Raw genomic sequence first — 114,896 nt, forward strand, 5'->3', positions numbered from 1 at the left:
CGATCGGCCTCGACCTCGGCGCCCGTACGCCCGAGGAGACGGCGCTGTCCATCGCGGCGGAGATCGTCGCGGGCCGGCGCGGCGGCAGCGGGGTCTCGCTGACCGGCGCGCACACCCCCATCCACCACGACCCGGCGGCGCGTACCGCGGTGCGGATCGGGTCGGTGGCCTGAGGCCGCCGCCGGGAAAACGGCTTGCCGTCCGGCGCGGCCCCTGTGTTGCATGACGCCATGGTGTCCACCGACCGGCTGGCGGCCTTCGCCGCCCTGTCCTTCCTGCTCATCGTGGTGCCGGGGCCCAGCGTCCTGTTCGTGGTCGGCCGCGCCCTGGCCCAGGGCCGCCGGGCCGCGCTGACCACCGTCGCCGGCAACACGCTCGGCGCGTATCTGCTCGTCGTCGCCGTGGCGCTCGGCATCGGGTCGCTCGTCGAGCGCTCGGTCCTCGTCTTCACCGCCCTCAAGCTCGCGGGCGCCGCCTATCTGGTGTACCTCGGCGTCAGGGCCTGGCGGCGGCGCGGCTCGCTGAGGGCCGCGATCGCGGAGCCGGGCCCGGCCCGCGGCGGCCTGCGCACCCTCTGGGAGGGGTTCGCGGTGGGCGTGGCCAACCCCAAGACGATGGTGTTCTTCGCCGCGGTGCTCCCCCAGTTCGTGGACCCGGAACAGGGCCCCGTCCCGGCGCAGATGCTGCTGCTCGGACTGGTCTTCAACGCCATCGCGCTGCTCTCCGACGCCGTCTGGGGCCTTGCCGCCTCCGCCGCCCGCGACTGGTTCGCCCGCTCGCCTCGGCGCCTGTCCGCGGTCGGCGGAGCGGGCGGCCTGACGATGATCGGCCTGGGCGTGACGGTCGCCGTGACGGGGCGCGGGGACTGAACCGGGGCGTGCCACGCCTGTCGGCGGCGGCCGTCGGCAGACGCCGCGACGGGGCACGCGCCCGTGACCGGCCCGTACGGGGCCCGACCGCCCGGGCCGCGCTCACCGGTCCGCACGGCCGCCGAGCCCGCTTCGCACCCCGGGCCCGCGTACCGGGTCACGCCCGTCTGAGCAGCCGGTTCGCCGCGCGGCCGAACATCAGGCGGGACGCTCGTTCCAGGACGCCGTCGAAGACGCGGGGCAGGAACCGGACGCGCAGCTCCTCCCGCCACACCACCCGGCTGCGTCCGCCGGGTCCCGGGCGGACCTCGATCTCCGCCCAGCCGAGGACCGTCCGGCCCCGTTTCTCCAGCCGGCACAGGCCGCCCTCGCCGTCGGCGGGCGGACGCCAGACGGTCACCTCCATGACGTCATCGAAGGCGAACGGGCCGAGCCCGGAGCGCGCCACGAAGTGCGTCCCCGCCCGGGTCGGCGGCGGCGTGAGCATCCGGATCCGGGTCAGCGGGACCGCGTCGGCGTGGCGGGGCCAATCGGTGAGCCGGCGCCACGCCTCGTCGAGCGGGAGCGGAGCCGTACGTTCGAAGGTGAAGGTGGGCACGGCACGATCGTAGGGAATGAACGCCGGTCACCTGCGCATTCCCGCTCCGCCTCGGCTCGCTCGCACAGCGGGTGTCCGTGCGGCGTCGTAGCGGAAACGGGCGGCGCGCGGGGTGGCGGGCCGGCCCGGCTTACGCACCTGCCGCCGTTCCCGCCGTTGTTGCCGTGGGCCGGGCGGCCGGCGGCCCGCGCCGGGCACCGGGCCGTGCGGCGCGTCCCGGCGCCGGCCGACCGCAGGGGCCCTGTCCCGGGCGGCGCGGCGCGGCCGGGTCACGGCCGGGTCAGGGGCGGTACACCTTGCCGGGCTCGGCCTTGCCGGGGGCGAGCAGCTGGGGGACCGTGACGAAGACATAGCCGCGCGCCTTCAGGGCGTCGATGATGCCCGGCACGGCCGGCACGGTCCCCGGGTAGATGTCGTGCAGCAGGATGATCCCGTCCCGGGACGACTGGTCGAGGACGCGCTTGGTGATCAGTGCCGAGTCGTTGGTCGTGTAGTCCTTGGCGGTCACGCTCCACAGCACCTCCGCCATGCCCAGCTCCTTGCTGATCTCGTGCACCTTCGTGTCGGTGCGGCCCTGCGGCGGGCGCATCAGCGTCGGCTTGTGCCCGGTGAGCCGCTCGATCGCGTCGGAGGGCCGCTTCAGCTCCGCGCGTATCTCGGCGTCGGATATGCGGGTGAGGATCTTGTGGTCCCAGGTGTGGCTCGCGACCTCGTGGCCCTCCGCCGCCATCCGCTTGACCAGCTCCGGGTACTTCTCGATGTGCCGCTTGCCCAGCAGGAAGAAGGTGGCCGGGACCTTCTTCTCCTTGAGGATGTCGAGCAGCCGCGCCGAGTTCTCGCTGGGCCCCGCGTCGAAGGTGAGCGCGATGCACTTGGCCTCGCGGCAGTCGACGGTCCCGAACCGGGCCGGCGCCCCGTGCGCCGCCTCGGCGCGCGCGGCGCTCGGCGCGGTCGTGTCGACCTCCGCGCAGCCGGACAGCGTGAGCGCCAGGCAGGCCGCGGCGGACGCGAGGGCCCAGCCACGCAACCTCCGGCCCGTTCCGCGCATCTTCATGGTCGCGTGATCCGGCGTCGGGATCGTCTCGGTCGAAAAGTGCATGCCCGGACTATACACTGCATGTATAGTGCATGCGTTCGAATTCCCGGCCGGGTGTGACGAGGGCGTAGCACCATGGGGAGGGGGCGGAAAAACCCCCGGCGGAAGGACCACCCATGCGCTTCCGGGACCGTGCCCAAGCCGGCCGGAGACTCGCCGGACTCCTCGTCGACCTGCGCGACCGGGGCGCCCTCGCCGGCCCGGTCCTCGTCCTCGCCCTGCCCCGCGGCGGGGTCGCCGTCGCCGAGCCCGTCGCCCGCGCGCTCGGTGCCCCGCTCGATGTGCTCGTCGTCCGCAAGATCGGCGCCCCGCACCACCGGGAGTTCGCCGTCGGCGCCCTCGCCGCGGACGACCCGCCGCTCTTCGACGAACGCACCCTCGGCCGCCTCGGTCTCACCGAGGACTCCCTCGCGGCCGACGTGGCCCGCGAACGCCAGGAACTGCACCGCCGCGAGCGGCGCTACCGCGGCGAGCGCCCGCCGCCGCAGGTGACGGGCCGCACGGTGATCCTGGTCGACGACGGCCTGGCCACCGGCGCCACCGCCCGCGCCGCCCTGCGCCACGTCCGGCGCCGCGGCCCCGGGCAGCTGATCCTCGCCGTGCCGGTCGGCGCCCCGGGCTCCCTCGCCGCGCTCGCCGCCGAGGCCGACGCCGTCGTCTGCCCCCACCGCCCGGCCGGCTTCGCCGCGGTCGGCGAGTGGTACGAGGACTTCGAGCAGCTCAGCGATGCCGAGGTGGTGACGGCCCTGCGAGGGGTCTGAGAAGCGCGGCGGCGCCCCCCCTCGTCCGGCAGGGGCACCGGCGCGATCCGCGGCGCGAGCGCGGCGCGGACGGCGGGGGCCGGGCCCAGGCATCCCTCACCCCACTCACGGGCCCCCGCCCCCGGTCCTCCGCGACGACCCCGTGCACACCAGTGGTACCGGGCGGGTACCCGGAGTAACCTCGGGGCCATGACGCGCACGGGGGAGCGAGTCGTCGCATCGCGCTTACGGACACCGTCCTGGATCGCCCGCATCGAGACGCCGGACGGGCGGGTCCTCGGCGCGGGCGTGCTGCTGGCCGCCGAGCGGGTCCTCACCGCCGGACACGTCGTCAGCCCCGGCCACCGCTACACCATCAGCCTCGTCGGCGTACCGGGTCTGGCCGCCGTGCCCGCCACCGTCCGCCCCGACGAGCACGTACCCGGACGCGAGGACGCCTTCGGCGACCGCAGCGGCGACCTCGCCCTGCTGCGCCTGGCCGCACCGCTGCCCGCCGAGCACGCCACCCGGCTCTACCGGCTGGCCGCCCCGCACGGCCCCGTCAGCATGTACGGCTTCCCCGACGGCGACGACGCCGGACGCTGGCACGGCGCCACCCTGGTCGCCGCCCGCGGCCGGGACAGCCAGGTGCAGCTGCGCCCGCTGACCCCCGGCGAACTCGCCGCACCGGGCTTCAGCGGCGGCGGAGTCGTCGACCACGCCACCGACCAGGTCATCGGCATCGTCCTCAGCGTCGACGAGGGCCCCGGCTCCGCCTTCAGCTACATGAGCCCCACCGAGACCATCCTCAGCCACCTCCCGCAGGCCGCCGCCTGGACCGACGGAGCCGAGGCCGTCGACCCCCGGCTGCGCACCGGCACCGGCGGCGCCGCCGGCCGGCTCGACGTGCCCTTCGCCACCGAACTCGCCTCCTGGTTCCGGGGCGAGGGCTGGCCGGTGCTGGTCACCGTGGTCCCCGCACGCGGCGACCGCGCCTGGACCCTGCAACGGGCCGTCACCCTCGCCGACCGCGAACTGCGCACCCTCCGCAACACCAGCGCCGTCAGCCACGACCCGCCGGAGACCGTGCCCCCGGCCGGCGCCCACGACCTCGCCCTCGACGTTAAGGGGCTGACGGCCGCCGAGGTCATGGACCGGATCGCCGAACGCCTCGGCATCCGCGACGACCCCCGGCCCGAACGGCTCGGCACCCTGCGCCTCCCGCTCGCCGCCGTCCTGGTCGCCGTGGACCAGGCCGCCGACCCCGAGGACCTGCTGGACCTGCTGGACCGGCTCGCCCGCCAGGGCGCCCGGCTGCTGCTGGCCTACCGCCGCCCGGGCGAACGCGCCGCCCGGGCCGCCGAGACCCTCGTGCACCGCCCGCTGCGCGACCGCTGGGCCCGCCTGCACACCGAACTCGACCGGATCACCGACGAGTTGGGGCCCCGACTGGACGCCTGCCGGGACCGCGTGCTGCCCCGGCCCGGCGGCCGGCCGCTGCTGGACCGGGCCGAGGCCGGCGTACGGCGCACCCGGATGCTGCGCGCCTGGGTCGCCCACGCCCCCGACCAGGAACGCGAACCCGGCCGCGCCGACCAGCTGTTCACCTTCGAGGCCGCCGTCGGCCGCCGCAGGCGACGCCTGGAGAAGGCCGTCGCCATGCTCGACGCCCGGCTGCGCCGCCGCGAGGAACTCCTCGGCCGGGTCGGCGCCGAGTGGCCGCTGTGCCGGCAGCGGGCCGCCGCGCAGGGCGACCGGGTCATGGCGGCGTACCGGCTCTACGAACACGCCCTCGCGCTGCTGCGGCACACCCCCTGCGACATCGAACGGGCCGAGGCCGCCGTCGAGAGGTTCGTCGGCTTCTGCTCCGCCACCGCGTCCGGAGAGGAAGGCGCGTCATGACCTCGTGCGTCCGGCCCGGCTGCGCGGGCCGCGTCATGGCCACCGGCTACTGCGACACCTGCGGCCACCGGCACGCCGAGCCGCACACCGCGCCGCGGCCCCGGCCGCCGGCCGGCACCGCCGAGGAGACCCCGGGACCGGCGGCCGTCCACGCCGTCGCCGGCATCGGCGGACTCGACCAGCACGGACTGGTCGTACTGCCCGAGGTCCCGGTCCCCGACGACGTGCTCGTCGAGGAGCCGCGCCCGCCCACCGGGGGCCGCCGCTGCGGCGCCGACGGCTGCACCATGACCGTCGGCATCGGCTACGGCGGCCAGCCCGCCCGCCCCACCGGCCGCTGCCCCCGCTGCGGCACGCCCTACTCCTTCCTGCCCCAGCTCGCCCAGGACGACGTCGTCGCCGACCACTACCGGGTGCTCGGCTGCCTCGCCCACGGCGGCCTCGGCTGGGTGTACCTCGCCGAGGACACCCGCGCCGACGGCTACCGGGTCGTCCTCAAGGGCCAGATCAACGTGCACGACGCACTGGCCCGCCGCACCGCCGTGGAGGAGCGCCGCTCCCTCACCGACCTGCACCACCCCGACATCGTGCGCATCATCACCTACGCCGAGCACCAGGCACCCGGCCGCCCGCCCACCGGCTACCTGGTCATGGACTACATCGGCGGACGCTCCCTGCAGCAGCTCTTCGACGCCGACGACGCCGAGCGGATCTTCCACGGCCGGCCCCGCCTCGACCACGTCCTCAGCTACGGCTGCAAGATCCTCGGCGCCCTCCAGTACATGCACGAACGCGGCCTGCTCTACTGCGACATGAAGCCCGCCAACGTCATCCACTTCGGCCGGGCCGTCAAGGTCATCGACCTCGGCGCCGTCCGCGCCGTCGGCGACCGCGACTCCGCCTACGTCTACACGGCCGGCTTCGCCCCGCCCAAGGAGGAGATCGACCGCCGCGGCTGGCACGTCGACTCCGACCTCTACACCGTCGGCATGACCCTCCAGGCCCTGGCCCGTACCACCGAACCGGCCCGCGGCCTCGCCCCCGACTCCTTCCGCCGGCTCATCGCCCGCGCCACCCACGCCGAGCCCCGCGCCCGGTTCCGCTCCGCCGCCGAGATGTCCCGCCAGCTGTGGGAGGTGCTGCGCGAGTTCCGCTCGCTGCAGTTCGGCGAGCAGCTGCCGGAGAGCTCCACCCGGTTCCGCGCGTCCGGCGCCAGCCTCGACGCCGGACTCGGCGCGATCCCCGCCCTCGGCCACTGGACCGGCCGCCCCGGCGACCACCCCGCGGGCCTGGACGTCTCCCCGCCCCCCGCCGCCGAAGTGGCGGGCGCCCTGCCCGAACCCGTCCCCGACCCCGGCGACGGCGCCGCCCTGCTGCTGGACACCTTCCCGCCCGACGCCCCCGACCGGGTCGCCCGGCAGTGGCCCCGCGAATCCCGCCTCGGCACCCCCGAGACCGCGCTGTGGCTGTGCCGCGCCTACCTCAGGAAGGGCGAGCGGCACGCGGCGGAGAGCTGGCTCGCCGAGGCCGAGACCCAGCTCGGCGAACGCGCCGCCGCACACGACTGGCGGATCGCCTGGCACCACGGCGTGCTGCACCTCAGCAAGGGCGAGGTGCGGCTGGCCGGCGTCCGCTTCGATGCCGTCTACCGGGCCCTGCCCGGCGAGTACGTGCCCAAGCTCGCCCTCGGCCACTGCGCCGAACACACCGGGGACGGCCGCCGGGACCGCGCCATGCGCTACTACGAGGCCGTCTGGAGGCGGGACTCGGCGCACACCGCCGCCGCGTTCGGCCTGGCCCGCGGCCACCTGGCCGGCGGCGACCGGGACGCCGCCGTCCGCATCCTCGACGAGGTGCCCGCCACGTCCCGGCACCACGACGCCGCCCGCATCGCCGCCGTCCGCATCCGCGCCGGCGTCCTGCACGGCACCCCGCCCGCCCCGGCCGGCCTGCGGGACGCGGCCCGGCGGCTGCCCGAACTGCGCCTTGACGGCGGGGCCGCGGCCGGCGAGTCCCGGGCCCGGCTGGTCGCCGAGGTCCGCGAGAACGCCCTGTACGGCAGGCCGGACCAGGGCTGGGGGCCGGACTTCCCCGCCGGTGACCTCCTCGGACCCGGGGACGAGGACAGCCTGCGCACCCGCCTCGAACAGTCCTTCAGACAACTGGCCGCGCAGGCCCGCACCGCCCGCGAGCACGGCCGGCTGCTCGACCTGGCCCACGCCGTGCGGCCGATGACCACCTTCTGACCACACCCGCGACGCGGAGGCAGGCAGCGATGACCACGACCGAGGAGACCGAGGTGACGCTCGCGGTCGGCCAGCAGAAGGAACTGCCCGCCGCGCCGGACGCGTCCGGGCACCACCCCGACCGGGAGATGCACGCCATCCTGGAGATCGGGGTCAGGAGCCCGTCCGGCGCCGGGCACACCGGTGCCCCCGCCCCCGGCACCGGGCCCGCCCTCGCCGAGGTGCTGATCGTCGACACCTCCCGCTCGATGCTGCACCCGGCCGCGAAGCTGCACGCGGCCAAGGACGCCACCGTCGCCGCGGTCCGGATGCTTCCCGACGGCACCGCCTTCGCCGTGCTCTCCGGACGGTTCGAGGCCGGCGTGGTCCACCCCGGGCCCGGCCGCGAGGTGCTCGCCGTCGCCGGTCCCGGCGAACGCGAGGCCGCCGAACGGGCCGTACGGATCCTGGACGCGGACGGCGGCACCGCCCTCGGCGCCTGGCTCGACCTGGCCCGGCGCCTGCTCAAGGACCAGCCCGCCCCCGTCAAACACGTCCTGCTGCTCACCGACGGGCGCAACGAGCACGACCACCGGTCCGACCGGCCGCTGGACACCGTCCTCGACGCCTGCGCCGGCCGGTTCGTCTGCGACGCCTGGGGCATCGGCGACGACTGGGACGCCGAGCTGCTGCTGCGCATCACCCGGCGGCTGCACGGCCGCGCCCGGGCCGTGCGCGCCGAGTCCGAACTCGCCGCCGCCTACGAGGAGTTGGTGGCCGGCCTGCTCGGCACCGCGGTGCCCGAACTGCGGATCAGGCTCACCCCCACCCCCGGCACCGCGATCCGCCAGGTCACACAGGTGGTGCCGCACGAGCAGGAACTGCCGCCCGTCCCGGCCGGATCCGGCGGGCGCGGCACCGAGTACGTCACCCGCGCCTGGGGCGACGAGGTACGGCACTTCCAGGTCGTCCTGACAGCCGACCCGACCGGCCGCGAGACCGGCGAGGACCTCCAGCTGGCCGCCGTGGAGATCGTCGTACCCGACGCACGGCGGCCGGTGCGGCTGCCCGCACCGCAGCCCGTCCTGGTGCGCTGGACCGACAACCCGCTCGACGCCTCCCGGCAGCACCCCGGGGTCCGCAGGCACGAGCTGTACCAGCGGGCGAGCGCCGCCGTCGCGCAGGCCTACCGGGCCTGGCTGCGCGGCACCGACAGCCGCGACACGGCCGACCGCGCCCTGGCCCGCGCCCTCGCGCTGGCCGGGGAACTGGGCGACGCCCAACTGCTCGGCGCGCTCCGGCTGATCGAGGCCGCGCCGGGCACCGGCCGGGTCCGCTCCGGGCTCAAGGACGTCGACTGGCAGCACCTGATCCTCTCCAGCGCGCTGACCACCCCGCCGGAGCAGCAGGCGGCCGCGGCGCCGGCGGCGGTACCCGGCCCCGCCTCCGCCGGCACCGGCCCCTCAGGCCCGCCGGGAGCCCCGGGATCCGGTGCTCCGCCCCCGCCCGAACCCGCCCTCGCCGGGCTGCCCGTCCGCGCCGACGGGCTCGTCGAGTGCCCGGACTGCCGATGGCTCGGCCCGGCCGACTCCGTCTACTGCGGCGGTGACTGCGGGCGGCTGCTGCGGGGGGCGCCCGCATGACCGCCGAGACGGGCACGCCGCCCGGCGCGGGCGCGGGAACAGGCGGGGCCGGCCGAGCCGACACCGGCTCCGACACCGCGCCGCACCCGCGGGGGCGCACCGCACCGCACCGCACGCCAGGGCGCCCGCCCCGCCGCCCGGCCCGGCTGCTCGCCCGGCTCCGCGGCGCCGGACCGCGGCCACCGCGGGGCGGCAGCACGACCGCCCGTGACCTCGCCGTCCGCCGCACGCTGCTGCTGGCCCTCTCGGCCCTGCTCACGCTCTCCCTGTTCGTGTCGTACCAGGGCGTGCACGGCGACGCGAACCCCCTGCGCACCTCCAGCGCCCCGGCCGTCCTGTCCCTCGACACGGCGCTGTACGCGCTCGGCCAGGCCCAGCGGGACGCCGGGGCGCCGGCCCCGACCAGCGACTTCCAGAAGCAGATCTCGGTCGCCGCGCAGAGCCTGTCGGCCGCCGCCGCCGACGACGACACCGGCGGACCCGCGGGCCGGCAGGCCCTGCAGACCGTCGCCGGACTGATCACCGTCTACGCCGTCAAGGTCCAGCAGTCCCAGCTCCAGCCGGACGGCAGCGTGCTGCGCGAGGCCTACCTCAGCTACGCCACCGGCATCCTGACGGAGCAGGGCTCCGGGGTACAGGCCCGTCTGAAGGCCCTGCGCGGACAGCAGCGGGCCGCCGTGCGCGGGCAGACCTCGTTCGGCCCGGCGCTGTGGCTCGCCTGGGGCGCGAGCCTGCTGCTGGCCCTCGCTCTCGGCGCCGCGCTGCTGGAGACCCAGCTCTTCCTGCGGCACCGCTTCCGGCGCCGCTACAACCGCCCGCTGCTGGCCGCCGCGGTCCTGCTGCTCGCCGGGGTCGGCACCGCCGTGCTGTTCACCGTATGGACCCGGCAGGGCATGGCGGACACCCGTGCCCTGCTCGACGGGCCGCTGCCCGGGCGGCTGATCCCCGAGGCCGGGCGGCGCACCGGCGGGTACCTGGCGCACACCGGATTCCGCGCGGCGGCGGCGGTGTGGATCCTGATAGGAGGCGTCCTGCTCATGGCACTGGCCGAGACGGGCCTGCGGCGGCACATCGACGACTACCGGTTCAGGCCCCGGTGAGCGCGCGCCCCGGCGGCCCCGAGACCGCCGCCCGCTCCCACCCCGCCCGCCGCCCGGGCCGCGTCCTCACGGTGATCGCGAGCTGTCTGGCCCTGCTGGCGGCGGCCGTCGTGGTGGGCGTACGCGCCCTCGGGCAGGAGCCGACCGTCACCCTGCTGGCCAACTGGACCGGCGAGGACGCGACCCGCTTCCGCGAAGCGGTCATCGAACCGTTCGAGCGCGAGCACCACATCCGCGTCGACTACCAGGGCAGCAACGCCGAGAGCCAGGTGCTCGGCGCCGACGTCGAGGCCGGGACCCCGCCCGACGTGGTGGTGCTCACCGGGCCCGGCGAACTCGCCGAGTACGCCCGGCAGAAGCACCTCGTCGCCCTCGACGGCCTGGTCGACCAGGCCGACTTCGGCAGCTCCTGGGCCACACCGCTGGCGGACGGGCATGTGTACTGGTTCCCGCTCAAGGCCGATGTGAAGAGCATCGTCTGGTACCCGGCGGACGTCGGCGAGAAGCAGCGCCAAGCGGCGGCGCACCAGCCCGGCCAGTGGTGCGTCGGCGTGGGTTCCGGCGCCACCAGCGGCTGGCCCGGCACCGACTGGATCGAGGACATCCTGCTCCAGCGGTACGGCGCGGGCGTCTACGAGCGGTGGGCGCGCGGCGAGCTGTCCTGGCGGTCGGACCAGGTGAAGGGGGCATGGAGCACCTGGCGCGACCTGGTCGGCGCGGGCGGCGCCCCGGACCTGGTGCGGCGGGCCCTGAAAACGCCGTACCAGCGGGCCTCGGAACCGGTCGCCGCCACCCCGCGGGGCTGCACGCTGGAGCACCAGGCGTCGTTCACCCGCAACCAGCCCGTCTGGGAGCACGCCGACGGCCGCTACGAGTCCTCCGCCCAGCTGATCTTCGGGGCGCCCGCGCCGCGCGCGTGGGAGGTCTCCGGGGACCTGGTCGCCCTGCTGCACGCCACCCCGCAGGCGAAGAGACTCATCGCCCATCTCGCCTCGGCGGACGCCCAACGCGCCTGGACCGCCGAGGAGTCCGGTTTCTCCGTGCACGGCGGCATCCGGCCCGCCGACGGGGGCACCGGCTCGGCCTGGCACCGCTCGCTCGCCCTCGCCCTGCGCGACGAGCGGACGGCGCACTGCTTCGACGCCTCCGACGCGATGCCGCCCGCGGTACGGGACGCGTTCGCCGAGGCGACGATCGAGTTCCTCGCCCACCCCGCCCACCTGGACGCCCTGCTGCGCTCCCTCGACACCCTCAGCGCCACCCGGGGCCTGACCTGGCTGCCATCGGTCTGCGACCGCACCAGCTGAACCGGACACGGCACGGCCCGCCGCGACCATCGGTGAGCGCCCACGGCAGACGGGCCCGCGCCGTCGGCCTTCCTGCCGACCTCCCGGCGGAGGTGACGAGCGCGCGCGGGTGAGCCGGACCCGCTACCCGTCGCCGGTGCCGCGCTGTGCGCGCGGACGGCATCGCGCACGCCGGCGACATCAACGAGCAGAGTGAGCCGACACCTCCGCAGGCCGGTGAAGGACATCTCTGCTGTGGTGAAGCGGATGACCTCCGCCATCGCGTGCATGAGGCCCGGGTCTCGTTGCGTTCCGGCTCCTCATGCAGTGGTTGATGACGGCTGCGGTGGCTCCCTGCCGCGGCGCATCTCCCCACGGGGCCTCTGGCGGGCGTTGTCCACAGTTCGCTTGCGTTAAGTCGATCAAGCTTGTGCGGTGGATCGCTACAGCCAGTCCCGCTTCTTGAAGATCACGTACAGGCTCGTACAGACCACCGCCATCAGCACGATCGCGAACGGATACCCGAACCCCCACCCCAGCTCCGGCATGTTCTCGAAGTTCATCCCGTAGATCGTGCCCACCAGCGTGGGGGCGAAGAGGATGGCCGCCCAGGACGAGATCTTCTTGATCTCCTCGTTCTGCTCGAACCCCGCCTCCGCCAGAGCCCGCATCTCCGCGTTCTGCTGCTGGGTGACCAGGGTCGCGTTGACCGTGAGGATCTCGGTGAGGGCCTGGCGGAAGCCGTCGACGCGTTCGCTGATGTGGGTGACGTGGTCGGCGACGTCCCGCAGATAGCGCTGGAGTTCCTCGTCGGTCTCGTACTTGGCGAACCCGGCCATCAGGCCGTGCAGCATGCCGACGAGGGGGCGGGTGGCGCGCTGGAACTCGACCGTCTCCCGGGAGAGTTCGTAGATGCGGCGGGAGACCTCGGGGTCGCCGCGGAACACCTCGGTCTCGATCTCGTCGACGTCGTTCTGGACGCCGGCCACGACGGGCGCGTAGTCGTCCACCACCGCGTCCAGGATCGCGTACAGCACCGCCTCGGGGCCGAGGCCCAGCAGGTCGGGTGATTCCTCCATGCGGTGCCTGACCGCCGAGAGGTCGGGGGCCGCGCCGTGCCGGACCGTGATGACGAAGTCGGGGCCGACGAAGACGTGCAGTTCGCCGAAGTCCACCTCCTCCGGCGCGTCGAGGTAGCGGGCCGCCCGCAGGACGACGAACAGCGTGTCGCCGTAGCGCTCCAGCTTGGGCCGCTGGTGTGCCTCCATCGCGTCCTCGACCGCGAGCGGATGCAGCCCGAACTCGGCTGCCAGCGACTGGAGTTCGTCCCCGGTGGGGCGGGTGACCCCGATCCATGCCATGCCCGCGGGCTGCTCGCGCAGCGCGCGGTAGGTCTCGGCGAGCGTGGCGGGGGAGGCGACCCGTACGCCGTCGCGGTAGAGCGCGGCCCGCACGGTGCTCGCCGGCTCGGCGGCCTCGGCGGCGGACCCGGGCGGCTCGGCGGCGGAGGGCTGCGGCGGGGCGGGGGCGCGGCGCCAGACGGACCTGCGTCCGCCGTTCTTGCCGTGGGACCGATCGGACATCGGGCCGCCTCTCCGTGGAGTCCGCGTACCCCGTGAACACCCGGCCGGGGTGCGAGCAGGATATCCGCGCGCGGCCGGGCCGGGCGTGCGGCCCGGCAGGGGACCGGTGAGAGTGGCGGACCGACGGTGTCCGCGCGGGGCGCTAGCGTGCGGCCATGACCAAGAGCAGTGCGAAGCCGAGCGGCGTGCGGCCGGGCGGTCCCCGCGGGGACGCCACGGCGACCGCTCCGGTCCTGGACGTCCGTGCCCTGAACCGCGCCACCCTCGCCCGGCAGCTCCTGCTGCGCCGCTCCGCGCGGTCCGCCCGGGACGCGGTCGGTCATCTCCTCGGCCTGCACGCGCAGCGCACGAGCGACCCGTACCACGCCCTCGCCGCCCGGCTGGAGGGCTTCGTGCCGCAGCAGCTGTCCGGGCTGCTCGCCCGCCGCGAGGTGGCCCGGCTCGTCACCCTGCGTTCCACGCTCCACGCCCACACCGCCGACGACTGCCTCAGCCTGCGTCCCCTGGTCCAGCCGGCCCGCGACCGCGAGCTGGGCATCTTCCGCGAGGGGCTGGAGGGCGTCGACCTCGACCGGCTCGCGTCCGTCGCCCGGGAGCTGGTGGAGGCCGAACCGCGGACCATGGCGCAGCTCCGGCAGGCGCTGGGTGCAGAGTGGCCGGCCGCCGACCCGCGGGCCCTCGCCGTCGCCGCCCGCTGCACCCTGCCGCTCGTCCAGGTCACCCCGCGCGGTCTGTGGCAGGAGAGCGGGCAGGTCGCCCTCACCACCGCCGAGCACTGGCTGGGCCGGCCCGCCGGAGCCGCTCCCTCGCCGGACCCCCTGGTGCTGCGCTACCTCGCGGCCTTCGGCCCCGCCTCCGTGCGCGACATGCAGACCTGGGCCGGGCTCACCCGCCTGCGCCCCGCCTTCGAGAGCCTGCGCCCCTGGCTGCTGACCTTCCGTGGCCCGGACGGCGTGGAACTCTTCGACCTCCCCCAGGCCCCGCGCCCCGACCCGGCCACCCCGGCACCGCCCCGCTTCCTGCCCGAGTACGACAACCTGCTGCTCTCCTACGCCGACCGCAGCCGCGTGGTACCCCCGGCGCACCGGGGCCGCGCCCGGCGGGGCAACCAGGCCTACGCCACCGTCCTGGTCGACGGCTTCCTGGCCGGCCTGTGGCGCAAGGACCCCGACGCCCTGGTCATCGAGCCGTTCGGCGAACTGACGAAGACCCAGCGCACGGAGCTGGCGGCGGAGGGGGAGCGGATGCTGGGCGTGCTGCATCCGGGGGAGTCGTACGACATCCGGTTCGGGGACGTCGTACGGCCATGAGGCGGGCGGGCAGTGGAAAGGGGGCGTTGCGGGCCGCTCGTGGTGGCCCGCAACGCCCCCCGGCAATCACCCGGGGGATACCCGGGAAATCTTCTGGGTTACGAGTTGACCTGCGCGGTCACCAGGTCCGAGAAGGTGGTCAGCCGGGTGTAGACACCCGGGTAACCTGCCTCCGCGCACCCCTCGCCCCAAGAAGTGATCCCTGCCAGGACGCCCCCGATGAGCAGGGGACCGCCGCTGTCGCCCTGGCAGGTGTCTACGCCGCCGGAGGTGTATCCGGCGCAAACCATGTCGGACTGGACGAAGTCCGAACCGTAGGAGGAACGGCAGCTGGAGTCGGACATGACCGGGACGGTCGCGGTCCGCAGCTGGTTGGAGGAGCTGCCGTTCTCCGAGGTCGTCCCCCAGCCGAGGATCCGGGCCGTGGTGCCGGCCGCGTAGACGCTCGTCTGGGAGGAGGAGACGTACTTGGCCGCGGTGTACGGCATCGACGTCGAGAGGGTCAGCACGGCCACGTCGTCGCCGTTGGTGGCGTCCGTGTAGTCCGGGTTGATCCAGATCTTGCTGACCTTGCTCACCGTGCCGTTGGTGCCGTTCAGATAGGTCCGGCCGCCGACCACGCGCACGCTGCTGGTGGTCTCGCCGACCATGCAGTGGGCGGCCGTCACGACCTTCTTGGGCGCCACGAGCGTGCCGCCGCAGAACTGGTTCTGGGACGCGTCCGTGATCTGCATCATGAACGGGTACGCGGTCGTCGTGGTGGTCGTACCGCCGACGATGGGCTGGGGGGCGGCGTTCGCCGTGGGGGAGGCGAGCAGCGCGGTCGCCGCCGCCGCGGCGGTGGCCACCAGGGTCGCGGCGGTCTTTCTAACACGTCTGGGCCCGAACATGAGTCTCCTCAGTGGGGGTTGCACCGGTGGGGGGTCGCGCGGGTTTGTGGGTGTGCACGGGGGTCGCGGGACCGACCCCCGTGTGCCCGGGCGAGCGGCACGCCCTTTACGCTAGGACCCGGTACCCTCGGCTCCCAATGAGGGAACCCCCTAGGGGGTTGGGTGAGGGAAAACCCTCGGTCCGAGCCAGTTAACAAGAGCGGCGCTCAGGGCGCGCGGCGACCTGCCGCCAATCGGACGATGTCGACGCGCGATCGGATCCCCAGCTTGCGGTAGACCCGGGTCAGCGTCGCCTCCACCGTCTTCACGCTGATGAACAGGCGGGCCGCGATCTCCCGGTTGGTGGCGCCTTCCATGACGAGCGCGGCCACCTGACGCTCCATCGCGGCCAGCACCTCCAGGGCGTCCTGCGCGTCCGGCACGGCCGGCGCCGGTTCCGGCTCGGGGGTGGTGAGGACCTCGTCCACTTGGCGCAGCCAGGGCAGCGCCCGGCAGCGGCGGAACATCCGGACGGCCTCGTCGCCGGCCGGCGTTCCGGGGCGCCTGCCGCGCAGCCGGGCCAGGGCGAACGCGGCCCGCGCCTCCTCCAGGCCGTAGCCCAGCTTGCCGAGCCGGTCCTGAGCGGACGTCAACTGGGCGACGGCCGCCTCCAGGTCCCCCCGGGCGGCCCGCACCAGGGCCTCGGACCGGTCGAGCACGGCGAGCACGCTCTCCCGGCCGAGCCGCAGCGCGTGTTCGCGGCTCACGGCGATGACGTCCTGCGCCTCGGCGGGTTCACCGATCCGGACGAGCGCCTCGGCGAGGTCGCCGTGCCAGCGGCCCCGGGCCGGGTCGGTGATGCCGAGCCCCAGCTCAAGGCTGCGCACCCGGCGCAGCGAGCGCACGGTGCCCGCCGGGTCCCCGGCCACCAGCTGGGCGTACCCGAGCGCGCCCAGCGCCCGGGAGAGGTACATCTGGTCGCCGTCCTCCTCGGCGTGCTCCACCGCCTCCCGGGCCAGCGCGAGCGCCCGGTCCACGTCGCCGCCGGAGGCCTCCGCCAGCGAGGTGAGCATCGCCGACGCGGTCTCGCCGATGCCGGAGTCCCGGGCGAGCCGCAGGCTGTCGCGGGCCAGGTCGAGGGCGCGTCCGCAGTGCCCGGCGCGCAGTTCGGTCTCGGCCAGGCCGCGCAGGAAGTGCACCTCGCTCTCCACCGAGCCGCGCCGGCGGACCTCGCGCAGCAGCGCGGTGACGGTGGCCCGGGCCTCGGACAGCTGGTCGCCCATGACCAGCCAGCGGAACCGGGCACTGCCCGCCCCGTTGTGATGACAGGCGACCCGGGGATCCTGAGGTTCCTTCAGGGCCCGTTTGATGGTGCGGGGCGCCTCCGGATGGCCCATCAGGGTCTCGGTCTGCGCCTGGAAGGCCAGGGCGAGCAGCTCGGTGCGCCGGTCCTGGCCGCGCGCGGCCAGCTCGGCGGCGTGCGCGGCGGCCTCCCGGGCCTCGGTGAAGTCGCCCTCCACGATCAGCGCCCGCCAGCCCAGCTGGTAGTGGACCAGGGCCAGCAGCCGGGGGTCCTCCCCGGCGTCGGCGAGGGCCTGCGGGAAGACGGCGTCGACCTCGGCCATGGTGTGGCCGGCGGTGTCGATGACGATGATCCAGGCCCGCACCCGGTCGGCGGGCACGGTCGCCCGGGTCAGCACCTCCCGGGCGATGTCCCGGGCCAGATCGACCTCACCGGCGGTGATCGCGTCCTCGGCGGCGGCCAGCCGGCGCTCCTCCTGGCCCGGCACCCCGTCGGCGGGGGTGTGCCGGGCGGCGAGCAGCCCGAGCTGGGCGGCGACCGAGGGCGCACCGCGGTCCCGGGCGAGGGCGGCGGCCTCGGCGAGCCGGGCGGCGACCTCCGGGTCGGTGCCGGTGGTGGCCAGGGCCAGGTGCCGGGCCCGCTCGATCGGGTCGGAGGCGGCGGTGGACAGCGCCGCGTGCGCGGCCCGCCGTTCGTGCGCGGGCGTCTCGGCGTAGAGCGCGGCCGAGATCAGCGGGTGCGCGAACCGTACGGCCGGCGCGTCGGGCTCGGTGGCCAGCAGCCCGAGTTCGGCCGCCTGGGCGCACTCGGCCTCGGCGTTCTCCCGGCCGGCCGCGTGCAGCAGGGCCGGGGTGGGGCGGGCGCCGGCGCTGGCCACCAGCAGCGTGCGGCGGGCCTCGACCGAGAGCATGTCGAGGCGGCTGAGGACCAGGGCGCGCAGCGAGGTCGGCACCGGCAGCGGCTCGCCCGGCCGGGGCGGGGTGGGGCTCTCGGCGAGGGCGCGGCCGAGTTCCAGGGCGAACAGCGGGTTGCCGCCGCTGGTGCGGTGGATCTCGCGGACGGTGGAGCGCGACAGGCCGCCGTGGCCGCGGTGGTCCAGCAGCCTGGCGACCTGGATGCGGGAGAGCGGGCCGAGCCGGACGGCGTGGGTGCCCGGCGGGCAGGCGCGCAGCTGCCGGTCGTACTCCTGGCTCTCCTGGCCCTCCGTGCGCACCGCGCACAGCATCTGCACCGGGGTGCCCTCCAGCCGGCGGGCGGCGAAGCCGAGGAGTTCGGCGCTGGCCGGATCCAGCCACTGCAGATCGTCGGCGACGACCAGGACCGGGCCGTGCACGGCGAGCGCGCGCAGCGCGGAGAGCACGGCGAGGCGCAGGGCGAGGCCGTCGCGCTGGAGGCTGGACTCGCCGCGGCCGGTGAGGGCCGACTCCAGGGCGGTGCGCTGGGCGGCGGGCAGCCGGGGGGAGACGTCGTCGAGGACGAGGCCGAGCAGGTCGGCGAGGGCGAGGAAGGGCAGATGGGATTCGGACTCGGTCGCCGAGCAGCGCAACACCGTGTGCGCGGTGGCGCCGTATTCCTCGGCCAATGCCCGCAGGATGGTGGATTTCCCTATTCCGGCGGGGCCGTGGAGCAGCACACTGCCCCCCGAGGCGAGGTGCTCACGGGCGTCGGCGAACAACTCCTCGCGGCCGATGACGAGCTCGGGACGGCACCTGGCAGGCTCCTGGAAGTCCCGTCGCACGGTCACCGCTCCCCTCGTGTGTCGTGTCCGGGCCAAATTCTAGGCAACGATCCTTGAAATTCGGACGGAAGCTGTGGTGAGGGAAATAACAAACCGTCAAGCAGAGGGAAATTCAAAGTGTCATCGCGTGAATGGGAAGGTTTCCTCACCGCCTTCGGGCTACGGCAGCAGCCCCGCCCTGCGGGCCGCGGTCACCGCCTCCCCTCGTGTGTGCGCGCCCAGCTTCCGCATCGCCGAGCGCAGGTAGCCCTTCACCGTCTCCGGTCGCAGGCCCAGCCGTTCGGCCACCGCCGCATTGGTGGCCCCTGCCGCCACCCAGGACAGCACGTCGAGCTCGCGTGGCGCCAGGGTCACGCCCCCGGCTCGTGGCGGTGCGGTCAGCAGACCGCACGCGGCCAGCAGCTCGGCCCGCAGAGCCGGGTCGGCGATCCGGGGGGCCAGCGCCCGCAGCGCCGCGTGCGCCTCGCGCACCTGCTCCCAGGCGGCCCCCTGAACGGTGCCGGCCGGCTGGGCCGCCGCCAGCAGCCCCCGCACCTCCTCCCGTACCGCCAGCGCCTGCTCCACGTCCCGCGCCACCGCCACCGCCGCGCCCAGCGTGCGGTCGCCCAGCGGCTGGGCCGAGCGCAGCGCGCCGTACAGCACCCCGCGCACCCGCCGCCGGACCACGACCGGCACCGCGAGCACCGAGCGGATCCCCTCGGCGGCCACCGGCACGTCGTACTCGTGGCTGATCTGCCGGGAGCTGGAGTAGTCCGTGACCGCGCACGGCCGCGCCAGCGCCACCGCCTTGCCGCCGAGCCCGCTGCCGGAGATCACCGCGAGCGAGCGCAGCGCGGCCGTGGTGGTGCCGCTCAGCTCGCTGATGCGGACCCGCGTCCTGCCGGACTCCACCGGACCGCCGAAGGCGACGGGCAGCCCCGTGGCCCTCCGCAGCCGGGCCAGCGCGGCGCCGAACTCCACCGCGCCCACCGCGTCTGCCGTCACCTGTTCGCCCCTTCGGTCGTCCACACCCCCGTTCGGGGGTAGTGAGACCTGCATCACGGATTAGACGATGCCAGAGAGCCGCCCGGCAATGGTCCGGAATATGGGAGGACGCAGATGACGACGGCGACGGATGCCTTCAGGAGTGCACGGGACTTCCTGCTGGAGCACCGCGAGGACTATGCCACCGCCTGCGAGGGCTTCAGCTGGCCGCGGCCCGAGCACTTCAACTGGGCGCTGGACTGGTTCGACGTGATCGCCGCCGGCAACGACCGCACGGCGCTGCACATCGTCGAGGAGGACGGCGGCGAGACCCGGCTGTCCTTCGCCGAGCTGGCCGAGCGCTCGAACCGGGTCGCGAACCACCTGCGCGCGCGGGGCGTCGCCGCCGAGGACCGCATCCTGGTCATGCTCGGCAACCAGGCCGAGCTGTGGGAGACCGCGCTGGCCGCGATGAAGCTGCGGGCGGTCGTCATCCCGGCCACCCCGCTGCTCGGCCCGGCCGATCTGTGCGACCGGGTGGCGCGCGGCCGGGTGAAGCACGTGGTCGTCCGGGCGGCGGACACCGCGAAGTTCGCCGAGGTGCCCGGCACCTTCACCCGGATCTCGGCCGGCGGCCTGCCGGAGGAGGGCTGGGAGCCGTACGAGGACGCGTACACGGCCCCCGCCGAGTTCGTCCCCGACGGCCCGACCCTGGCCGACGACCCGCTGATGCTCTACTTCACCTCGGGCACCACCGCCCAGCCCAAGCTGGTCGAGCACACCCACACCTCGTACCCCATCGGGCACCTGGCGACGATGTACTGGATCGGTCTCAAGCCCGGTGACGTGCATCTGAACATCTCCTCGCCCGGCTGGGCCAAGCACGCCTGGTCCAACCTGTTCGCGCCGTGGAACGCGGAGGCGACCGTCTTCCTCTACAACTACACCCGCTTCGACGCGTCCCGGCTGATGGCCGAGATGGACCGGGCCGGCGTCACCACGTTCTGCGCCCCGCCGACCGTGTGGCGCATGCTCATCCAGGCCGACCTGGGCCGGCTCGCCACCCCGCCGCGCGAGGCCGTGGCGGCGGGCGAGCCGCTCAACCCCGAGGTCATCGAGCAGGTCCGGCGGGCCTGGGGGGTGACCGTCCGGGACGGCTTCGGGCAGACCGAGACCGCCGTACAGGTCTCCAACAGCCCGGGCCAGCCGCTGAAGACCGGCTCCATGGGCCGCCCCAGCCCCGGCTTCCGGGTGGAGCTCCTCGACCCGGTCTCCGGTGCGCCCGGTGTCACCGAGGGCGAGATCGCGCTCGACCTCTCCGAGCGCCCGGTCGGCCTGATGACCGGCTACCACGGCGACCCGGACCGCACGGCGGAGGCGATGGCGGGCGGCTACTACCGCACCGGCGACATCGCGACCAGGGACGAGGAGGGATACCTCACCTACATCGGGCGCAGCGACGACGTGTTCAAGGCGTCGGACTACAAGGTGAGCCCGTTCGAGCTGGAGAGCGCGCTGCTGGAGCACGAGGCGGTGGCCGAGGCGGCCGTCGTGCCCGCACCGGACGAACTGCGGCTCGCCGTGCCCAAGGCGTACGTCGTCCTCGCCGAGGGCTGGGAGCCGGGACCCGACACCGCCAAGGCCGTCTTCGAGCACTCCCGCGAGGTGCTCGCCCCCTACAAGCGCATCCGCCGCCTGGAGTTCGGCACCCTGCCCAAGACCGTGTCCGGCAAGATCCGCCGGATCGAGCTGCGCGAGGCCACGGCCGCGGGCTCGGCGGACGAGTACCGCGAGGAGGACTTCCGGTGACCGCGCAGCCTTCGTACACGCACGGCACGAGTCCGGTCGGCCTGCTCGGCGACACCATCGGCGCCAACCTGGACCGGGCCGTGGCCGCGTGGCCGGACCGCGAGGCCCTGGTCGACGCCGGGTCGGGGCGCCGCTGGACGTACGCGCGGTTCGGCGCGGACGTCGAGGAGCTGGCGCGGGCGCTGGCCGCCGGCGGGATAGGCAAGGGCGACCGGGTGGGCATCTGGGCGGTCAACTGCCCGGAGTGGGTCCTGGTCCAGTACGCCACCGCCCGGATCGGCGCGATCATGGTGAACATCAACCCGGCGTACCGCACCCACGAGGTCGAGTACGTCCTCCGGCAGGCCGGTGTCAGCCTCCTCGTCGCCTCGCTGAGCCACAAGACGAGCGACTACCGGGCGATGGCCGAAGAGGTGCGGGTCAGGCTGCCCGCGTTGCGCGAGATCGTGTACATCGGCGACCCGAGCTGGGACGCGCTGCTGGCCCGGGCCACCCCGGACGTGACGTACGCGGAACTGTCCTGCGACGACCCCATCAACATCCAGTACACCTCGGGCACCACCGGCTTCCCCAAGGGCGCCACCCTCTCCCACCACAACATCCTCAACAACGGGTACTTCGTGGGGGAGTCGATCGCGTACACCGAGCAGGACCGGGTCTGCGTCCCGGTCCCCTTCTACCACTGCTTCGGCATGGTCCTCGGGAACCTGGCGGCCACCTCGCACGGCGCATGCCTGGTCATCCCGGCCGCGTCCTTCGATCCGAAGGCCACGCTGGAGGCGGTGCAGCAGGAGCGGTGCACGTCCCTGTACGGGGTGCCGACGATGTTCATCGCGGAGCTGAACCTCCCGGACTTCGCCTCCTACGACCTGTCCAGCCTGCGCACCGGCATCATGGCGGGCTCCCCCTGCCCGGTGGAGGTGATGAAGCGGGTGGTCGCCGAGATGCACATGGAGCAGGTCTCCATCTGCTACGGCATGACGGAGACGTCACCGGTGTCGTTGCAGACCCGGATCGAGGACGACCTGGAGCACCGCACCGGCACCGTCGGCCGCGTCCTGCCGCATGTGGAGGTCAAGGTCGTCGACCCGGCCACCGGGCTGACGTGCCCGCGCGGTACGGCGGGCGAGCTGTGCACCCGCGGCTACAGCGTGATGCTCGGCTACTGGGACGAGCCGGAGAAGACCGCCGAGGCGATCGACGCGGGCCGCTGGATGCACACCGGGGACCTCGCGGTGATGCGCGAGGACGGGTACGTCGAGATCGTCGGCCGGATCAAGGACATGATCATCCGGGGCGGCGAGAACATCTACCCGCGCGAGGTCGAGGAGTTCCTCCACGCCCACCCGAAGATCCGGGACGTCCAGGTCGTCGGGGTGCCCCACGAGCGGTACGGCGAGGAGGTCCTCGCCTGTGTCATCCCGCGCGACCCCGGCGACCCGCTCACCCTGGAGGAGCTGCGGGACTTCTGCGCGGGCCGGCTCGCGCACTACAAGGTCCCGAGCCTGCTGCGGATCCTCGACTCCTTCCCGATGACCGTGTCGGGCAAGGTGCGCAAGGTCGAACTGCGGGAGAAGTACGGGGTGTGAGACACCCGGAACCCGGCGTCCGGTGAGCGTTCCCCGGCCGGGCCGGCCGGGAGGTCAGGTCCGGCCGTCTCGTGCCCTGGTGCCCGGGCATGGTGCCCCCGCGGTGCGCAGGGTGCCGGCCGGCTCGTTCACCGGCTGCGGGACGCCCGCGAGGTCGAGCACGAACAGCGGTAACCCGAGGGCGTCCGCGCCGGTCCGGGCGGCGTCGGTGTAGCCGGCGAGGGAGAAGTACACGCACCGCGCGGACTCGGTCATCGCCGTCAGCCACAGGCACTCCACGTCCCTCGGCGCGGCCGGCCGCACGGTCGGGTCCACCTGGGCGAGCAGTCCGCGGGCGGCGAGCCCGATGCCGTTCGGGGGCCGCTGGTCGGCGCGGCGGATGTCCCGGTAGCCGAGCCAGCGCAGATAGAGGGCGGCCGTGGTGACGGCGTCGCGGGCGGTCCGGATGGCGCGGGGCTGGAACGGGGGCCGCTGCCCGGTGCCGGCGCCCGGTGCGCCGCCGGGGTCCCTGGGGTCGCCGGCAGGCGCGGGGCAGGGATCCCCCGGCGCGGCCGGCGCCGCCCCCCGCGCCGGCGGGCCGGCGGCCGGCGGACCGGCCACCGCGAGCCGCAGCACCGAGCCGCACGGGCAGCCCAGCTCCGGATGCGGCCAGTGGCCCAGGCGCCCGCAGGCGGCGCACGGCACGGCGAGCCACTCGTCGTCCCAGGAGCGGTGCGCCGCCACGGCCGGCGCGGTCGCCGGATCCAGCCGCGGGGCGGTGGGCGCTCCGCAGGCGCACGGATACTCCGGCGCGGTGTAGACGTGTACGCGCCGGCAGACCGGACAGCGCACCGGAACGCTCTCGGGCATGGCCCACTCCAAGGCGTCGCGTCGGGACGGCGCTCCCATGGTGCTCCTCCCCACCCGCTCCTGTCCGGCGCTTTCCGGTGTCCGGACCGCTCTTGACGGCCTTCCCCGGCCCCCTTACATTGCTTCCAGATAGTAGAAGTTACTTTCCGCAATGCGGAATAAGAATCTGGAGACTGTGCTCACCGCGGGGCGCGACGGGGGGTACGCATCCGACAGCCGAAGCAGGAGTACTCGATGGCTCGTATGACCGCTGCCCGCGCGGCAGTTGAGATCCTCAAGCGCGAGGGCGTCACCGACGCCTTCGGTGTGCCGGGCGCGGCGATCAACCCCTTCTACAAGGCCCTCAAGGAGGGCGGCGGCATCAGCCACACCCTCGCCCGCCATGTCGAGGGCGCCTCGCACATGGCCGAGGGCTACACCCGGACCCGCCCGGGGAACATCGGCGTCTGCATCGGCACCTCGGGCCCGGCCGGCACCGACATGATCACCGGCCTGTACTCCGCCATCGGCGACTCCATCCCGATCCTGTGCATCACGGGCCAGGCGCCCACGCACGTGATCCACAAGGAGGACTTCCAGGCCGTCGACATCGCCTCGATCGCCAAGCCGGTCACCAAGATGGCGGTCACCGTCCTGGAGGCGGCGCAGGTCCCCGGCGTCTTCCAGCAGGCCTTCCACCTGATGCGCTCGGGCCGTCCGGGCCCGGTCCTGATCGACCTGCCGATCGACGTCCAGCTCACCGAGATCGAGTTCGACCCGGAGACGTACGAGCCGCTGCCGGTCTACAAGCCGGCCGCGAGCCGCGCCCAGATCGAGAAGGCGATCTCCTTCCTGCTGGCCTCCGAGCGCCCGGTCATCGTCGCGGGCGGCGGCGTCATCGGCGCCGACGCCACCGAGCTGCTGGTCGAGTTCGCCGAGCTGACCGGGACCCCGGTCATCCCGACCCTGATGGGCTGGGGCACGCTGCCCGACGACCACGAGCTGAACGCCGGCATGGTCGGCGTCCAGACCTCGCACCGCTACGGCAACGCCAACTTCCTGGAGTCGGACTTCGTCCTCGGCATCGGCAACCGCTGGGCCAACCGGCACACCGGCTACAAGCTCGACGTCTACCGCGGGGAGCGCAAGTTCGTCCACGTCGACATCGAGCCCACCCAGCTCGGCAAGATCTTCCCGCCGGACTACGGTGTCGTCTCCGACGCCAAGGCCGCGCTGGAGCTGTTCGTCGAGGTCGCCAAGGAGCTGAAGGCCGAGGGCAAGCTGCCCGACCGCTCCGCGTGGGTCGCCTCCACCCAGGAGCGCAAGGCCACCCTGCTGCGCCGCACCCACTTCGACAACGTGCCGATGAAGCCGCAGCGGGTGTACGAGGAGATGAACAAGGCCTTCGGCCCGGACACCCGGTACGTCACCACGATCGGCCTCTCCCAGATCGCCGGCGCCCAGATGCTGCACGTCTACAAGCCGCGGCACTGGATCAACTGCGGCCAGGCAGGGCCGCTCGGCTGGACCATCCCGGCCGCGATCGGCGTCGCCAAGGCCGACCCGGACTCCCCGGTCGTCGCGCTCTCCGGCGACTACGACTTCCAGTTCCTGATCGAGGAGCTGGCGGTCGCCGCCCAGCACCGGATCCCCTACGTCCACGTCCTGGTGAACAACGCCTACCTGGGCCTGATCCGGCAGGCGCAGATCGGCCTTGACATCAACTTCCAGGTCAACCTGGAGTTCGAGAACATCAACGCCCCGGAGCTGGGCGTCTACGGCGTCGACCATGTCAAGGTCGCCGAGGGCCTGGGCTGCAAGGCCATCCGGGTCACCGAGCCGGACCAGCTGGGCGCCGCCTTCGAGCAGGCCAAGAAGCTGGCCGCCGAGTACCGGGTGCCGGTCGTGGTCGAGGCGATCCTGGAGCGGATCACCAACATCTCGATGAGCCGCACCATGGACATCAGCGACATCAGCGAGTTCGAGGACCTGGCCACCGAGCCCGGCCACGCGCCGACGTCGATCAAGACGCTCAAGGTCTGAGACACCTGACGCACGAGGGGCGGCCCGCCCGGGGGGAGGGGCCGCCCCTTCGTCGTGTCCGCGGGCCGTCGTCCACGGGCGCCCCGGCCCCTCGGCGTCCGCGCGCCGGCCTCAGCCGAAACCGCCGCCGCCGATTCCGCCGCCGTGGTCGTGCCCGCCGTGCCCGCCGAAGCCCCCGCCGTGGTCGCCGAAGCCACCTCCGAAGCCGCCCCCGTGGTCGTGCCCGCCGTGCCCTCCGAAGCCCCCGCCGTGGTCGCCGAAGCCACCTCCGAAGCCGCCCCCGTGGTCGTGCCCGCCGTGGCCGCCGTGGCCGCCATGCCCGCCGTGCCCGTGCGCGCCGTGACCGCTGTGAGGGCCGGGATCGGGCCCGACGGGCGTGCCGCCGGTCAGGCCGTCGGCGTGCCGCCCGGGCGGGCCCTCGGGGCCGGCGGCGCCCCACGGGTCGTTTCCCCGGGCGGACGGGAAGCGGTCCTCGTCCGCCGGCGCGTCCGGCCCGGTGAGCCCGGCCTCGCGGGCGAAACGGGGCACGAGGAGGGCCAGTGCCCGTCGGCCGTAGAGCGCGACGGCGAGCAGCACCTCCTCCTCCGGCAGCCCGTCGGGGCCCTGGGGGAGCGGACGGCGCCCGCGCAGTGCCGCCAGCCCCCGGCGGCCGGCGGGGGTGCCCCCTGACCGAGCGGGTCCGAGGACTCGCGACAGCGCACGGCGGGGCGCCGGCGCACGCAGCAGCCCCTCGGCCTCCAGCTCGGCGCGCATCCGCGCCAAGACCCGTCGCACCACCGCGCCGCCGGCCAGTTCCCCCGGTCCCGCGGGCCGGTCGAGGCCGGCGTGGACCGCCTTCTCCAGCAGGTGCCGGAACTCGGCCCCGCCCGTCCCGGCCCTGCGCAGCGTGCCCGGCCGGCCGGTCTCGACCGCGCCCCGCAGATGCAGCCCGAGTACGGCGACGGCGACCGCGGCGTGGTCGCCCCCGCGCAGCAGCGCGATCGCGCACGGATCCCGCGGCAGCCACGGCATCCGGTTCGTCGTACGGCTCATGAGGCACCCCCGCACGGGGCCCGCCGCCCCCGTGCCGGCGGATCCCCGTGTGCCGTCACCATGCCCGCCGCCGGCGGTGGCCGAAGCCTCCGCGGGGTTCTTCAGAGGTAGATCTGAGGGTTGCGCGGCCGGACTACGACCGCTGCCGTACCCGCCGTCGTCACAGCTCGTGCTCCGAGAGGCCGGGCCAGTCGTCCGGGCCGCCGCCCTGCCACTCGATCAGGTCGTCCTGCTCCACTTCGATCCGGTCCAGGTCGGCCATCCGGAGGATCTCCACGACGTCGTCCAGATGCGAGGCGATCCCCAGCGTCACGTCCCCCTCGGTGACCCGCCGGGAGCCGTCCAGCGCGGGGGAGTGGACCACGATGTGCGGGTAGTGCGTCGGATCGCCCATGGGATCAGCCTCCTGGGACCAGCGTCCTGCGGATACGGGCGCCGCGCACGCCGGCGCCGGAACAGCACGGAGCGCCCCCTGGTGCAGGGGGCGCTCCGGTGACACGTGGTAGCCGTCCGACGGCGCGAGGCTGGGCGCGACAGGTCGTTCGCGCCGCCGGACGGGGCGGGTGGCCCCCGTTGCCGGGGGCTGGGTGGGACCGCGGCGGATGCGATGGAGCCTGAGCCCCTTCCCTCTGGTCGAGAAGGGGACCCCGGTCCTTCACCACCGCACTGGCTCGCATACCGCCGCGGTCCGCGCCCTGCCCGCGCTCCTCGCCGTGCGGCCACCCCTCATCCGGGCCGTCCAGCGGTTCGCGCGGGCCGCGTGCGGAGATCGTGACCTCCCGTCAGATCCCGTACGCTGCTTGTGTCGTCCTGGGGATCAGTCCTCGCGCAGGGCGCGGACCGCCTCCTCCACGCGCTTGCCGTACTCGGGGTCGGCGGCGTGGAAGTGGGCCAGGTTCTTCTCGATCACGTCGTCGCGGGAGACCTGCGAGAGGCCGCCGGCGATGTTCGCGACCAGGCGGGACTTCTCCTCCGCGGACATCAGCCGGTACAGCTCGCCGGCCTGGAAGAAGTGGTCGTCCTTGGTGTGCAGCGGGGCCTCGTGGTTGCCGGTGTGGCCGGCCACCGCCAGCGGCGCCGACAGCGGGCGGCCGGTCTCGGCCGGGCCGTCGTAGGAGTTCGGCTCGTAGTTCTTGGCGTTGCGCCCCTGCGGGTTGCTCGCCATGAGGCCGTCGCGGCCGTAGTTCTGGGCGCCGCCCGGGACCGCCTTCGGCGCGTTCACGGCGAGCAGCGTGTGGTTGACGCCGAGGCGGTAGCGGTGGGCGTCGGCGTAGGCGAACAGCCGGCCCTGGAGCATCTTGTCCGGGGACGGGCCGATGCCGGGCACGAAGTTGTTCGGGGAGAACGCGGCCTGCTCGACCTCGGCGAACACGTTGTCCGGGTTGCGGTCGAGGACCAGGCGGCCCACGCGCTGCAGCGGGTAGTCCTTGTGCGGCCACACCTTGGTCAGGTCGAACGGGTTGAAGCGGTAGTCCGCCGCCTCGGCCGCGGGCATGATCTGGACGTGCAGGGTCCAGGACGGGTGCACACCCCGCTCGATGGCCTGGAGCAGGTCCGTCTGGTGCGAGTTGGGGTCCTTGCCCGCCAGCTCGGCGCCCTGCTCGGCGGAGAGGCAGCGCACGCCCTGGTTCGTCTTGAAGTGGTACTTGACGAAGAACGCCTCGCCCTGCGCGTTCGTCCACTGGTAGGTGTGCGAGCCGTAGCCGTTCATGTGCCGGTACGAGGCCGGGATGCCGCGGTCGCCCATCAGCCAGGTCACCTGGTGCGTGGCCTCGGGGGCGTGCGCCCAGAAGTCCCAGACGTTGTCCGGCTCCTGCTTGCCGGTGAACGGGTCCCGCTTCTGCGAGTGGATGAAGTCGGGGAACTTGATCGGGTCCTTGATGAAGAACACCGGGGTGTTGTTGCCGACGAGGTCGTAGTTGCCCTCCTCGGTGTAGAACTTCACCGCGAAGCCGCGCGGGTCGCGCACCGCGTCGGCGCCGCCGAGCGAGTCGGCGACCGTGGAGAAGCGCAGGAAGACCTCGGTGCGCTTGCCGATCTCGCTGAGGAAGTCGGCGTGCGTGAAGCCGGTGACGTCGTCGGTCACCTCGAAGTGGCCGTACGCGCCGGAACCACGGGCGTGCACCACGCGCTCCGGGATCCGCTCGCGGTTGAAGCGCGCGAGCTTCTCCAGGAGCTGCTGGTCCTGGATCAGGAGCGGGCCGCCGACGCCGGCGGAGGCGGAGTTCTGGTTGTCGGCGACCGGGGCGCCGGACTCGGTGGTGAGCACGCGCTTCGACATCGTGGACCTTCCGTGCGGGAGTCAGCGGAAACCTGTTTCCGCTTCGTGGAGCCTAGAAGTGGGCGAACTGAGCGTCAACAGTTTGTTGAAGTTGATTCCGGGCCGCGGTGCCGCCTGGGCGCGACAGGACAGGTGTCAGCGGCACCGCGGCCCGGAAGTGCGGGGACGGACGTCAGACCTGGGCGCCGGAGAGGCGCTCGACGGCCCGCAGCAGGGCCGAGTGGTCCAGGCCGCCGTCGCCCTGGGTGCGCAGCGACGCCACCAGCTGGGCGACCACGGCGCCGACGGGCAGGGCCGCGCCGACGTTGCGGGCGGCGTCGGTGACGATGCCCATGTCCTTGTGGTGCAGGTCGATACGGAAGCCCGGCTTGAAGTCGCGGTTCAGGAAGTTGTCCTTCTTGCGCGTCAGCACGGTGGAGCCGGCCAGGCCGCCGTTGAGGACGTCCAGCGCGGCCGTCAGGTCCACGCCCGACTTCTCCAGGAAGACCACGGCCTCGGCGCACGCCTGGATGTTCACGGCGACGATCAGCTGGTTGGCGGCCTTCACGGTCTGGCCCGAGCCGTGCGGACCGCACAGCACGATGGTCTTGCCGAGCGCCTCGAAGATCGGCTTGGCCTGGTCGAAGTCGGCCTGCTCGCCGCCGATCATGATCGACAGCACGGCCTCGACGGCGCCGGCCTCGCCGCCGGACACCGGGGCGTCCAGCACCCGGACGCCCTTCTCCTTGGCCGCGGCGGCCAGGTCCACGGAGGTCTGCGGGGTGATCGAGGACATGTCGATCAGCAGGGCGCCCTGCTTCGCGTTCTCCAGGATGCCGTCCGGGCCGTAGGAGATGGCCTCGACCTGCGGGGAGGCGGGCACCATGGTGATCACCACGTCGGCGTCGCGCACGGCCTCGGCGATCGAGCCGGCCACGGTGCCGCCGGCGGCGGCCAGGCGGTCCAGCTTGTCCTGCTCCAGGGTGAAGCCGGTGACGTCGTAACCCGCCTTGATCAGGTTCTCGGACATGGGGGAGCCCATGATGCCGAGGCCGATCCAGGCGATCTTGGGAAGAGTGCTCATGACTGGGGGTGCCTCTCTAGCTGCTCTGCAAAGTCGGGGGTTCAGCGCGCTTCGCGCGGGAGCCAGTCGAAGGACTCGGCGCTGGGGCGGTCGCCGGCCTTGTACTCCAGGCCGACCCAGCCGTCGTAGCCGGCCTTGCGCAGCCGGCCGAGCAGCTCCTCCAGCGGGAGCGAGCCGGTGCCCGGGGCGCCGCGGCCGGGGTTGTCGGCGATCTGCACGTGTCCGGTCTTCGCGGTGTAGCGCTCGATGACCGCCGGCAGGTCCTCGCCGTTCATGGACAGGTGGTAGAGGTCCATCAGGAACCTGGCGTTGCCCAGGCCCGTCGCCGCGTTCACCTTGTCCACGACACCGATCGCGGCCGGTGCCGAGACCAGCGGGTACAGCGGGGACTCGGGCCGGTTGAGGGCCTCGATCAGCAGGACGGCGCCGATCCGGTCGGCCGCCCGGGCCGCGAGGACCAGGTTCTCCAGGGCCAGCGCGTCCTGCTCGGCCGGGTCCACGCCCTCGACGCGGTTGCCGTAGAGCGCGTTGAGCGCCGTGCAGCCGAGGGACTGCGCGAATCCGGCGGCTACGTCGATGTTGGCGCGGAACCTCTCCGACTCCTCGCCCGGTACCGACAGGGCGCCGCGGTCCGGGCCCGGCAGCTGTCCGGCGTAGAAGTTGAGCCCCGTGAGCTGGACGCCCGCGTCCTCGATCGACTTCTTCAGGGCGTCGAGTTCGGACCGGGGCGGTGTGGGCGAGTCGATCCAGGGCCACCACAGCTCGACCGCGGAGAAGCCCGCCGCGGCGGCTGCCGCGGGGCGCTCCAGGAGCGGGAGTTCCGTGAAGAGGATCGACAGATTGACGTTGAAGCGCTGGTCTGCGGCGGTGCTCCACTCAAAACCTGGCATTCGGGCCGCGCTCCCTTCCGTGTCGAGATTCCGTATTGCGGAAGTTCGTTTCTGCGTAATGGAAGATTGCCGTCGTGTGTCGTCGCTTGTCAAGGGGGGTCGGTCACCGGCCGCCCGAAAGGCCCCGCCGGGCGTTAGGTTGAGCGCGTGCGATTGAGAGTGGAGTTCACGACCGAACCGTTCGACCTGGACGAGGCGCCCGCCCACGCCCTGGTGGCGCGGGAGGTCATCGAGACGGCCGAGCTGGACGCCGTCGACGTGGGGCCCTTCGGCAACACGGCCGAGGGCGGGGCCGACCGCGTGCTCACCGCGGTGGACGCGCTGCTGCGCAAGTCCCTGGCGGCCGGAGCCACCCGGGTCTCGCTCCAGGTCAACGTGATCGGCGACGGGACCGGGGAGGGTGATAGGTGACCGGGGACGAGCCCTTCATCACGGCCGTGAAGCCGCTGGTCGACGCCATGGGCGCAACGATGCTCCCGGCGGACGAGGCCGGCCCCGAGGATGTCGTGCTCGCCTGGGAGGGTGTCGACGTCGTCGCCGTACGCCTGCCCCAGCTCGCCGACTCGCTCGACCACATCCTCGCCGCCATGGAGCGCGGGCGGGGCCGGCCGCTGGCCGATCTGGACCGCAAGGCCAAGCAGGAGGTCGTCCGCACCCTGGAGGCGCGGGGCGCCTTCGCCGTGCGGCACGGAGTGGAGACCGTGGCGGGTGCGCTGGGCGTCAGCCGCTTCACGGTCTACAACTACCTCAACCGGGAGAAGGGGGCCTGACCGGGGCGGAATCGGAGGTCGTCGGGGAGCCCGGAGCCCGTCCCGGCTTGTTACGCGGATTTTTCAACAAAGTGTTGACGTGGTGTTTCCGAGGGCGTTAGCTATCGGCAGCCCGTTCAGCACGACGGCCCATCGCGGCCACGGAGGCTCCCGTGACTTCGACTTCCACGCCCCCGGGCCTGGCCCGTTTCAACGTCCTGGAGGAGCGCGCGGCCCTCGCCGGCCTCCATGAGGCGTGCGCCTCCACCGAGTGGGCCCGGCGACTGCTCGCCGCCCGCCCCTACGCCACCGCGGAGGACCTCTACACCGCGAGCGACGCCGCCATGGCCGAGCTGACCGCCGCCGACCTGGCGGAGGCGATGGCCGGACACCCGCCCATCGGGCGCCCCAAGCCCGGCGACCCGACCTCCGCCCGCGAACAGCGCGGCATGGCCGGCGCCTCCGAGGCGCTCAAGACGGAGATGCTCGAACTCAACCTGGCCTACCAGGAGAAGTTCGGCCATGTCTTCCTGATCTGCGCCACCGGACGCACCGGCGAGCAGATGCGCGACGCGGTCAAGCAGCGGATCGGCAACGCGCCGGAGCAGGAGCGGGAGATCGTCCGCACCGAGCTGGGCAAGATCAACCGCATCCGACTGGCCCGACTCGTCGAAGAGGACGCCTGACACCATGAGCACCAGCACCACCGCCTCCGTGTCCACGCACATCCTGGACACCTCGATCGGCCGCCCCGCCGGGGGCGTCGCCGTCCGGCTCTCCGCCCGCGGCGGCACTGCGGCGGACTGGCAGGCGCTCGGCGGCTCCGCGACCGACGCCGACGGCCGGTGCAAGGACCTGCCGGCACTGCCGGAAGGGACGACCCACGTACGGCTCGACTTCGCCGTCGAACCGTACTTCGAAGAGAACACTGCGAAGAAGCAAGCCGATGCGCAGCAGGACGCCCCCGCGAACCGGGACAGCGGACCCGGTGTGTTCTTCCCGGAGGTGGCGATCACGTTCGCCGTCGTACCGGGCGAGCACTACCACGTACCGCTGCTGCTCAACCCGTTCGGCTACTCCGTTTACCGAGGGAGCTAGCTAATGCCGACCATCCTGGGACAGAACCAGTACGGCAAGGCCGAGAACCGAGTCGTCAAGATCACGCGGGACGGCGCCACCCATCACATCAAGGACCTCAACGTCTCTGTCGCGCTGAGCGGCGACATGGAGGAGGTCCACTACTCCGGCTCCAACGCCAACGTCCTGCCGACCGACACCACCAAGAACACGGTGTACGCGTTCGCCAAGGAGCACGGCATCGAGTCCGCGGAGCAGTTCGGCATCCACCTCGCCCGGCACTTCGTCACCTCGCAGGAGCCGATCAAGACCGCGCGGATCCGGATCGAGGAGTACGCCTGGGAGCGGATCGCCACCTCCGACTCCCACTCGAAGTTCATCGGCGCCGACGAGGTCAAGCACTCCTTCGTGCGCAAGGGCCAGGAGACCCGCCTCACCCAGATCACCTACGACGGTGAGAAGTGGGAGGTCATCTCCGGCCTGAAGGACCTGGTCGTGATGAACTCGACCAACTCCGAGTTCTGGGGTTACGTCAAGGACAAGTACACGACGCTCCAGGAGGCGTACGACCGCATCCTGGCCACCCAGGTCTCCAGCCGCTGGCGGTTCAACTGGACCGACGACGAGCAGAAGGCGCCCAACTGGGAGAAGTCCTACGAGCAGACCAGGAAGCACATGCTCCAGGCCTTCGCCGAGACGTACTCCCTCTCGCTGCAGCAGACGCTGTACCAGATGGGCTCGCGGATCATCAACAACCGCAGCGAGATCGACGAGGTCCGTTTCTCGCTGCCGAACAAGCACCACTTCCTGGTGGACCTGGAGCCGTTCGGACTGAAGAACGACAACGAGGTCTACTTCGCCGCCGACCGCCCCTACGGCCTCATCGAGGCCACCATCCTGCGGGACGGCTGTGAGGCCCGTATCCCGGTCGACATGACCAACCTCTGACGCGGGACGCGCGCCCCCGGCCCCGCCACCCGGGCCGGGGGCCCGCGACACCGGAGGGAACGAAATGGCACAGCCTGCGAAGGGGCCCGCCACAGCCCCGTGTTCCACCCCGCCGGTGCACACCGAGGACGCCGTCACGTCCGTGCACCCGGTGGACGAGAAGCTCCCCTTCTCGCGGCTCGTCCCCGCCGCACTCCAGCACATCGCCGCGATGTACGCGGGTGTGGTCACTCCTCCGCTCATCATCGGCCAGGCCTGCGGACTCGACATCGCGGCCCGCACCCGGCTGATCGCCGCGAGCCTGCTCATCGCCGGCCTCGCGACCATCCTCCAGACCATCGGCGTCAAGAACCTCGTCGGCAACCGGCTGCCCTTCGTCAACGCCGCCTCCTCCGCCGGCATCGCCCCGATCCTCGCGATCGCCGAGACCAACCGCGCGGGGCACCAACTCCCCGCGATCTACGGCGCGGTGATGGTCGCCGGCGCCTTCTGCCTGCTGCTCGGCCCGTTCTTCGGGCGGCTCCTGCGCTTCTTCCCGCCGCTGGTCACCGGTGTGGTCATCACCCTGATCGGGGTCACGCTGATGCCCGTTCCGGTCACCTGGGCACAGGGCGGCGACAAGAGCGCTGCCGACTTCGGCGCCATGCGGCACCTCGCGCTCGCCGGGTTCACCCTCGCCGTCATCCTGCTGATCCAGCGCTTCGGCAAGGGCTTCGTCAAGCAGGTCGCGCTGCTGTTCGGGCTGCTCATCGGCACCCTGGCCGCGATCCCCTTCGGCATGGCCGACTTCAGCGGCCTCGCCTCGGCACCGGTCGCCGCGCTGCCCACCCCGTTCGCCTTCGGCGCCCCCGAGTTCCAGCCCGCCGCCATCCTCTCGCTGTGCATCGTGATGCTGGTGCTGATGACCGAGTCGGCCGCCGGCATGCTCGCCCTCGGCCAGATCTGCGACCGCGGCGCCGACGGGCGGACCATCACCCGCGGTCTGCGCACCGACGGCCTCGCCACCCTGCTCGGCCCGGTCTTCGGCGGCTTCCCCACCTCCGCCTTCGCCCAGAACGTCGGCGTCGTCTCGCTGACCCGGGTGCGCAGCCGGTACGTCGTCGCCGTCGCCGGCGGCAGCCTGCTGGTGCTCGGCGCCTTCCCGGTCCTCGGCGCGGTCGTCTCCCTCGTCCCCATGCCGGTCCTCGGCGGCGCCGGTATCGTGCTCTTCGGCTCGATCGCCGTCAGCGGAATCCGTACGCTGTCGGAGGCGGGCCTCGACGACAGCTCCAACATCATCCTGGTCGCCGTGGCGCTCGGTGCCGGCATCATCCCGCTGGCCGCGCCCACCTTCTACGCCGGCTTCCCGGCCTGGGCGCAGACCGTGCTCGGCTCCGGCATCAGCGCGGGCGCGCTCGTCGCGGTCCTGCTCAACCTGTTCTTCCACCATCTCGGCACCCGGAGTGGCCAAGCGGCTCCGGCACTCAAATCCTCCTAGGGTCCTGCCGTGCCCTTCCCGTGGACATCGCACCGTCCTCCTGTCCACGGGTCCGCCACTGACAGACAAGGAAGCGCACCATGGCACCATCGGCAGCCCAGCGCATCGTCATCGAGAACTGTGCCATCGCGACCGTGGACGCGGGCGACACGGAGTACGCCTCCGGACACCTCGTCCTCGCCGGCAACCGGATCGAGTCGGTCGGCGCGGGCCAGGCCCCCGCGGGGCTGGAGAACGTGGTGCGCCGGATCGACGCCACCGGCCATCTGGCCACGCCCGGTCTGGTCAACACCCACCACCACTTCTACCAGTGGATCACCCGGGGCCTCGCCACCGACCACAACCTGTTCAACTGGCTCGTCGCGCTCTACCCCGTATGGGCCCGCATCGACGAGCAGATGACGTACGCGGCGGCGCAGGGGTCGCTGGCCATGATGGCCCGCGGCGGTGTCACCACCGCCATGGACCACCACTACGTCTTCCCGCAGGGCTCCGGTGACCTGTCCGGCTCGATCATCCGGGCCGCCTCCGAGATGGGGGTCCGCTTCACGCTGGCCCGTGGCTCGATGGACCGCAGCGAGAAGGACGGCGGCCTGCCGCCGGACTTCGCCGTCGAGACGCTGGAGGGTGCCCTCGCCGCGACCGAGGAGACCGTCAAGCAGCACCATGACGCCTCCTTCGACGCCATGACCCAGGTCGCCGTCGCGCCCTGCTCGCCGTTCTCCATCTCCACCGAACTCCTCAAGCAGGGCGCCGAGCTGGCCCGCCGGCTGGGCGTGCGCATGCACACCCACGGCTCGGAGACCGTGGAGGAGGAGAAGTTCTGCCACGAGCTGTTCGGCATGGGCCCGACCGACTACTTCGAGTCCACCGGCTGGCTCGGCGAGGACGTGTGGATGGCCCACTGCGTCCACATGAACGACTCCGACATCGCCGCCTTCGCCCGTACGAAGACCGGTGTCGCCCACTGCCCGTCGTCCAACGCCCGTCTCGCGGCCGGTATCGCCCGGGTGCCGGACATGCTCGCGGCCGGCGTCCCGGTCGGCCTCGGCGTCGACGGTACGGCGTCCAACGAGTCCGGCGAACTCCACACCGAACTGCGCAACGCCCTGCTGATCAACCGCCTCGGCGCCCACCGCGAGGCCGCGCTCAACGCCCGCCAGGCGCTGCGGCTCGGCACCTACGGCGGCGCCCAGGTCCTCGGCCGGGCCCCGCAGATCGGCTCGCTGGAGGCCGGCAAGCTGGCCGACCTGGTGCTGTGGAAGATGGACACGCTCGCCCACGCCTCCATCGCCGACCCGGTGACCGCGCTGGTCTTCGGCGCGGCGGCCCCGGTCACCGCGTCCTTCGTCAACGGCCGGCAGATCGTCGAGAACGGCCGCCTGCTCACCGTCGACGAGGACGCCGTCGCCACCAGCACCCGCGCGGAGGCCCAGCGCCTGGCCCGGATCGCCGCGCAGGGCTGATCCGCCGAGCAATTCCCCACAGACTCCGGCCGAGAGGGACGGCTCCCGGCCGGGACCGTGGATCCGAGCGGGATCCACGGGACGCCGTCTCCGGGGCACGTGCAGACCACGCGCCCCGGAGGCGGTCACCCCACACCGCTCAGCAGCCACCCCCACCTCCGTCACCGGTCCCTCCCCCGAGCTCTCGGCTCCGCCCGAGCGGGGAGGCACCCATGCGCACCCGCACCACCTCCAAGAAACCCACGTCGACGGTGACGTGTTACCCGACCGGAGGAGCCGCCGTGGCCGCCCATCCAGTTGACGAGAAACTCCCCGCCCTCAAAATGGCGACAAGCGGTCTGCAGCACGTGGCCGCCATGTACGCCGGAGTCGTCGCCCCACCGCTCATCGTCGGCGCGGCCATCGGCCTGTCCGCCACCGAGCTGACCTTTCTCACCGGTGCCTGCCTGTTCACCGCGGGCCTCGCCACCTTCCTCCAGACGCTCGGCTTCTGGAAGATCGGCGCCCGCCTGCCCTTCGTCAACGGTGTCACCTTCGCCGGTGTCGCCCCGATGACCGCGATCGTCGCCTCGACCGAGGACAAGTCCGACGCCCTGCCGGTCATCTTCGGCGCGGTCATGGTCGCCGGACTGCTCGGCTTCCTCGCCGCACCGGTCTTCTGCAAGGCCGTCCGCTTCTTCCCGCCGGTCGTCACCGGATCCGTGATCACCCTGATCGGTGTCTCCCTGCTCCCGGTCGCCTTCGGCTGGGCCCAGGGCCCCGATCCCAAGGCCCACGACTACGGCTCGACGACCTATCTCACCCTGGCCGGCGTCACCCTGCTGATCGTCCTGCTGCTGCGCCGCTTCACCCGCGGCTTCGTGAAGCAGATCGCCGTGCTGCTGGGCCTGATCGTCGGCACGCTCGTCGCGATACCGTTCGGCGTCACGGACTTCAGCCCCGTCGCCGACGCCGACGCGGTCGGCTTCCCGACCCCGTTCCACTTCGGTGCCCCGCAGTTCCAGCTCGCCGCGATCCTCTCGATGTGCGTGGTGATGGTGGTCTCGATGACCGAGTCGACCGCCGACATGCTGGCGCTCGGCGAGATCGTCGAACGCCCCGCCGACGAGCGGACCATCGCGGCCGGGCTGCGCGCCGACACCCTCGGATCCGCGCTCAGCCCGCTGTTCAACGGCTTCATGTGCAGCGCCTTCGCCCAGAACATCGGCCTGGTCGCGATGACGCGGATCCGCAGCCGGTACGTCGTCGCGACCGGCGGCGGCTTCCTGGTCCTGATGGGCCTGTGCCCGATGGCCGCCTCGCTCATCGCGGTCGTGCCCCGGCCGGTGCTCGGCGGCGCCGGTGTCGTCCTGTTCGGCTCGGTCGCCGCGAGCGGCATCCAGACGCTGGTCCGGGCCGGCCTGGACAAGGACAACAACGTCCTGATCGTCGCCGTGTCCCTCGCGGTCGGCATCATCCCGATCACCGCGCCGGACTTCTACCACGCCTTCCCCGAGACCGCGAAGATCGTCCTGGACTCGGGCATCTCCACCGGCTGTGTCACGGCGGTGGTGCTCAACCTCCTCTTCAACCACCTCGGCAGGGGCCGCGAGGCCCAGGACGTCACCCATCCCATGGAGGCGGGGGAGGAGATCGCCGCTGTGCACTGACGCCGGCTGCCAGGACTTACGCGACCGGGGGAGGCGGGAACGACTCCGTCACCCCCGGCCCACCGCCGAGGGCCGCAGGCCGTCCGCCACCGGCGGGCGGCCTACAGACCGAACAGGGCCGGGTCGGCGGCCAGTTCCTTGAACGCCTCCCGCGGGTCGGCGACCAGCTTGCGCTCCTTGAGCTTGAGCAGGCCGGCCACCGCGCTGACCTCGGCCGCCAGGGTGCCGTCGGTCTTGCGTATCTGCTGCAGGATCCGGAAGGTCTTGCCGTTGCCCCACTCGAACACGCAGGTCACGTCGACCTCGTCGCCGGCGAGCAGTTCACGCAGATAGCGGATCGTCGTCTCCAGCGCCACCGGGCCCACGCCCTGACCCACCAGTTGGGCCTGGCTGATCCCGGCGGCCTGGAGCAGCGACCAGCGGGCGTGCTCCGCGTAGTTGAGGTAGACGGCCTGGTTGAGATGCCCCTGCGTGTCGGTCTCGTAGCCACGGACGGTCACGCGGACGGAATACGGTTCGGACACTTCTCGCCCTTCTCACATTCGATGTTCGGTCGATCACGATCGATCACGGTCGACTGATCTTGACACGTCGGTCATGTCCGGCGCGGCGAGGCCAGCAGATAGCGCGCCCGCGTCCGCGGCTCGGTGTACTCGCCCGCCTGCCAGCCGGCCCGCTCCAGGGTGGCCGCGCAGGCCGCCAGGGTCTCCGCGTCCGGCGCGTACACCGCGACCGCCTCCGGCTGCGGGGTCGCCCGGACCCGGTACCCGTCCGCCTCCCCGTCCGCCGGACGGTGCCCGCCCGCCTCCAGCGCCAGTGCGGCGGCCCGCACCAGATGGGCCCTCTCCCATGAGCACGGCCGGTCCACGGCCCCCTGCGGACCGGTCATCCGGCGCAGCTCGAGCAGCCCCTGCCAGGCGCTCTGCACCTCGCGCCGCCGGGCCGGACCGGACACGGGCGGGTCCTCCTCGCCGCCGACCCGGGCCGTGAACACCCCGGTGTCCGGCGCGGCCTCCACCGGCGCGGCCTCCACCGGCGCCCCGGGCACCGCCTCGCTCTCGCGCAGGCGATGGCCCGCCGGGGTGAGGAAGTGCTCGTGCGGCGGCCGGGGATGCCGGAAGGCGAGGCCCCGCTTCACCAGCGCCGCGAGCTGGGTCCGCGTACCGCGCAGTCGGCCGGTGGCCGGGTCGGCGTCCTCGATCACCCGCCGCTGCGCGGCGGTCGGCGGTCGGGTCACGGGGTGCTCCTTCCGGCAGCGCCGTTGCACGGACCGCCGGACTGACGGCCCATTCGAAGCGTACGACCCGGGTCTGACAACGCCCGCCGCCCCGTATGCGATCCCCCTACTCCGGCGGCCGGATGTTCCACCCCGACACCACCGGCCGCCCGTGCTCCGTGCCGAGCCGGCCGAGCGATCCCGTGGCGAGCTGGAACAGGGCCCCGTGCCGGGGCGGGAGGCCCAGGCGGCGGGCGGCGAGGACACGCAGGAAGTGGCCGTGGGCGATCAGCACGACGTCCCCCTCGCCGGCGCCGGCGAGGGCGGCGTCGGCCGTGGCCAGCATCCGGTCGGCGCGCTCCCCGACCTGCTCCGGGGTCTCGCCCGGGTGGTCCGGCGGGCCCGGTGCGACACCGTCGGTGAAGAGGAACCAGCCGGGCCGGTCCCGCTGGATCTCCGGGGTGGTCACGCCCTCGTACCCGCCGTAGTCCCACTCGCGCAGGTCGGCGTCGACCCGTGCGTCCGGGAGCCCGATGAGCCGGGCGGTCTCCCGGGCCCGCTGCAAAGGGCTGACGAAGGCCGCCCCGATCCGGAGCGAGCGGATCAGCGGCGCCAGCCGGCGTGCCTCCTCCCGGCCGTGCTCGGTGAGCGGTACGTCGGTCGAGCCGGTGTGCCGCCCGGAGCGCGACCACGCGGTCTCACCGTGCCGGACGAGGAAGAGGTCACCCATGACGGCACGGTGCCACAGGGCCCCGGACGGGCGCAGGGCGTACTGCGCCAGACGGCCGCTTCGCGGTGCGGGCGCGGGGGAGCGCTCCCGGACGGCGGTCGCGGCGGTGCTCCGTACGGGCGGCCGGGCCCGCCGGCAGGAGCCGCATCGCGTGCCCGCCGTCAGCAGACGGACCCGGGCCCGGAGCCGGTCAGGAGCCGGCCCCGGTCCGGCGCGGCGCGGCCATGGCGATGGTCTCCCCGCAGGCGTCGAGCACCGCGCTCCTCCCGTGCGCGTCCGTGACGGGGACGGACGTGCCGCGGGAGTCGTGCGGCGCCCGGACGGCGGCCTCGCCCTGCCGGACGCACCAGGTGTCCGCGCCCTTCGTACCGGGAGGCGTGTAGCGCAGGTCCACGGCGACGGCCCCCTTGCCCGGCAGGGAGAGGGCCGCGGGGTGTCCCGGACCGGCGCCCTCGACACCGTCCGCCTTGCCGTTGTGGATCTCCAGGCTCGGGTAGCCCGCGAACAGGCAGGTTCCGGGGCCCTTGTTGACGGCGGTGAGCCGCGCGCCGGGCGGGCCGTCGTGCCCCGTACCGCTCGCGTGTGCCGCGCCCTTGCCGTCCAGCAGGGTCAGGGTCCAGGTGAGGGAGGCGGTCCGGCAGGGCGGTGCGGCGGCGTCGGGTTCGGCCGTCGTCGTGGTGCCGCAGGCGGTCAGGGTCAGGCCGGCCGCGAGCGCGGTGAGGGCGCCGGCCAGTCGGGTCGTCATGGGCATCGTTCCCCCAGGAAGTACGGGTGGCATGGTCAGGTGCCGGGGTGGACCAGCGTGTGCTCGGTGCCGAGGGCCTTGTTGCCGGTGTCGGCGTACAGCGTGGTCTCCCCGTCGGACCAGCGCACGATCAGGTCGTCGGCGGAGCTCCCGTGCCGGAAGCCGCCGGCCGTCAGCACCTGGGCGTGCTTCCACAGGCCGTTCGGGCCGCGCAGCCGGGACGCGGCGCCGAGTCCCGCGGCCGAGGTGTCGGTGCGGGTGTCGAGCGAGCCGTCCGCCCAGCGCACCAGCAGGTCGCCGGTGGCCGTGCCGCCGAACTCGCCGCCGGTCAGCAGCGCGGCCTTGGTCCAGGTGCCGTTCGCCGGGAGCAGCTGGGTGCCGGTGCCGAAGCCGCCGGTCCCGACCTTGGGGTAGAGGGTGAGCGCGCCGTCGGCCCGGCGGACCAGCAGGCCGGTGTCCCGGCCGGTCCCGAACGGTCCGGCGGCGAACTGGACCGCGTTCTTCCACGCGGAGCCCGGTGCCGCGAGCCGGATCTCCCGGCCGAGGCCGGAGGGGCCGGGCTGCGGGTAGAGGGTGACCTCGCCGTCGGACCAGCGCACCAGCAGCCCCGACCGGTCGCCGCCGCCGAAGGTGCCGCCGGCGACGGTCCGGGCGTGGGTCCAGGTGGAGTTGGCCTGCCGGAGCCGCTTCTCGGCCCCGAATCCGCCCTTGCCGTCCCCGGGGTGCAGGGTGACCCCGCCGTCGGACCAGACCGCGAGCAGATCGCCGCGCCGGTCGCCGGTGTAGTCGCCGGAAGCCAGCAGCGCGGCCTTGCGCCAGCGTGCCGCTCCGCCCGCCAGCGCGCCCTTCAGGCCCCGGTACGGGGGCAGGTCGGCGGGCGGGGCCTGGTCGGCGACGGCGTCGGCCAGGAGGTTCGCCGCGTCGGCGCCGAACGCGGTGGCGTAGCTGATGTAGTCCACGTTGGCGTCGTTGCCGCCGCCGTTGTAGCCGCCGAGGTTGCCGATGACGTGCCCGGTGCGGGCGTCGTCCTTGTAGTCGGTGATCCACGGGCTGCCGGACACCCCGCCGTAGTAGCCGCCGCAGGTCATCGACAGCTGCCGGTAGCCGCGCAGCTGCTTGGTCGGGACCGTGCACTTGACGGCGCGTCCGGCGCTGTTGTGCCGGTGGGAGGGGTAGCCGACGACGGTGACGTTCCGGTGGCTGTAGCCGTCGGGCCGGCTGAAGGCCAGTCCGCCGCCGACCGCGTCCTGCAGCGAGGTGCCCCGCTGGTTGGCGGAGACCCGGGCGAAGGCGGTGTCCAGGTCGGACACGGGCTTCTTGGTGGTCGCCGAGCCCCGGTCGGGCACGTACCGGGGGTCGATGAAGACACGCTGGATGTGGAAGATGCCGTACGGCTGCCGGTCGGGGGCCGCGCCCTTGACGAACTTCGGGACGAAGATGTAGTCGCCCCGCATGTTCAGTGCGCAGTGGGCAGCGGTGAGCACGATGTTCCGGGCGCGGGTGTCGATGACGCTGCCCGTGCAGTGCCAGGTGGTGCCGCGCGGCCCGTCGGAGCCGAAGAACGTCCCGACCAGCCGGGTCCCCTTGAACATGGTGCCCTGGGGCCGGCGTGCCACCGCGCCGGACGAGCGGGCGGCGCCGGCCGGTTCGGCGCGGACCGCGTCCAACGGCTGCGCCTCGGCCATCCGTTCGGCGCTCCAGAACCGGGCGGCGTCCCGTGCCTCCCGTCCCGCTGCGGGCGCCGTCGAGGACGGCTGCGCCCCGGCGGCCGGAGCGGCGAGCCCGAGCAGCGCCGCGCAGACGACGGCGGCGGCCACCCGCCGTCGTCCGTACGAGAGCAGGTGTCTCCCGTACGAGAACAGGTGTCTTTCGGACGAGGACAAAGCGCTCCCCCTGGATCGATCCGTACCGGGGGACCGGCCGTCCGGTGCCGCGCTGGTCAGGCGCGTACCGAAGGCGCGTACCGAAGGCGCGGGCCGTGCGGCCCGCATGGCGCGGCGGTCCCCCTGGTCGTGCTGGTCATGCGGGGTGATCTTCGCACACGCGAGCGAAACGCCACTACTGCCGGTATCCGCCCAGGAACCTGCCGATCCGGCCGATCGCCGCCTCCAGATCGTCCGCGTGCGGCAGGGTCAGGATGCGGAAGTGGTCGGGGGAGGGCCAGTTGAAGCCGGTGCCCTGGACCACCTGGATCTTCTCGCGCAGCAGCAGGTCGAGGACGAACCTCTCGTCGTCGTGGATCGGGTGCACCTTGGGGTCGATGCGCGGGAACGCGTACAGCGCGCCCTTGGGCTTCACGCAGGACACGCCCGGGATCTCGTTGAGCTTCTCCCAGGCCACGTTCCGCTGTTCGTGCAGCCGGCCGCCGGGCGCGGTGAGTTCGCGGATGGACTGGCGCCCGCCGAGCGCGGCCTGGATGGCGTACTGGGCGGGCGCGTTGGCGCACAGCCGCATGGAGGCCAGCATGGTCAGGCCCTCCAGATAGTTCCTGGCGTGCTGCTTCGGGCCGGTGACCACCAGCCAGCCGGAGCGGAAGCCCGCCACCCGGTAGGTCTTGGACAGGCCGCAGAAGGTGAGGACCACCAGGTCGGGGGCGAGTGCGGCGGCCGAGTGGTGGACGGCGTCGTCGTACAGGATCTGGTCGTAGATCTCGTCGGCGAACACCATCAGGCCGTGCCGGCGGGCCAGGTCCAGGATGCCCTCGACGACCTCCTTCGGGTAGACCGCGCCGGTCGGGTTGTTCGGGTTGATGATGACCACGGCCTTGGTGCGGTCCGTGATCTTCGAGGCCATGTCGGCCAGGTCCGGGTTCCAGTCGGCCTGTTCGTCGCACAGGTAGTGCACGGCCTTGCCGCCGGACAGGGTGGTGACGGCCGTCCAGAGCGGGAAGTCGGGCGCGGGGACGAGGATCTCGTCGCCGTCCTCGACGAGGGCCTGCACGGCCATGGAGACCAGCTCCGAGACGCCGTTGCCGAGGAAGACGTCGTCCACGTCCACGTCGAGGCCCAGGTGCTGGTAGCGCTGGGCGACCGCGCGGCGGGCGGAGAGGATGCCCCGCGAGTCCGTGTAGCCGTGCGCCCGCGGCAGCATCCGGATCATGTCCTGGAGGATCTCCTCGGGCGCCTCGAAGCCGAAGGCCGCGGGATTGCCGGTGTTCAGGCGCAGCACACTGTGCCCCGCCTCCTCCAGCGCGTTGGCGTGCTCGATCACCGGGCCACGGATCTCATAGCACACCTCGCTGAGCTTGTTGGACTGCCGGAACTCCATGCGCCCCTCCGGGAACTCGTGTTACTTGGTTTTACCAAGTAGGAGCTTGGAAAGTCCAACAACATGTCTAGACTGCGTCGCATGCCACCTCGCCGAAGCTACGACCAGTACTGCTCCGCAGCCCGTGCCCTCGACCTCGTCGGCGACCGCTGGACCCTGCTGATCGTCCGGGAGCTGCTCGGCGGTCCCCGCCGCTACACGGACCTGCACGCGGACCTGCCCGGCGTGAGCACGGACGTCCTCGCCTCACGGCTGAAGGACATGGAGCGGGACGGTCTGACGACCCGGCGGCGACTGCCCCCGCCGGGCGCCGCGTACGTGTACGAACTCACGTCCCGAGGGCGGGAGTTGCTGCCCGTGCTGCAGGCGCTGGGCGAATGGGGCGAGCGGGACCTCGGCGCGCGCAGGCCCACCGACGCGGTGCGCGCGCACTGGTTCGCGCTGCCGCTGCTGCGGTCCCTGGACGGCGAGGGCGTCCTCGAAGTCCGCCTGGACGAAGGCGACTTCCATCTGCGCGTCGGCGCGGCCGACGGACCGGTCTACGGCGACGGGCCCGCGCCCGGGACGGCGGACGCGCGGCTCGACCTGGACGCCGGGACCTGCGAGGAGGTGGCCCGGGGCGAGCTGGCCCTCACGGAGGCGGTGCGCTCCGGGCGGGCCGCGGTGACCGGCGAGGGCGCGCTCGCCAAGGCGCTGCGCGAGGTGTGACCGGGGGCCGGCACAGGTGAAGGCCCGCCGGACCGGCGGGCCTTCACGAAAAGGGGCGAGCGGTACGGGTCAGGCGCCCGGCGGCACGCTGGACGGCCGTCCCGAGCCGCGCGTCAGCGCGTAGCCGCCGATGCCGGCGAGCGCGGCCAGCACGCCGCCGATCGCGGTCCACACCCAGCGGTCGGACCACCAGCCGGAGGACCAGCCGTCGTCCGAGCCGAAGCTGGAGAGCACCGCGGCCTTCGCGCCGTCCTTCTCCTGTGCGGACTTGACGGCGATCCCGGGCACCAGCGGCTTGCCGAGCGAGCCGTCCACCGCCGCGGCGCCGCCGATGTCCTTGGTGCCGACGCGCACCTCGGCGCCGACCGGCTGACCGAGATCGGAGGCGCCGAGGCCGACCACCGTCAGCCGGATGTAGTACGTGCCCGGCAGCGGGTCATTGGCCCACGGCTCCGCCCAGCCGCGCACCGTGCGCAGCACACAGGCCAGCTCGACCGAGGCGGCGCCCGCTCCCGCGGTGCGGGTCGCGGCGCCGTACTGGCACGCCTGGCGGCGGCGCAGTCCGTCGTACACGTCCAGCTGCCAGGTCTGCGCGCCGTGCGTGGCCGGGAGCTTCACCGTCGCCTTGACGTCGGGGCGCTGCCCGGTGTCCGCGGGGAACGACCAGTACAGATAGTCGCCGGTGGAGCCGGAGGCGGTGGCCCGCTGCCCCTGCTCGACCTCGGTCGCCGTACGGAACGAGGTACCCGCCTGGGTGGGCGCGGAGCCGTCGGCGGAGGCGCTCGGGGAGGGCGAGGAGTCGGCGGCGGCCGGTCCCGCGGCCAGTCCGAGCGCCAGCAGCGCGGCGCCCAGAACACGTGTGATCCGCATCAGTTCGTCCTCCAGACCGCGACCCGCCAGCGCGAGAGCCAGCCCCACAGCAGACCGGCGACGAAGCCGATCAGTACCAGCGCGCCGAGCAGCCACCAGCCGCGGCCGAGGCCGAAGGAGGCCACGTCGTGATGGCCCGACGGACCGTCCACGACGTCGACGGTCAGCTCCAGCGGCATGCCCGGCGTGGTCTTCACGCCCGAGGCCGCCGAGAACGACTGGGTGACCTGGAGGCACACGGTCTCCGCGGTCGCCGAGTCGTCGTCGCTGTCCGCCTTCGGGTACCGCAGACCGGTGGAGACGGCGTCCGTGCGGCCGGTGCCCGCGGCCTCGCCGCGCACGATCTCCCGCCCGTGCACGGTCACCGCCCGCAGCAGCACCCCGTAGTCGGGGGCGACGGCCCGGTCGTCCGCCACGCTCACCGCGGCGCGCAGCTCCTGGCCGGGCTCGACATCCACCTTGTACCAGCGCTGCTGCCCGAACTCCACGCGGTCGGTGTAGAGACCGGACTTCAGGGCCGGCGCCTTCTCGCACCGGTCGGCGCCCTCGGTCGCCACCGGGGTCACCACCGGATCGGCCGCCCGGTCCACCAACTGACCGACGCGGTCGCTCAGTTCCTCCTTGTGCCGGACGTCCGTGTAGGTGCCGCCGGTCGCGTCCGCGATACAGCTGAGCTGGGCGCGGGTCTTGGCGTCCGGCACCAGGCCGAGGGTGTCGATGGTCAGACCGATGCCCTTGGCCGCTATCTCGCGGGCCACCTCGCACGGATCGAGCGGCTGGCAGGTGTCCTCGCCGTCGCTGATCAGGACGATACGACGGGTGCCCGCACCGCCGTTCAGGTCGTCCGCCGCCTTCAGCAGCGCCGGCCCGATCGGCGTCCAGCCGGTGGGCGCAAGCGTGGCCACGGCCGTCTTCGCGTCGGTCCGGTTCAGCGGCCCGACCGGGTACAGCTGCGCGGTGTCCTTGCAGCCCTCCTTGCGGTCGTTGCCCCGGTAGTTGGCGCCCAGCGTACGGATACCGAGCTGGACCTCCTCGGGGGTGGCGTCCAGCACCTCGTTGAACGCCTGCTTCGCGGCAGCCATCCGGGAGTCGCCGTCGATGTCGCGGGCGCGCATGGAACCGCTGACGTCCAGCACCAGTTCGACCTTCGGGGACGCCTGGTCCGTCTCGTCGGCGACCGCTCCGGCGGGGAACGCGATCCCGGCCGTCAGGGCGGCTAGCAGAGCACAGACGCCTGCCGCCAGCCGTTGTCTTCTGATCATCGCCGGATCCTATTGATCAGACGGCCCGCGCTCCAAAACGAGGGGGTTGGGCAAGGACGTCCACTGGTCGCCCGGGGTCCCCGGCGAAAGGCGCATCAAGGTCAGCGCCTTGGCGGGGAGCGGGCCGCGGCGCAGCGCGGCGAGGTCGGAAGTGTCGGGGAGGCGGGGTACGGCGGCGGCGAGGGCCGAGCCGAGGGCCGGGCCCGAACCCGCCGTGCCCGCCAGGGCGCCCGCCACCAGGGAGCCGAACAGCTTGCGCCGCAGCATGAGTTCGTCGTCGGTGATCAGACGGCCCGTCAGGGAGGGCGGGGTGATGCCGTGGCGGGCCAGCCGGGCCGGACTGATCCGGATGTCGGCCAGGTCGCGGTAGACGAGGCGCACGGGGGTGCCGTCGGCGGACAGGACGACCAGCAGGTTCTGGCCGTGCGCCTCCAGGGCCACGCCGAGATCCAGCAGGCGCAGGCCCACCGTGAGCGCGAGCCGGGTGAACTCGGCCAGCCAGCCGGGGGAGTCGGGCAGGGAGGTCGTGGCCAGCGCGGCCACCGGGAGGACGCGCTCGCCCGGGCCGGCGTACACCTCCGGTGCCTCCCGCAGCAGTGCGGCCAGGTCGGGGGAGCGGGCCGTGACCGCGCCGAGCGTCCGGGTGATGTGCAGCAGCCCGCCGGAACGGCCGGCCAGCTCGTCGGCGAGGGCGGACAGGGCCGCTGCGGCCCGCACCGAGTACGCGGAGATGTCCCGCACCGAGGAGGTCAGCCGGGCGCTCAGCGCGGTCTTCACATGCGGGCCGCCGGGCAGTGCCAGGGTGCGCAGGGACATCAGCGGCCGGGCCGGACGCCAGGCGTCGTGCGGCCGGGCGAGCACATGGGCGGCCTGCCAGGGATGCACCGGCACCAACAGCCGGTCCCCCGACCGCAGTTCCGCCGGCCAGTCCCCGGACACCAGGCACCCGTCCGCGGGGACCGGCACCGTCCCCAGCTCCACCACGGGCCCGTGCTCAGGCCCGTACGCCAATTGGTCCGCCACCGAGAAGCCGGGCCGGGAGCGGCAGTTGGGATGGAACGGGTGGCCGTCGACCACGCGCTGCTCCCACTTCCAGTCCTGCTCCGGCCACTCCTTCGGGTGATCGGCGTCCGCCCGGGACAGCGCGAGCGAGGCAACGCTGTGCGCCAGTTCCGCCGTGAAGGCGTCGGCGTGCTCCACCCCGAGCGCGGTCATCAGCCGCGCCGGATCGTCGTACCGCTCCCGGCCGAGACGCACGGCCGTGACGTACGCGCTGGTGGCGTACGGGTCGGCGGGCGGCCCGTACAGGGTCCGGCCGTCTGCCAGGCGCAGCGCGAGGCTGTACGCGCCGGGCAGCCGCCCGGTCAGCCACGGCAGCGGTTCATGCGCAAGCGCCCGCCACAGCCGGGTCAGGACGGCGGCGCGGGCACCCGGCAGCTCCGCCGCGTACCGGGGCAGCAGGGCGGGCCGTACGACGGCCAGTTCCTCGGCGATCTCGGCCTCGGCGGTGGGGGGACGGTGCACGGTCGGCTCCTCGGGTACGCGGGCACGGCACGATTGTCGGGGACGACAGCCATACTGATCATGACCGGCTCCCCGGCCGCGCACCGGAGCGGGCCGTGCAGCCCGCGACCCCCTTGACGAGAACGAATGGAACGCGTGGACCACAGATCCCCCACCGGCGAGGCCGCCCGCCGCGCCGACGCGTACGCGGCCGCGCCCCTGCTCAACTGCCTGCTGCGAGAGGTGGCCGAGCCGCTCCCGGACACCGGGGACCGCCGTGTCCACCGGCTGCCTGACGGCCGGCTGCTGCGGGTGCGCGCCGGACGCCGCCCCGCGGACCCCGAGCTGTACAGCGCCGGGACCTGGCGCCCGATCGGCCATCCGGAACTGGTCGAGCTGGTCGCCGACGAGCTGCGCGGGCTCACCGGGCTGTCCGGCGGCGACCTGCCCGCCGAGATGACCGACAGCCGGGACGCGGTCGCCGCCCTGCTCACCGCCCGCGCGCGGGCCACGGCACCCGAGGACCCGTATCTGCGGTCCGAGCAGTCCCTGCTCACCGGCCATCCGTACCACCCGGCCCCCAAGGCGCGCGGCGGCGGCCCGGCCGCGTCCTGGCTGCCGTACGCCCCCGAGGCACACGCCCGCTTCCCGCTGGTGCTGCTCGGTGTCCGCGCGGACCAGGTCGCCGAGGAGGGCGACACCCGTGCGCTCGACGCCCTCGGCACGGCCCCGCCCGGCTACCGGCTGCTGCCCGCCCACCCCTGGCAACTCGACCTGACCGCCCGCCGGCTCGCCCCCGCGTTCGCCGACGGCCGGCTGCTGCGCCTGGGCACGACCGCGTTCGACACCTGGCCCACGGCCGCCGTCCGCACGGTGTACGAGCCCCGCCGCGATCTCTTCCTGAAGTTCAGCCTCGACGTCCGCATCACCAACGACATCCGCCGGCTGTGGCGGCACGACCTGCGGGCACTGCACCGTACCGACGCCGCCGCCCAACACGCCTTCGCGGCGATGGGGCCGCCGGCGGCCTGGCTCAGCGACCACGGCTACCGCACCGCCGCCTTCGCCTTCGAGGAACTGGCCGTGCTGGTCAGGGACGGGCTGCGCGGGCATCTGCTGCCGGGGGCCACCCCGCTGCTCGCCGCCGGGCTCGCCGAGGGCTTCGAGGGCAGCCCGCTGGCCGGCACGGCCGACCCCGCGGGCTGGTGGGAGGCGTATCTGCGGCAGGTCGTGCCGCCGGCCCTGACCGCGTTCGACGACCACGGTGTCGTCGTGGAGGCCCATCTGCAGAACACCCTCGTCGCCGTGGACGCGGCCGGCACACCCGTGCAGGCCCTGTTCCGGGACGCCGAGGGTGCCAAGCTGCTGCCGGACGTGAGCCGGGCCGCCGGCTGGGAGCGGCTGGTGTACTGCCTGGTCGTCAACCACCTCACCGAGATCGCGGGCGCCCTCGCCGAGCACCGTCCCGGCTTCGACCCGTGGCCCGCCGTCCGCGACGAGCTGGCCCGCCACCCCCTGCCCGAGATCCCCGCCCTCCTCACCGCCGCCAGCCTGCCGGGCAAGACCAACCTGCTCCTGCGCTGGACCGGCGCGGACGGGGCGGACGCCCGCTACCTGCCGCTGCCGAACCCGCTGCGCGGCGGCTGAGCGCCCGGGGGCGACGCTCGACGCGCCGCGGCCCCGCCGCTGCCGGACGCCGGCGGTCCGCCGACGAGCCGCGCGAGCGCCCGCCGGTCGATCTTTCGGTTGTGGGTGAGCGGGAACTCGGGCAGACGGACGATCCGGCGCGGCAGGGCGTATGCGGGGAGAGTCAGGGCCAGCTCACGGAGCAGGGCTCCGGTGCTCCTCGACTCGCCCGTGTAGAACGCCACCAGCTGCGCGTCGGCCAGTATCGTCACGGCCTCGCCGACGCCCGCACACTTGCGCAGCGCGCCGTCGACCTCGGCCAGCTCGACCCTTCTGCCGCGAATCTTCACCTGGTGGTCCCTGCGGCCGATGAACGCGAACTCCTGGCCGGGGAGCCGCCGTACGAGATCACCCGTCCGGTACCAGCGGCGGCCCTCCGCGGAGAGGAAGCGGTCACGGTCGTCGGCGCTGTCGAGGAAGCCGGGAAAGAGATGGGGGCCGGTGACGCACAGCTCGCCCTCGGCCTCTCCGTCGCCCAGATCCAGGGAGTAACTCTCATCCGTGGCCGCGGAGTTGAGGACGGCCGCCGCGTAGCCGTGGCGCGGTGAGCCGATCGGGAGGGCGTCGTTGACGGCGAGACGCACGGAGACATCGGGATCCCAGCGATGGGAGAAACAGGTGATGGGCGTCTCCGTCAGACCGTACAGATTCTCCGTGGCGGAATTCGGCGCCGCGGTCTGCCAGTCCGCCGCGTCCTGACGCAGCAGCGGTTCCCCGCAGAAGAACGTCCAGCGCAATGTCGGCAGGGAGCCCGGCGCGAGGGCGCCGTTCCGGCGCAGCAGCGCCACGATGCTGGGTGCGGAGAGCCAGACCGTGACGCCGTGGTCGGTGATGAACCGGGAAAGCCTGAGAAAGTCCTGGGGCCTTGTCGTGACCGCCGCCGCTCCGGCGCCCCACGCGGAGAACAGGTCGAGCATGGAGAGGTCGAAGGTGAGATCGGCGACTTGGGAGAAGACATCTTCGTTCGTGAACCCGTAGCGTGCGTGGACGGATTCGAGGTAATGCGAAAGTCCGCGGCTCGAAACCGCGACGCCCTTCGGCTTTCCCGTGGTCCCGGACGTGAACACCACGTATGCGGTCTCCTGTGCCGGCCCGTCCGGATGTCCGCCGGCCGCGGCGCCGGCCGCCGAAGGCCGCTTCCGCTCTGCCGGGATGACCTTGACGTCCGGGCCCGTCCCGGGCGCCGGACCGCCGAGCCGCTCCCTCCCCGTTTCGTCCGCGACGACCGCGCCGACCTCCGCGGACTCCATCATGAGGCGGGTACGAGCCGCAGGATATTCCGGGTTCAGCGGAACGGCCGTGAAACCGGCGTAGCTCACCGCGAGTACGGCGATGTAGGCGTCCGCGCCCCGTTCCATCAGGGTTCCGACGCGCCCCGTCTCCGGGGCCGCGGCGCGAATCTCCGCCGCGAGGGACATGGCCCGCTCGTCGACGGCGCGATACGTGTATTCGATTCTGCCGTCGCGAATGGCGAGGCCCTCTGGATCGACCGCCAGGCCCCGCCGGAACCAGTCTGCCAATGAGACGGGACGCGCTTCGGGTATGTGCTTGTCGGACACTTTCCTGCCTGCCTTTCTCCGCATTCTTTACGGGCATGCGTCGCTACTCTGGGTAGTCGATTCATTGCCATGCGTATAACAACTGGCCCCCTGATGAGGGCTGCTGTAATTTTCTGCAAGCCCTTGCATCTAGATCATCCCGGTGCTTGACTCATGCACCGCCGAAGACAGTGCAGTTAACGGACAGGGGGATGGGCATGATCGTGGCCGAATCTGGAGGCGCCGCACAGGAACGGCCCGAGGCGACTCTCGAAGTAGCCGTTCTGGTGGCGAGCGAAGTCGTGTGCGCGGGGCTGGAGACTTTGTTGAGCAGACTTCCCGCGGTCGCCGGTGTGCGGGTTATCGCGCCCGAACTCGACGGCCTGCCCGAGCGAATCGAGCCCGCCGATGTACTGATCGTCGCCGCGGAGCAGTGGAGCCTGCTGGACGGCCGCACCGATGTCTCCGGCCTGCCCTCGACCCTGATATTGGGTGACGACCTGTACGAACGGTGGGACGGGGATCTCTCGGTGCTGCCGGTGGATGGTTTCCTCTCCCTCAAGGAACTGTCGATGCAGACGCTCGACGACGCGCTGAAGCGGGTGACCGTGGGAGAGATGCCGATTCCGGCCTCGCTCGCCAAACGCCTGTTGACCGGCGGGCGCGGTCGTGCCGCGGCCCCCACCCACGGCGCCATTCCGCTGACTTCTCGCGAGAACCAGGCGTTCTTGCTGCTGGCCGACGGCTTGAGCAACAAGCAGATCGCTCGATGCCTCGGCATATCCGTGCATGGGGCGAAACGACTGGTCGGTTCCATTCTTCTCAAGCTGGGTGCCTCGAACCGGACTTCGGCGGTGATCACCGGAATGAAATCGGGACTTCTGTGACAGCCGCCGCGGTCCCGTCCACGGCGCCCGCCGCATCCCAGGTACGGGAGACCACGCGGAACGGCCCCGGCCCGACCAGGGCGACCGCCCCGGCGTGGCCGGGCCGCACCGCGATGTCGTCGACGCGGCACTGAGCCGCCGTCGGGCCCGCCGGGACGCAGACGGCACACGCGCCACGGCCGACCGGCAGGGACAGTGCCTGGCCGAGCCGAGCGCCGACCGCTTTCACACTGGCTTCCTTCCGTGTCCACAGGGCGAGGAAGGAAGCCCACCGGAGCGCGGGCGCGGCCGAGGCCACCTGCCGGCTCTCCTCGGGGCGGAAGTAGCGGGCGGCGAACCGCGGCGGATCCAGACCCGGCCGGGGGCGCTCGATGTCGACGCCGACGTCCCGTCCACGGGAGACGGCGAGCAGTGCGGCACCCCCCGCATGACTGAGACTGAAGGTCACCTCGTCGCCGGCCACCCGCGGTTTGCCCCAGCGGCCCGTCTCGATGGGGACCCGGCGCGGTGGCGTGGACAGGTACGGACCCAGGATCCGGCGTTTCACCCCGTGGGCGACGGTGAACCGGTTGCGGTGCCGTACGTCGGCCAGGCGGTCGCGGCGGGCCTCCTCCTCGGGGCTCAGCACGCCGGCGAACCCGTCGGCGGCGACGTCCAGCGAGAAGTGCCAGAGGTGCACCTCGTGCCATGCCGGTGCACTCGCCCGTGCCGGGCCGTGCGCTCGCCCGCTCATGTCCCGGCGGGCCGTTGCGCCGGTTCCGCCGCGTCGGCGTGCGACTGCCCGCCGCCTCGCATCACACCGTTGAAGACGGACAGACGCTGCATGTTCGATGTGCCCTCCATGAACTCCAGCCCCTGCGCGTCCCGGGCCATCTTGTCCAGCGCGGGGTGGTCGAGCCGTGCGCCGGGGCCCAGGAGAGCCAGCGCCTCCCGCGTCGTGCGATCCGCCAGCCGCGACGCGGCGAGCTTGGCCGCGCAGGCGAGCGTTCCGTCCGAGGGGTCGGCGTCGACCGTCCGGGCCGCGCGGTGGGTGAGCTGACGGGCGCTTCGGATCCGCTGGTCCATCGCGTCGAGCTGCTCCCGGACCCGCGGGGACGGTGTGCGTCGTTCCCGGCGGGCGTAGGCGTGGGCGGCGGCGGCGATCCCCACGCCCATGGCCGCGAGGACCGTCCGCCACACGTGGAAGGTGCGCAGCCAGCCCCACATTCCCTGCCGGATCGCCGGAAGATGCCGCCCCAGCAGGTGTTCTTCGGGAACCTGGACCGCGTCCAGCGTGACCGCGCCGAGCTGGATGGCGCGCAGACCCATGGTCGGGATGGGCTCGGCCGCGAACCCGGGGGCCGCGGTGTCCACGAGAACGGCCCGGATCCCGAGCGGCCCCGGCGACATGCGGGCGAAGACCACGGCGATGCCGGCCCGGACGGCGTTGCCGACGAATCGTTTCCCGCCCCGGAGCAGCAGAGAGCCCCCCTCCGCGGACGGGGTGAGCGAGGTCGCCATGGAGGTGGCGTCCGAGCCCCGCTCGGACTCCGTCATCGCGAAGCAGGTCCAGGTCGGCCGTTCCAGCAGCCGGCCGTAGAACCAGTCCTTCTGGGCGCGGTCTCCCAGGGCGTCGACCAGGGAACCGGCCATGTCGGGTCCGGGTACGGAGAGCAGGAGCCCGGCATCGGCCCGCGCTCCCTCCTCGAAGAAGACCACGCGTTCCAGCGCGGTCCGCAGATCGAAACGCTCGCGCCCGACGACCAGGGGAGCGGGAGCGTACTCCGGCGGGATCTGCAAGGTCGCGACCCCGGACAGCAGCGGCAGGTCCAGCATCCGCCGCACCGTGCCGGGATCGCTCTCCAGTTCCGCCGCGTACGGCAGGACGTCGGCGGCCCACTCCCGCACCTGCCCCCGCAGCAGTGCGAGTCGCTCGCGCGGTTGCCTCACAGCTCACCTCCCACGGCGGCGTGGCCGTCACGCGGCCGGACGTAGACATCGGACAGCAGCTCCGACGCGTAGGCCGCGCGGCCCGGTCCGGCCGCCGTGTAGCCGCCGGCCCCCAGCAGCCGGAGCAACAGGCGGTCGACCGCGGTCAAGCGGTCGTGCCAGTGCCCGAGACCCGCGCCGGTCAGGGCGGCGGAGCCGGCCGCCGTCAGAGCGCTCTCGATCTCCAGGTGCTCGACGACGGCGTCGGCGACGGAGCCCTGGACCAACTGCCGCCGCAGCAGCGGGGAGCCCGCCGAGGTCCGCTGTCCCAGATGTGCCGTGGCCAGGCCGAACAGGCGCCGGGAGTGCCCCAGCCGGACCCAGGCCAGCGCCGTGCCCCAGCCGCGCTCCCAGTCGCGGGCCGCGGGTGTGCCGGGGCGCTCGTCGGGCTGCCGGGGCTCCCAGCGCAGCGTCGTCAGACCGGACCCGTCCAGCACGACGGGGCCGGCCTCCTGGCGGCGGTGTGACGGCAGGTCCACGTACCGCTCGCCGGTCCAGACCCGATGGGCGGTACGCGCCACCTCCAGCGGCGCGACGGCGTGGCCGCTGATGCCGCCGGCCAAGGTGCCGGGGCCCAGAACACCGTGCAGCAGCGTCAGCGCGGCCCCCAGGCCGTGCGACGCGGCCTCGGCGTGCCCCCGCGTCCAGAGTTCCGGGTCCCCCGGCACGGCGTGCGGCGCCGGAGAGGGGGAGCGCCCCTCCACTACGCGCCCTCGATCACTCGGCGCACATAGTCGACGAGACCGCCCACCTTCTCGAAGTCGGAGGGTTCCAGCAGCTCCGGGTCGAATTCCACCCCGAGGTCCGTCTCCAGCTGCATGAGAAGTTCGAGCACATTCGTCGAGTCGAAGTACAGATCGTCGAAGAATCTCGTTTCCGGCGACAGCTCCGCCGGATCACGCTGCACCATGCCGGCCACCGTCGCGATCACCTCTGCGGTGATATCCCGGTGTTCCGTGGTTCTGTCCGTCATCGTGCACGTTCCTCTCCAACGACCGCTGTGGCCGGAATCCGATGTCTCGGCGGATGTGCCTGGCAAGGGATGCCGAGGAGTGAGGATTTCCGAGTCCGCGGCGGCCGGCAAGGCCCGGTGGTCGCACCACCGGTGCGCTGGACAGGCATGCCCCAAAGGGGAGGTCTACATCCGGGCCCACGCCCGCCAGAATGTGAGAGGCCGTCGGCGGGGGCTCCCGATGGCCGACAGGCACCCGAGCACCAGGACACGTAAGGCTGCGAAACGATGCATGTGGTGACCTTCGCCTTCGAATGCGGGGCTTTCGACCCGCGACTGATGCGGAGCGGAACCGCTGCCCTCGTGTGGAATTCCGCGGCCAAACTCGCGGAACACGGACACACCGTATCGATCGTCACGCCGGCCCACGGCCACGGTCGGTACCTGCGCGAGCAATACGGCGCCACCGCCACCGATTTCGCGGACGAGTTCCGGATGCCCCTCGTCCTGGACCCCGAAATATGGCCCGGATTTCCCTCCCGCGTCGATGTGCCGCTGCGCACCACGGCACTGCACACGCGACATCAGGGAGTGGACCTCCACTTCCTGTCCAACGCCCACCTCGACCTGTTTCCCGAGGCGTTCGTCCCGGACGCCGGGGCGGAGGGGCGCGACCTCTCCTTCTTCAAAGAGCTGGTGTTCCAGGTCGCCGGGGTCCGGTTCATCAGGCAGGTCCTGGGGACCGCCGATCTGGTCCAGGCGTACGAGCCGTACCAGCACTACCTGCTGCCCCTCGCGCTCCGCGGCGCACCGGGAATCCCCGTGGTGAGCACGCTGGCCACGAACCTCCCGGTCGACCGGCAGGTCAGCCGGCCGCAGGTGGCGGAGCTGCTGTCCCTCCTGGGCGTGGAAGCCGACCTCGACGCCCTCTCGGATCCGCCCGAGGACCACGGAGCGCCGCACGAGGTCCGGCGCCGGTACCCGCCCTCGACACCGCTGGGCCCGGCCGCACAGCCCGGCGGTGTCGCCTGCCACTCCCTCGTCCTCGAACACGCCGCGGCCGTCGATTTCCTGACCGAGGGCCAGGCCGAGCACTGCGCCACGTTCGCGGACACCCCGTTCGAGGAGCGGTTCGGAAGGCTGACGGTCTCCCGGGTGACGCGGCGCAACGCGGACAAGATGTTCGTCGGGGGCTGTGCCGTCTCCGACGGCTGGCTGCGGCGCGAGGCCGCGGAGGGTCACCGCCAAGACTTCCTCACCGGCCTGGGACTCGACCCGAGCCTGCCGACCTTCTACCACAGCGCGCGCTACGCCCCCCACCACAAGGGCCAGTCGGAGCTGTTCCGCGCGGTCGGCCGCGTGCTGGACGAGGGTCTGGAGGCCAACTTCCTGATCCGGTGCGCCCTGCCCGGCTCGATGACCCGACAGGAGCTGCCGTCGTACGTGCGCGACGTGGTGGAGCGGCACACGGACCGGTTGCGCGCGGACTGGGAGATGGTCGACGAGGCCACGCTCTTCGCGCACGCCTCGGCGGCCGACTTCTGCGTCTTTCCGTCGAAGTTCGAGATGGACACCTTCCTGATCGCGCAGGGCGAGGCGATGGCGTGCGGGGCGGTACCGATCGCCACCCTGCAGTCCGGCACCCGCCACTTCGGGCACGCCTTCGACTGGCGCGGGCAGCCCGGGGCCACCGGGTTCGCCGTGGCCCGCTCGTTCCGACCGGACGACGAGCTGCTGCGGGACCGCCTTGCCGAGCGGATGCGCGAGGCCGCCCGCCTCTTCCGTCACGAACCCGGCACCTACGCGGAGCTGTCCGACCGCGCGCGCCGGACCGCGCGGCAGCTGACCTGGGAGGCCGCTACCCGGCTCCGCGAGGACCGGTTCCGGCACATACTCACCGGCGCCGTCGAGCCCACCGGTCCCGAGACCCTGATCCGCCGGGGCTGGTACGACGGACTCGGCGACGAGACCTGGGCGGCGCACCGCGAGCTGATCGCCCTGAGCGCCGCCGCGCGGGGCGGAGCGGACGCGTGCGTACGCGCGTGCGCCGGCCGTCCGGACCTCGCGGAGGCGGCGTTCGACACGGCCTACCGCGCCGCGCGCTTCCGGGTCTGCGAGGCGCTGCTCGACCTGCCGGGAAGCCCGCCGGGACACACGGAGCAGGCGCACTCGGTCCGGCACAGGCTGCGCGTACGGGAGCGGGGTGACCGTGCCGACATCGTGTACCGCTTTCCGCACGCCGAGCGGATCGAGCTGTTCGGACCGGAAGCCGGCAGCCCGGCGGACGGCTTCGGACAGCCGCTGAGCCGGTCGGGCGACGAGTTCCGGGGCAACGTCCCGGGCCCGCTCGGCGACCACCCCGTGGTCCTGCTGATCACACTGCCTCGCGGACGCTTCGTCTGGGACGAGGTCCGCCCGGTGCCGGAGCACTGAGCCCCCTTCATGCGTCATCAGGGCCCGCGAGCCGCTCACCGCTCCGCTGTCTCACCGGACCGACAGGAGAAGACTTCCGTGACAGAACCCGACCGACCCGAGCCCGTGCGGGACACGCTCGCCGAACTCGCGCGCGCCAAGGGCGTGGACACCCGGTACCGCGCCGCGGACGGCACGGACAGGCAGGTGTCCCCGGCCACGCTCACCCGGGTGCTGGCCGCTCTGGGCGTCGACGCCTCGACTCCCGAGGGCATCCGGCGGGCACTGGAGCGGCACCGGCGGGATGAGGCGTCACGGCTGCTGCCCGTCTGCGTGACAGCCCGCCCCGGCCGTCCGGTGCGGCTGGCGGTCGGGGCGGACACCCGCGTGGTCATCGACCTGGAGAACGGCGGCAGTCGTGAGGTCCCGGCCAGCGAGCCGGGAGAGCCGGAGAAGTCGGGAGAGCCGGGCGCCAGGATGCTGCCGGCCGACCTCCCCCTCGGCTACCACACCCTTCGGGCGCTTTCGGCCGACGGCTGGGCGAGCGCGCCGCTGATCGTGGCCCCGGACCGCATCCCGACGCCGCGGCGACGCGGGTGGGGCTTCGCCGCGCACGTGTACTCGGTCGTCTCCGACCACTCGTGGGGGATGGGAGACCTGGGGGATCTCAAGAGCCTCGCCCACTGGTCGGGGAGTGCGCTCGGAGCGGACTTCGTCCTGGTCAACCCGCTGCACGCGATGCTCCCGGCCGCGCACGCCGACCACTCCCCCTACTGGCCGTCCAGCAGGTACTTCGCGGACCCGGTGCACCTGAGGATCGACGCGGTGCCGGAGTACGCGGCCCTCACGGGCGCGGACCGGGAGACGGCCGGGGAACTGGCCGCACGCGCCGAGCGGTTGCGTGAACGCGTGCTGTCCGGGGAGGAGCTGATCGACCGCGACGCCGTATGGCGGCTCAAGCGCGCGGCCCTCCAGCTCCTCCACCGGGTGCCGCCGGACGCCGGACGCCTGCGGTCCTACCGGGAGTACGTCGCACGGGAGGGCCGGGAGCTGACGGACTTCGCGACCGCGCGGGCACTGGCCGAGACGCACGGACCGGACTGGCGCACCTGGCCCGGTCCACTGCGCCACCCCGCCTCGCCCGCCGTCGCCGCCGAGCGGGAACGGCTGGCCGGGAGCGTGGAGTTCCACCGCTGGCTCGCCTGGCTCGTGGACGGTCAGCTGGCGGACGTCCACGCGACGGCCGGGCGGGCCGGGATGTCGCTCGGGGTCGTGCACGACCTGGCCGTAGGGGTGCACCCGGGCGGCGCGGAAGCCTGGGCCCTGCGGGACTGCCTCGCCACGGGCGTCTCCGCGGGAGCTCCACCGGACGCTTTCAGTGCCCAGGGCCAGAACTGGCGACTGCCCCCCTGGCGGCCGGACGTCCTGGCCCGGACCGGCTACGCGGCGTACGCGGGGCTGCTCCGCCGGGCCTTCCGCCACGCGGGCGCGGTACGCCTCGACCATGTCATGGGGCTCTTCCGGCTCTGGTGGATCCCCGAGGGGGCGGGCATCGGGGAAGGGACGTACGTCCGGTACGACCCCGAGGCGATGCTGGGAGTGCTGGCCCTGGAGGCCCTCCGGGCGGGTGTGCACGTGATCGGCGAGGACCTCGGCACTGTCGAGCCCGGCGTGCGTGACACACTCGCCGCACGAGGCGTGCTGGGCACCTCGGTCCTCTGGCTGGCGCGGGAGACCACGGACTCGGGCGAGGAGGACCCGCACGGCGCGATCGAGCCCGCACACCGCTGGCGGAGGCAGTGCCTGGCCACCGTCACCACGCACGATCTGCCCAGCTCGGCCTCCTGGCTCAGCGGCGAGCACGTGGAGCTGCGGCACCGGCACGGCCTGCTGTCCGGACCCCTCTCCGAGGAACACGAGGCCGCCGAGCGGCTGCGCCGGACCTGGCTGGACGAGGTCGCCCGGGCCGGCTGCGCCACCGAGAGCACGGACGGCGACCCGTCCGCCCGGCTGGTCTCCCTGCACCGCTATCTGGCGCGCACCCCCTCCGTACTGCTCGCGGCCTGGCTGCCGGACGTCGTCGGGGACCTGCGCAGTCCCAACCTCCCCGGTACGTCGGGCTCGTACCCGAACTGGCGACTGCCGGTCTCGGACGGGCAGGGCCGGCCCGTCACCCTCGCCCGGCTGAGCACCGCGCCCCTGGCCCGTGAGCTGGCCGCCGCCCTCGCACCCGCAGCCGTGACCGGTGGGCCCCGGTGAAGGCACTCGTGCTGGCGGGCGGCACCGGCAGCCGGCTGCGTCCCCTCACCCACACCATGGCCAAGCAGCTGATCCCGCTGGGGAACAAGCCGGTGATCCGCTACGGCATCGAGGCGATCGTCGCGGCGGGGATCAGCGAGATCGGTGTGGTGGTCGGCGGCGCGGCCCACGAGCTGAGGGACGTCATCGGCGACGGATCACGGTTCGGCGCCCGGATCACCTACCTCGTCCAGGAGGAGGCGCTGGGGCTGGCCCACGCGGTGCGGGTGGCGCGCGACTGGCTCGGTGACGAGGACTTCCTGATGTACCTCGGGGACAACTACCTGCCGAGCGGCATCGCGGACCTCGTGGCCCAGTACCGCGCGGAGCGGCGGGCCCTCGTCGACGCGTGGATCCTGCTGGCCAAGGTCGAGGACCCCACGCGGTTCGGCATCGCCGAGCTGGCGGCGGACGGGACGGTGGCGCGGATGGAGGAGAAGCCCGCGGCACCCGTCAGCGACCTGGCGGTGGTGGGTGTCTACCTGTTCACCCCCGCCGTGCACGAGGCCGTGGCGGCCGTCGGACCGTCGGCACGCGGGGAACTGGAGATCACCGATGCCGTGCAGTGGCTGATCGACTCGGGGCGGACGGTGCGCGGGTCCTCGGTCACCGGCTACTGGAAGGACACCGGCACGGTCGACGACCTGCTGGAAGCCAACAACGCCGTACTCGAGGACGTCGAGCGGTCGGTGCGCGGTGAGGTGGGCGAGGGCAGCGAGGTCATAGGGCGGGTGCGTATCGAGGCGGGCGCGTCGATCGTCCGTTCACGCGTCGTGGGCCCCGCCGTCATCGGCGCCGACGTGCTCGTGCGCGACTCGGTCGTCGGCCCCTTCACCTCGGTGGCCGACGGCTGCCGGATCACCGGGAGCGCCGTGCGCTCCTCGCTCCTCCTGGAGGGCGTACGGCTGGACGGCGCCGGCCCGGTCGAGGGCTCGCTGCTCGGGCGGCACGCCCGCGTGGCGGGCCCCGGGCCGGGGACCGTGGCGCAGCGACTGGTGCTGGGCGAGCACAGCAGCGTCCTGCTCGCGGGCGACCGTACCCGTTCCCCGCAGGACCCACCCCAGGAAGGCTTCAAGGGCACATCATGAGAATCCTTGTGACGGGAGGGGCCGGCTTCATCGGCTCGCACTTCGTCCGCTCCCTGCTGGCTCCCGGTGAGGACACGGCCGCACCGCCCGCCCTGGTGACGGTTCTGGACGCCCTGACCTATGCCGGGGACCGCGCCAACCTCACTCCGGTGGCGCACGATCCGCGCCTCGCCTTCGTCCAGGGGGACATCCTGGACGAAGGCCTCGTCGACCGGCTCGTGGCCGGCCACGACGCCGTCGTGCACTTCGCCGCCGAGTCCCACGTCGACCGCTCGATCGCCGCCGGGCGGGCCTTCGTCGCCACCAACGTGCTCGGCCCGCAGACCCTGCTGGAGGCGGCGGTGCGGCACGGGCCGCGCACCTTCGTGCAGGTGTCGACCGACGAGGTGTACGGGACGATCCCCGCCGGCTCCTGGACGGAGGAGCAGCCGCTCGCGCCCAGCTCCCCCTACGCGGCGTCGAAGGCGGGCGCGGACCTCATGGCGTTGGCCTACCACCGGACGCACGGCCTGGACGTACGGATCACCCGCTGCTCCAACAACTACGGGCCCCGTCAGTTCCCGGAGAAGGTGATTCCCCGGTTCATCACCCGTCTCCTGGACGGCCGGAAGGTCCCGCTCTACGGGGACGGCCGCCATGTGCGGGACTGGCTGCACGTGGAGGACCACTGCCGTGCCGTCCGCCTGGTCCTGGATCGCGGCAGGCCCGGCGAGATCTACAACGTCGGCGGGGGCCTCGAACTCTCCAACAGGGGACTCACGCGGCGGCTTCTGGAGCTGTGCGGCGCCGACTGGGACAGCGTCGAACAGGTGGCCGACCGCAAGGGGCACGACGCCCGGTACAGCGTCGACTGGACCAAGATCCGGACCGAGCTGGGCTACTCGCCGCGGCGCTCCTTCACGGAGGGCCTGGCCGAGACGGTCGCCTGGTACCGCGAGAACCGCTCCTGGTGGGAGCGTCCGAGCCCGCCCGAACCCCACCTGTCCCTGTCTGCTCCGGAGAGGAACTGATGAGCCGCGTGCCCCCGCTTGTCGATTCGAGTTGTTTCCACGCGGCAGTGGCCGCCCTGCTGCGCTCGGCGGACCCGCAGGCCGACCCCGCCCGGATCCTGGGCAACGGTGCCTCGACCGGGGCCGTCCGGGACGGTGCGGGCCGCCCGGTCTTCGGCGAACCGTTCGAGCAGTTCTCGGTCATGGCCGCGCGGCGCGGCCACCGGCTGGTCGATCACCGTGTGCGCGGCACCGCGCAATGGCAGGAGGCCCTGCGCGCGGTGTCCGAGGGCCGCACCGTCGCGGTCGCGACCGACGCCTTCCACCTCAGGCACTTCTGGCCGGGACACGGTCGCAGCCACGCCCTGCACGCGATCGTCATCAGCGAGCTGGACCCGGTGGCGGGCACCGTGCACGTCCTGGATCCGGGGGAGGCGGTCTACCTGGACGGCCGGCTGCCGGTGGCGGACATCGAGGCGGCGATGTGCCGGGAGGACGCGGGACAGTCCTGGATGGAGGTGCGGTACGACGCGCCGGAGCCGCGGCCGGCGCCGACCCCGGACCAGCTCGCGAACGAACTGGCCATTGCCGCACAGGAATTGACGCACGGGTACGACGGGTACCTCGGGGGCGCCGAGTTGGTCGACGGCCTGCGGAACGGGCTGGACGACTATGTGGAGCTGGTGGCCGGGCGCCCCAGGGGCGCCGAGGGCAACGAGCTGAGCTGGGGGGTCGGACAGGGACTCGTCCTCGGCCTGTGGTGGTACCACCATGTGCTCCGCTGGTTCTCCCGCTACCTCGGGCTGCTGGCGGATGACGCGGCGATGCCGCTGGGACCCGAGCCGGCCGCGGGAGCGGACCGGGCCTGCCGGGACGTCCTCGTGGTGCGCAACCTCCTGATGCGCCTCGGCGTGATGCCCCCGACGACCGAGCGGGCCCGCGCGTTCCGGGATCAGATCGGCGTCCGGCTCGACAGCGCCCACGCGGATCTCCACGCCGTCGCGGCACGGCTGACGTCGGCCGCGGGAGCCGCCGTATGAGCGGCCTGACCGTGCCCGACGGCGCCCTGGCCGTCGACCTCGCGGCGCACCGCAACAACGTCGGCTGCTCGACCGCGAGCGAGGCCGCCGGCGAGGGGTTCGACGGCTTCGGCCGCTTCCTCCCCCTGGAGATGCTGCACGGCCTGGCCCCGGCGCTCGGACTGCCACCGGCCCGTGGCACCGGTGTCGCGGACAACGTGGCCTGCGAGGGACAGACGGTCCGGCTGCCGCGCGGCGGCGGCGCCGTGGCGGCGGTGCACGCCGTGGGCGCCGGATCCGGCGGCTCCGTCCGCGAGGTGTTCCGGCTGCGCCAGGACCGCTCCGGCGGCGCGCGGGGGACGGATCTCGTCATCGGGTTCAGCGACATCCTGGCCCGCCACCCGGCTCCCGGCGAACGCTGCTGTGCCGAAGGGGAGTTCTTCCTCGACTCCGGCGGCGAGGCGGTGCCCGGTGCGGTGCCCCGGCTGTGGCAGGTGACCGTCGACTGCGCGGGGCGGTCCCCTTCCGCCCGGCTGGAACTGCCGTACAACCCGGACCTCCACCTCTTCGGACTGTGGGTGTCCTACGCCGAACAGCGGGAGGTCGCGCCATGAGATGCCTCTACCTCTGTCAGGAGCTGGCACCGTACTTCGCGGAGGGCGGTCTCGGTCAGGCCGCGCGGGCGCTGCCGGAGCTGCTGCAGCGCGATCACGGGCTGGTCCACGACCTGCTGATTCCCTACTATCCACGGCTCGTCGACGAGCAGGACCTGCGCACCGAGACGGTCGCGCGACTGCCCGCCCTGACGGTCGGCGGCGTCGAAGCGGCGGCGACGGTGGAGCGGCTGCTCGGTCACGGCGGTTCCTGCGAGGTCTTCCTGCTGCGCTCCGACCGCTGGTACGACCGGGAAGGCATCTACCGCGACAGCCGGTACGTGGAGTTCCCGGACGCCGTCGCACGGGCCGCCTTCTACGGAAGCGCGGCTGCACGGTGGGTACGCGACTGCGGGCGGTCCTACGACCTGGTCCACGGCAACGACTGGCAGTCCGGGCCCGCCCTGGCGCACCTGCGCCACGCACGGGGGAGCGGTACACGGCCCGTGCTGCTGATGAACGTGCACAACGGGGAATACCGCGGCGACGTCCCCCCGCCGCTGGTGGCGCGGCTCGGCCTGCCGGACGGGTTCGCCGCGCGGCTCCTGGCCGAGGCGCGGGGGCGGCCGAGCCTGCTGCTGACCGGCCTGCTGGCGGCGGACGCGGCCACGACGGGAAGCCCCGGGTACGCCGGCGAACTGGCCGAGGCGTTCGCGGGCACACCGCTCGGTGCCGCTCTCGGGCCGCTGCGCATGGAAGGCATCGTGGCCGGGGTGGACCGCAAGGTCTGGAACCCTGCTTCCCCCGGCCCGTACGCCGTCCCCTTCGACGGCTCCGGGGCGACCGACGGCAAGCGGGCCAACAAACGGCTGCTGCAACGCCGTACGGGCCTCGGCGTCGACCCGGGCATCCCTGTCTTCGCGGTCTGCGCCCGGCTCGTCCCGGACAAGGGCATCGATCTCGTCCTCGCCGCCCTCGGCCCGCTGCTGACCGGCGGGCGGGCGCAGCTGGTGGTTGTCGGCTCCGGGGACGCCGAGTACGTGGAGGAACTCGCGGACCTCGAAGCCCGCGCTCCGGGGGCCGTCCACCACACCCCGCGTTTCGACCAGGGGCTTGCCTCCCTGGTCTACGCGGGCGCCGACTTCACGCTCATGCCGTCGCGCGTGGAGCCGTGTGGCCTCAACCAGCTGATCGCCATGGCCTACGGCACGATCCCGCTGGTCAGCGCGGTCGGTGGGCTGCGTGACACCGTGCTCGACCTGCGTGCGGACCCGGCGGAGGGCACCGGATTCCGGTTCGCGGCACTCACCGAGGAGGCGGTCGGGCACACCGTGGACCACGCGATGAGGTGGCTGGCCGGGCACCCCGGCGAGGTGGAGCGGACCCGGCGGCGGGCGATGTCCCACGACTGGTCCTGGGAGCGCACGGCCCGGCAGACCGCGCTGCTCTACGAACGGGTGACGGCGCGTGGCTGACCGACCGCCCCGCCTCCCGCCCGACCCCACCCGGCACCCTTCTCCTCGCGGACGGACGACGAACATGGACAGCACTCCTCAGCGCACGGCCCACATGTACGGATACCTGGCGGGCATACGGCGGGCGGTCGACGAGCTCTCCCTCACGGAACTCACGGGCGTGGCCGAGTTGTTCGAGGAGGTGTACCTCGCCGGCCGGACCGTCTTCACCTGCGGGAACGGCGGGAGCGCCGCCACGGCGTCGCACCTCGCGGTCGATCTGTCGAAGAACACCCGGCGGCCCGGTGCGGCGCCGATGCGGGTGCACTCGCTCGTCGACCACGTGCCGGCGATCACCGCCTGGGCCAACGACGTCGGATACGAGGCGGTCTTCAGCGGTCAGCTCGAGGGGCTGGCGCAGGAGGGCGACGTCCTGGTGGGCATCAGCACCAGCGGCAACTCCCCCAACGTGCTGGAGGCACTGCGGCTCGCGCGTGAACTCGGCGTCCGGACCGTGGGACTGCTCGGCCCCGCCGCCGACAAGGCCGCCGCGCTCAGCGAGCGCTGGGTGAAGGCCCGCGCGGGCTCCATCGAGGAGCAGGAGGACATCCACATGATGATCGCGCACATCCTGACCCGCCACATGCGCGACTTCGTCATGGCGCGCACGACCGAACCCGCCCTCGCCGCAGGGAGAGTCCGTTGACCCGCTCGCACCGCACCAGCGCGACGCTGACGGACGGACGGCGCGTCCACTACTACGACGAGCACCCGGGGCGTCCGCTGCCGGACGCGCACCACGAGCCCGTGCCGGGCGAGGCCGCCGCCCCGTCACTGCGCCGCGATCCGACGACAGGGGAGTGGATCCTGATGGCCCCGCACCGCCGCGGCCGGTCCGCCGCCGGTCCGCACTGCCCGCTGTGCGCCGACGCGCCCCACGAGGTCGCGGAGGTGCCGGGCGGCGCGTACGACGTGGCGGTGTTCGACAACCGTTTCCCCGCGCTCGGCGCCCCGGGCACCTCCGGGGCGGCGGCCGGCACCGGTCTGCTCGCCACCGCCCCGGCACCGGGGCGCTGCGAGGTCATCTCGTACAGCGGTGACCACGGCACCCCCCTGGCCCGGCTGCCGCTGTCCCGCGTCCGCACGGTGGTCGACGCCTGGGCGGACCGCACCGAGGAGCTCAACCGGCTCGACGGCGTGGAACAGGTCGTGTGCTTCGAGAACCGGGGCGCGGAGGTCGGGGCCAGCCTGGACCATCCGCACGGGCAGATCTACGCCTACCCCTGGATTCCCGACCGGTTCCGGCGCATGCAGGAGACGGCGCGGCAGGAGCACACCCGAGGGGCGGCCTGTCTGTTCTGCGATGTCCTGGCGGCCGAGGAACAGGCGGCCAGCCGCGTCGTGGCCCGCTCGGACCACTGGACGGCTTTCGTGCCCTTCGCCGCCCGGTGGCCGTTCGAGGTGCACCTCTACGCACGCCGGCACGTCCCGGATCTCGCCGCTCTCCGGGACGAGGAACGCGACGACCTCGCCGCCGTCTACCGATCGGTGCTCCGGCGCTTCGAGACGGTGGCCGACCGGCCCTTGCCGTACATGGCGGTGTGGGTCCAGGCACCCGCCCGCGGCGACCGCGCGCTCGCCCACCTGCGGGCCGAGGTGTTCACCGACCGCTGGAACTCCGGTGCGGTCAAGCGCATGGCCGCGGGAGAGCTGGGAGCCGGTGCCTTCGTGAGCGAGACGGATCCCGAGCGAGCCGCCGAGGAGCTCAGGCGGGCACCGGTGACGGCATGAGCGCGGACACGGGCATGTGGGTGAGCAGCGCCCCCCTGCGCATCTCGCTCGCCGGCGGAGGCACCGACCTGCCCGGGTACGTCCGGCGTTTCGGCGGGACGGTGCTCGGGGCCGGTACGGATCTGCGGGTCACGGTCGTGGGCCGGCGCGTGCCCCACAGGCCGGCGGGGATCCGGGTGTGCCTGGACTCCTGCGGCCACGCGGAGTCGGCCGGGGAACTGGCCAACCCGTTCGCGCGCGAGGCGATGCTCCGCCACTGGGACGGCACTCCCCTGGATCTCTTCTCCATGGGCGACGTACCGGGAGCGACCGGCATGGGCAGCTCGGCCGCGTTCTGCGTCTCGCTCGTCGCCGGACTGTCCAAGGAGCCGCTGGAGGCGAGCGCGCTCGCGCGGGCGGCCAGCGACATCGAGATCGAGGGGCTCGGACGTCCCGTGGGCAGACAGGACCACTATCTGTCGGCCCTGGGCGGATTCCGCCTGCTGCACTTCCACCGGGACGGCACCGTGGACGTGGAAGACGTCCCCGTGCCGGCCGAGTCGGCGCGTCGGCTCGGCGAAGAGCTGCTCCTCTTCCACACCGGGACCAGCCGCGACGCCGGCGCCGTCCTGCGCGACCAGGCCGGCGGCACCGAGAGGGGCGACAAGGGCACCACGCACCGGTTGCACGAGATCAAGGAACTCACCGCTCCCCTTCGAGACGCCCTCGTACACGGCCGCTTCACCGAGGTGGGACGTCTCCTCGGACGCCACTGGGAACTCAAACGCGGCCTCGGCGCCCGTGTCTCCCTCCCGCGTGTGGACCGCGCCTACGAGGACGCCCTCGTCGCCGGTGCCACCGGGGGCAAGCTGCTCGGGGCGGGCGGGGGTGGATTCCTGCTGCTGCACGTTCCCCTCGCCGGCCGGCCTGACGTGCGCGAAGCCCTGACCGCGCACGGGATGCGGGAGCAGCCCTTCGCCTTCGACGCGCGCGGAGCCGTCCTGCACACCCTCTGACCCCTGCTCCGGCAGATCCCTCGCCCTCCCCGGGCCGTTCCCGGCCCGCAGAACACTGGAGATACCTCCGTTGTCCCTCTTGTCCTCATACCGCAGACTGTTCTCCCACGAAGGGAGTTCCGGCTTCACCGCGGCCGGCTTCCTGGCCCGTCTGCCGCTGTCCATGTACGGGATCAGCACCGTGGTGATGGTCGCGAGCGCGCGTGACTCGTACGCCCTCGCGGGACTGGTGTCCGCGACGAGTCTCATCGCCTCGGTGCTGGTCGTGCCGCGGATCAGCCGTCTGATCGACCGTCATGGGCAGAGCCGGGTGGCCGTTCCGGCCACCGTGTTCTCCGTGCTCTTCTCGGCGCTGCAGGTGGTCTGTCTGCGCTACGACGCCCCGGACTGGACACTCTTCGCCACGGCCGTCCTGTCGGCGACCGCGCCCAACGTGGGCGGGATGGTCCGGGCACGCTGGGCACACCTCCTCAAGGACGAGTCCGACGCCATGCACACGGCGAACGCGCTGGAACAAGTCCTCGACGAGGTGTGCTTCATCGTCGGCCCCATCCTGTCCGTCGCCCTGTGCACGACGCTCTTCCCGGAGGCGGGAGTGCTGGGGGCGGCCGCGCTGACCCTGGGGGGCACCCTGCTGCTCACCGTTCAGCGCGGGACGGAGCCGCCGGTCCACGAACCGGACCCCGCTCAGGCGTCCTCGCCCCTGCGCAACCGCGGGCTGCAGATCATGATCCTGACGTTCCTCCTCACCGGAGCCGTCTTCGGTTCCCTCGAACTCGCCACGGTCGCGTACACCGAATCCATCGGCCACGCCTCGTCGTCCGGGTGGGTGCTGGCCCTGCTGGCCCTCGGCTCGGCCGTCGCGGGCCTCGCCTTCGGCGCGCTCACCCTCAAGGCCGGCCAGACCACGCAGTTCCTGACGGGAGTGGCCGCGATGGCGGTCCTGATGCTGCCGCTCCTGCTCGCCGCCGGACTGCCGTCGCTGGCCGTGCTGATGTTCGTCGCCGGCATGGCGACGGCACCCACGATGATCACGGGAATGGGTCTGGTCCAGAACCTGGTGCCGGCCGCGCAGATCAACGAGGGCATGGCGCTGGCCGTGACGGGGCTGCTGGGCGGAAACGCCCTGGGATCAGCCCTGGCAGGACGGGTCGTGGAGTGGGCCGGCCCCGAGGCCGGCTACCGGATACCGTGCACGGCCGCCGTCCTGGCCCTGCTGGCCGCCCTGGCCGGGCTGCGGACGCTCACGCGCGGGGTGAAGGCGAGCGCGGGCGGCGCGGCCGGCGCCGAGGTGATCCAGGTCGTGGAGCAGCGGTGAGGACCGGACGCCGGCCGTGAGGGGCGCGTGCCGCCCCCCGGCCGGGGTCCAGGGCACCGGGCCGCTCTCCGGCCACGGCCGGTGGCCGGCCCGGCCCTCGGCGGCAGGCTCCAGGGCCCGCCCCGGCGGACCGGACCGGCTCCTCAGGTGCGGACCGATCCGCTCCGGGGCGCGCGCAGCAGATCGGTCACGGCCCTGTCCAGCACGGACCTGTAGTAGTCCGCGGAGAACGTCCACATCCCGCTGCGAGGCGACAGGGACCGCAGTTTCTCGATCGAGACCGAGTGCCTGCTGGATTCCTCGATGTAGTCGCGCACCGGATCCGTCGCGGTCAGTGCGGCGACATGGTCGATGATCGCCTCGACCTCCGTGGACCGGCCGGAGGCCACGTTGACCGTTTCCCGCTCGATCCCGGAGCCCAGCAGCATGTCCGTCATCGCCACGAAGTCCTCGACGTCGAGCAGGTCGCGGCTGGACCGGCGCAGGACGCGCACCCGGCCGTCGAGTGCCTGGGCCACCAGTGCCGGGACCAGCTGATAGGGCTGCTGCCGCGGGCCGACGAGATGGGTGAGACGCAGGATCAGCCAGGAACAGCCGGACTCCTTCACCAACTGCTCCATGGCGAGCTTGTGCCGGCCGTACGCGGTCCGGGGGGCGTGCCGGCAGTCCTCGGTGCCCGAGCAGCGCGGGGCGCCGTACAGAGCGGCGGAAGCGGTGGAGAAGTAGACGAGCTTCTCTCCCCGGGACGCGCAGCGACGCGCCTGGTCGGCCACCAGAGCGGCCTCTCGGGCCAGATCGTGGTGCGCGTACTCGGGGCGTATCCGGGACACTCCGGCCGCCAGCACGGCGACCCCGGGGTGGTGGTGGGCGATCGGCCCCAGGGCGGTGGCGGTGAAGCCCTTTCCCACGATCCGCATGCAACCGTTCCTCCGCTGAATCGGCCGCCCCGCTGCCCGGCCGTGCCACATGCGCTCGAAGCTAGGCGGGCGGGGATCATGCCGGAGGCGGCATCGGCGCGGACAAGGCGCCGGACGTGTTGTCATACCCGACTGGCCCGGTTGCGGTGGCCGCGGAGCCCGGATTACTTCTTGGGTAGTACGTGGTCCCGGCTCCGACCCGAAGACGCCGACCGTAAGGGGGGAGTGCCCCATGGACCCTGTCCGCCCGGCTGTCTTCCTCGACCGCGACGGAACGCTCACCGAACCACGGCACTACCCGAGCCGGCCGTCGGATCTCGTCCTGCAGCCCGGCATCAGTCCATGGCTGCGGACCCTGCGGGAGGAGCACGGCGCGGCTCTGGTGGTCGTCACCAACCAGTCCGGGCTCGCCCGTGGCCTGTTCGGTGCGCCGGACCTGGCGGCGATGCACCGTCATCTGCGGGCGGAACTCGCCGCCTTCGAGGTGGAGCTGGACGCGATCTACGTCTGCCCGCACCACGCCGACGGCGTGGTGCCGGGGCTCGCGCGCAGCTGTGCCTGTCGCAAACCCGAGCCCGGGATGCTGCTGCGTGCCGCGGCGGAGCTGCGCCTGGACCTTTCGCGGTCATGGATGGTCGGCGACTTCGCCAGTGACGTCGAGGCGGGCAGCCGCGCCGGGTGCCGGACCGCCTGGGTCGGACCCGGAGCGGCCGCCACGGCGTCGGCCGGCGGGCCGCCGGTGCCGACACTGCGCACGGCGACCACGGCGGAAGCCCTGCGGGCGGTCTGCCGCGACCTCGCGGCCTGAGCACCCTTGCCGATGGGTCGGATGGGTCGGATGGGTCGGATGGATCAGATGGATCGGACGAGAAAGCGAGAAAGGACAGCATGACGTTCACCCGGAGGCTCAAGAGGGCGTTGACGGGCGACCCCGAAGCGCGCTGTGTGTACCTCAACAACTTCGAGGTCGAACGGGTGTGGGCACAGGGCGAGCCCGGGCTCCCGGGGTCGGGGTTCAGCTTCTCCGGCGCGACCGTCAACCGGATGGAGGAAGTCGGGGTCCTGCACGCCGACGTGGACGACGTGGTCGTGCTCAAGGCGCCCGTGGACGAGGACTACCTGGCCTACCTGCGCTCGCTCGACGCGGCGCGGGGAGAGCGGCTGGTCGTCGAGGACAACGTGCCCGACCGGTCCGTCACACAGGACGTCCTGGCGTCCCCGCGACTGCTGGAACGGCTTAGGGGCCTCGCTGACGGTCGTACCTACCTGGCACCGCTCGGCATCTCGTCCGACGAGGAGCGGCTCTCCGAGGTGACCGGACTCCCCCTGGCCGGGCCGTCGGCAGCGGTGTGCAGACACGTCAACGGCAAGATCTTCAGCCGCGAGCTGGTGGACGACACCGGGCTGACCAGGGTGCCGGGCTCGGTGTGCCGCACGTACGGGGAACTGGAGCAGGCGATCGCCGCCCATCTCGGCGAAGGGTCGCGGGTGGTGGTCAAGGAGTCTCTCGGGGTGTCGGGCCGGGGCATGGTCGTCCTGGACAGCCGTCGGCGCGCGGACCAGCTGCTGCGGATGCTGGCCCGCCGGGGAGAGCAGGCGCCGGTGTCGCTGGTCGTCGAGGAGTGGATCGACAAGCGGTCGGATCTCAACTACCAGTTCCTCGTGGACCGCGACGGCGCGACCTGGTTCGAGACGGTCAAGACGGCGCTGACGAAGGACGGCGTCCACCGCGGCCACCGCTTCCCGCCCAAGCTGCGGCCGGACCAGGTGGAAGAACTCCGCTCGGCCGCCACGGTCATCGGTAAGCGGCTCGCCGACGAGGGCTATCACGGTCTGGTCGGAGCGGACGCCATGCTCGGCACCGACGGCACGCTCTACCCGTGCCTGGAGATCAACGCCCGCTTCAACATGGCGACGTATCAGAACCGCGTCGCCGAGGCGCTCATCGGCCCCGCGCAGCACGCCCTCGCCGCCGTCATCCAGCTGCGCCCGACCCGCCGTCACTCGTTCAGCGAGGTAAGCCGGTCGCTCGGCGCACTGCTCTACCGGAGCCCCGGAGGAACCGGCGTCCTGGTCAACAACCACGCGACGCTGAACGCGGCCGTCACCCCGGGGAAGAAGTCCGCCGGGCGGCTCTATGTCATCTGTGTCGCGGACACCCCCGCCGGCACCGAGGAGCTGCGGGCCTCCGCCGAGCAGGCCCTGCACAGAATGGTGGATCAGTGATGAACGCCGAGAACGTCGACTGGTCCGGCATCGCCGACCGCTACGGGACCCCCGCCTATGTCTACGACGGTGACGGCCTGGTCGAGAACCTCCGGGAGCTGCGGGCCGTGCTGGATCCGGCACTGGACGTCTTCTTCTCCCTGAAGGCGAACCCCAACCGGAGCGTGTACGAGCTGCTGCACACGGCCGGTGCCGGTGCCGAGGTGTCCTCGCTGGCCGAGCTGCGGACCGCGCTGGCCGCCGGCACCTCGCCCCGGGACATCCTGTTCCTCGGCCCCGGCAAGAGCGTCGAGGAGATCGCCGCGGCCGTCGACGCCGGTATCTACGCCATCGTGTGCGAGTCCTTCGGCGAACTGGACCTCATCGAGCGGTGCGCGCGTGAGCGCGGAGTGCGCCGGCGGGTCCTCCTGCGGGTCAATCCCGCTCACGCGGTGACCGGTTCGCGGCTCACCATGGGAGGCCGGCCCCGCCAGTTCGGCATCGACGAGGCGGCCGTGCTGGCCGCGCACGACATCGGCTCCCGCCACCAGCACGTCCATATCGCCGGGATCCAGGTCTACATGGGGACCCGCATCCTGGACGAGGACGTCATCGTGCGGAACACCGGCTACGTCCTCGATCTGGCCGACCGGGTGGCCGCGGCCACCGGCATTCCGCTGGAGGCCGTCGACATCGGCGGGGGCCTGGGCGTGGCCTATTTCGAGGGCGAGCGCGACCTCGACGTGACGGTGCTGGCGAAGAAGCTCAACCCCCTGCTCCAGGGGTTCAGGTCGGCGCACCCCGACACCAGGCTGATCATGGAGTCGGGCCGGTATCTGACGGCTCGCTTCGGCACCTACCTCATGCGTGTGCGCTATACCAAGGAGTCCCTGGGGGAGCGGTTCGCCGTGACGGACGGCGGCACCCACCACCACATGGCCGCGGTCGGCATCGGCTCGTTCGTGAAACGGAACTTCCCCATCGAGCTACTGGCCGGCGAGAGCGACTCGGGCACGCCCGGTCCCTGGCACGTCACCGGCCCGCTGTGCACCCCGAACGACACCGTCGCCAAGAACGCCCAGCTGCCCCCGCTGCACCCCGGGGACCTGCTCGGAGTGCACCGGTCGGGAGCGTACGGACCCACCGCCTCCCCCGTCCTCTTCCTCAGCCACGGCTACCCGGCCGAGGTCGTGCTCCTCGGCGGACGGTCCTTCCTGGCGCGCACCCGGGACACGGTCGACGACGTGCTCGCCCGCCAGCCCGAGCACCACCTCGGGGCGTACGTCCGCGGGCGCAGCGGGTGAGCGGCCGGTCCCCGTGGTCACTATGCTTCTTTCATGCCCGAGGGAGACGAGGCCCTGCCGTGGAAGGCAAGGCACGCAACCGGTAAGGACCTTGGAAGATGCTGAGAGAGGTCACCGCAACCCGCTATATCGAGCCCCTGCGGTCCGGCGGCTCGGTCCCCGGGGTGCTGGAGGCCGACGACCTCGGCACGTACGTCGTGAAGTTCACCGGCTCGGCACAGGGGCACAAGGCGCTGGTCGCCGAGATCATCGTCGGGGAACTCGCCCGGGCGCTCGGGCTGCGCTTCCCGGAGCTGGTCCTCGTCCGCTTCGACCCCGCCGTCGCCGCCGCCGAGGAGCACCAGGAGGTGCGCGAACTGCACCACGCCAGCGCGGGCCTCAACCTCGGCATGGACTGGCTGCCGGGCGCCCGGGACTTCACCCCGGAGATCGCCCGTACCTTTCCGGTGGACCCGCTGGAGGCCGGCCGGATCGTCTGGCTGGACGCGCTGACCGTCAACGTCGACCGTACGGTGCACAGCTCCAACCTGATGGTCTGGCCGACGCTCGGCACCGTGCCCGCCCGCCTGTGGCTCATCGACCACGGCGCCGCCCTCGTCTTCCACCACCGCTGGGACACCACGGCCCCGGGCCGCAGATACGACTTCCGGCACCACGCCCTCGGCCACTACGGCCCCGATGTGCGCGCCGCCGACGCCGAGCTGGCACCCCGTGTGACGGAGGAGCTGCTGCGCGGGATCGTCGCCGAGGTGCCGGACGCCTGGCTCGCCGAGGACGCCGGCTTCGCCACGCCTGACGACGTCCGGGACGCCTATGTCGGCTATCTCCTGGACCGCGTCCGGCTCTCCGCCGAGTGGCTGCCCACCGATTTCCCGAGCCGCGACGAGCTCGCGGCCGAGGAGGCCGCCCGCGCGGCGAAGACGGAGGCGGGCCGCCCGGACTGGCTCAAGCGGGTCCCCGACCTGCACGGCAAACCGGCGGCACAACAGGATTGGTCGGTGCACCTCGGATGACCCACCGCGTAGAGATCGAGTACTGCACCCAGTGCCGCTGGCTGCCCCGCGCGGCCTGGCTGGCGCAGGAGCTGCTCACCACCTTCGAGACCGAGCTGACCGAACTGTCGCTCAAGCCGGGGACCGGCGGTGTCTTCGCCGTCCGCGTCGACGGCGAACTGGTGTGGGACCGCCGTGAGCACGGCTTCCCGGAGCCCACGGCGGTGAAGCGGCTGGTACGCGACCGAGTGGCCCCGGGAAGGTCCCTGGGCCACTCGGAGCGCTCGTCGTGACGGCCGGTCAGCCCTTGAGCTGCTGGTACGCGGGCAGGGTGAGGAAGTCGGCGTAGTCCTCGTCGAGGGACACCCGCAGCAGCAGGTCGTGCGCCTCCTGCCAGTGGCCGGCCGCGAAGGCCTGCTCGCCGATCTCCTTGCGGATGCCGTCGAGTTCCTCGGCGGCGACCTTGCGGGCCAGCTCGGGCGTCGCCTTGTCGCCGTTCTCGAACTCGACGCCCGCGTTGATCCACTGCCAGATCTGCGAACGGGAGATCTCGGCGGTGGCCGCGTCCTCCATCAGGTTGAAGATGGCGACCGCGCCGAGCCCGCGCAGCCATGCCTCGATGTACCGGATACCGACCTGGACGGCGTTGACGAGACCGGCGTACGTCGGCTTCGCCTCCAGCGAGTCGACCGCGATCAGGTCGGCGGCCTCGACGCGGACGTCCTCGCGCAGCCGGTCCTTCTGGTTCGGCCGGTCGCCGAGGACGCGGTCGAAGGACTCCATGGCGATCGGCACCAGGTCGGGGTGGGCGACCCAGGAGCCGTCGAAACCGTCGTTCGCCTCCCGGTCCTTGTCGGCGCGGACCTTCTCGAAGGCGACCTTGTTGACCTCGGCGTCCTTGCGGGACGGGATGAAGGCCGCCATGCCGCCGATCGCGTGCGCGCCGCGCTTGTGGCAGGTGCGCACGAGGAGTTCGGTGTACGCCCGCATGAACGGGGCGGTCATGGTGACCGCGTTGCGGTCCGGGAGGACGAACCGGGCGCCGCCGTCGCGGAAGTTCTTCACGATGGAGAACAGGTAGTCCCAGCGGCCGGCGTTCAGCCCCGAGGCGTGGTCGCGCAGCTCGTAGAGGATCTCCTCCATCTCGTACGCGGCCGTGATGGTCTCGATCAGGACGGTGGCCCGGATCGTGCCCTGCGGGACGCCGACGTAGTCCTGCGCGAAGACGAACACCTCGTTCCACAGGCGGGCTTCGAGGTGCGACTCGGTCTTGGGAAGGTAGAAGTAGGGGCCCTTGCCGAGGTCGAGCAGCCGCCGCGCGTTGTGGAAGAAGTACAGGCCGAAGTCGACGAAGGCGCCCGGCACGGCGTGGCCGTCGGCGTCCACGAGGTGCCGCTCGTCCAGGTGCCAGCCGCGCGGGCGCATGACGACGGTCGCCAGCTCCTCGTTCGGCCGCAGGGCGTACGACTTGCCGGTGCGCTCGTCGGTGAAGTCGATGTTCCGGGTGTAGGCGTCGCTCAGGTTGACCTGGCCGAGGACCACGTTCTCCCAGGTGGGCGCGGAGGCGTCCTCGAAGTCGGCGAGCCAGACCTTCGCGCCCGAGTTGAGCGCGTTGATGGTCATCTTGCGGTCGGTGGGGCCGGTGATCTCGACGCGCCGGTCGTTCAGCGCGGCCGGGGCCGGGGCGACCCGCCAGGAGTCGTCCGCGCGGATCGCGGCGGTCTCCGGCAGGAAGTCGAGCGTGGAGGTGCGGGCGATCTCGGCGCGGCGCTCGGCCCGGCGGGCCAGGAGTTCCTCACGGCGCGGGGTGAACCGCCGGTGCAGCTCCGCCACGAAGGCGAGCGCCGCGTCCGTGAGGACCTCTTCCTGCCGGGGCAGGGGCTCGGCGTCGACGATGGCCAGCGGGGACGGCGCTGGTGCGGACATGAGCTGTCACTTCCTTCAGCGGTGGCACCGGGTGCCAAGTGGCACGAATGGGACAGTCAGCGCCCGCTGTGCGGTCAGGCGCTTCTGAACAGTGGATAGTAGTTTCCTCATTGTGGAACTTCAATGGTCTGTTGACATCGAGATTCTCTGAGTCGAGGGAAGGTGGCGCTCGGTGCCACCCCGTTCACTCAAGGTGGCTCAGGTCGGCCTCGGTGTCGATGTCGTACGGCTCGGCGACGTCGGCGCACTCCACGAGCCGGATCTCCGCCTCGTGCGCCCGCAGATAGGCCCGCGCCCCGCGGTCGCCGGTGGCCGTCTCGGCGATGCCCGCCCAGCGGGCGGCGCCGAACAGCACCGGATGCCCCCGCACCCCGTCGTAGGCGGCCGACACCAGCGATTTCTCGTCCTCGTACGCGGCCAGCACCCGGGCCACGGCGGCCGGTCCGATGCCGGGCTGGTCGACCAGGGACACCAGGGCGGCGCGCGCCCCGGTCCCGGCGAGCGAGGCCAGCCCCGCGCGCAGCGAGGAGCCCATGCCCGCCGCCCAGTCGGGGTTGTCCACCAGCACGCAGTCGCCCAGCTCGGCGCGCGCCCGCACCTCGTCCGACCTGGCCCCCAGCACCACATGGAGCCGCCCGCACCCGGCCGCGCGCAGCACTCCGGCCGCGTACTCCACCAAAGGCCTGCCCCGGTGCGGCAGCAGCGCCTTGGGGCGTCCGCCGAGCCGTCTGCCGCCGCCGGCGGCGAGCAGCAGCCCCGCGACTTCCCCCTGGAGATCCTGGTTGTCCGTCATGGGTCCTGCATACCCGACGGCGACGGAACCGGCCGGTTTTTCCGGTGCCGATTCCGTTGGGCTGAATTTCGGTCCGCGCTGTGGCGCTCCCGCACGGGGTGGCGTTTACTGACCCGCGCACGAAGGGGTGGCTGGGGGAGGGCTGTGTTGCGGATCTTGGGGCAGAGGCCAGTGACCGGCAGCGACGAGGATCTCAGGGTGGCGGCACTGCAGACCGCGGTGTCCCGGCTGCGCCGCGAACTCGCGGCGCTCCCCGCGGACTTCCCGGACCGGGCGATAGCCGAGGACGAGCTCGCGGCCCTGGCCGCGATGGCCGCCGGCGGCCTGCCGGAGATCCCGCGCCTGCGCAGCTCCCTGTTACTGATCGCGGGCGCGATCGGCTCGATGAGCGCGCTGGCACGAGGACTGACAGGCGTACGGGAAGCCGTGGAACTCTTCGGCCGCCCACCCGGGCAACGCTAGCCCCCGGCCCGGCCTGGTGCGGGGCGGCGGCGCAACGCGCGAGCGGTCGTGACGTGTCCGTGGCCGGCGGGCATGCGCGGCCGCCGGCACGCCGGCTGCGGTGCGCCGGTGGCTGCCGGCACGGGCCGTGGCGCACCGGTGGCTGTGGCTGTCGCCTGGCTGTCGCCGGGCGCCGGCCGGCGCTGTTCGTCGCCGCGGTGGCGCCGGCGGTGGGCCGTGGCCGCCGGATCGCCTGCGGTGTGCCGGCTGTGCCGTCTTCGCTGGTGCGCCCGTGGTCACCGGGTCGCCCGGGGCGTACCCGGGCTCGCCGGTGTCGGCCGCCGCGCACCCGTTGTCGCCCGGTCGCCCGCGGTGCACGGCGAACGCCGCCGCCCGCGGCGCGGCGCGACCGGCGCCCGTGGCCTCCCCGCTCCGCTCCTAGACGCCCGAGCTGGCCAGTGCGTGGGAGAGTTCGCGGGCGATCTGCTGCAGTACCGGCACGATCTTGTCGGTCGCCGCCTCCGTCACCCGTCCGGCGGGCCCGGAGATGGAGATCGCCGCCGCCGTCGGGCTGTCCGGGACGGACACCGCGAGGCACCGCACCCCGATCTCCTGCTCGTTGTCGTCGACGGCGTACCCGGCCCTGCGCACGTCCGCCAGCGCGGCGAGGAACCCCTCGGGCGTGGTGATGGTCTTGTCGGTGGCCGCCGGCATCCCGGTGCGCGACAGCAGCGCCCGCACCTCGTCGTCCGGCACCCCGGCGAGCAGGGCCTTGCCCACGCCGGTGGAGTGCGGCAGCACCCGGCGGCCCACCTCGGTGAACATCCGCATCGAGTGCTTGGACGGCACCTGGGCGACGTACACGATCTCGTCCCCGTCGAGCAGCGCCATGTTCGCCGTCTCGCCGGTCTCCTCGACCAGCCGGGCCAGATACGGCCGCGCCCAGGTGCCGAGGAGCCGGGACGCGGACTCGCCGAGCCGGATCAGCCGGGGCCCGAGGGCATAGCGGCGGTTGGCCTGCTGCCGCACGTAGCCGCAGGCGACGAGGGTGCGCATCAGCCGGTGAATGGTCGGCAGGGGCAGGCCGCTGGCCGCGGACAGCTCGCTCAGGCCCACCTCGCCGCCCGCGTCCGCCATCCGCTCGAGCAGGTCGAAGGCGCGCTCCAGGGACTGCACCCCGCCGGCGGCGGGGGGCTTGGCGGAGTCGGTGGTGCTGGCGCTGGACGTCGGCACGGCGCGTTCCTTTCGGGACCTGACAGGAGGGAAGCAGCCTACCCGGCAGCCGGTTGACTCCCTGCTTGGACGTAGCTACGTTCTGCTTGCTGGAATTCTAATTCCGCTTTGTGGAAACGTCCAGAGCGGGTGCCCGCTCCGTGCCGCTCAGGAGTGTGCCTCTTGACGGCGGAGAGAGTGGAGTGAAGACTCCTTCAACAGAACGTTGAAATCCGTTACGTGGGTGTAAATCCCGTTTCCTGGACGTAAAACGGCGGTAGAGAAAGGGGTTCGGGTGTCCGACGCTGAACTGGTGCTGCGCTCGACGCGCGTGATCACTCCGGAGGGGACGCGCGCCGCGGCGGTCGCGGTGTCCGCCGGGAAGATCACGGCCGTCCTGCCGTACGACGCCGAGGTTCCGGCCACGGCCCGGCTGGAGGACGTCGGAGACCATGTCCTGCTGCCCGGACTGGTCGACACCCACGTACACGTCAACGACCCCGGCCGCACCGAGTGGGAGGGCTTCTGGACCGCCACCCGCGCGGCGGCCGCCGGCGGCATCACCACCCTGGTCGACATGCCGCTCAACTCCCTGCCGCCCACCACCACGGTCGACCATCTGCGGATCAAGCAGGACGTTGCCCGGGACAAGGCGCACATCGACGTCGGCTTCTGGGGCGGTGCCCTGCCCGACAACGTCAAGGACCTGCGCCCGCTGCACGACGCCGGCGTCTTCGGCTTCAAGGCGTTCCTGTCGCCGTCGGGCGTGGACGAGTTCCCGCACCTCGACCAGGAGCAGCTCGCGCGCTCGCTGGCGGAGACGGCCGGCTTCGACGGGCTGCTCATCGTGCACGCCGAGGACCCGCACCACCTGGCCGCCGCCCCGCAGCACGGCGGCCCGAAGTACGCCGACTTCCTGGCCTCCCGTCCGCGCGACGCCGAGGACACGGCCATCGCGGCTCTCGTCGCACAGGCCCGCCGGCTCGACGCGCGCGTGCACGTGCTGCACCTGTCCTCCAGCGACGCCCTGCCGCTGATCCGCGCCGCTCGCGCCGAGGGCGTCCGCCTCACCGTGGAGACCTGTCCGCACTACCTCACCCTGACCGCCGAGGAGGTCCCGGACGGCGCCAGCGAGTTCAAGTGCTGCCCGCCCATCCGTGAGGCCGCCAACCAGGACCTGCTCTGGGCGGCCCTCGCCGACGGCACCATCGACTGCGTGGTCACCGACCACTCGCCGTCCACGACCGATCTGAAGACGGCCGACTTCGCCACCGCCTGGGGCGGCATATCCGGCCTCCAGCTGAGCCTGCCCGCCGTATGGACCGAGGCACGCGCGCGTGGCTTCGGCCTGGAGGACGTGGTCCGCTGGATGTCCACGCGCACCGCCGAGCTGGTGGGCCTCGGCCAGAAGGGCGCCATCGAGGCCGGCCGCGACGCCGACTTCGCCGTCCTCGCCCCCGACGAGACCTTCACCGTCGACCCGGCCGGCCTCCAGCACCGCAACCGGGTCACCGCCTACGCCGGCAAGACCCTGTACGGCGTGGTCAAGTCCACCTGGCTGCGCGGCGAACGCATCGTCGCCGACGGTGAGTTCACCGAGCCGAGGGGCGCGCTGCTCAGCCGCCCCCGGTAAGCCACCCCCGCACCCGCACCCGCCGACTCCAGAAAGGACCCCCTGATCACCGTGACGGCGATACCCAGCTTCACCGGCGACGCGAACCCCTACGGAGGCGGCGACCCGTACGCGGACTACCGCACCGCCGACTTCCCCTTCACCCAGTACGCCAACCTCGCCGACCGGCAGCTCGGCGCCGGTGTCATCGCCGCGAACGACGAGTTCTTCGCCCAGCGGGAGAACCTGCTGGTGCCCGAGCGGGCCGAGTTCGACCCCGAGCACTTCGGCCACAAGGGCAAGGTCATGGACGGCTGGGAGACCCGCCGCCGGCGCGGTGCATCCGCCGAGCACCCGTGGCCGACCGCGGAGGACCACGACTGGGCGCTGGTCCGCCTCGGCGCCCCCGGGGTGATCCGCGGGATCGTGATCGACACGGCCCACTTCCGCGGCAACTACCCGCAGGCCGTCTCCGTCGAGGGCGCCACCGTACCCGGCTCGCCGTCCCCGGCGGAGCTGCTGGGCGACGACGTGAAGTGGACGACCCTGGTCCCGCGCACCCCGGTCGGCGGTCACGCGGCCAACGGGTTCGAGGTCTCGGCCGAGCAGCGCTTCACGCATCTGCGGATCAACCAGCACCCGGACGGCGGCATCGCCCGCCTGCGCGTGTACGGCGAGGTCGTGCCGGACCCGGCGTGGCTGGCGGCCCTCGGCACCTTCGACGTGGTCGCGCTGGAGAACGGCGGCCAGGCCGAGGACGCCTCCAACCTCTTCTACTCCCCGGCCACCAACACCATCCAGCCGGGCCGCTCCCGCAAGATGGACGACGGCTGGGAGACCCGGCGCCGCCGCGACCAGGGCAACGACTGGATCCGCTACCGGCTGGCCGCCCAGTCCCGGATCCGCGCGATCGAGATCGACACCGCCTACCTGAAGGGCAACAGTGCCGGCTGGGCCTCGGTCTCGGTCAAGGACGGCGAGGAGGGCGCGTGGACGGAGGTCCTCCCGCGCACCCGGCTCCAGCCCGACACCGCGCACCGGTTCGTCCTGCCCGAGGCGGCCGTAGGCACGCACGCGCGGATCGACATCTTCCCCGACGGCGGAATCTCCCGGCTGCGTCTGTTCGGCTCGCTGACCGAGCGGGGCGCGAACGGCCTGGCCGCCCGCCACCAGGAGCTGGGCGGCTGATCCCCTCCCGCGCGCGTGGGGCGCCCCGGCCCGACAGCACCGGGGCGCCCCGCGCGCCACTCACTACGCCCCGCGCGCCGCTCGTCCCGCTCCGTGTCCCACCCGCGTGCCACGGGTGCGGAACTCTTCCGTCCCCCTCCCGCGTTGTCTCCCACGTGACACTTCAGCAAGAGATCGTCGGCAACGCCATGCAGATGGCTGTCGTCAACCTGAACCCCGGCCAGACCGTCTACTGCGAGGCCGGGAAGTTCCTGTTCAAGACGGCGAACGTGACGATGGAGACCCGGTTGTCCGGCCCCTCGGGCGGCGGCGGGCAGCAGCAGGGCGGCTCGGGCGGCGGCATGGGCGGCCTGCTGCGCCAGGCCATGGGCACCGCCATGCAGGTCGGCCAGCGCGCCCTCGCCGGCGAATCGCTGGCCTTCCAGTACTTCAGCGCGCAGGGCGGCGAGGGCACGGTCGGCTTCGCCGGCGTGCTCCCCGGTGAGATGCGCGCCCTGGAGCTGGACGGCACGCGCGCGTGGTTCGCCGAGAAGGACGCCTTCGTGGCCGCCGAGTCCAGCGTCGAGTTCGGCATCGCCTTCCAGGGCGGCCGTACGGGCATGAGCGGCGGCGAGGGCTTCGTCCTGGAGAAGTTCACCGGGTACGGCACGGTGATCATCGCGGGCGCGGGCAACTTCATCGACCTGAACCCGGCGGACTTCGGCGGCCGCATCGAGGTCGACACCGGCTGTGTGGTCGCCTTCGAGGAGGGCATCCAGTACGGCGTCCAGCGCGTCGGCGGCCTCAACCGCCAGGGGATCATGAACGCCGTCTTCGGCGGCGAGGGCCTGTCCCTGGCCACCCTGGAGGGCAACGGCCGGGTGATCCTCCAGTCCCTCACCATCGAGGGCCTCGCCAACGCCCTGAAGAAGGCGCAGGGCGGCGACAAGCAGGGTCCGACCGGCGGCCTGTTCTCCACCCACGCCGGCTGAGGCGGCGGCCGGCGGCCGATGCGCTCCCGGGTGCCGGCGGGGTCTGGACCAAGGCGACGGACCCCGCCCCCGGAAAAGGCCGACCCCGCCTCGTGAGGAAGCCGGGTCTCAGGTTAACTCCCTGAAAACTCATCGGGCTTGATAGGAAATTCTTCAACTTTGTCGTTGACATGCCAACGTCTACGCGCGTCATCATGGGGGGCATGAGATTCCCCCCACGCGCTTCACGCATCGGCGCCGCGGCCGCCCTCCTGTCCGCCCTCCTGGTGGGCGGCACCGTCACCGCCACGACGGCGGACGCGGCCGCCGCCTCGGTCGGCAGCGTCTGCTACGGCGACCTGCCGTCGCAGGCCCACGACACCCTGCGGCTGATCGAACAGGGCGGCCCCTTCCCGTACTCCCAGGACGGGATCGTCTTCCAGAACCGGGAAGGCGTCCTGCCCAAGCAGTCGAGCAGCTACTACCACGAGTACACGGTGAAGACCCCCGGCTCCTCCACCCGCGGTGCGCGCCGCATCGTCACGGGCCAGGAGAACCAGGAGGACTACTACACCGCCGACCACTACGCCACGTTCGACCTGGTCGACTACGGCTGCTGAACCCGGCCGGTGCCGAGGGGACGGTGCGTCAGGCCGGGGGTCCGGCCGGCGCTCAGCCGGATCCCCGGCTCTCCGCGACGGCGAACATGGCGAACGCGAGCACCACGAGCGCGACGCTCGCGTAGACCCCGTAGCCGTCGAGGAAGCCGAGCCGCTGCACGAGGCCGATGTGCCAGTCGGTGAACTCGTGCACCAGGCCCAGCGCGCCCTGCACCAGGGCGATGAATCCAAGAAACTCCAGTGACTGCTTCACGGTCACAGTCTCGCCCCGCGGCCGACCCCCACACATCGGCCGCGGGGCGCGTACGTGGCGCCCGAAGTCTGCCCTCGCACCGGCGGCCGGCGCCGAAAGTACCCGGCGGTGCGACTTTGGTCGGTGATCCCGGGCGATCGGTCGGCGATACCGGGCGCGGAGCGGCGGCGGGGCGCGAACCCTGCGTAGATTTGTCGACCGTGAGCAATGACGTGCGGGCGCGGGCGCCGAAGGAGTTCTCGGTCCGCCGGTGGCTGTTCCCCTCCGCCCTGATCCACGAACTGGACCCGGACGCCGGGACGGCCGGCCGGCGGCCCCGGCGCACCGCGCGCGACTGGGTCGTCGACTTCGCCTGCTTCTTCCTGGCCGTCGGCCTCGGCATCGCGGCGGCGCAGTCCCTGTCCGAGGAAGCCGGCCTGCCGCACCCCCTCGCGGTACTCGACCAGGTGCTGGGCGCCCTCTCCTGCGCCGCTGTCTGGCTGCGCCGCAGGTGGCCGGTCGGGCTGGCCGTCGCCATGATCCCCGTCGGCCTGCTGTCCGACAGCGCGGGCGGCGCGGTGATGGTCGCCCTGTTCACGCTCGCCGTGCACCGGCCCTTCCGGTACGTGGCCTGGATCACCGGTATCGACCTCGCGCTGGTCCCGCTCTACTACTGGGTGCGGCCCGACCCCGACCTGCCCTACGCCGGGATCGTCGCGTTCACCCTGCTGCTCACGGTGTCGATCACCGGCTGGGGCATGTTCGTCCGCTCCAAGCGGATGCTGATGCTGAGCCTCAGGGACCGGGCGCACCGGGCGGAGACCGAGGCCCGGCTCCGTGCCGAGCAGGCGCAGCGCCTGGCCCGCGAGGCGATCGCCCGCGAGATGCACGATGTGCTGGCCCACCGGCTCACCCTGCTCAGCGTGCACGCGGGCGCCCTGGAGTTCCGGCCGGACGCGCCCCGCGAGGAGATCGCGCGGGCCGCCGGGGTGATCCGGGAGAGCGCCCACGAGGCGTTGCAGGATCTGCGGGAGATCATCGGTGTCCTGCGGGCCGGCGAGGCCGAGGAACCGTCCGGCGGGCGGCCCCAGCCGACGCTGGCGGCGGTGGACGCCCTGGTCGACGAGTGCCGCGAGGCCGGTATGAAGGTCACCCTCGACCATCGCGTGGCCGACCCGGCCGCCGTACCCGCCTCGGTCGGCCGCACCGCGTACCGCATCGCCCAGGAGGCCCTGACCAACGCCCGCAAGCACGCCCCCGGCACCGAGGTCACGGTCCGCCTCGCCGGCACTCCGGGCGAGGGCCTGACGGTCGGTGTCAGCAACCCCGCACCACCCGCCGACGTCCCGCCCGTCCCCGGCTCCGGCCAGGGCCTGATCGGCCTCACCGAACGGGCCACGCTGGCGGGCGGACGCCTGGAGCACGGCCCCCGGGCCGACGGGGGGTTCGAGGTGCGCGGGTGGCTGCCGTGGCCGGCGTCCTGAGCGACACCGCCGCGCCACGCGCGCGTGCACATGCCGACGACCGGCGGCCCGGCGCCCGCGCGCGGGCGAGGGATGGCCGCGTACCCGCCCACGCGCGCGTGCCCGGCCCCGGCGGGGGAGCCGCGCGACCCGCACGCTCCCCGGCCGCGTCGCGCCCGCGCGCGCGTGCCGCCCGCTCCTGGCCGTTCGCTCCGTACCCGCGCCCCGCCCGTGATTTCGTAGCCCCATGACTGCGACGCCGATCAGACTCCTCCTCGTCGACGACGACCCGCTCGTACGAGCCGGTCTGGCGCTCATGATCGGCGGAGCCGCGGACATCGAGATCGTCGGTGAGGCCGCCGACGGCGCGCAGGCCGAGGACCTGGTGCGGCGGACCCGGCCGGACGTCGTCCTGATGGACATCCGGATGCCGTCGGTCGACGGCATCACCGCGACCCGGCGGCTGCGCGCGCGGCCGGACGCACCGCAGGTCGTGGTGCTCACCACCTTCCACGCCGACGAGCAGGTGCTGCACGCCCTGCGCGCGGGCGCCGCCGGATTCGTGCTGAAGGACACCCCGCCCGCCGAGATCGTCGACGCCGTGCGCCGCGTCGCGGGCGGCGACCCGGTCCTGTCGCCCGCCGTCACCCGGCAGCTGATGCGGCACGCGGCCGGTACCGCCGCCGACGCCCGGCAGACCCGCGCGCGCGAACGGCTCGCCGCCCTCAACGACCGTGAACGCGAGGTCGCCGTCGCCGTCGGACGCGGACTCGCCAACGCCGCCATCGCCGCCGAACTCTTCATCAGCGTGGCCACCGTCAAGGCCCACGTCTCGCGCGTCCTCGCCAAGCTCGGCCTCGACAACCGGGTCCAGATCGCCCTGCTCGCCTACGACGCGGGCCTGCTGGAGGACGGCGACGAAGAGCGGTAGACGGCCACCGGGCGACGGCATCGGACAGGGCGAGCACGTGCCGATCGGCCCCCGCCGCCCGCCCAGCGCGACGGCGGTCCCCGGTCTCGCCTTGGACGGCGACCCGGGCGAGCGCCTGCCGGGCCTGCCGATGAGCGGTGTACGCACGCTCCGGGTGGGCTGGTAGCGGGGTCGGCGAGCGGTGGGGTCCGCTGCCGCGGCGGGCGGCCGGGGCCGTGGCGGCGGGCGCGGCGGGTGCGCGGCGCGGCACGCGCCGGCCCTCGGCCCTACGCGGGCTGCTCCTGGTCCGGGATCTCCGTGAGCGGTACGGGGCGGTGCTCCCGGCGGGAGCGCTCGCACGCCTCGGCGATCCGCAGTGCCTGCAGCGCCTCCCGGCCGTCGCACGGGTTGGCCCGCTCACCCCGTACGACCTGCACGAAGGCGTTCAGCTCGGCCTCGTAGGCGGGCCCGAACCGGTCGAGGAACCCCGCCCACGGCTTGTCCGCCGGGGGCGGTCCGGTCGGCTCGGTGGACGCGAGGGGTGTCCGGTCGTCCAGGCCCACGACCACCGTGTCGCGCTCCCCGGCCAGCTCCATGCGGACGTCGTAGCCGGCGCCGTTCAACCGGGTCGCCGTCGCCGTGGCCAGCGTGCCGTCGTCCAGCGTGAGCAGCGCGGCGCCCGTATCGACGTCCCCGGCCTCGCGGAACACGGCGGGACCGGTGTCAGAGCCGGTGGCGTACACGTCGGCCACCTCCCGGCCGGTCACCCAGCGCAGCACGTCGAAGTCGTGGATCAGCGTGTCCCGGAAGAGCCCGCCGGACAGCGCCAGCCACTCGGCGGGCGGCGGAGCCTGGTCGCAGGTCATGGCCCGTACGGTGTGCAGCCGGCCGAGCCGGCCCGCGCGGACGGCCTCGCGGGCGCCGGCGTAGCCCGCGTCGAAGCGCCGCTGGAAGCCCATCTGCAAAACCGTCCCGGCGGCGGCCACCTCGGCGAGCGCCTGCAGTGTGCCCGGCAGGTCCAGCGCGATCGGCTTCTCGCAGAAGACCGGCAGAGCCGAACGGGCCGCCCGGCCGATGAGTTCGGCGTGGGCCTCCGTCCCGGTGGTGATCACCACCGCGTCCACGCCCCACCGGAAGATCTCGTCCACGCCCGGCGCCACCGTCTCGCCGAGGCGGTGCGCCAGCGCCTGCGCCCGCGCCGGGTCCGCGTCCGTCAGGATCAGGGATCCGACCTCGCGATGACGGCTGAGCGTCCTCGCGTGAAGGGTGCCGATCCGGCCTGTCCCGATGACCCCGATGCGCATGGAAACAAAGTGAGGTCAGACACCGTACGCTGTCAATGCGTATGTCCGGACAATCGGACTACACGACTTCCCGTCAACAAGGCACCGGGCTACGCTCGGGCCGTGCCGAAACCAGATGTGGACCCGACCGTGTCGCTCGAACTCCGTGTGGACCGTAGCTCCCCGGTGCCGCTGTACTTCCAGCTCTCCCAGCAGCTGGAGGCCGCCATCGAGCAGGGCACCCTCACCCCGGGCAGTCTGCTGGGCAACGAGATCGAGCTCGCCGCGCGGCTCGGCCTGTCCCGGCCGACCGTCCGCCAGGCCATCCAGTCCCTCGTCGACAAGGGGCTCCTCGTCCGGCGCCGGGGCGTGGGCACGCAGGTGGTGCACAGCCAGGTCAAGCGCCCGCTGGAGCTGAGCAGTCTCTACGACGACCTGGAGGCGGCCGGTCAGCGGCCCGCGACCAAGGTGCTGGTCAACACGGTCGTGCCGGCCTCCGCCGCGGTCGCCGCCGCGCTCGGTGTCACCGAGGGCGGAGACGTCCACCGCGTCGAGCGGCTGCGCCTCGCGCACGGCGAACCGATGGCCTACCTGATCAACCATCTGCCGCCGGGCCTGCTCGACCTCGACACCGGCCAGCTGGAGGCCACCGGCCTGTACCGGCTGATGCGGGCCGCCGGGATCACCCTGCACAGCGCCCGCCAGTCCATCGGTGCCCGCGGCGCCACGGCCGCCGAGGCCGAGCGGCTCACCGAGACCGAGGGAGCGCCGCTGCTCACCATGCAGCGCACCACCTTCGACGACACCGGTCGCGCGGTCGAGTTCGGCGACCACACCTACCGGCCGAGCCGCTACTCCTTCGAGTTCCAGCTGCTCGTGCGGCCGTGATCGCACCCCGCGCGTTCGTCGCAATGTCCGGACAATAGGACGGATCTGCGGTCCCCTGTCGTGCCAGGCGCGTGCGCTGTGTTCGATACTGAAGTGTTTGGGGCAGGTGAGGTCGCCGCCGGGACACACCGACGGTGAGGTCGCCCGCCCCTTACGCACGTCGGAGCAGAGCAAGAGCACAGCAAGAAGGGCACGGCCTCGTGGCACGGTTTCGGACCTGGGTAGGCATAGCGCTGGCGGGGGCACTCTCCGTGTCCTTGGCGGCATGCAGCAGCACCGGAGGCAAGCGGGCGGAGGACGCCCGCAAGGCCGCGGCGGCCCAGGGGAGAGCGGCGGTGAACACCCCGCGCTGGACCTTCGCGATGATCACCCACTCGGGAGACGGCGACACCTTCTGGGACATCGTGCAGAGCGGCGCCAAGCAGGCCGCGGTCAAGGACAACATCAACTTCCTGTACTCGCACGACGACGAGGCCCAGCAGCAGGCGCAGCTGGTGGACGCGGCCGTCGACAAGAAGGTCGACGCCATCATCGTCACCCTCGCGAAGCCGGACGCGATGAAGGCCGCTCTGGCCCGCGCGGAGAAGGCCGGCATCCCGGTGATCACGGTGAACTCCGGGTCCGCCGAGTCCAAGGCCTTCGGCGCCCTGACCCACATCGGCCAGGACGAGACCATCGCGGGCGAGGCCGTCGGCGACGAGCTGAACGAGCGCGGCCGCAAGAAGGCGCTGTGCGTCCTGCACGAGCAGGGCAACATCGGCCACGAGCAGCGCTGCGACGGCGTCGCCAAGACCTTCCGCGGCAGCCTGCGCAAGCTCTACGTCAACGGCACCAACATGCCCGACGTGCAGTCCGCGATCGAGGCCAAGCTCCAGGCCGACAAGTCCATCGACTCCGTCGTCACCCTCGGCGCCCCCTACGCGGACACCGCCGTGAAGGCGAAGACGGACGCGGGCAGCAAGGCCGAGATCGACACCTTCGACCTCAACGCCAAGGTCGCCGCGGAGCTGAAGGCCGGCACCCTCGGCTTCGCCGTGGACCAGCAGCCGTACCTCCAGGGCTACCAGGCCGTCGACCTGCTGTGGCTGTACAAGTACAACGGCGATGTCCTCGGCGGCGGCAAGCCGGTCCTGACCGGACCGCAGATCATCACCAAGGACCAGGCGGCCGAGCTGGCGGAGTACACGGATCGGGGCACCCGATGACCGCCGCAGCGGAACAGGCCGACGGCCGGAAGACCGACGACCAGACGACCGACGGCCGGAAGACCGACGACCAGACGACCGACGGCCGGAAGACCGACGACCAGACGGCCGACGAAAGGATTCTGCGGACCTCGCCGCTGCGGAAGCTGCTCGGCCGCCCGGAACTGGGCTCGGTCGTCGGCGCCCTGGCCGTCTTCGTCGTGTTCGCCGTCGCCGCCGACGGCTTCCTGCACACCTCAAGCCTCAGCACGGTGCTGTACGCCTCGTCGACCATCGGCATCATGGCCGTCCCCGTGGCCCTGCTGATGATCGGCGGCGAGTTCGACCTGTCGGCGGGCGTCCTGGTGACCTCGTCCGCGCTGATCTCGTCGATGTTCAGCTACCAGATGACGGCCAACACCTGGGTCGGCGTCGGCGTCTCGCTCCTGGTCACCCTGGCCGTCGGCGCCTTCAACGGCTTCATGCTCACCCGCACCAAGCTGCCCAGCTTCATCGTCACGCTGGGCACCTTCCTGATGCTGACCGGCATGAACCTCGGCTTCACCAAGCTGATCGACGGCACGGTCTCCACCAAGACCATCGGCGACATGGAGGGCTTCCCGAGCGCCCACGCCGTCTTCGCCTCGACGCTCAGCCTCGGCGGTGTCGACGTCAAGGTCACCATCCTGTGGTGGCTCGGCCTGGTCGCCCTCGCCTCCTGGATCCTGCTGCGCACCCGCACGGGCAACTGGATCTTCGCCGTCGGCGGCAACGAGGACGCGGCCCGCGCGGTCGGCGTGCCCGTGGCCAGGACCAAGATCGGCCTCTACATGGGCGTCGCGTTCGGCGCCTGGATCTCCGGCCAGCACCTGCTCTTCTCGTTCGACGCCGTCCAGTCCGGCGAAGGCGTCGGCAACGAGCTGATCTACATCATCGCGGCCGTCATCGGCGGCTGCCTGATCACCGGCGGCTACGGCAGCGCGGTCGGCTCGGCCGTGGGCGCGCTCCTGTTCGGCATGACCAGCAAGGGCATCGTCTTCGCCGAGTGGAACCCGGACTGGTTCAAGTTCTTCCTGGGAGCGATGCTGCTCCTCGCGACCCTGCTCAACACCTGGGTCCGCAAGCGCGCGGAGGCCGTGAAATGACCGAGACCGAGACCACGGCCGAGACCGAGACCACGGCCGCGACCGAGCCCGCGACCGAGACGCGTACGGCCCTGGTGGAGCTGTCCGGCGTGGGCAAGCGCTACGGCAATGTCCGCGCCCTGGAAGGTGTCTCGCTGGAGGTCCACGCGGGCGAGATCACCTGCGTCCTCGGCGACAACGGCGCGGGCAAGTCCACGCTGATCAAGACGATCGCGGGCCTGCACCGGCACGACACGGGCACCCTGCGCATCGAGGGCGAGGAGACCCGTCTCGCCTCCCCGCGCGAGGCCCTGGACCGGGGCATCGCCACCGTCTACCAGGACCTGGCCGTCGTCCCGCTGATGCCGGTCTGGCGCAACTTCTTCCTCGGCTCGGAGCCCCGCACCGGCGTCGGCCCCTTCAAGCGCCTGGACACCGGCCTGATGCGCCGCACCACCCGCGAGGCACTGCTGCGCATGGGCATCGACCTGCGCGACGTCGACCAGCCCATCGGCACCCTCTCCGGCGGCGAACGCCAGTGCGTGGCGATCGCCCGCGCGGTGCACTTCGGCGCGAAGGTCCTGATCCTGGACGAGCCGACGGCGGCCCTCGGGGTGAAGCAGTCCGGTGTGGTGCTCAAATATGTGGCCGCGGCACGGGACGAGGGCCTGGGCGTCGTCTTGATCACCCACAACCCGCATCACGCGTATCTGGTGGGCGACCGTTTCGTGCTGCTCAGGCGCGGCACGATGGTGGGCCATCACACACGGGACGAGATCAGCCTGGACGAACTGACCCGGCAGATGGCCGGCGGGTCCGATCTGGAGGCCCTGCGCCACGAGCTGCGCCGGAGCTGACGGGCGCGGGGAAGCGCGTCCCGCACAGCACGCCGCCGCACCCGGCCCCGCGCGCGCTCCCCGCCCACGCCCCGCACAGCACCTGCCCCCACGGTGAGGCAGAATCGAGCCCGATGAGCACCTATCGCGACCTCACCGCCCCCATCGGCTCCCGCCGAGCCCCCGTGCTCCGGACGGTCGGCACCAGGGAACGCCGGTCCCATCTGACCGCACCCCGGGTGCCGACGGTCGGCATCGACATCGGCGGCACCAAGGTCATGGCGGGCGTGGTGGACGCGGACGGAAACATCCTGGAGAAGCTCCGCACGGAGACCCCGGACAAGTCCAAGAGCCCGAAGGTCGTCGAGGACACCATCGCCGAGCTGGTCCTGGACCTGTCCGACCGGCACGACGTGCACGCCGTCGGCATCGGCGCCGCCGGCTGGGTCGACGCGGACCGCAACCGCGTCCTGTTCGCCCCCCACCTGTCCTGGCGCAACGAACCCCTGCGCGACCGCCTCGCCAGCCGGCTCTCGGTGCCGGTCCTGGTGGACAACGACGCCAACACCGCGGCCTGGGCGGAGTGGCGCTTCGGCGCGGGGCGCGGCGAGGACCACCTCGTCATGATCACCCTCGGCACCGGCATCGGCGGCGCCATCCTGGAGGACGGCCAGGTCAAGCGCGGCAAGTTCGGCGTCGCCGGCGAGTTCGGCCATATGCAGGTCGTGCCCGGCGGCCACCGCTGCCCGTGCGGCAACCGCGGCTGCTGGGAGCAGTACAGCTCCGGCAACGCGCTGGTCCGCGAGGCCAAGGAACTGGCCGCGGCGGACTCCCCGGTGGCCTACGGGATCATCGAGCACGTCAAGGGCAACATCGACGAGATCAGCGGCCCGATGATCACCGAGCTGGCCCGTGAGGGCGACGCGATGTGCGTGGAGCTGCTCCAGGACATCGGACAGTGGCTCGGCGTCGGCATCGCCAACCTCGCCGCCGCCCTCGACCCGTCGTGCTTCGTGATCGGCGGCGGTGTCTCGGCCGCCGACGACCTGCTCATCGGGCCGGCGCGGGACGCCTTCAAACGCCACCTCACCGGCCGCGGCTACCGCCCCGAGGCCCGCATCACCCGCGCCCAGCTCGGCCCCGAGGCGGGCATGGTGGGCGCCGCCGACCTGGCCCGGCTGGTCGCCCGCCGGTTCCGCCGGGCCAAGCGCCGCCGGGTGGAGCGGTACGAGCGCTACGAGCGCTACGCCCAGGCACGCCGCGACCAGGACAGCGCATGACGTCGTCGCTGCCCCATCAGGGCGGCCCGCCCGACGAACGGCGGCGGCCCGCCGAGGACCCTCGGCACAAGGCCAAGCGCCGGGCGATCACCCTGCTGATCATCGGCCTGCTCATCGGCGTCCCGGCCGGCTACCTGGTCATCTCCGCCAACCAGAGCCGCAACAGCGGCAAGGACAAGGAGGCGAAGTACTCGGCGACCGGCCTCACCGCGGGCTGGCCGTCGAAGGTGCAGCGCCGCCTCTACCAGGTGGCCGTCCCGCACCCCGCCGACGACATCGCCTACTACGAGACGAACAACTGGAAGACCAGCCGTCTCTACGTGCAGTTCCGCACCAACCCGGCAGGACTGGACAGCTTCCTCGAAGGCATGGGCGTGCGCCGGGACAAGCTGGAGAAGGACGACATCGCGATCGGCGAGCGCGACCAGAAGGTCAGCGGCTGGACCTTCACCGGCCAGGGCCCGTGGTGGGGCCTGACCCACTCGCAGAAGAACCCGGCGCCCACCCAGGACGTGGTCGTCAACCTGTCCGACCCCGAGCAGTCGATGGTGTTCGTGGTCTCCCGCACGGTCCCCTGAACCGGAGCGGTCTCCCGCCCGGGCGGTCCCCTGCACCGGGCCCCGACCGGGCCTCGGAGCCGATTGTCAGACCCCGCCCGTAGAGTCGGAGACATCTGATCCGAGACAGGGGCGGGAGGTGGCAGGACGTATGAGCGGTACGGCGGCGATGGCCGAGCGCGCGGAGGATTCCGGGGGGACCGGGGCCGGGCGCCCGGTGCCGGTGCGTCTTGCGTCCGTCTATCTGCCCGCGCCGCTGCCACGCGAAGGCCGCCTCGCCTTCTGGGACCCCGACGGCGACCCGCTGCCCGCACCGGCCGGGGGCACCGCGCAGGAGCTGACGGTCGTCCGCCGCCACGGTGCAGGGGTGCGCCGCCGCCAGGTTCCCGCGCTGACCCTGTCCGTCGCCGAGGCCCTGCCGCTGCTGGTCCGCGCCCGCCGCGACCCGGCCGCCCATCCGGCCACGGCCTGCTGGGGCGCCGCCGCCCTGCACGCGCTGCGGCTCGTCGCCCGCGGCCGGCTGCTGCCGGGCCTGACCCCGGCCGGCCACGATGCCTGGCGGGCGGGCCCGCTGGAGCCCGACGACATCGCCCACCTGCGGGAGATCGCGGCCGCCCTGCCCCCCGAGGGCCATGCCGTGCCCCTTCCCGGGCCGGGCGCGCTCCTGCTGCCCGAGCCGGAGGCCCTGGTCCGCTCCTTCCTGGACGCGGTCGCCGACACCCTGCCCCGCACCCCCGCCGCCCCCCGCGTGACCGGCCGCCCCTTCGCCGCCCGCGAGCCCCAGGCCCTGCCCGGGGCCCACGAGTGGGCGGCCGAGGTCGCCGCCGGGATGGACGCGGGCGTCCGGATCTCGCTCCGCCTCGACCTGTCGGCGTCCGACGTCTTCGACGCCGGCGCCCACGAGGGCGCCCGCGCCGCCGGAGCGGCCGTCGTACAGGTGCACAGCCTCGCCGACCCCACCCTCGTGGCCGACGCGGCGGCCCTGTGGGCGGGGGAGGCCGACCCGGAGTTCGGACCCCGCGCGCGTGTGGACGCCGCCCTCGCCGTCCGGCGCGCTGCCCGGGTGTGGCCGCCCCTCGACCGCCTCGCCGAACAGGACGTACCCGACGTCCTCGCCCTGTCCGAGGAGGAGCTGGGCGAGCTGCTCGGCGTGGCCGCGAGCCGGCTGGCCGCCGCCGGCGTCGCGGTGCACTGGCCCCGGGACCTCGCCCGCGATCTGACCGCCACCGCGGTGGTCCACGGGGCGCCCGGCTCGGCGACCGACGGTACGGGCTTCTTCGAGAGCGAGGACCTGCTCCGGTTCCGCTGGCAGCTGGCCCTGGGCGGAGATCCGCTCAGCGAGGCCGAGATGGACGCCCTCGCCGAGGCCCACCGCCCGGTGGTGCGGCTCAGGGACCGCTGGGTGCTGGTCGACCCCGCGCTGGTCCGCAAGGCCCGCAAGCGCGAACTGGGCCTGCTCGACCCGGTCGACGCGCTGTCCGTCGCCCTCACCGGCAGCGCCGAGGTGGACGGCGAGACCGTCGAGGCCGTCCCCGTCGGCGCGCTGGCCGCCCTCCGCGACCGGCTCACCGCGGGCCTGCGCCCCGCCACCCCGCCCCCGGGTCTGCGGGCCACCCTCCGCGACTACCAGCTGCGCGGCCTGGCCTGGCTGGATCTGATGACCTCGCTCGGCCTCGGCGGCTGCCTCGCCGACGACATGGGCCTCGGCAAGACCGTCACCCTCATCGCCCTGCATCTGAAGCGATCCCGCGGCGAGCCGACCCTCGTCGTCTGCCCGGCCTCCCTGCTCGGCAACTGGCAGCGGGAGATCACCCGGTTCGCGCCCGGCGTCCCCGTCCGCCGCTTCCACGGCCAGGGCCGCACCCTGGACGGCGTCGACGGCGGCTTCGTCCTCACCACGTACGGCACCATGCGCTCCGCCGCGGCCCGCCTCGCCGAACAGCCCTGGGGCATGGTCGTCGCCGACGAGGCCCAGCACGTGAAGAACCCCTACTCGGCCACCGCCAAGGCGCTGCGCACCCTTCCGGCACCCGCGCGCGTGGCACTCACCGGCACCCCGGTGGAGAACAACCTCTCCGAGCTGTGGGCCCTGCTCGACTGGACCACCCCCGGACTGCTCGGCCCGCTCAAGACCTTCCGGGCCCGGCACGCCCGCGCGGTGGAGAACGGCGAGGACGCCGAGGCCGTGGAGCGCCTGTCCCGGCTGGTCCGGCCCTTCCTGCTGCGCCGCAAGAAGTCCGACCCCGGCATCGTGCCCGAGCTGCCGCCCAAGACCGAGACGGACCATCCGGTGCCGCTCACCCGCGAGCAGGCGTCGCTGTACGAGGCGGTGGTGCGCGAGTCCATGCTCGCCATCGAGACCGCCGAGGGCATGGCCCGCCGGGGCCTGGTCCTGAAGCTGCTCGGCGCCCTGAAGCAGATCTGCGACCACCCGGCGCTGTATCTGAAGGAGGAGGCGCGCGCGGACCGGCTCGCGGCCCGCTCCGGCAAACTCGCCCTCCTGGACGAGTTGCTGGACACCCTGCTCGCCGAGGACGGCTCAGCGCTCGTCTTCACCCAGTACGTCGGCATGGCCCGCCTGCTCACCGCCCATCTGTCCGCCCGCGCGATCCCCGTGGAGCTGCTGCACGGCGGCACGCCGGTGCCGGAGCGCGAGCGCATGGTGGACCGCTTCCAGAGCGGTGAGACCCCGGTCCTCGTGCTGTCCCTGAAAGCGGCGGGCACCGGTCTGAACCTGACCCGCGCCGGCCATGTCGTCCACTTCGACCGCTGGTGGAACCCGGCCGTGGAGGAGCAGGCCACCGACCGCGCCTACCGCATCGGCCAGACCCAGCCCGTCCAGGTCCACCGCCTGGTCACCGAGGGCACGGTGGAGGACCGCATCGCCGAGATGCTCGCCGCCAAGCGGGCCCTGGCCGACGCCATCCTCGGCTCCGGCGAGGCGGCGCTCACCGAACTGACCGACCGTGAACTGTCCGACCTCGTCTCCCTGCGGAGGACGTCATGACGGGCGCAGGACCGCTCCGCCCCGGCGACGCCGCCCGCCGGGCCCTGCGGGCGGCCCGCGAGCGTGCCGAGGCCGAGCGGGACGGACGGGAGACAGAAGACCGGCCGGCGGGTGCCACCCCGGAGGCCGGCACCGCCACGGCACCGCCGACGGCGCCGACCGCTGACGACGCGACGGACCCGGCCGGGACCACCGCTCCCAGGCCCGGCGACGCGGCACGAGCGGCACTCAGAGCCGCCTTCGCCGACCGCCGCGGCGAGCCCGCGCCACCGACGCCCGCCGGTCAGGTTCCGCCGGCCGAGGCCGGGGGACCGGCACCGGAGGAGGTCCGGGAGGGGGCCGTACGCAATGCCGGGAAGGGCGGGCATCCGGCGCAGGAAGCTGTCCGTCCCGGGCCGGAGATCGTAGAGCCCGTAGAGCCCGTAGAGCCCGTAGAGCCCGTAGAGCCCGTAGAGCCCGTGGTGCCCGTAGAGCCCGTGGTGCCCGTAGAGCCCGTGGTGCCCGTAGAGCCCGTGGTGCCCGTGGAGGCGGTGGCGGAGGGCGGACGCTCCGGACCGGGGAACGCGCGTGCTGTGCCGGGGGCCGTGGGCTCTGGGGCCGAGGCCGCGCGTCCCGTGCCGGAGGGCGTGAAGTCTGGGGTCGAGGCCGAAGGGCCCGCGCCGGAGCCCGCACGACCGGCGGCGGAGGCCGAGGGTCCTGCGTCGGAGTCGGCGCACATCGACCCGGAATCCGGGCCGGGCGGGGTCGGGCCCGGCCCGGATTCCGGCACCGGTGCCCCGGGTGGGCGGCCGGCCGACGTCGCCCGGGAGGCGCTCCGAGCCGCGCGGCGGGAGGCGCTGCGCGCGGAGTCGGCGCAGCCTCGGCGCGAGCGGCGGGGCGCCGCCCGTCCCGGTCCCGCCGGGCCGCGCACCTCGCCGGCCCCCGGGCAGGAGAGCCGGGCAGGCCGGGGCAAGGCCGCGCAGGACATGCGGCACTACTTGGCGACGGCCTTCCGCATGCCCACGTGGACGGACGCCTCCACGTGGACGGACACCTCCGACGAGCCGGAGGCGCCTGCCGACAGCGCGGCCGCCCCCATCGAGCCGACCCCGCCGCACACTCCGCCGCCGACGCCCCCGTCCGGCCCTCCGGAGCCCGCCCCCGCCCCTGCGTCGGCTTCGCCTTCCCTCAGGCTCTCGGCACCGGCCTCCGGCTCCTCGGCACCGGCCTCCGATTCGTCCGTACCCGCGACCGAGTCCGCGGTGCCCGCCCCCGATTCCTCGGACACCGCATCCGGATCCTCGGTACGCGCCCCCGCTGCCTCGGCATCCGTCTCCGACTCCTCGGTGTCCGCGCCGGGTGCCTCGGCGACCATGGCGACCGGGATCTCAACGGAGGGTCCCGGGGCGGTGCCGGTGCACGCCCCCGGGGTCCCGGCCACTCCGTCCACCACCGCCGCGCGAGCCTCGGTGGCCTCCACCCCCCACGTGCCCCCCACCATGGCCACCCCGCACCGCGACAGCGAACTCCGGCGTACCTTTCCGGCGTTCGCCGCTCGGGGGACCGGTGGTGTGAAGGGCGAGTTCGCCGGGACCTGGTGGGGCAATGCCTGGGTCGACGCGCTGGAGCAGGGGGCGCTGGACGCCAATCGCCTCGTGCGGGGGCGTGGTTACGCGGAGCAGGGGCAGGTGGACGCGATCACCGTGACACCGGGGCTGGTGCTGGCGTACGTACGGGGCAGCCGGCCCCGGCCGTACCGCGTACAGGTGCGGGTGCGGACGCTGGCGGACACGGACTGGGAGCGGTTCCTGGACGCCGCGGCCGACCGGCCGGGGCACATCGCGGCGCTGCTCGACAAGGAGTTGCCCCCCTCCCTCGCCGACTGCGGTGTCCCCTTGCTGCCCGGTCCCGGCGACCTCGTCCCGCGCTGCAGCTGCCCCGACTCCGGCCACCCGTGCAAACACGCCGCCGCCCTCTGCTACCAGACGGCCCGTCTGCTCGACGCCGACCCGTTCGTGCTGCTTCTGCTGCGCGGCCGGGGCGAGAAGGAGCTGCTCGAGACGCTGTCCCGGCGCAGTGCCGCCCGTGCGGCCCGCGCCGCGCGGGAACGTCAGCCGGCCGGTCTGCCCGGCGTCCGGGCCACCGAGGCCCTCGCCCCGCGCGGACTCCCGCCGCTGCCGCGGCCGTTGCCCGTGCCGCCGCATCCGGAGCAGCCCCCGGCGTATCCGTCGGTGCCCGGCGGCCCGGACCCCTTCGCGCTGGACCAGCTGGCGACCGACGCGGCCGCCCGCGCCCACGTCCTGCTCGGGACCGGACTCGATCCGGTCGGCGAGCTGACCCTGTGGCAGGACGCGGTGCGGCTCGCCGCGGCCCGCCCCGGTTCCGGCCTGACCGCGGCCACCCGCACGCTCTACGCCGCGCTGGCCGATGCCGCGGAACGGACCCCGGCCGACCTCGCGCGTGCCGTCGCGGCCTGGCGGCAGGGCGGCCTTGCCGGGCTGGCCGTCCTGGAGGAGCCGTGGGATCCGCCGGCCGGCCGTTTCGACCGGGCCCGCCCGCTGCTGCTCGCCGCCGACCTGCCGGCGTTCCGCCCCTGGCGCAACCGCCTCACCCACCCCAGCGCCCACGTCCAGCTCCGCCTCGGTCGCGACAACCTCTGGTACGCCTACGAGTCGGAGCCCGGCCAGGAGGACTGGTGGCCCCGCGGCACCCCGGACCTCGACCCGGTCGGCGCGCTCACCGGACTCGGCCTCTCGGACGGCCTCTGAGCACCCCTCAGGAAACCGCCCGTCTCAGTACCCCCCGTCGCTCCGTCAGTTGCACCCCGCAGCCCCGCAGCCCCGCAGCCCCGCAGCCCCGCAGCCCCGCAGCCCCGCAGCCCCGCAGCCCCGCAGCCACGTCAGTCGCGCCATGGCGCTCCGGACTCGTGGCGCGCGCCGACGAGGATCGCGTCCAGGAGACCGGGGTAGCGGTGGTCGAGATCGGCGCGGCGCAGGGAGAGCAGGTTCTCCCGGCCCGAGGGGCGCTGCCAGATGACGCCCGCGTCGCGCAGGACGCGCCAGTGGTGCGTCATCGAGGACTTCGAGACCCCGTCCAGGATGCTGCCGCAGGTGTGCTCGGCTTCGTCACCGAGGACACGCACGACGGCCAGGCGCATGGGGTTCCCGAGCGCGGCGAGGACGTTCTCGATACGGATCTGATCACGATCGGGGTGATGGGCGATCATCGTTCGATTGTACCGCGATAGTAAGACAATTCCGCTGGATCGCGTCTCCCCGGTTGCGATCCCTACGACTGTACGTAAGATGATGAACAGTCGTACCGGATGGGCTGCCCTGCCCACGACCTCAAGGGGCTGACCTCTCATGTCCACTACATCCGCGCCGCGTTCGGGCCTCACCGGCCCGCCTCGGCGAGGTCTGGGCTGGAGTCTGGCGCTGCTGGCTTTGGCGCAGCTGATCTTCTCGCTCGATCTGAACATCGTCTTCGTCGCGCTGCCCGACATCGGTGACGATCTCGGCTTCCCCGGCCAGACCCAGCAACTGGTCGTCAGCGCCTACGTGGTCTTCGCCGGCGGCTGCCTGCTGCTGGGCGGCCGGGCGGCCGATCTGCTCGGGCGGCGCCGGATGTTCGTCCTCGCGCTCACCCTCTACGCCCTGTCGTCCCTGGCCGGCGGGCTGGCCGGCAGCCCGGCCGTGATCATCGCGGCCCGTGCCGTGCAGGGCCTCGGCGGCGCTCTTCTGCTGCCCTCCACGCTGTCCCTGATCAACACGCTGTTCGAGGAAGGGCCCAAGCGGAACCGGGCACTGGCCGTGTGGGGCGGAGCCGGCGCCAGCGGGCTGACCGTAGGCGCGCTGCTGGGCGGCATCCTCACCGAGAGCTTCGGCTGGCCGGCGGTCTTCTTCGTCAACGTGCCGCTGGCCGGTCTCGTCGCCCTTGCCGCGCTGGCCGTCATCCCGCGCGACGCGCCGCGCACGGCCGGCCGCCGGTTCGACCTGCCCGGCGCCCTGACGGTCACCGCCGGAGCCACCCTGCTCGTCTTCGCGCTGGTCGAGGGGCCGGAGAGCGGCTGGGCCGCGCCCGAGGTGATCGGCTCCCTCGCCGCCTCGGTCATCTTCCTGATCGCCTTCGCGGTGATCGAGGCGCGCAGCGCGGACCCGCTCATGCCGTTCCGGCTGTTCCGCAACCGCAGCCTCGGCGTGGGCATCACGGTCACCTTCCTCTACATGGCCACCTTCGGCACCCTGCCGTACTTCCTGACCGTGCTGCTGCAGTCGGTCCACGGCTTCAGCGCGCTGGAGACCGGACTCGCCTTCCTCGTGCCGTCCGTCGCCATCGCCGCCGGCACCCAGCTGGGCGAGCGCATGACCACCCGGCTCGGCACCCGCACCACGCTGCTCACCGGCTTCCTCGTCGGCGCCGTGGGCACCGCGTTGCTCGCCTGGGGCTTCGACGCGGACGCCGGCTACGCCAGGGCCGTACCCGGCCTGATCGTCTCCGGCGTGGGCCAGGGCATCGTCTGGACCGCCATGTGGATCGCCGCCTCCACCGGCATCGCCGCCGCCGAGCAGGGCATCGCCAACGGCATGGCCTCCACCACGCTCAACATCGGCAACGCCATCGGCCTGGCCGTCCTCACCGCCATCGCCGATGCCGGCACCGGCGGAAAGACCGGCCAGGCCCTCAAGAGCGCCACCGCCGACGGTGAGTTCCTCGTCGTGCTGCTCACCGCGGCCGGCATGGTGATCGGCCTGCTCATCACCCTCGCCCTGCCCCGCAAACGGGCGCAGGCCGCCCCCGGGGCCGTGGAGGATAAGGTCCTCACGGCCGGCTGAGCGCCGAGGAGGGCGTGACGGGCGGGCGGTCACCCCCGCCCGTCAGTCCTTCGCCGCGTACCGGTTGCGCGGAGCCGGCAGGCCCAGCCGGGCACGCAGGGTCCCGGTGTCGTACGCGCCGCGGAAGGCGCCGCGCCGGCGCAGCTCGGGCACCAGCCGCCGAGTGATCGCGATGAGGTCGTGCGGCAGCGCGCCGGGGCGCAGCCGGTAGCCGTCGAGCCCGGTGGTGCGCCAGTCGAGCAGCAGGTCGGCCAGCTCGCCCGGAGTGCCCGTGAAGATCACGGTGTCCGAGGTGAGTGCGGCGCCGTCCAGGGCGTCCAGGTGCTCCTTGCGGCGCGCGGCGGCACCGGGCTCGTCGTCCAGGAAGACGACGAGATCCGCGAACCTGCGCAGCGGCCGGGCCCGTTCGTCCCTGCCCTCCCGCTCGACGGCCGCGTCGACCTCCGCGAGGATCCGTTCGGAGCCCGCGCGGTCCCGCGGCGTGACGAAGACGACGTCGCAGCCGCGCGCGGCGAACTCGTACGGCGTCGAGGCGTGCGCGAGGCTCGCCACCACCGGCTGCCCCTGGGGCGAGCGGGGCGTGATCGAGGGACCCTTGACGCTGAAGTACGCGCCCTCGAAGTCGATGTGGTGCAGTTTGCCGCCGTCGATGTAGCGGCCGGTGGCCGTGTCCCGTATCTCCGCGTCGTCCTCCCAGCTGTCCCACAGCCGCCGGGTCACCTCCACCACCTCGGTGGCCTCGGCGAACAGGGGGCGCAGCCGCTTGGCGATCAGCTCGGGTTCGCGCGCGTCCTCGTCGGTCAGCTGCGGGGTCGTACGGCGGCCGAAGTGGGCGGCGTCGGCGGCGCGCGAGGCGATCTGCGGACGCCAGCCCGCGCGGCCCTTGGCGGCGTGGTCGAGGGTGGCGATGCCCACGGAGACGTGGAACGGCTCGGTGTGCGTGACGTTGACCGTGGGGACCAGGCCGATGTGCGTGGTGAGCGGGGCGAGATGGGCCGCGAGCAGGACCGCGTCCATGCTGCCCCGTACCTGGTCGGTGCGGTCGTCGGGCCGGTGCGGCACGGCCGACTGCGGGCCGAGGGAATCCTCGAAGGTGAGGAAGTCGATCAGGCCGCGCTCGGCCTCGGCGGCCAGCTCCGCCCAGTACCCGGGGGTGAACAGGGCGTCCGGGCGGGCGTCCGGGGCACGCCAGGCCGCGGGATGCCAGCCGGCGTCGACGAGGGCGACGGCGAGATGCAGCGTACGGTCGCTCACGACGCCTCCCGCGCGGTGCCGGAGGCGCGCTCGGTGCGCGGCAGCGGTGGCAGCCCCAGATGGTCGCGCAGCGTCGTCCCCGTGTAGTCCCGGCGCAGCACGCCCTTCTCCTGCAGCAGCGGCACCACCCGGTCCACGAAGTCGTCCAGGCCGCCGGGCGTCAGATGCGCGGCGAAAACGAAGCCGTCCGCGCCGTCGGACTGCACGAAGTGGTCCACGGCGTCGGCGACGGTCCGCGGGCTGCCGACGAAGGTCTGCCCGCCGCCGACCTCGATGACCAGCTCCCGGATGCTCAGCCCGCTCTCCTCGGCGAGGGCACGCCAGCGCCTGGCGGTCTCGGCACGCCCCGTGCGGAAGACCGAGTGCCCCTTCAGGACGAGCGACTCGGGTTCCGGGTCGATGTCGGGCAGCGGCCCGTCCGGGTCGTACCCGGACAGGTCGCGGCCCCAGACGGCCTCCAGGTGGGCGATCGCGGTCTGCGGGCTCACCTGGGCCCGGGTGACCTCGTCGGCGTACGCCGCGGCCTCCGCGTCGGTGTCGGCGACGACCACGGTGGCGGTCGGCAGGATCCGCAGGTCGTCCGGTGAGCGGCCGTAGCGGGCGAGGCGGCCCTTGACGTCCCGGTAGAAGGCGCGTGCCTCGTCCAGGCGGTTGTACTTGCTGAAGACGACCTCGGCGTCCGACGCCGCGAACTCGCGGCCCGCCTCGGACTCCCCGGCCTGGATGATCACGGGGTGCCCCTGCGGGCTGCGCGGGGTCGTGAACCGTCCCGCGATGTCGAAGTGCTCGCCCTTGTGGGCGAACGCACCGGCCCCGGGGCGCACGAATCGGCCGGACACCGGGTCGGCGGTCACGTCCTCGCGGGCCCAGCTGTCCCACAGCTCACGGGCCGTGGCCAGGAACTCGGCGGCGCGCGTGTAGCGGTCGCCCTCGGCGAGGAAGCCGCCGCGCCGGAAGTTCTCACCGGTGAAGGCGTCGAAGCTGGTCACCACGTTCCACGCGGCACGGCCGCCGCTGAGCAGGTCGAGGGTGGCGAGCCTGCGCGCCACCTCGTACGGCTCGTTGAAGGTGGCGTTGACGGTGGCGGCGACCCCGAGGTGCGTCGTGGCGGCGGCCACCGCGCTGAGCATCGTCAGGTTGTCCGGGCGGCCCACCACGTCCAGCTCGTAGAAGCGGCCCTTGTGCTCGCGCACCCGCAGCCCCTCGGCGAGGAAGAAGAAGTCGAACCTGCCGCGCTCCGCCGTCCGCGCCAGCTCCACGAAGGAGTCGACGCCGATCTGGCTCCCGGAGCGCGGGTCCGACCAGACGGTGACGTTGTGGATGGCCGGCAACTGGGCGGCGAGATGGATCTGCTTGGTCATATGCCGCTCACCCCTTCCGTGGCGTAGGGGACGGGAGGGAAGGAAGCGAAGCCCGGGAAAACGGCGGGGCCCATCAAGGCGATTCTCCCTAGAAATAGTCAAGGAATGTAAAAGAAACATTGAAACGGTCGCGGACGGGCTCCGGGCAGCGCTTTCTGGACCGCGTGCCCGGACCCCTTGAAGAGGGCCGAAAAGACTCAGCCGACGGATGTCTCAGGCATCTGCCCGACGTGTCCCATGCGATAGCCGACGCCGCGCACGGTGATGATCCACCGACTGGAGCCGAGTTTCGCCCGCAGACTGCTCACATGCGTGTCGATGGTGCGGCTGGTGCGCACCCAATTGCTGCCCCATACCTTGGCCATCAGCTCCTTGCGGGAGACGACGGAATCGGGCCGCGCGGCCAGGGTGTAGAGCAACTCGAATTCCGTGGCCGTCACTTCGACGACACGATCGCGCAGGCGCACCTCACGCGTCCGCGGGTCTATGTGCAGCGGCCGGAGCGAGATGCTGTCCGCACCGACGTACTGCGGCCGGGTGCGGCGCAGCACCGCCTCGATCCGCGCCCCGATCTCGCGCGGACTCCACGTCCTCAGCACACAGTCGTCCGCGCCCGCTTTGAGGGCGAGGACCCGCTCCAGCTCGTTGTCGCGGTGGGTGGAGGCGATCACCGGGATGTCGCTCTCGGCGCGCAGGGTGCGGCACACCTCGAGCCCGTCGATGTCGGGCAGGTCCAGCGAGAGCAGCACCAGATCGGCGTCGTGGTACGTGCGCAGGATCCGGGCCCCGCGGTCGACGGTGTGGGCGGCGTAGCCCTGGCGCCGCAGATCGCCCGCCGTGGACTCGGCCGCGGCGGAGTCAGGCTCCACGACCAGCACTTTCTTCACGCGCCCAGGCCCTTCGCTCCGGCGTCTGCCCAGCGGTAGGCGGCTTCGGCGTGGGTCACGGGCAGCGGTACGGCCGGCGCGGGGAGCGCACCGGGAGCGCCGTACAGATGCTGGTAGGCGTACGCGGCCGAGACCATGGTCATGTGGTGGTGCCAGCCGGGGAAGGAGCGGCCCTCGAAGTCGAGCACTCCGAACTCCGATCCCAGCGCGGTGACGGCCGCACGGGCGGTCGCCTGGCTCCGGGCCAGTGTCAGGACCTCCTCGACGCCCCTGTTCAGCAGGCTGGTGACCCAGTAGCGGGCGGGCTGTCCGGCGTCGCCCGACGGCTGTTCCAGGACGTGGTAGTTGCGGGACACGCCGTCCTTGGCGGCCCCGCGCTGGGCCAGGCGTACGGGTCCGCCGTACACGTTGACCCGGGTCGCCCTGGCGCCGCCGTGCTCGGGCTGGCGCTTCAGCGCATGCGGCTGCCGGGCGTGCGGTTCCTCCATCAGCTCCCCGACCGTGATGACCCTCGGGGAGGGGCGGCCGATCAGTACGATCTGCCCCGGATCGACCTCGCAGACGAAGTCGAGCCCCCGGCGGGCGAGTCCGGCCATGACGCCGCTCGCGTCGTCGCACCGCCGGGTGAGATTGAGCGCCCAGGGCGCGTCGGGGAACAGCGTGCGACCGGCGCCGCCGGCGGCGAAGTCGAGGACGTGGGCGCCCACCGGGCGCCCGGTCTCCGCCTCGGGTATCCGCGCCCGGCGCCGGCGCAGGTCGTCCCAGTCCCACGCGCCGTCGAGCAGCAGGTTCCAGTCGACCGGAAAGCACTGCGTGCCCGTGCCCGTGCCCGTCGCCAGGAAGAGCCCCAGACCGCGCTGGCAGTTGACGGTGCGTCCGGTCGCTTGGTCCAGGCGGCGATGCACGCCCACCGAATGCTCACCCTGTTTCGGGATCAGGAGATCGGCACAGGTCCATGCGTAGGCCGACCGGTTCGCCGCAATGGTTCCGGCGAGTGCGCAGCGCACCTGTTCCCAGTTCCACGGACTGCTGTTGATGAACTGGTGCAGACCGTGCGCCGCGCCCGCCGGCATTAAACCGGCCTGTGCCATACGCCGCGGGGTTTTCTTCCCGGGTGTGTGGAGAAGACCCCACAAGTATGCCCGCGCCCAACGGCGTTGTTCCGCGCGGTGCAGCGGCTTGAATACTTCATCAATGAACATGTGTATGTGCTCGCGCTCACCCGCTGCGACGCGCACTTCCCTTGACGACATGTTTAACTACGCCCCCTCGCAGTCGTGTCGCCGCATCGTTTCGATGTGCCGACAGTCGTACGGGGGCAAAACTACCGGCTTGTTCGCCGATTTCACCGAGCGATCGGTCACTTTGACATTTCGGCCGCTGACCTGCGTGAACGCGAGCAGGCGAGGGATATGTCCCGGTGGGGGCCAGGGGCGCGGGAAGCGGTTGCCGCCGTGCCGTGACCAGCGGCAGGAGAATCCTTTCCGCTGGTCACGCGGCATGTGGGGGGTCCGACGGCGGTGCCGCGGGGGCCGAGGGAAGCAGGTCGGCGGAAAACACCGGATGCGGTCAACACGATGTGAACATCACATTGCGTGCCGCGAACCGTGGTCGAGCAGCCGAACGCGGGCCGACATGCCGTCGGAACGGCGGGGCTACACGCCGGGCCGCCGGGACGGGAAGCCATGGGCGCGGGCGCCGAGCACGACGGCCAGCACGGGCAGCAGGAGGAGCAGCACGGTCCACGGGAACGAGCCGCTGCCGCTCGTGTCGAGCAGGACGCCGCCCAGCACACCGCCGCCGGCCATGGCCACGTTCCACAGGGTGACGAGCATCGCCTGCGCCGCGTCGGCCTGGTCGCCGCCCGCGTCGCCGACGGCGGTCTGCAGCAGCGTGGGCAGCCCGCCCCAGCCCAGACCCCATACGGCGGCGGCGAGGTAGACCAGCGGGCCGCCGTCGGAGAGCACCGTGAGCAGCGCGGCGGCGGCGGCCACCAGCAGGGTGCTGGCCACGGTCAGCGAGCGCAGCCGGTGCTGGATCCGGGCGCCCACGATCCAGATGCCGGCCAGCGAGGTGACACCGAAGGCCAGCAGGACCAGATCGGTCCGGTCGCCCATCCCCAGGCCGTCGAGGAACGAGGCGATGTAGGCGTACAGGACGGTGTGGGCCAGTACGAAGACGAGCGTGACGAAGAGCACCGGGCGCACCCCCGGAACTCCCAGCGCCCGCAGCATGCGCGGCCGTTCACCGCGCCGCTGGCCCGGATAGTCGGGCACGGCGGCGACGATCCACACCAGGAGCACCGCCGTGAGCGCCGTCATCGCCAGGAACGCCGCCCGCCAGCCGAGGGACTTGCCGAGGAAGGTCCCGGCGGGCACGCCGAGGGAGAGCGCCACCGGGATGCCGGCCATCGCGATGGCGATCGCCCGGCCCTGCAGCGCGGGCGGCGCCATGCGGCGCGCGTAGCCGGCGAGCAGGGCCCAGGCCAGACCGGCGGCGACGCCCGCGACGAACCGGGCCGCCATCGTCAGGCCGTAGACGGACGACACCGCCGTGACCGTGTTCGCCGCGGCGAAGCCCGCCACCGCGGTGAGCAGCAGCCGCTTGCGCCGCCAGCCCGCGGTGGCCGCCGTCAGCGGGATCGCGGTGAGCGCGGTGCCGATCGCGTAGATGGTGACCGTCTGCCCCGTCGCGGACTCGCTCGCCTGGAGGTCGTGGCTCATCTCGGGCAGCAGGCCGGCGGGCAGCGTCTCGGTGAGGCTGGTGATGAACACGGCGGTGGCCAGGGCGAGCAGCGCCGCCAGCGGCAGCTTCTGCCCGCGCTCCGCAGGCTCCTTCGGCGCCGGCGGCGCGCTGCCGGAATCCGCGCCGGCGGCGGCAGCCGTATCGGGTGAGGCGCTCATGGGGGTGGTACTCCGTATCTCGTGGGGCCGATGCCGGGGCCCGCGGCGGGAGTTCGGCGGTGCGCGCGGCCGTGCGGGCGCCGGGCGCCCGGCGGCTGGGCCGACCGGCACCACGACTGTGGGGGCGGACACTTCGGGAATGCTTCGGGAAACCTTCGGGAACGCTTCGGAGCCGGTACCGGAACAGCTGAGTGCTTTTACTGGAGGGGTACGGTTGTGCACATGCGGTTAGGGGTGCTCGGACCACTCGCGGTGTGGGACGACGAAGGGGAGCCGGTGCAGGTCCCCGAGACCAAAGTGCGGGCTCTGCTGGCGGATCTGCTCGCGCACGACGGCGGCCCCGTCTCCGCGGACCGGCTCATCCACGACCTGTGGGGTGACAGCCTTCCCCGCAATCCGGCCGGGGCGCTGCAGGCCAAGGTCTCCCAGCTGCGCCGGGTCATCGGCCGCGAGCGGCTGGTACGGCAGCCGCCGGGATATCTGCTGCGGCTCGGCCCCGCCGACGAGGTGGACGCCACGCGGTTCGCGCGCCTCGTCGCCGAGGCCCGCTCCGTCCACGACCCGCGGGCACGGGTGGCGCTGCTGACCGAGGCCCTCGGGCTGTGGCGGGGGCCGGCGTACGCGGACTTCGCCGACGAGGAGTTCGTACGGGCGGCGGGGGAGTGCCTGAGCGAGCAGCGGCTGGCCGTGCTGGAGGAGCGGGCCGAGGCCCGCCTCGACGCCGGGGACCACCTGCTCCTCGCCGGCGAACTGGCCGCCCTCGTGGCCGAACACCCGCTCCGGGAGCGGCTGCGGGCCGTGCAGATGCGGGCGCTGTACCGCGCGGGCCACCAGAGCGAGGCCCTCGCGTCGTACGAGAACCTGCGGACCCGCCTCGCCAGGGACCTGGGCGCCTGCCCGGGCCCCGCACTGAGCACCCTCCACCGGGCACTCCTCCGGCAGGACCCGGGACTGGAGGCTCCGGCCGTGACGGAGGTGACTCTGACGGAGGGGGTGGGTTCGGGGGCGGCTGCGCGGGCTGCTGCGGAGACGGCTGCGCGGGTGGCTGGTGAGGAGGCGGCTGCGGAGGCGGCTGCCGGGTTGGCTCAGGGGGCGGCTCGGGGGTTGGCCGTGGGGCCGGGGTTGGCCTCGGGGTCGGTCGTGGGGGCGGCGTCGGGGTCTGTTGTGGGGTCGGCGTTGGGGTCTGTGGTGGGGTCGGCGTCGGCTCTTGCTGTGGGTTCGGCGTCGGGTTCGGCTTCCGGTCCGGGGTCGGCTTCGGGTGGGGGGCCGGGGGCGATCCCGGGTGCGGGTGCGGGTGCGGGTGCGGGTGCGGGTGCGGGTGCGGGTGCGGGTCCGGACCCGGGTCCGGCTTCGGCTTCGGATCCGATCCTGGGTGCGCGTCCGGCTCCGGGGGCGGCTCCGGCGTCGGCATCAGCGTCGGTCCCGGACGGGGAGCCGGCCTCGGCTTCGGCTCTGGGACCGGCCTCGGCTCCGGCGGTGGACTTCGCCTCGGCTCCGACTCCGGCTCCGGAGCGGGGCCAGTCGCTGACTTCGGCCCAGAATCCGGCTGTGGAGTCGGTTCCTGCCCCGGCTCCTGCGTCGGCTTCGGCGTCGGCGTCGGTCCCGGCTCCGGACTCTCTCCCCGCTCCGGCCTCGGCGTCGGTCCCAGTCGCAGCCGCGACCTCGGCCCCGACACCAGCCTCATCCCCAGCCCCCGCCCCAGCCTCGGCTCTCACCCCGATCCCGATCCCGACCCCGATCCCGACCTCGGCCCCGACGCCACCCCCGTCTCCCACCTCCGCCCGGCTCCCCGTCCCGCTCACCGCTCTCATCGGACGGGGTGAGGTCCTCGGGGAGTTGTCGCTGCTGCTTGAGCGGCAGCGGCTGGTGACCCTGACCGGGCCCGGAGGGGTCGGGAAGACGCGGCTCGCCGTGGCCGCCGCGCAGGGTGTCGCCTCCGGTGCGGACGCCGGCCTTTCCGACGGGGTGTGGTTCGTCGAGTTCGCGGGTGTCCGCAGCGCCACCCCCGACGACCTCGCCGAGATCGTCGCCGCGGCCCTCGGTGTCCGCGACGACGCCCCCTCCGCCCCGCCCGCCACCGGCACCGGGGCCATCTCGCCCACCCTCCGGCTGACCGCCGCCCTGCGCGACCGCCGTACCCTGCTGGTGCTGGACAACTGCGAACACGTCGTCGCGGCCGCCGCCGAGCTGGCCGGGCTGCTCCTGAGCAGCGCGCCCCAGCTGCGCATCCTCACCACCAGCCAGGAACCGCTCGCCCTGGCGGGCGAGACCGTGTTCCTGGTCGAGCCGCTCCCCACCCCGGACGCCGTACGGCTGTTCACCGAGCGGGCCGCCGCCTGCGCACCCGGCTTCCGGCTCGGCTCCGCCGAACCCGACGGCACCGGCGCGAACACCGGCTCCGACCACGCCGCCGTGGCCGAGATCTGCCGCCGCCTCGACGGCATTCCGCTCGCCCTGGAACTGGCCGCGACCCGGGTACGCGCCCTGGGCGTCCGGGAGCTGGCCGCCCGCCTCGGCGACCGGTTCCGGGTGCTGACCTCAGGACAGCGCGGCGCACCCGCCCGCCAGCAGACCCTGCGCGCGATGATCGACTGGAGCTGGGAGCTGCTCAGCGGGCCCGAACGCGTCGTGCTGAGCCGTCTCGCCGTGCACAGCGACGGCTGCGACCTCGAAGCGGCGGAGGCGGTGTGCGCGGGGGAGGGCGTGTCAGGCGGCGCGGTGCTCGACCTCGTCACCCGGCTCGTCGAGAAGTCCCTCGTCGTCGTCACGGACGGCCCCTGCGGCCCCCGTTACCGCCTCCTGGAGTCGGTCGCCGCGTACGCCACCGAGCGGCTGCGCGAGCCGGCCGGCGCGACCACCGCGCGCGAGCGCCATCTGCGGCACTACCGCACGCTCGCCGAGCAGGCCGAGCCCCGGTTGCGCGGCCCGCGGCAACGGGACTGGCTGGCCCGCATGGACACCGAGGCGGGCAATCTGCGCGCCGCCCTCGACGAGGCGCTGCGCCGTGCCGCCGCCGGGCACACCGAGGAGGCCGTACGGCTCGCCACCGCCCTGTCCTGGTGGTGGCTGCTGCGCGGTCGCCTCACCGAGGCCCGCCGTGGACTTGCCGCCGTCCTCGCGGCCACGTCCACCGCCACCGCCGGCGCCCCCGATCCCGAACTCGCCCTGCTGCACAGTGCGTTCGTGCTGCTGACCGGTGAGCGCACGGTGATCTCCGACGCGGATGCCGTACCCGATCCGGTACGCCGGGCCCGGGCGCTGTGGCTGAACGCCTACGGCATGTTCAGCGTGGGCGACCTGAACGGCAGCCGTGCCCTCAACACCCGCGCCCTCGCCCACTTCGAGGCAGCGGACGAGCAGTGGGGCAGTGCCGCCGCGCTGGGTCTGCGGGCGGCCCTCGCCCTGGTCCGCGGCGACCTGGACGGGCTCGCCCGGGACGGCCGGCGCAGCCGCGCCCTCTTCCGCGAGCTGGGCGACCGGTGGGGCGAACTGCAGACCGTCTCGCCGCTGGCCGCGCTGGCCGAGATCAAGGGGGAGTACGCCGAGGCGGCGCACCGCCAGCACGAAGGGCTGCAGATGGCACGCGAGTTGTGCCTCCAGGCAGAGGTCTCGGCCCGGCTGTCGGGGCTGGGCCGCCTGGCGCTGCTCGCCCGCGACTTCGACCGCGCACGCGAACTGCACACGCAGGCCCGCCGTATCGCCGTCGAACAGGGCTACAAGTACGGCGAGATCCACGCCGACATGGGTCTCGCCCTCGGCGCCCGGCGCTCCGGCGACGTCGACGCGGCCGAGGCGCACCTGCTGCGCATCCGGGACGCCCACGCCGACGTCTCCTCACCGGCCGGGGACCATCTGCTCCACGCCGAACTCGGCTTCATCGCCGAACTCCGCGGTGACGCCGCCGGGTCCGCCGCCCAGCATCTGCGGGGGCTCGGCATCGCCCGCTGCCTCGACGAGCCGCGTGCCGTCGCCCTCTCCCTGGAGGGGCTCGCCGGCACGGCCGCCCTGTGCCGGGACCGGGCGGGCGCCATGTGCGCGGCCCAGCTCCTCGGTGCCGCGCATGCCGCGCGCGGCAGCGTCGGCGCACCGCTTCCGCCGGCCGAGCGCGGCGACGTCGACCGGATCACCGCGGCGGCACGGGCCGTACTGGGCCCACGCGCCTTCGGCGAGGCATTCGACCGCGGGGCCTGGCTGAGCCCGGACGAGGCGGAGCGGCAGGCACGCGCCACCCTGGCCGCCCTGGCGGACCAGGCCGCCTGACCGGCGCTCGGTGACGCGTCGGGCGGCCCCGTCGGGACTGAGTGCACCCGTAGTGGCGGATGGTAGGGGGGCAACTCGGCCCCCACGTGCCGGCGTTCGCGAGCGGAGCATGCCTCGGCCTGGCCGAGGCGGAGCGGCAGGCACACCCCACCCTCACCCTGGCCGCTCCGGCGGATCAGGCCGCCTGGCCGGCGCTCAGTGTCCGGGCGGGCGGCCCGACCGGGCTCGGTGCCCCGCAGCGGCGGCGAGGAGACCGCCTGGCCAGCGTTCGGCGTTGGGCGTTCCTCGGGCCGCCCGGGCGGATTCAGTGCCCCCTGGTGGCCGACAGGGTCGCGTAGCCCATCTCGGGCCGCCCGAAGCCGAGCGGCAGGCGCGCGCCACCCTCACCCTGGCGGCCCTGGCGGCCCTGGCGGCCCAGGCCGCCTGGCTGGCGTTCGTCGGGTCGCCCCGGCGGGTTCAGTGCCCCCCGGTGGCCGACAGGGTCGCGGAGTCCAGGCCCGTCGACGCGGTGTCGATGATGCCGTCCAGGACGTCGCGGGACCGGACCAGGTCGGCGATCATCCGGTCGAGCCGGTCGCGCTCCGCGGTCAGTTCGTCGACGAGCCGGGGGGTCGCGCTGTCACTCGGTGTGCCGTCGCCGTCGCGCATGCAGGGGAGCAGCTGGGCGATCTTCTTGCTGTTCAGCCCCGCCGCGTAGAGCGCCTGGATACGAATGACCCGGTCGACGGCCCATTCACCGTAGTCGCGGTGGCCGCCGGGGGTCCGCTCGGCCCACAGCAGGCCGTTCGCCTCGTAGTAGCGCAGCGACCGCTCGCTCACCCCGCTGCGCCGGGCCAGTTCACCGATCCGCATCTCCCACCCGTCCATTTCGCCGGAGGACTTGAATCTGACGCCGGTGTCAACTTCTAGCGTAGCCGGTGACGCACATCGAACCATTGACGGAGGAAGCTCGATGACTGACCTGACCGGCAAGGTGGCGCTGGTGACCGGCGGCAGCCGCGGTATCGGCGCGGCGATCGCGAAGCGGCTGGCCGACGCGGGAGCGGCGGTCGCGGTGACCTACGTCCAGGCGGAGGACCGGGCGCGCGAGGTCGCCAAGGCGATCGAGGCGGACGGCGGGAAGGCCGCGGTCATCCAGGCCGACCTGACCGAGCCGGACGCCGCGGCGCGGGCCGTGGAGGAGACGGTCCGCGAACTGGGCGGCATCGACATCCTGGTGAACAACGCGGGCTTCCTCGCCTACGGTCCGCTGGACGAGGTGACCACCGAGTACCTGGACCGGGTGCTCGCCACGGACGTCCGGTCGGTGTTCCTGGCCGCGCAGGCCGCCGCCCGGCACATGGGCGACGGCGGACGGATCATCAGCATCGGGTCCTGCTTCAACGGGCGTGTCCCCGCAGGGAACTTCGTCCTGCAGGCGATGGCCAAGACCGCGCTCGTCGGCCTGACCAAGGGACTCGCCCGGGAGCTCGGGCCGCGCGGGATCACCGCCACCATCGTGGACCCGGGCCCGATCGACACCGACATGAACCCGGCCGACGGCGACTCCGCCGACTGGCAGCGCTCCCTCACCGCCCTCGGCCAGTACGGCGAGGCCGAGGACATCGCCGCCGCCGTGGCCTATCTGGCGGGGCCGGCCGGCCGCTACATCACCGGCACCTCCCTCGCCGTGGACGGCGGATACACCGCCTGACAGCAGGCCCCGGCCACGCGCCCACCGAAAACGGTCCGCCGCATTCCGCGGCGGGCCTTTTCGGCTTTTCCACTGGTTCACAGCGGATTCCAGAACTTATTTCAAGGCTGAATTATTCGCAGACCTTGCCTGGCGTGACACTCCCTTACAGCCCTTGACACAGCTCTGACAAAGGACCCAGCGCATCTTTGCACGAGGTCGCGCAGCATGTTCGAGGCAGCGCACATCCAGCGCGGAGCCCGGCGGAAAAGGAAGCCGGCTCCGGAACAAGGAGGGAACGCCATGGCTGAACCGGCGAACTGGGGGAGCCTCCCGAGCCCGCCCCGCCTGTCCGACGCGACCCTGCGCGACTCCGCCCACATGGGAGGTGTCGAATTCGGTCCCAAGGACGCCACGGTCATCGCCGAGCTGCTGGTGAAGACCGGCGTCGACCTGGTCGAGGTCGGCATGGTCTCCGGCCCGGACGCCAAGGACGCCGACCTGATCCTCGCCACGCACGAGGCGATCAGCCCCGAGCGCAGCATGACCCTGGTGGTGGTCCGGGACCGCGAGCAGGTCGCCAAGGCCCTCGACGAGGCCGAGCGGCTGGGCGTGCGGCACATCATGTACTCCATCCCCACCTCCGAGCAGCACGCCCGGCTGAAGCTGGGCTCGCCCAGCGCCAAGTTCCTCCAGGTGCTGGCACGTTCGGCGATCACCCAGGCCAAGGAGCGCGGCTTCCACGTCACCTTCAGCGGCGAGGACGGCGCCCGCACCCCCAAGGAGCGGCTCGTCCCGTACGTCACCGCCGGTTTCGAGGCCGGGGCCGACCGGTTCCGGCTCGCGGAGACCGTCGCGTACCTGTCGCCCTGGCAGATGGAGGAAGTGATCGCCGACCTCACCGCGATCGACGGCTCCGAGATCGAGATCCACTCGCACAACATGCTGGGCATGGCCGTCGCCAACTCCCTCGCAGCCGTCCGCGCGGGAGCACAGTGGATCTCGGCCACCGTCGGCGGCATCGGCGAGCGGGGCGGCAACGCCCCCCTGGCCGAACTGCTCACCTCGCTGCGCGTCATCCACGGCGACACCCGCTTCGACCTGACCCACCTCACGGAGCTGTCGCAGGCCGCCCTCAGGGGCGCCGGACTCGGCAGCGCCTTCCAGTCCGGCCCGACGACACCGCACGCCTTCGCCTACGAACTGCCGGGCCAGCTCAGCAACCCCGAGGCGTACGAGACGCTGCCCGCCGAACTCGTCGGCAACACCCGTGAGCTGCGCGTGCGCACCCGGCTCACCCCGGCGCTCGTCAGGTGGGCGCTGGCCGGCTCGGACATCGACGTCGACGCCGACGCCTTCACCGCGTGGCTCATCGAGCGGCAGGAGCGCAACGGCAGCCCCGTGCT

General features: G+C 73.1%; 97 protein-coding genes (2 of these 97 only partly in view). 58 read left to right on the forward strand and 39 right to left on the reverse strand.

What is annotated here, in order from left to right; translation table 11 throughout:
• Positions 1–173, forward strand: the 3' end of a protein-coding gene (locus tag ACF073_RS06555) for an XdhC family protein (RefSeq protein ID WP_392067238.1). Its footprint begins 979 nt before the window's first position; the window shows 173 of its 1,152 coding nt (coding positions 980–1,152); the start codon falls outside the window, past its left edge; the stop codon is at positions 171–173.
• 57 nt (positions 174–230) lie between these two features.
• The gene (locus ACF073_RS06560; protein WP_392067239.1) at positions 231–869 is read left to right on the forward strand and encodes a LysE family translocator; all 639 of its coding nucleotides are present in this window, start codon (positions 231–233) and stop codon (positions 867–869) included.
• 157 nt (positions 870–1,026) lie between these two features.
• Here the strand turns inward: ACF073_RS06560 and ACF073_RS06565 are convergent, their stop codons facing one another.
• Positions 1,027–1,467 (reverse strand): SRPBCC family protein, encoded by a 441-nt coding sequence (locus ACF073_RS06565; RefSeq protein ID WP_392067240.1) that lies wholly within the window; start codon positions 1,465–1,467, stop codon positions 1,027–1,029.
• 280 nt (positions 1,468–1,747) lie between these two features.
• Positions 1,748–2,521, reverse strand: coding sequence for a polysaccharide deacetylase family protein (locus ACF073_RS06570; protein ID WP_392067709.1), 774 nt, complete (start codon positions 2,519–2,521; stop codon positions 1,748–1,750).
• 158 nt (positions 2,522–2,679) lie between these two features.
• On the opposite strand from ACF073_RS06570, the gene ACF073_RS06575 reads away from it, so the two are divergent.
• From ACF073_RS06575 to ACF073_RS06600, 6 genes are all read left to right on the forward strand, one after another.
• Positions 2,680–3,324, forward strand: coding sequence for a phosphoribosyltransferase (locus ACF073_RS06575; RefSeq protein ID WP_392067241.1), 645 nt, complete (start codon positions 2,680–2,682; stop codon positions 3,322–3,324).
• Positions 3,325–3,513: 189 nt separating this feature from the next.
• Positions 3,514–5,205, forward strand: a complete 1,692-nt coding sequence (locus ACF073_RS06580) for a trypsin-like peptidase domain-containing protein (RefSeq protein ID WP_392067242.1) — start codon at positions 3,514–3,516, stop codon at positions 5,203–5,205.
• Positions 5,202–7,451 (forward strand): tetratricopeptide repeat protein, encoded by a 2,250-nt coding sequence (locus tag ACF073_RS06585; protein WP_392067243.1) that lies wholly within the window; start codon positions 5,202–5,204, stop codon positions 7,449–7,451. The genes ACF073_RS06580 and ACF073_RS06585 overlap by 4 nt, the downstream gene beginning before the upstream one ends.
• Before the next feature lie 29 nt (positions 7,452–7,480).
• A complete protein-coding gene (locus ACF073_RS06590) occupies positions 7,481–9,073 on the forward strand; it encodes a VWA domain-containing protein (RefSeq protein WP_392067244.1) in 1,593 nt (530 codons plus the stop codon).
• Positions 9,070–10,173 (forward strand): hypothetical protein, encoded by a 1,104-nt coding sequence (locus tag ACF073_RS06595; protein WP_392067245.1) that lies wholly within the window; start codon positions 9,070–9,072, stop codon positions 10,171–10,173. Before ACF073_RS06590 ends, ACF073_RS06595 begins: the two co-directional genes overlap by 4 nt.
• Positions 10,170–11,480, forward strand: coding sequence for an ABC transporter substrate-binding protein (locus ACF073_RS06600; protein WP_392067246.1), 1,311 nt, complete (start codon positions 10,170–10,172; stop codon positions 11,478–11,480). Before ACF073_RS06595 ends, ACF073_RS06600 begins: the two co-directional genes overlap by 4 nt.
• Before the next feature lie 422 nt (positions 11,481–11,902).
• Here ACF073_RS06600 and ACF073_RS06605 read toward each other — a convergent pair whose 3' ends face one another.
• Positions 11,903–13,042 (reverse strand): magnesium and cobalt transport protein CorA, encoded by a 1,140-nt coding sequence (locus tag ACF073_RS06605; protein WP_392067247.1) that lies wholly within the window; start codon positions 13,040–13,042, stop codon positions 11,903–11,905.
• A 155-nt stretch (positions 13,043–13,197) separates the two neighbouring features.
• On the opposite strand from ACF073_RS06605, the gene ACF073_RS06610 reads away from it, so the two are divergent.
• Positions 13,198–14,352 (forward strand): winged helix DNA-binding domain-containing protein, encoded by a 1,155-nt coding sequence (locus tag ACF073_RS06610; protein ID WP_392067248.1) that lies wholly within the window; start codon positions 13,198–13,200, stop codon positions 14,350–14,352.
• A gap of 98 nt (positions 14,353–14,450) precedes the next feature.
• Here ACF073_RS06610 and ACF073_RS06615 read toward each other — a convergent pair whose 3' ends face one another.
• The 3 genes from ACF073_RS06615 to ACF073_RS06625 all read right to left on the reverse strand — a co-directional run bounded on the left by ACF073_RS06615 (position 14,451) and on the right by ACF073_RS06625 (position 19,246).
• On the reverse strand, positions 14,451–15,242 hold the full coding sequence (locus tag ACF073_RS06615) for a S1 family peptidase (RefSeq protein ID WP_392067249.1): 792 nt from the start codon (positions 15,240–15,242) through the stop codon (positions 14,451–14,453).
• A 206-nt stretch (positions 15,243–15,448) separates the two neighbouring features.
• The gene (locus ACF073_RS06620; protein ID WP_392067250.1) at positions 15,449–18,268 is read right to left on the reverse strand and encodes an ATP-binding protein; all 2,820 of its coding nucleotides are present in this window, start codon (positions 18,266–18,268) and stop codon (positions 15,449–15,451) included.
• A 153-nt stretch (positions 18,269–18,421) separates the two neighbouring features.
• Positions 18,422–19,246 carry a response regulator transcription factor gene (locus tag ACF073_RS06625; protein WP_392067251.1) on the reverse strand — a complete coding sequence of 275 codons (825 nt, stop codon included), beginning with the start codon at positions 19,244–19,246 and terminating at the stop codon, positions 18,422–18,424.
• 114 nt (positions 19,247–19,360) lie between these two features.
• On the opposite strand from ACF073_RS06625, the gene ACF073_RS06630 reads away from it, so the two are divergent.
• Together ACF073_RS06630 and ACF073_RS06635 are read left to right on the forward strand one after the other, a co-directional pair.
• Entirely contained in the window at positions 19,361–21,034 is a 1,674-nt protein-coding gene (locus tag ACF073_RS06630; protein ID WP_392067252.1) for an AMP-binding protein, read from the forward strand.
• Positions 21,031–22,623: an AMP-binding protein gene (locus tag ACF073_RS06635; RefSeq protein WP_392067253.1), complete on the forward strand. Its 1,593-nt coding sequence runs from the start codon at positions 21,031–21,033 to the stop codon at positions 22,621–22,623. Before ACF073_RS06630 ends, ACF073_RS06635 begins: the two co-directional genes overlap by 4 nt.
• A gap of 54 nt (positions 22,624–22,677) precedes the next feature.
• Here ACF073_RS06635 and ACF073_RS06640 read toward each other — a convergent pair whose 3' ends face one another.
• Positions 22,678–23,472, reverse strand: a complete 795-nt coding sequence (locus ACF073_RS06640; RefSeq protein ID WP_392067254.1) for a hypothetical protein — start codon at positions 23,470–23,472, stop codon at positions 22,678–22,680.
• 243 nt (positions 23,473–23,715) lie between these two features.
• On the opposite strand from ACF073_RS06640, the gene gcl reads away from it, so the two are divergent.
• Positions 23,716–25,494, forward strand: a complete 1,779-nt coding sequence (gene gcl / locus ACF073_RS06645; protein WP_392067710.1) for a glyoxylate carboligase — start codon at positions 23,716–23,718, stop codon at positions 25,492–25,494.
• Between the two features lie 111 nt (positions 25,495–25,605).
• Here the strand turns inward: gcl and ACF073_RS06650 are convergent, their stop codons facing one another.
• The 5 genes from ACF073_RS06650 to ACF073_RS06670 all read right to left on the reverse strand — a co-directional run bounded on the left by ACF073_RS06650 (position 25,606) and on the right by ACF073_RS06670 (position 30,760).
• The gene (locus ACF073_RS06650; RefSeq protein ID WP_392067255.1) at positions 25,606–26,526 is read right to left on the reverse strand and encodes a TIGR04222 domain-containing membrane protein; all 921 of its coding nucleotides are present in this window, start codon (positions 26,524–26,526) and stop codon (positions 25,606–25,608) included.
• A gap of 160 nt (positions 26,527–26,686) precedes the next feature.
• On the reverse strand, positions 26,687–26,920 hold the full coding sequence (locus ACF073_RS06655; protein ID WP_392067256.1) for a hypothetical protein: 234 nt from the start codon (positions 26,918–26,920) through the stop codon (positions 26,687–26,689).
• 423 nt (positions 26,921–27,343) lie between these two features.
• Entirely contained in the window at positions 27,344–28,807 is a 1,464-nt protein-coding gene (locus ACF073_RS06660; RefSeq protein WP_392067257.1) for a catalase, read from the reverse strand.
• A 172-nt stretch (positions 28,808–28,979) separates the two neighbouring features.
• Positions 28,980–29,870: a 2-hydroxy-3-oxopropionate reductase gene (locus ACF073_RS06665; protein WP_392067258.1), complete on the reverse strand. Its 891-nt coding sequence runs from the start codon at positions 29,868–29,870 to the stop codon at positions 28,980–28,982.
• Positions 29,871–29,911: 41 nt separating this feature from the next.
• Positions 29,912–30,760: a TIM barrel protein gene (locus tag ACF073_RS06670; protein WP_392067259.1), complete on the reverse strand. Its 849-nt coding sequence runs from the start codon at positions 30,758–30,760 to the stop codon at positions 29,912–29,914.
• Positions 30,761–30,907: 147 nt separating this feature from the next.
• Between ACF073_RS06670 and ACF073_RS06675 the strand changes: the two genes are divergently transcribed.
• The 8 genes from ACF073_RS06675 (at position 30,908) to ACF073_RS06710 (ending at position 38,126) form a co-directional block, all read left to right on the forward strand.
• Entirely contained in the window at positions 30,908–31,171 is a 264-nt protein-coding gene (locus ACF073_RS06675; protein ID WP_392067260.1) for a hypothetical protein, read from the forward strand.
• Between the two features lie 47 nt (positions 31,172–31,218).
• A complete protein-coding gene (locus ACF073_RS06680) occupies positions 31,219–31,530 on the forward strand; it encodes a helix-turn-helix domain-containing protein (protein WP_392067711.1) in 312 nt (103 codons plus the stop codon).
• Between the two features lie 152 nt (positions 31,531–31,682).
• Positions 31,683–32,195 (forward strand): 2-oxo-4-hydroxy-4-carboxy-5-ureidoimidazoline decarboxylase, encoded by a 513-nt coding sequence (gene uraD, locus ACF073_RS06685; protein ID WP_392067261.1) that lies wholly within the window; start codon positions 31,683–31,685, stop codon positions 32,193–32,195.
• A 4-nt stretch (positions 32,196–32,199) separates the two neighbouring features.
• Positions 32,200–32,607 (forward strand): hydroxyisourate hydrolase, encoded by a 408-nt coding sequence (uraH, locus tag ACF073_RS06690; protein WP_392067262.1) that lies wholly within the window; start codon positions 32,200–32,202, stop codon positions 32,605–32,607.
• 3 nt (positions 32,608–32,610) lie between these two features.
• On the forward strand, positions 32,611–33,534 hold the full coding sequence (gene pucL, locus ACF073_RS06695; protein ID WP_392067263.1) for a factor-independent urate hydroxylase: 924 nt from the start codon (positions 32,611–32,613) through the stop codon (positions 33,532–33,534).
• A gap of 64 nt (positions 33,535–33,598) precedes the next feature.
• Positions 33,599–35,011, forward strand: coding sequence for a nucleobase:cation symporter-2 family protein (locus ACF073_RS06700; protein WP_392067264.1), 1,413 nt, complete (start codon positions 33,599–33,601; stop codon positions 35,009–35,011).
• An 80-nt stretch (positions 35,012–35,091) separates the two neighbouring features.
• The gene (locus ACF073_RS06705) at positions 35,092–36,477 is read left to right on the forward strand and encodes an 8-oxoguanine deaminase (RefSeq protein WP_392067265.1); all 1,386 of its coding nucleotides are present in this window, start codon (positions 35,092–35,094) and stop codon (positions 36,475–36,477) included.
• 281 nt (positions 36,478–36,758) lie between these two features.
• Positions 36,759–38,126, forward strand: a complete 1,368-nt coding sequence (locus ACF073_RS06710) for a nucleobase:cation symporter-2 family protein (RefSeq protein WP_392067712.1) — start codon at positions 36,759–36,761, stop codon at positions 38,124–38,126.
• A gap of 101 nt (positions 38,127–38,227) precedes the next feature.
• On the opposite strand, the gene ACF073_RS06715 is transcribed toward ACF073_RS06710, so the two are convergent.
• The 6 genes from ACF073_RS06715 to ACF073_RS06740 form a co-directional block, all read right to left on the reverse strand.
• On the reverse strand, positions 38,228–38,650 hold the full coding sequence (locus ACF073_RS06715; RefSeq protein WP_392067266.1) for an acyl-CoA thioesterase: 423 nt from the start codon (positions 38,648–38,650) through the stop codon (positions 38,228–38,230).
• 71 nt (positions 38,651–38,721) lie between these two features.
• A complete protein-coding gene (locus ACF073_RS06720) occupies positions 38,722–39,363 on the reverse strand; it encodes a hypothetical protein (protein WP_392067267.1) in 642 nt (213 codons plus the stop codon).
• A 106-nt stretch (positions 39,364–39,469) separates the two neighbouring features.
• Positions 39,470–40,072 (reverse strand): histidine phosphatase family protein, encoded by a 603-nt coding sequence (locus ACF073_RS06725; protein ID WP_392067268.1) that lies wholly within the window; start codon positions 40,070–40,072, stop codon positions 39,470–39,472.
• Between the two features lie 190 nt (positions 40,073–40,262).
• Positions 40,263–40,817 carry a hypothetical protein gene (locus tag ACF073_RS06730; RefSeq protein WP_392067269.1) on the reverse strand — a complete coding sequence of 185 codons (555 nt, stop codon included), beginning with the start codon at positions 40,815–40,817 and terminating at the stop codon, positions 40,263–40,265.
• 35 nt (positions 40,818–40,852) lie between these two features.
• Positions 40,853–42,634, reverse strand: coding sequence for a trypsin-like serine peptidase (locus ACF073_RS06735; RefSeq protein ID WP_392067270.1), 1,782 nt, complete (start codon positions 42,632–42,634; stop codon positions 40,853–40,855).
• Between the two features lie 241 nt (positions 42,635–42,875).
• The gene (locus tag ACF073_RS06740; RefSeq protein ID WP_392067271.1) at positions 42,876–44,084 is read right to left on the reverse strand and encodes a pyridoxal phosphate-dependent aminotransferase; all 1,209 of its coding nucleotides are present in this window, start codon (positions 44,082–44,084) and stop codon (positions 42,876–42,878) included.
• Between the two features lie 81 nt (positions 44,085–44,165).
• On the opposite strand from ACF073_RS06740, the gene ACF073_RS06745 reads away from it, so the two are divergent.
• On the forward strand, positions 44,166–44,792 hold the full coding sequence (locus ACF073_RS06745) for a winged helix-turn-helix transcriptional regulator (RefSeq protein WP_392067272.1): 627 nt from the start codon (positions 44,166–44,168) through the stop codon (positions 44,790–44,792).
• Positions 44,793–44,861: 69 nt separating this feature from the next.
• Here the strand turns inward: ACF073_RS06745 and ACF073_RS06750 are convergent, their stop codons facing one another.
• Genes ACF073_RS06750 through ACF073_RS06760 form a run of 3 tightly spaced genes read right to left on the reverse strand, consistent with a single transcriptional unit; the run spans position 44,862 to position 48,448 of the window.
• Positions 44,862–45,662, reverse strand: coding sequence for a hypothetical protein (locus ACF073_RS06750; RefSeq protein WP_392067273.1), 801 nt, complete (start codon positions 45,660–45,662; stop codon positions 44,862–44,864).
• Positions 45,662–46,924 carry a VWA domain-containing protein gene (locus ACF073_RS06755; RefSeq protein WP_392067274.1) on the reverse strand — a complete coding sequence of 421 codons (1,263 nt, stop codon included), beginning with the start codon at positions 46,922–46,924 and terminating at the stop codon, positions 45,662–45,664. The genes ACF073_RS06750 and ACF073_RS06755 overlap by 1 nt, the downstream gene beginning before the upstream one ends.
• 9 nt (positions 46,925–46,933) lie before the next feature.
• Complete coding sequence (locus ACF073_RS06760) at positions 46,934–48,448, reverse strand: IucA/IucC family protein (protein WP_392067275.1); 1,515 nt, start codon at positions 48,446–48,448, stop codon at positions 46,934–46,936.
• Between the two features lie 126 nt (positions 48,449–48,574).
• Here ACF073_RS06760 and ACF073_RS06765 point away from each other — a divergent pair, with 126 nt between their 5' ends.
• Complete coding sequence (locus ACF073_RS06765) at positions 48,575–50,074, forward strand: IucA/IucC family protein (RefSeq protein ID WP_392067276.1); 1,500 nt, start codon at positions 48,575–48,577, stop codon at positions 50,072–50,074.
• Here ACF073_RS06765 and ACF073_RS06770 read toward each other — a convergent pair.
• Complete coding sequence (locus ACF073_RS06770; protein WP_392067277.1) at positions 50,038–51,696, reverse strand: AMP-binding protein; 1,659 nt, start codon at positions 51,694–51,696, stop codon at positions 50,038–50,040. The two genes, ACF073_RS06765 and ACF073_RS06770, sit on opposite strands and share 37 nt — an antisense overlap.
• Before the next feature lie 173 nt (positions 51,697–51,869).
• On the opposite strand from ACF073_RS06770, the gene ACF073_RS06775 reads away from it, so the two are divergent.
• Positions 51,870–52,538 carry a LuxR C-terminal-related transcriptional regulator gene (locus ACF073_RS06775; RefSeq protein WP_392067278.1) on the forward strand — a complete coding sequence of 223 codons (669 nt, stop codon included), beginning with the start codon at positions 51,870–51,872 and terminating at the stop codon, positions 52,536–52,538.
• Here ACF073_RS06775 and ACF073_RS06780 read toward each other — a convergent pair.
• From ACF073_RS06780 to ACF073_RS06795, 4 genes are read right to left on the reverse strand one after another with little or no spacing between them, the layout of a single operon-like run.
• The gene (locus ACF073_RS06780; RefSeq protein WP_392067279.1) at positions 52,510–53,271 is read right to left on the reverse strand and encodes a 4'-phosphopantetheinyl transferase family protein; all 762 of its coding nucleotides are present in this window, start codon (positions 53,269–53,271) and stop codon (positions 52,510–52,512) included. The genes ACF073_RS06775 and ACF073_RS06780 overlap by 29 nt on opposite strands.
• Complete coding sequence (locus tag ACF073_RS06785) at positions 53,268–54,467, reverse strand: acyl-CoA dehydrogenase family protein (RefSeq protein ID WP_392067280.1); 1,200 nt, start codon at positions 54,465–54,467, stop codon at positions 53,268–53,270. The genes ACF073_RS06780 and ACF073_RS06785 overlap by 4 nt, the downstream gene beginning before the upstream one ends.
• Positions 54,464–55,174 (reverse strand): hypothetical protein, encoded by a 711-nt coding sequence (locus ACF073_RS06790; RefSeq protein ID WP_392067281.1) that lies wholly within the window; start codon positions 55,172–55,174, stop codon positions 54,464–54,466. The genes ACF073_RS06785 and ACF073_RS06790 overlap by 4 nt, the downstream gene beginning before the upstream one ends.
• A 35-nt stretch (positions 55,175–55,209) precedes the next feature.
• A complete protein-coding gene (locus ACF073_RS06795; protein ID WP_392067282.1) occupies positions 55,210–55,479 on the reverse strand; it encodes an acyl carrier protein in 270 nt (89 codons plus the stop codon).
• Between the two features lie 276 nt (positions 55,480–55,755).
• On the opposite strand from ACF073_RS06795, the gene ACF073_RS06800 reads away from it, so the two are divergent.
• The 11 genes from ACF073_RS06800 (at position 55,756) to ACF073_RS06850 (ending at position 69,415) form a co-directional block, all read left to right on the forward strand.
• Positions 55,756–57,891 (forward strand): glycosyltransferase, encoded by a 2,136-nt coding sequence (locus ACF073_RS06800; protein WP_392067283.1) that lies wholly within the window; start codon positions 55,756–55,758, stop codon positions 57,889–57,891.
• A 78-nt stretch (positions 57,892–57,969) separates the two neighbouring features.
• A complete protein-coding gene (gene malQ / locus ACF073_RS06805; protein ID WP_392067284.1) occupies positions 57,970–60,129 on the forward strand; it encodes a 4-alpha-glucanotransferase in 2,160 nt (719 codons plus the stop codon).
• On the forward strand, positions 60,126–61,256 hold the full coding sequence (locus ACF073_RS06810; protein WP_392067285.1) for a glucose-1-phosphate thymidylyltransferase: 1,131 nt from the start codon (positions 60,126–60,128) through the stop codon (positions 61,254–61,256). Before malQ ends, ACF073_RS06810 begins: the two co-directional genes overlap by 4 nt.
• Positions 61,253–62,266, forward strand: a complete 1,014-nt coding sequence (gene rfbB / locus ACF073_RS06815; protein ID WP_392067286.1) for a dTDP-glucose 4,6-dehydratase — start codon at positions 61,253–61,255, stop codon at positions 62,264–62,266. The genes ACF073_RS06810 and rfbB overlap by 4 nt, the downstream gene beginning before the upstream one ends.
• Entirely contained in the window at positions 62,266–63,285 is a 1,020-nt protein-coding gene (locus ACF073_RS06820; protein WP_392067287.1) for a hypothetical protein, read from the forward strand. The genes rfbB and ACF073_RS06820 overlap by 1 nt, the downstream gene beginning before the upstream one ends.
• On the forward strand, positions 63,282–63,878 hold the full coding sequence (locus ACF073_RS06825; RefSeq protein WP_392067288.1) for a hypothetical protein: 597 nt from the start codon (positions 63,282–63,284) through the stop codon (positions 63,876–63,878). The genes ACF073_RS06820 and ACF073_RS06825 overlap by 4 nt, the downstream gene beginning before the upstream one ends.
• The gene (locus ACF073_RS06830; RefSeq protein WP_392067289.1) at positions 63,875–65,332 is read left to right on the forward strand and encodes a glycogen synthase; all 1,458 of its coding nucleotides are present in this window, start codon (positions 63,875–63,877) and stop codon (positions 65,330–65,332) included. The genes ACF073_RS06825 and ACF073_RS06830 overlap by 4 nt, the downstream gene beginning before the upstream one ends.
• Positions 65,333–65,396: 64 nt before the next feature.
• Complete coding sequence (locus tag ACF073_RS06835; RefSeq protein ID WP_392067290.1) at positions 65,397–66,017, forward strand: SIS domain-containing protein; 621 nt, start codon at positions 65,397–65,399, stop codon at positions 66,015–66,017.
• Positions 66,014–67,102 carry a galactose-1-phosphate uridylyltransferase gene (galT, locus tag ACF073_RS06840; RefSeq protein ID WP_392067291.1) on the forward strand — a complete coding sequence of 363 codons (1,089 nt, stop codon included), beginning with the start codon at positions 66,014–66,016 and terminating at the stop codon, positions 67,100–67,102. Before ACF073_RS06835 ends, galT begins: the two co-directional genes overlap by 4 nt.
• Positions 67,099–68,097, forward strand: coding sequence for a hypothetical protein (locus ACF073_RS06845; RefSeq protein ID WP_392067292.1), 999 nt, complete (start codon positions 67,099–67,101; stop codon positions 68,095–68,097). Before galT ends, ACF073_RS06845 begins: the two co-directional genes overlap by 4 nt.
• 79 nt (positions 68,098–68,176) lie before the next feature.
• The gene (locus ACF073_RS06850) at positions 68,177–69,415 is read left to right on the forward strand and encodes an MFS transporter (protein WP_392067293.1); all 1,239 of its coding nucleotides are present in this window, start codon (positions 68,177–68,179) and stop codon (positions 69,413–69,415) included.
• Between the two features lie 143 nt (positions 69,416–69,558).
• Here ACF073_RS06850 and ACF073_RS06855 read toward each other — a convergent pair whose 3' ends face one another.
• Complete coding sequence (locus tag ACF073_RS06855; RefSeq protein WP_392067294.1) at positions 69,559–70,332, reverse strand: NAD-dependent epimerase/dehydratase family protein; 774 nt, start codon at positions 70,330–70,332, stop codon at positions 69,559–69,561.
• Positions 70,333–70,564: 232 nt separating this feature from the next.
• On the opposite strand from ACF073_RS06855, the gene ACF073_RS06860 reads away from it, so the two are divergent.
• The 5 genes from ACF073_RS06860 (at position 70,565) to ACF073_RS06880 (ending at position 75,126) form a co-directional block, all read left to right on the forward strand.
• Positions 70,565–71,140 carry a D-glycero-alpha-D-manno-heptose-1,7-bisphosphate 7-phosphatase gene (locus tag ACF073_RS06860; RefSeq protein WP_392067295.1) on the forward strand — a complete coding sequence of 192 codons (576 nt, stop codon included), beginning with the start codon at positions 70,565–70,567 and terminating at the stop codon, positions 71,138–71,140.
• Between the two features lie 80 nt (positions 71,141–71,220).
• On the forward strand, positions 71,221–72,558 hold the full coding sequence (locus ACF073_RS06865; protein ID WP_392067296.1) for an ATP-grasp domain-containing protein: 1,338 nt from the start codon (positions 71,221–71,223) through the stop codon (positions 72,556–72,558).
• Positions 72,558–73,841 (forward strand): diaminopimelate decarboxylase, encoded by a 1,284-nt coding sequence (locus tag ACF073_RS06870; protein WP_392067297.1) that lies wholly within the window; start codon positions 72,558–72,560, stop codon positions 73,839–73,841. The genes ACF073_RS06865 and ACF073_RS06870 overlap by 1 nt, the downstream gene beginning before the upstream one ends.
• A gap of 98 nt (positions 73,842–73,939) precedes the next feature.
• Complete coding sequence (locus ACF073_RS06875; protein WP_392067298.1) at positions 73,940–74,854, forward strand: HipA family kinase; 915 nt, start codon at positions 73,940–73,942, stop codon at positions 74,852–74,854.
• Complete coding sequence (locus ACF073_RS06880; protein WP_392067299.1) at positions 74,851–75,126, forward strand: SelT/SelW/SelH family protein; 276 nt, start codon at positions 74,851–74,853, stop codon at positions 75,124–75,126. Before ACF073_RS06875 ends, ACF073_RS06880 begins: the two co-directional genes overlap by 4 nt.
• A 7-nt stretch (positions 75,127–75,133) precedes the next feature.
• On the opposite strand, the gene aceB is transcribed toward ACF073_RS06880, so the two are convergent.
• Together aceB and ACF073_RS06890 are read right to left on the reverse strand one after the other, a co-directional pair.
• Positions 75,134–76,759 carry a malate synthase A gene (gene aceB / locus ACF073_RS06885; protein ID WP_392067300.1) on the reverse strand — a complete coding sequence of 542 codons (1,626 nt, stop codon included), beginning with the start codon at positions 76,757–76,759 and terminating at the stop codon, positions 75,134–75,136.
• 184 nt (positions 76,760–76,943) lie between these two features.
• On the reverse strand, positions 76,944–77,552 hold the full coding sequence (locus tag ACF073_RS06890; protein WP_392067301.1) for an NTP transferase domain-containing protein: 609 nt from the start codon (positions 77,550–77,552) through the stop codon (positions 76,944–76,946).
• A 144-nt stretch (positions 77,553–77,696) separates the two neighbouring features.
• Here ACF073_RS06890 and ACF073_RS06895 point away from each other — a divergent pair, with 144 nt between their 5' ends.
• Positions 77,697–78,014 (forward strand): DUF5955 family protein, encoded by a 318-nt coding sequence (locus ACF073_RS06895; protein WP_392067302.1) that lies wholly within the window; start codon positions 77,697–77,699, stop codon positions 78,012–78,014.
• Between the two features lie 417 nt (positions 78,015–78,431).
• Here the strand turns inward: ACF073_RS06895 and ACF073_RS06900 are convergent, their stop codons facing one another.
• Positions 78,432–79,226, reverse strand: a complete 795-nt coding sequence (locus tag ACF073_RS06900) for an IclR family transcriptional regulator (protein WP_392067303.1) — start codon at positions 79,224–79,226, stop codon at positions 78,432–78,434.
• Between the two features lie 274 nt (positions 79,227–79,500).
• Here ACF073_RS06900 and allB point away from each other — a divergent pair, with 274 nt between their 5' ends.
• The 4 genes from allB to ACF073_RS06920 all read left to right on the forward strand — a co-directional run bounded on the left by allB (position 79,501) and on the right by ACF073_RS06920 (position 83,575).
• Complete coding sequence (gene allB, locus ACF073_RS06905; RefSeq protein WP_392067304.1) at positions 79,501–80,838, forward strand: allantoinase AllB; 1,338 nt, start codon at positions 79,501–79,503, stop codon at positions 80,836–80,838.
• A gap of 51 nt (positions 80,839–80,889) precedes the next feature.
• Positions 80,890–82,005 (forward strand): allantoicase, encoded by a 1,116-nt coding sequence (gene alc, locus ACF073_RS06910; RefSeq protein WP_392067305.1) that lies wholly within the window; start codon positions 80,890–80,892, stop codon positions 82,003–82,005.
• 155 nt (positions 82,006–82,160) lie between these two features.
• A complete protein-coding gene (locus tag ACF073_RS06915) occupies positions 82,161–82,976 on the forward strand; it encodes an AIM24 family protein (RefSeq protein ID WP_392067306.1) in 816 nt (271 codons plus the stop codon).
• Positions 82,977–83,179: 203 nt separating this feature from the next.
• On the forward strand, positions 83,180–83,575 hold the full coding sequence (locus tag ACF073_RS06920; protein WP_392067307.1) for a ribonuclease domain-containing protein: 396 nt from the start codon (positions 83,180–83,182) through the stop codon (positions 83,573–83,575).
• A 52-nt stretch (positions 83,576–83,627) separates the two neighbouring features.
• Here the strand turns inward: ACF073_RS06920 and ACF073_RS06925 are convergent, their stop codons facing one another.
• The gene (locus ACF073_RS06925) at positions 83,628–83,828 is read right to left on the reverse strand and encodes a hypothetical protein (RefSeq protein ID WP_392067308.1); all 201 of its coding nucleotides are present in this window, start codon (positions 83,826–83,828) and stop codon (positions 83,628–83,630) included.
• 200 nt (positions 83,829–84,028) lie between these two features.
• Here ACF073_RS06925 and ACF073_RS06930 point away from each other — a divergent pair, with 200 nt between their 5' ends.
• Complete coding sequence (locus tag ACF073_RS06930; protein ID WP_392067309.1) at positions 84,029–85,291, forward strand: sensor histidine kinase; 1,263 nt, start codon at positions 84,029–84,031, stop codon at positions 85,289–85,291.
• 226 nt (positions 85,292–85,517) lie between these two features.
• Positions 85,518–86,201 carry a response regulator gene (locus ACF073_RS06935; RefSeq protein WP_392067310.1) on the forward strand — a complete coding sequence of 228 codons (684 nt, stop codon included), beginning with the start codon at positions 85,518–85,520 and terminating at the stop codon, positions 86,199–86,201.
• Positions 86,202–86,467: 266 nt separating this feature from the next.
• Here ACF073_RS06935 and ACF073_RS06940 read toward each other — a convergent pair whose 3' ends face one another.
• Positions 86,468–87,484, reverse strand: coding sequence for a Gfo/Idh/MocA family oxidoreductase (locus tag ACF073_RS06940; RefSeq protein WP_392067311.1), 1,017 nt, complete (start codon positions 87,482–87,484; stop codon positions 86,468–86,470).
• Positions 87,485–87,613: 129 nt separating this feature from the next.
• Between ACF073_RS06940 and ACF073_RS06945 the strand changes: the two genes are divergently transcribed.
• The 8 genes from ACF073_RS06945 (at position 87,614) to ACF073_RS06980 (ending at position 99,086) form a co-directional block, all read left to right on the forward strand.
• Complete coding sequence (locus tag ACF073_RS06945; protein WP_392067713.1) at positions 87,614–88,351, forward strand: GntR family transcriptional regulator; 738 nt, start codon at positions 87,614–87,616, stop codon at positions 88,349–88,351.
• Between the two features lie 200 nt (positions 88,352–88,551).
• A complete protein-coding gene (locus ACF073_RS06950; protein ID WP_392067312.1) occupies positions 88,552–89,556 on the forward strand; it encodes a sugar ABC transporter substrate-binding protein in 1,005 nt (334 codons plus the stop codon).
• A complete protein-coding gene (locus tag ACF073_RS06955; RefSeq protein WP_392067313.1) occupies positions 89,553–90,680 on the forward strand; it encodes an ABC transporter permease in 1,128 nt (375 codons plus the stop codon). Before ACF073_RS06950 ends, ACF073_RS06955 begins: the two co-directional genes overlap by 4 nt.
• On the forward strand, positions 90,677–91,516 hold the full coding sequence (locus ACF073_RS06960) for an ATP-binding cassette domain-containing protein (protein WP_392067314.1): 840 nt from the start codon (positions 90,677–90,679) through the stop codon (positions 91,514–91,516). Before ACF073_RS06955 ends, ACF073_RS06960 begins: the two co-directional genes overlap by 4 nt.
• 113 nt (positions 91,517–91,629) lie before the next feature.
• Positions 91,630–92,775 carry an ROK family glucokinase gene (locus tag ACF073_RS06965; RefSeq protein WP_392067315.1) on the forward strand — a complete coding sequence of 382 codons (1,146 nt, stop codon included), beginning with the start codon at positions 91,630–91,632 and terminating at the stop codon, positions 92,773–92,775.
• Positions 92,772–93,353, forward strand: coding sequence for a sugar kinase (locus ACF073_RS06970; protein WP_392067316.1), 582 nt, complete (start codon positions 92,772–92,774; stop codon positions 93,351–93,353). Before ACF073_RS06965 ends, ACF073_RS06970 begins: the two co-directional genes overlap by 4 nt.
• A 130-nt stretch (positions 93,354–93,483) precedes the next feature.
• The gene (locus ACF073_RS06975; RefSeq protein WP_392067317.1) at positions 93,484–96,339 is read left to right on the forward strand and encodes an SNF2-related protein; all 2,856 of its coding nucleotides are present in this window, start codon (positions 93,484–93,486) and stop codon (positions 96,337–96,339) included.
• Positions 96,340–97,304: 965 nt separating this feature from the next.
• Positions 97,305–99,086 (forward strand): SWIM zinc finger family protein, encoded by a 1,782-nt coding sequence (locus ACF073_RS06980; RefSeq protein ID WP_392067714.1) that lies wholly within the window; start codon positions 97,305–97,307, stop codon positions 99,084–99,086.
• A gap of 131 nt (positions 99,087–99,217) precedes the next feature.
• On the opposite strand, the gene ACF073_RS06985 is transcribed toward ACF073_RS06980, so the two are convergent.
• Complete coding sequence (locus ACF073_RS06985) at positions 99,218–99,544, reverse strand: ArsR/SmtB family transcription factor (RefSeq protein ID WP_392067318.1); 327 nt, start codon at positions 99,542–99,544, stop codon at positions 99,218–99,220.
• A 139-nt stretch (positions 99,545–99,683) separates the two neighbouring features.
• On the opposite strand from ACF073_RS06985, the gene ACF073_RS06990 reads away from it, so the two are divergent.
• Positions 99,684–101,153 carry an MFS transporter gene (locus ACF073_RS06990; RefSeq protein WP_392067319.1) on the forward strand — a complete coding sequence of 490 codons (1,470 nt, stop codon included), beginning with the start codon at positions 99,684–99,686 and terminating at the stop codon, positions 101,151–101,153.
• A 42-nt stretch (positions 101,154–101,195) separates the two neighbouring features.
• On the opposite strand, the gene ACF073_RS06995 is transcribed toward ACF073_RS06990, so the two are convergent.
• The 5 genes from ACF073_RS06995 to ACF073_RS07015 all read right to left on the reverse strand — a co-directional run bounded on the left by ACF073_RS06995 (position 101,196) and on the right by ACF073_RS07015 (position 107,558).
• Positions 101,196–102,407, reverse strand: coding sequence for an LLM class flavin-dependent oxidoreductase (locus tag ACF073_RS06995; protein ID WP_392067320.1), 1,212 nt, complete (start codon positions 102,405–102,407; stop codon positions 101,196–101,198).
• A complete protein-coding gene (locus tag ACF073_RS07000; RefSeq protein WP_392067321.1) occupies positions 102,404–103,768 on the reverse strand; it encodes an NtaA/DmoA family FMN-dependent monooxygenase in 1,365 nt (454 codons plus the stop codon). Before ACF073_RS07000 ends, ACF073_RS06995 begins: the two co-directional genes overlap by 4 nt.
• Positions 103,769–103,965: 197 nt before the next feature.
• On the reverse strand, positions 103,966–104,655 hold the full coding sequence (locus ACF073_RS07005; RefSeq protein ID WP_392067322.1) for a response regulator transcription factor: 690 nt from the start codon (positions 104,653–104,655) through the stop codon (positions 103,966–103,968).
• Positions 104,652–105,908 (reverse strand): transposase, encoded by a 1,257-nt coding sequence (locus ACF073_RS07010; protein WP_392067323.1) that lies wholly within the window; start codon positions 105,906–105,908, stop codon positions 104,652–104,654. Before ACF073_RS07010 ends, ACF073_RS07005 begins: the two co-directional genes overlap by 4 nt.
• Before the next feature lie 402 nt (positions 105,909–106,310).
• Positions 106,311–107,558 carry an MFS transporter gene (locus ACF073_RS07015; protein WP_392067325.1) on the reverse strand — a complete coding sequence of 416 codons (1,248 nt, stop codon included), beginning with the start codon at positions 107,556–107,558 and terminating at the stop codon, positions 106,311–106,313.
• Between the two features lie 222 nt (positions 107,559–107,780).
• Between ACF073_RS07015 and ACF073_RS07020 the strand changes: the two genes are divergently transcribed.
• On the forward strand, positions 107,781–111,818 hold the full coding sequence (locus ACF073_RS07020; protein ID WP_392067327.1) for a BTAD domain-containing putative transcriptional regulator: 4,038 nt from the start codon (positions 107,781–107,783) through the stop codon (positions 111,816–111,818).
• Between the two features lie 456 nt (positions 111,819–112,274).
• On the opposite strand, the gene ACF073_RS07025 is transcribed toward ACF073_RS07020, so the two are convergent.
• Positions 112,275–112,670 (reverse strand): MerR family transcriptional regulator, encoded by a 396-nt coding sequence (locus ACF073_RS07025; RefSeq protein WP_392067329.1) that lies wholly within the window; start codon positions 112,668–112,670, stop codon positions 112,275–112,277.
• Positions 112,671–112,770: 100 nt separating this feature from the next.
• On the opposite strand from ACF073_RS07025, the gene ACF073_RS07030 reads away from it, so the two are divergent.
• A complete protein-coding gene (locus tag ACF073_RS07030; protein WP_392067331.1) occupies positions 112,771–113,511 on the forward strand; it encodes an SDR family NAD(P)-dependent oxidoreductase in 741 nt (246 codons plus the stop codon).
• A gap of 282 nt (positions 113,512–113,793) precedes the next feature.
• Positions 113,794–114,896 carry the 5' portion of an isopropylmalate synthase gene (locus tag ACF073_RS07035; RefSeq protein ID WP_392067332.1) on the forward strand. The gene runs 49 nt beyond the window's last position, so only the first 1,103 of its 1,152 coding nucleotides appear in the window; the start codon lies at positions 113,794–113,796; its stop codon lies beyond the right edge, outside the window.

Source organism: Streptomyces sp. NPDC015171, assembly GCF_043079545.1.
In the GTDB taxonomy this organism is placed as follows: Bacteria; Actinomycetota; Actinomycetes; order Streptomycetales; family Streptomycetaceae; genus Streptomyces.

What these genes read in the sequence shown, in the direction of transcription:
- ACF073_RS06560 (WP_392067239.1), top strand. Translation starts at nt 231, where the DNA reads ATGGTGTCCACCGACCGGCTGGCGGCCTTCGCCGCCCTGTCCTTCCTG.
- ACF073_RS06570 (WP_392067709.1), bottom strand. Translation starts at nt 2,521, where the DNA reads ATGAAGATGCGCGGAACGGGCCGGAGGTTGCGTGGCTGGGCCCTCGCG.
- ACF073_RS06575 (WP_392067241.1), top strand. Translation starts at nt 2,680, where the DNA reads ATGCGCTTCCGGGACCGTGCCCAAGCCGGCCGGAGACTCGCCGGACTC.
- ACF073_RS06580 (WP_392067242.1), top strand. Translation starts at nt 3,514, where the DNA reads ATGACGCGCACGGGGGAGCGAGTCGTCGCATCGCGCTTACGGACACCG.
- ACF073_RS06585 (WP_392067243.1), top strand. Translation starts at nt 5,202, where the DNA reads ATGACCTCGTGCGTCCGGCCCGGCTGCGCGGGCCGCGTCATGGCCACC.
- ACF073_RS06590 (WP_392067244.1), top strand. Translation starts at nt 7,481, where the DNA reads ATGACCACGACCGAGGAGACCGAGGTGACGCTCGCGGTCGGCCAGCAG.
- ACF073_RS06595 (WP_392067245.1), top strand. Translation starts at nt 9,070, where the DNA reads ATGACCGCCGAGACGGGCACGCCGCCCGGCGCGGGCGCGGGAACAGGC.
- ACF073_RS06605 (WP_392067247.1), bottom strand. Translation starts at nt 13,042, where the DNA reads ATGTCCGATCGGTCCCACGGCAAGAACGGCGGACGCAGGTCCGTCTGG.
- ACF073_RS06610 (WP_392067248.1), top strand. Translation starts at nt 13,198, where the DNA reads ATGACCAAGAGCAGTGCGAAGCCGAGCGGCGTGCGGCCGGGCGGTCCC.
- ACF073_RS06615 (WP_392067249.1), bottom strand. Translation starts at nt 15,242, where the DNA reads ATGTTCGGGCCCAGACGTGTTAGAAAGACCGCCGCGACCCTGGTGGCC.
- ACF073_RS06630 (WP_392067252.1), top strand. Translation starts at nt 19,361, where the DNA reads ATGACGACGGCGACGGATGCCTTCAGGAGTGCACGGGACTTCCTGCTG.
- ACF073_RS06640 (WP_392067254.1), bottom strand. Translation starts at nt 23,472, where the DNA reads ATGCCCGAGAGCGTTCCGGTGCGCTGTCCGGTCTGCCGGCGCGTACAC.
- gcl (WP_392067710.1), top strand. Translation starts at nt 23,716, where the DNA reads ATGACCGCTGCCCGCGCGGCAGTTGAGATCCTCAAGCGCGAGGGCGTC.
- ACF073_RS06650 (WP_392067255.1), bottom strand. Translation starts at nt 26,526, where the DNA reads ATGAGCCGTACGACGAACCGGATGCCGTGGCTGCCGCGGGATCCGTGC.
- ACF073_RS06655 (WP_392067256.1), bottom strand. Translation starts at nt 26,920, where the DNA reads ATGGGCGATCCGACGCACTACCCGCACATCGTGGTCCACTCCCCCGCG.
- ACF073_RS06660 (WP_392067257.1), bottom strand. Translation starts at nt 28,807, where the DNA reads ATGTCGAAGCGCGTGCTCACCACCGAGTCCGGCGCCCCGGTCGCCGAC.
- ACF073_RS06665 (WP_392067258.1), bottom strand. Translation starts at nt 29,870, where the DNA reads ATGAGCACTCTTCCCAAGATCGCCTGGATCGGCCTCGGCATCATGGGC.
- ACF073_RS06670 (WP_392067259.1), bottom strand. Translation starts at nt 30,760, where the DNA reads ATGCCAGGTTTTGAGTGGAGCACCGCCGCAGACCAGCGCTTCAACGTC.
- ACF073_RS06680 (WP_392067711.1), top strand. Translation starts at nt 31,219, where the DNA reads ATGGGCGCAACGATGCTCCCGGCGGACGAGGCCGGCCCCGAGGATGTC.
- uraH (WP_392067262.1), top strand. Translation starts at nt 32,200, where the DNA reads ATGAGCACCAGCACCACCGCCTCCGTGTCCACGCACATCCTGGACACC.
- pucL (WP_392067263.1), top strand. Translation starts at nt 32,611, where the DNA reads ATGCCGACCATCCTGGGACAGAACCAGTACGGCAAGGCCGAGAACCGA.
- ACF073_RS06700 (WP_392067264.1), top strand. Translation starts at nt 33,599, where the DNA reads ATGGCACAGCCTGCGAAGGGGCCCGCCACAGCCCCGTGTTCCACCCCG.
- ACF073_RS06705 (WP_392067265.1), top strand. Translation starts at nt 35,092, where the DNA reads ATGGCACCATCGGCAGCCCAGCGCATCGTCATCGAGAACTGTGCCATC.
- ACF073_RS06725 (WP_392067268.1), bottom strand. Translation starts at nt 40,072, where the DNA reads ATGGGTGACCTCTTCCTCGTCCGGCACGGTGAGACCGCGTGGTCGCGC.
- ACF073_RS06730 (WP_392067269.1), bottom strand. Translation starts at nt 40,817, where the DNA reads ATGACGACCCGACTGGCCGGCGCCCTCACCGCGCTCGCGGCCGGCCTG.
- ACF073_RS06740 (WP_392067271.1), bottom strand. Translation starts at nt 44,084, where the DNA reads ATGGAGTTCCGGCAGTCCAACAAGCTCAGCGAGGTGTGCTATGAGATC.
- ACF073_RS06745 (WP_392067272.1), top strand. Translation starts at nt 44,166, where the DNA reads ATGCCACCTCGCCGAAGCTACGACCAGTACTGCTCCGCAGCCCGTGCC.
- ACF073_RS06750 (WP_392067273.1), bottom strand. Translation starts at nt 45,662, where the DNA reads ATGCGGATCACACGTGTTCTGGGCGCCGCGCTGCTGGCGCTCGGACTG.
- ACF073_RS06755 (WP_392067274.1), bottom strand. Translation starts at nt 46,924, where the DNA reads ATGATCAGAAGACAACGGCTGGCGGCAGGCGTCTGTGCTCTGCTAGCC.
- ACF073_RS06765 (WP_392067276.1), top strand. Translation starts at nt 48,575, where the DNA reads ATGGAACGCGTGGACCACAGATCCCCCACCGGCGAGGCCGCCCGCCGC.
- ACF073_RS06770 (WP_392067277.1), bottom strand. Translation starts at nt 51,696, where the DNA reads ATGCGGAGAAAGGCAGGCAGGAAAGTGTCCGACAAGCACATACCCGAA.
- ACF073_RS06775 (WP_392067278.1), top strand. Translation starts at nt 51,870, where the DNA reads ATGATCGTGGCCGAATCTGGAGGCGCCGCACAGGAACGGCCCGAGGCG.
- ACF073_RS06780 (WP_392067279.1), bottom strand. Translation starts at nt 53,271, where the DNA reads ATGAGCGGGCGAGCGCACGGCCCGGCACGGGCGAGTGCACCGGCATGG.
- ACF073_RS06795 (WP_392067282.1), bottom strand. Translation starts at nt 55,479, where the DNA reads ATGACGGACAGAACCACGGAACACCGGGATATCACCGCAGAGGTGATC.
- rfbB (WP_392067286.1), top strand. Translation starts at nt 61,253, where the DNA reads ATGAGAATCCTTGTGACGGGAGGGGCCGGCTTCATCGGCTCGCACTTC.
- ACF073_RS06820 (WP_392067287.1), top strand. Translation starts at nt 62,266, where the DNA reads ATGAGCCGCGTGCCCCCGCTTGTCGATTCGAGTTGTTTCCACGCGGCA.
- ACF073_RS06825 (WP_392067288.1), top strand. Translation starts at nt 63,282, where the DNA reads ATGAGCGGCCTGACCGTGCCCGACGGCGCCCTGGCCGTCGACCTCGCG.
- ACF073_RS06830 (WP_392067289.1), top strand. Translation starts at nt 63,875, where the DNA reads ATGAGATGCCTCTACCTCTGTCAGGAGCTGGCACCGTACTTCGCGGAG.
- ACF073_RS06835 (WP_392067290.1), top strand. Translation starts at nt 65,397, where the DNA reads ATGGACAGCACTCCTCAGCGCACGGCCCACATGTACGGATACCTGGCG.
- ACF073_RS06845 (WP_392067292.1), top strand. Translation starts at nt 67,099, where the DNA reads ATGAGCGCGGACACGGGCATGTGGGTGAGCAGCGCCCCCCTGCGCATC.
- ACF073_RS06855 (WP_392067294.1), bottom strand. Translation starts at nt 70,332, where the DNA reads ATGCGGATCGTGGGAAAGGGCTTCACCGCCACCGCCCTGGGGCCGATC.
- ACF073_RS06860 (WP_392067295.1), top strand. Translation starts at nt 70,565, where the DNA reads ATGGACCCTGTCCGCCCGGCTGTCTTCCTCGACCGCGACGGAACGCTC.
- ACF073_RS06865 (WP_392067296.1), top strand. Translation starts at nt 71,221, where the DNA reads ATGACGTTCACCCGGAGGCTCAAGAGGGCGTTGACGGGCGACCCCGAA.
- ACF073_RS06870 (WP_392067297.1), top strand. Translation starts at nt 72,558, where the DNA reads ATGAACGCCGAGAACGTCGACTGGTCCGGCATCGCCGACCGCTACGGG.
- ACF073_RS06875 (WP_392067298.1), top strand. Translation starts at nt 73,940, where the DNA reads ATGCTGAGAGAGGTCACCGCAACCCGCTATATCGAGCCCCTGCGGTCC.
- ACF073_RS06880 (WP_392067299.1), top strand. Translation starts at nt 74,851, where the DNA reads ATGACCCACCGCGTAGAGATCGAGTACTGCACCCAGTGCCGCTGGCTG.
- aceB (WP_392067300.1), bottom strand. Translation starts at nt 76,759, where the DNA reads ATGTCCGCACCAGCGCCGTCCCCGCTGGCCATCGTCGACGCCGAGCCC.
- ACF073_RS06890 (WP_392067301.1), bottom strand. Translation starts at nt 77,552, where the DNA reads ATGACGGACAACCAGGATCTCCAGGGGGAAGTCGCGGGGCTGCTGCTC.
- ACF073_RS06920 (WP_392067307.1), top strand. Translation starts at nt 83,180, where the DNA reads ATGAGATTCCCCCCACGCGCTTCACGCATCGGCGCCGCGGCCGCCCTC.
- ACF073_RS06935 (WP_392067310.1), top strand. Translation starts at nt 85,518, where the DNA reads ATGACTGCGACGCCGATCAGACTCCTCCTCGTCGACGACGACCCGCTC.
- ACF073_RS06940 (WP_392067311.1), bottom strand. Translation starts at nt 87,484, where the DNA reads ATGCGCATCGGGGTCATCGGGACAGGCCGGATCGGCACCCTTCACGCG.
- ACF073_RS06955 (WP_392067313.1), top strand. Translation starts at nt 89,553, where the DNA reads ATGACCGCCGCAGCGGAACAGGCCGACGGCCGGAAGACCGACGACCAG.
- ACF073_RS06960 (WP_392067314.1), top strand. Translation starts at nt 90,677, where the DNA reads ATGACCGAGACCGAGACCACGGCCGAGACCGAGACCACGGCCGCGACC.
- ACF073_RS06965 (WP_392067315.1), top strand. Translation starts at nt 91,630, where the DNA reads ATGAGCACCTATCGCGACCTCACCGCCCCCATCGGCTCCCGCCGAGCC.
- ACF073_RS06970 (WP_392067316.1), top strand. Translation starts at nt 92,772, where the DNA reads ATGACGTCGTCGCTGCCCCATCAGGGCGGCCCGCCCGACGAACGGCGG.
- ACF073_RS06975 (WP_392067317.1), top strand. Translation starts at nt 93,484, where the DNA reads ATGAGCGGTACGGCGGCGATGGCCGAGCGCGCGGAGGATTCCGGGGGG.
- ACF073_RS06980 (WP_392067714.1), top strand. Translation starts at nt 97,305, where the DNA reads ATGCGGCACTACTTGGCGACGGCCTTCCGCATGCCCACGTGGACGGAC.
- ACF073_RS06985 (WP_392067318.1), bottom strand. Translation starts at nt 99,544, where the DNA reads ATGATCGCCCATCACCCCGATCGTGATCAGATCCGTATCGAGAACGTC.
- ACF073_RS06990 (WP_392067319.1), top strand. Translation starts at nt 99,684, where the DNA reads ATGTCCACTACATCCGCGCCGCGTTCGGGCCTCACCGGCCCGCCTCGG.
- ACF073_RS07000 (WP_392067321.1), bottom strand. Translation starts at nt 103,768, where the DNA reads ATGACCAAGCAGATCCATCTCGCCGCCCAGTTGCCGGCCATCCACAAC.
- ACF073_RS07010 (WP_392067323.1), bottom strand. Translation starts at nt 105,908, where the DNA reads ATGTCGTCAAGGGAAGTGCGCGTCGCAGCGGGTGAGCGCGAGCACATA.
- ACF073_RS07015 (WP_392067325.1), bottom strand. Translation starts at nt 107,558, where the DNA reads ATGAGCGCCTCACCCGATACGGCTGCCGCCGCCGGCGCGGATTCCGGC.
- ACF073_RS07020 (WP_392067327.1), top strand. Translation starts at nt 107,781, where the DNA reads ATGCGGTTAGGGGTGCTCGGACCACTCGCGGTGTGGGACGACGAAGGG.
- ACF073_RS07025 (WP_392067329.1), bottom strand. Translation starts at nt 112,670, where the DNA reads ATGCGGATCGGTGAACTGGCCCGGCGCAGCGGGGTGAGCGAGCGGTCG.
- ACF073_RS07030 (WP_392067331.1), top strand. Translation starts at nt 112,771, where the DNA reads ATGACTGACCTGACCGGCAAGGTGGCGCTGGTGACCGGCGGCAGCCGC.